At 63.1% G+C, this 115,343-nt stretch carries 94 protein-coding genes and 5 pseudogenes (2 of these 99 cut by a window edge); 49 read left to right on the plus strand and 50 right to left on the minus strand.

Annotated elements, in window-relative coordinates:
- Together C8D03_RS14575 and ygfZ are read right to left on the minus strand one after the other, a co-directional pair.
- Positions 1-401 carry the 5' portion of a DNA-3-methyladenine glycosylase I gene (locus tag C8D03_RS14575; protein WP_108047155.1) on the minus strand. Its footprint begins 262 nt before the window's first position, so the window shows 401 of its 663 coding nt (coding positions 1-401); the start codon lies at positions 399-401; the stop codon falls past the left edge of the window.
- Positions 398-1,282, minus strand: coding sequence for a CAF17-like 4Fe-4S cluster assembly/insertion protein YgfZ (gene ygfZ, locus C8D03_RS14580; RefSeq protein ID WP_108047157.1), 885 nt, complete (start codon positions 1,280-1,282; stop codon positions 398-400). Before ygfZ ends, C8D03_RS14575 begins: the two co-directional genes overlap by 4 nt.
- Positions 1,283-1,384: 102 nt before the next feature.
- Between ygfZ and C8D03_RS14585 the strand changes: the two genes are divergently transcribed.
- Positions 1,385-2,722 (plus strand): dihydroorotase, encoded by a 1,338-nt coding sequence (locus tag C8D03_RS14585; RefSeq protein ID WP_108047159.1) that lies wholly within the window; start codon positions 1,385-1,387, stop codon positions 2,720-2,722.
- 6 nt (positions 2,723-2,728) lie between these two features.
- On the opposite strand, the gene C8D03_RS14590 is transcribed toward C8D03_RS14585, so the two are convergent.
- Positions 2,729-3,238, minus strand: a complete 510-nt coding sequence (locus tag C8D03_RS14590) for a haloacid dehalogenase (RefSeq protein WP_108047161.1) — start codon at positions 3,236-3,238, stop codon at positions 2,729-2,731.
- 122 nt (positions 3,239-3,360) lie between these two features.
- On the opposite strand from C8D03_RS14590, the gene C8D03_RS14595 reads away from it, so the two are divergent.
- The 6 genes from C8D03_RS14595 to C8D03_RS14620 all read left to right on the plus strand — a co-directional run bounded on the left by C8D03_RS14595 (position 3,361) and on the right by C8D03_RS14620 (position 9,457).
- Positions 3,361-4,473, plus strand: a complete 1,113-nt coding sequence (locus tag C8D03_RS14595; RefSeq protein WP_248308473.1) for an ABC transporter ATP-binding protein — start codon at positions 3,361-3,363, stop codon at positions 4,471-4,473.
- A gap of 30 nt (positions 4,474-4,503) precedes the next feature.
- Positions 4,504-5,634 (plus strand): ABC transporter substrate-binding protein, encoded by a 1,131-nt coding sequence (locus C8D03_RS14600; protein ID WP_108047163.1) that lies wholly within the window; start codon positions 4,504-4,506, stop codon positions 5,632-5,634.
- A gap of 173 nt (positions 5,635-5,807) precedes the next feature.
- A complete protein-coding gene (locus tag C8D03_RS14605; RefSeq protein WP_108047165.1) occupies positions 5,808-6,641 on the plus strand; it encodes an ABC transporter permease in 834 nt (277 codons plus the stop codon).
- Complete coding sequence (locus C8D03_RS14610; protein WP_108047167.1) at positions 6,638-7,453, plus strand: ABC transporter permease; 816 nt, start codon at positions 6,638-6,640, stop codon at positions 7,451-7,453. The genes C8D03_RS14605 and C8D03_RS14610 overlap by 4 nt, the downstream gene beginning before the upstream one ends.
- A gap of 117 nt (positions 7,454-7,570) precedes the next feature.
- Positions 7,571-8,893, plus strand: a complete 1,323-nt coding sequence (locus tag C8D03_RS14615) for an O-antigen ligase family protein (protein WP_108047169.1) — start codon at positions 7,571-7,573, stop codon at positions 8,891-8,893.
- Between the two features lie 135 nt (positions 8,894-9,028).
- The gene (locus C8D03_RS14620; protein WP_108047171.1) at positions 9,029-9,457 is read left to right on the plus strand and encodes a VOC family protein; all 429 of its coding nucleotides are present in this window, start codon (positions 9,029-9,031) and stop codon (positions 9,455-9,457) included.
- Here the strand turns inward: C8D03_RS14620 and C8D03_RS14625 are convergent.
- Positions 9,441-10,325, minus strand: a complete 885-nt coding sequence (locus C8D03_RS14625) for a LysR substrate-binding domain-containing protein (protein ID WP_108047173.1) — start codon at positions 10,323-10,325, stop codon at positions 9,441-9,443. The genes C8D03_RS14620 and C8D03_RS14625 overlap by 17 nt on opposite strands.
- A 152-nt stretch (positions 10,326-10,477) precedes the next feature.
- Between C8D03_RS14625 and C8D03_RS14630 the strand changes: the two genes are divergently transcribed.
- From C8D03_RS14630 to C8D03_RS14655, 5 genes are all read left to right on the plus strand, one after another.
- On the plus strand, positions 10,478-11,677 hold the full coding sequence (locus C8D03_RS14630; RefSeq protein WP_108047175.1) for a 2-aminoethylphosphonate--pyruvate transaminase: 1,200 nt from the start codon (positions 10,478-10,480) through the stop codon (positions 11,675-11,677).
- Positions 11,678-11,714: 37 nt separating this feature from the next.
- Positions 11,715-12,524: a phosphonoacetaldehyde hydrolase gene (gene phnX / locus C8D03_RS14635; protein ID WP_248308474.1), complete on the plus strand. Its 810-nt coding sequence runs from the start codon at positions 11,715-11,717 to the stop codon at positions 12,522-12,524.
- 68 nt (positions 12,525-12,592) lie between these two features.
- On the plus strand, positions 12,593-12,871 hold the full coding sequence (locus C8D03_RS14640) for a hypothetical protein (RefSeq protein ID WP_108047180.1): 279 nt from the start codon (positions 12,593-12,595) through the stop codon (positions 12,869-12,871).
- A 680-nt stretch (positions 12,872-13,551) separates the two neighbouring features.
- A complete protein-coding gene (locus tag C8D03_RS14650) occupies positions 13,552-15,099 on the plus strand; it encodes an ABC transporter substrate-binding protein (RefSeq protein WP_108047184.1) in 1,548 nt (515 codons plus the stop codon).
- 32 nt (positions 15,100-15,131) lie between these two features.
- Complete coding sequence (locus C8D03_RS14655) at positions 15,132-16,475, plus strand: MmgE/PrpD family protein (protein ID WP_108051668.1); 1,344 nt, start codon at positions 15,132-15,134, stop codon at positions 16,473-16,475.
- On the opposite strand, the gene C8D03_RS14660 is transcribed toward C8D03_RS14655, so the two are convergent.
- Positions 16,456-17,379 carry a LysR substrate-binding domain-containing protein gene (locus tag C8D03_RS14660; protein ID WP_108047186.1) on the minus strand — a complete coding sequence of 308 codons (924 nt, stop codon included), beginning with the start codon at positions 17,377-17,379 and terminating at the stop codon, positions 16,456-16,458. The genes C8D03_RS14655 and C8D03_RS14660 overlap by 20 nt on opposite strands.
- 93 nt (positions 17,380-17,472) lie before the next feature.
- Here C8D03_RS14660 and C8D03_RS14665 point away from each other — a divergent pair, with 93 nt between their 5' ends.
- Genes C8D03_RS14665 through C8D03_RS14690 form a run of 6 tightly spaced genes read left to right on the plus strand, consistent with a single transcriptional unit; the run spans position 17,473 to position 23,232 of the window.
- The gene (locus C8D03_RS14665; RefSeq protein ID WP_108047188.1) at positions 17,473-18,591 is read left to right on the plus strand and encodes an NAD(P)/FAD-dependent oxidoreductase; all 1,119 of its coding nucleotides are present in this window, start codon (positions 17,473-17,475) and stop codon (positions 18,589-18,591) included.
- Positions 18,572-18,868 (plus strand): (2Fe-2S)-binding protein, encoded by a 297-nt coding sequence (locus C8D03_RS14670; protein WP_108047190.1) that lies wholly within the window; start codon positions 18,572-18,574, stop codon positions 18,866-18,868. Before C8D03_RS14665 ends, C8D03_RS14670 begins: the two co-directional genes overlap by 20 nt.
- Entirely contained in the window at positions 18,865-20,298 is a 1,434-nt protein-coding gene (locus tag C8D03_RS14675; RefSeq protein WP_108047192.1) for an FAD/NAD(P)-dependent oxidoreductase, read from the plus strand. Before C8D03_RS14670 ends, C8D03_RS14675 begins: the two co-directional genes overlap by 4 nt.
- Positions 20,295-21,425, plus strand: coding sequence for an NAD(P)/FAD-dependent oxidoreductase (locus tag C8D03_RS14680; protein WP_108047194.1), 1,131 nt, complete (start codon positions 20,295-20,297; stop codon positions 21,423-21,425). The genes C8D03_RS14675 and C8D03_RS14680 overlap by 4 nt, the downstream gene beginning before the upstream one ends.
- Positions 21,422-22,366, plus strand: a complete 945-nt coding sequence (locus C8D03_RS14685; protein ID WP_108047195.1) for an ABC transporter permease — start codon at positions 21,422-21,424, stop codon at positions 22,364-22,366. The genes C8D03_RS14680 and C8D03_RS14685 overlap by 4 nt, the downstream gene beginning before the upstream one ends.
- The gene (locus tag C8D03_RS14690; RefSeq protein ID WP_108047197.1) at positions 22,363-23,232 is read left to right on the plus strand and encodes an ABC transporter permease; all 870 of its coding nucleotides are present in this window, start codon (positions 22,363-22,365) and stop codon (positions 23,230-23,232) included. Before C8D03_RS14685 ends, C8D03_RS14690 begins: the two co-directional genes overlap by 4 nt.
- A 25-nt stretch (positions 23,233-23,257) precedes the next feature.
- Here the strand turns inward: C8D03_RS14690 and galE are convergent, their stop codons facing one another.
- The 15 genes and pseudogenes from galE to C8D03_RS14760 form a co-directional block, all read right to left on the minus strand.
- A complete protein-coding gene (gene galE / locus C8D03_RS14695; protein WP_108047199.1) occupies positions 23,258-24,256 on the minus strand; it encodes a UDP-glucose 4-epimerase GalE in 999 nt (332 codons plus the stop codon).
- Between the two features lie 111 nt (positions 24,257-24,367).
- Positions 24,368-25,402, minus strand: a complete 1,035-nt coding sequence (locus tag C8D03_RS14700; protein WP_108047201.1) for a GSCFA domain-containing protein — start codon at positions 25,400-25,402, stop codon at positions 24,368-24,370.
- Between the two features lie 138 nt (positions 25,403-25,540).
- Positions 25,541-27,001, minus strand: coding sequence for a polysaccharide pyruvyl transferase family protein (locus C8D03_RS14705; protein ID WP_108047203.1), 1,461 nt, complete (start codon positions 26,999-27,001; stop codon positions 25,541-25,543).
- Positions 26,998-28,179, minus strand: coding sequence for a hypothetical protein (locus C8D03_RS14710; protein WP_108047205.1), 1,182 nt, complete (start codon positions 28,177-28,179; stop codon positions 26,998-27,000). Before C8D03_RS14710 ends, C8D03_RS14705 begins: the two co-directional genes overlap by 4 nt.
- On the minus strand, positions 28,176-29,354 hold the full coding sequence (locus C8D03_RS14715) for a polysaccharide pyruvyl transferase family protein (protein WP_108047207.1): 1,179 nt from the start codon (positions 29,352-29,354) through the stop codon (positions 28,176-28,178). The genes C8D03_RS14710 and C8D03_RS14715 overlap by 4 nt, the downstream gene beginning before the upstream one ends.
- Positions 29,355-29,387: 33 nt before the next feature.
- Positions 29,388-30,695: a glycosyltransferase family 4 protein gene (locus C8D03_RS14720; RefSeq protein WP_248308475.1), complete on the minus strand. Its 1,308-nt coding sequence runs from the start codon at positions 30,693-30,695 to the stop codon at positions 29,388-29,390.
- Positions 30,695-32,878: a glycosyltransferase family 2 protein gene (locus C8D03_RS14725; protein WP_108047212.1), complete on the minus strand. Its 2,184-nt coding sequence runs from the start codon at positions 32,876-32,878 to the stop codon at positions 30,695-30,697. Before C8D03_RS14725 ends, C8D03_RS14720 begins: the two co-directional genes overlap by 1 nt.
- 4 nt (positions 32,879-32,882) lie before the next feature.
- Entirely contained in the window at positions 32,883-33,635 is a 753-nt protein-coding gene (locus tag C8D03_RS14730; RefSeq protein ID WP_108047214.1) for a hypothetical protein, read from the minus strand.
- On the minus strand, positions 33,632-34,885 hold the full coding sequence (locus C8D03_RS14735; protein WP_108047216.1) for a glycosyltransferase family 4 protein: 1,254 nt from the start codon (positions 34,883-34,885) through the stop codon (positions 33,632-33,634). Before C8D03_RS14735 ends, C8D03_RS14730 begins: the two co-directional genes overlap by 4 nt.
- On the minus strand, positions 34,882-35,715 hold the full coding sequence (locus tag C8D03_RS14740; protein WP_108047218.1) for a class I SAM-dependent methyltransferase: 834 nt from the start codon (positions 35,713-35,715) through the stop codon (positions 34,882-34,884). The genes C8D03_RS14735 and C8D03_RS14740 overlap by 4 nt, the downstream gene beginning before the upstream one ends.
- On the minus strand, positions 35,712-38,003 hold the full coding sequence (locus C8D03_RS14745) for a glycosyltransferase family 2 protein (RefSeq protein WP_146170176.1): 2,292 nt from the start codon (positions 38,001-38,003) through the stop codon (positions 35,712-35,714). Before C8D03_RS14745 ends, C8D03_RS14740 begins: the two co-directional genes overlap by 4 nt.
- Positions 38,004-38,071: 68 nt before the next feature.
- Positions 38,072-38,803 carry a calcium-binding protein gene (locus C8D03_RS14750; protein WP_465246472.1) on the minus strand — a complete coding sequence of 244 codons (732 nt, stop codon included), beginning with the start codon at positions 38,801-38,803 and terminating at the stop codon, positions 38,072-38,074.
- Between the two features lie 48 nt (positions 38,804-38,851).
- Positions 38,852-38,920, minus strand: a pseudogene (locus C8D03_RS27145) (hypothetical protein); the annotation flags it as partial.
- 325 nt (positions 38,921-39,245) lie between these two features.
- The gene (locus C8D03_RS14755) at positions 39,246-40,601 is read right to left on the minus strand and encodes an HlyD family type I secretion periplasmic adaptor subunit (RefSeq protein ID WP_108047224.1); all 1,356 of its coding nucleotides are present in this window, start codon (positions 40,599-40,601) and stop codon (positions 39,246-39,248) included.
- Complete coding sequence (locus C8D03_RS14760) at positions 40,598-42,358, minus strand: type I secretion system permease/ATPase (protein WP_108047226.1); 1,761 nt, start codon at positions 42,356-42,358, stop codon at positions 40,598-40,600. The genes C8D03_RS14755 and C8D03_RS14760 overlap by 4 nt, the downstream gene beginning before the upstream one ends.
- Before the next feature lie 367 nt (positions 42,359-42,725).
- On the opposite strand from C8D03_RS14760, the gene C8D03_RS14765 reads away from it, so the two are divergent.
- The gene (locus C8D03_RS14765; RefSeq protein WP_248308476.1) at positions 42,726-43,304 is read left to right on the plus strand and encodes a MarR family transcriptional regulator; all 579 of its coding nucleotides are present in this window, start codon (positions 42,726-42,728) and stop codon (positions 43,302-43,304) included.
- A complete protein-coding gene (locus C8D03_RS14770) occupies positions 43,253-44,467 on the plus strand; it encodes a glycosyltransferase (protein WP_108047229.1) in 1,215 nt (404 codons plus the stop codon). The genes C8D03_RS14765 and C8D03_RS14770 overlap by 52 nt, the downstream gene beginning before the upstream one ends.
- Positions 44,468-44,479: 12 nt before the next feature.
- Here C8D03_RS14770 and C8D03_RS14775 read toward each other — a convergent pair whose 3' ends face one another.
- The 5 genes from C8D03_RS14775 to C8D03_RS14795 all read right to left on the minus strand — a co-directional run bounded on the left by C8D03_RS14775 (position 44,480) and on the right by C8D03_RS14795 (position 54,999).
- The gene (locus tag C8D03_RS14775; protein ID WP_108047231.1) at positions 44,480-44,788 is read right to left on the minus strand and encodes a hypothetical protein; all 309 of its coding nucleotides are present in this window, start codon (positions 44,786-44,788) and stop codon (positions 44,480-44,482) included.
- Between the two features lie 235 nt (positions 44,789-45,023).
- Positions 45,024-46,010, minus strand: coding sequence for an acyltransferase family protein (locus C8D03_RS14780; protein WP_108047233.1), 987 nt, complete (start codon positions 46,008-46,010; stop codon positions 45,024-45,026).
- A gap of 233 nt (positions 46,011-46,243) precedes the next feature.
- On the minus strand, positions 46,244-52,726 hold the full coding sequence (locus tag C8D03_RS14785; RefSeq protein ID WP_108047235.1) for a type I polyketide synthase: 6,483 nt from the start codon (positions 52,724-52,726) through the stop codon (positions 46,244-46,246).
- A 334-nt stretch (positions 52,727-53,060) separates the two neighbouring features.
- Positions 53,061-53,864 carry a WecB/TagA/CpsF family glycosyltransferase gene (locus C8D03_RS14790; protein WP_181300982.1) on the minus strand — a complete coding sequence of 268 codons (804 nt, stop codon included), beginning with the start codon at positions 53,862-53,864 and terminating at the stop codon, positions 53,061-53,063.
- A 13-nt stretch (positions 53,865-53,877) separates the two neighbouring features.
- Positions 53,878-54,999 carry a hypothetical protein gene (locus C8D03_RS14795; protein ID WP_146170177.1) on the minus strand — a complete coding sequence of 374 codons (1,122 nt, stop codon included), beginning with the start codon at positions 54,997-54,999 and terminating at the stop codon, positions 53,878-53,880.
- Between the two features lie 505 nt (positions 55,000-55,504).
- Here C8D03_RS14795 and C8D03_RS14800 point away from each other — a divergent pair.
- The 7 genes from C8D03_RS14800 (at position 55,505) to C8D03_RS14830 (ending at position 67,535) form a co-directional block, all read left to right on the plus strand.
- Positions 55,505-56,893, plus strand: coding sequence for an undecaprenyl-phosphate glucose phosphotransferase (locus C8D03_RS14800; RefSeq protein ID WP_181300985.1), 1,389 nt, complete (start codon positions 55,505-55,507; stop codon positions 56,891-56,893).
- Positions 56,894-57,008: 115 nt separating this feature from the next.
- Positions 57,009-57,593, plus strand: a complete 585-nt coding sequence (locus C8D03_RS14805; RefSeq protein WP_181300987.1) for a flavin reductase family protein — start codon at positions 57,009-57,011, stop codon at positions 57,591-57,593.
- A complete protein-coding gene (locus C8D03_RS14810) occupies positions 57,590-58,642 on the plus strand; it encodes a glycosyltransferase family 2 protein (RefSeq protein WP_108047245.1) in 1,053 nt (350 codons plus the stop codon). Before C8D03_RS14805 ends, C8D03_RS14810 begins: the two co-directional genes overlap by 4 nt.
- 616 nt (positions 58,643-59,258) lie before the next feature.
- Positions 59,259-60,566, plus strand: a complete 1,308-nt coding sequence (locus C8D03_RS14815; RefSeq protein ID WP_248308478.1) for a TolC family outer membrane protein — start codon at positions 59,259-59,261, stop codon at positions 60,564-60,566.
- A 1,002-nt stretch (positions 60,567-61,568) separates the two neighbouring features.
- Entirely contained in the window at positions 61,569-64,325 is a 2,757-nt protein-coding gene (locus C8D03_RS14820; RefSeq protein ID WP_108047247.1) for a glycoside hydrolase family 9 protein, read from the plus strand.
- A gap of 111 nt (positions 64,326-64,436) precedes the next feature.
- A complete protein-coding gene (locus tag C8D03_RS14825; protein ID WP_108047249.1) occupies positions 64,437-65,849 on the plus strand; it encodes an oligosaccharide flippase family protein in 1,413 nt (470 codons plus the stop codon).
- 300 nt (positions 65,850-66,149) lie between these two features.
- Positions 66,150-67,535: a glycosyltransferase family 2 protein gene (locus C8D03_RS14830; RefSeq protein WP_108047251.1), complete on the plus strand. Its 1,386-nt coding sequence runs from the start codon at positions 66,150-66,152 to the stop codon at positions 67,533-67,535.
- A 67-nt stretch (positions 67,536-67,602) separates the two neighbouring features.
- Here C8D03_RS14830 and C8D03_RS14835 read toward each other — a convergent pair whose 3' ends face one another.
- Complete coding sequence (locus C8D03_RS14835; protein WP_108047253.1) at positions 67,603-68,811, minus strand: glycosyltransferase family 4 protein; 1,209 nt, start codon at positions 68,809-68,811, stop codon at positions 67,603-67,605.
- A complete protein-coding gene (locus C8D03_RS14840) occupies positions 68,808-69,944 on the minus strand; it encodes a polysaccharide deacetylase family protein (RefSeq protein ID WP_108047255.1) in 1,137 nt (378 codons plus the stop codon). Before C8D03_RS14840 ends, C8D03_RS14835 begins: the two co-directional genes overlap by 4 nt.
- A 464-nt stretch (positions 69,945-70,408) precedes the next feature.
- Here C8D03_RS14840 and C8D03_RS14845 point away from each other — a divergent pair, with 464 nt between their 5' ends.
- From C8D03_RS14845 to C8D03_RS14865, 6 genes are all read left to right on the plus strand, one after another.
- A complete protein-coding gene (locus C8D03_RS14845; RefSeq protein ID WP_108047257.1) occupies positions 70,409-71,677 on the plus strand; it encodes a hypothetical protein in 1,269 nt (422 codons plus the stop codon).
- A 159-nt stretch (positions 71,678-71,836) separates the two neighbouring features.
- Positions 71,837-72,142, plus strand: coding sequence for a curli-like amyloid fiber formation chaperone CsgH (gene csgH / locus C8D03_RS14850; protein ID WP_108047260.1), 306 nt, complete (start codon positions 71,837-71,839; stop codon positions 72,140-72,142).
- Complete coding sequence (locus C8D03_RS26175) at positions 72,127-72,639, plus strand: hypothetical protein (RefSeq protein WP_146170178.1); 513 nt, start codon at positions 72,127-72,129, stop codon at positions 72,637-72,639. The genes csgH and C8D03_RS26175 overlap by 16 nt, the downstream gene beginning before the upstream one ends.
- A 72-nt stretch (positions 72,640-72,711) precedes the next feature.
- Positions 72,712-72,978 carry a curli assembly protein CsgF gene (locus C8D03_RS14855; RefSeq protein WP_108047262.1) on the plus strand — a complete coding sequence of 89 codons (267 nt, stop codon included), beginning with the start codon at positions 72,712-72,714 and terminating at the stop codon, positions 72,976-72,978.
- Between the two features lie 85 nt (positions 72,979-73,063).
- Positions 73,064-73,963 (plus strand): CsgG/HfaB family protein, encoded by a 900-nt coding sequence (locus C8D03_RS14860; RefSeq protein WP_108047264.1) that lies wholly within the window; start codon positions 73,064-73,066, stop codon positions 73,961-73,963.
- Between the two features lie 690 nt (positions 73,964-74,653).
- Positions 74,654-75,001 carry a hypothetical protein gene (locus tag C8D03_RS14865; RefSeq protein WP_181300993.1) on the plus strand — a complete coding sequence of 116 codons (348 nt, stop codon included), beginning with the start codon at positions 74,654-74,656 and terminating at the stop codon, positions 74,999-75,001.
- Positions 75,002-75,121: 120 nt separating this feature from the next.
- Here C8D03_RS14865 and C8D03_RS14870 read toward each other — a convergent pair whose 3' ends face one another.
- The 3 genes from C8D03_RS14870 to C8D03_RS14880 form a co-directional block, all read right to left on the minus strand.
- The gene (locus C8D03_RS14870) at positions 75,122-75,475 is read right to left on the minus strand and encodes a hypothetical protein (RefSeq protein WP_248308479.1); all 354 of its coding nucleotides are present in this window, start codon (positions 75,473-75,475) and stop codon (positions 75,122-75,124) included.
- A 94-nt stretch (positions 75,476-75,569) separates the two neighbouring features.
- Entirely contained in the window at positions 75,570-75,974 is a 405-nt protein-coding gene (locus C8D03_RS14875; protein ID WP_108047270.1) for a helix-turn-helix domain-containing protein, read from the minus strand.
- Positions 75,955-76,440 (minus strand): hypothetical protein, encoded by a 486-nt coding sequence (locus C8D03_RS14880; protein WP_108047272.1) that lies wholly within the window; start codon positions 76,438-76,440, stop codon positions 75,955-75,957. Before C8D03_RS14880 ends, C8D03_RS14875 begins: the two co-directional genes overlap by 20 nt.
- Before the next feature lie 554 nt (positions 76,441-76,994).
- On the opposite strand from C8D03_RS14880, the gene C8D03_RS14885 reads away from it, so the two are divergent.
- Positions 76,995-77,225, plus strand: a complete 231-nt coding sequence (locus C8D03_RS14885; protein WP_108047274.1) for a hypothetical protein — start codon at positions 76,995-76,997, stop codon at positions 77,223-77,225.
- Positions 77,226-77,276: 51 nt separating this feature from the next.
- On the opposite strand, the gene C8D03_RS14890 is transcribed toward C8D03_RS14885, so the two are convergent.
- On the minus strand, positions 77,277-78,572 hold the full coding sequence (locus tag C8D03_RS14890; RefSeq protein WP_108047276.1) for a glycosyltransferase: 1,296 nt from the start codon (positions 78,570-78,572) through the stop codon (positions 77,277-77,279).
- A 700-nt stretch (positions 78,573-79,272) separates the two neighbouring features.
- Between C8D03_RS14890 and C8D03_RS14895 the strand changes: the two genes are divergently transcribed.
- Positions 79,273-83,898: a MupA/Atu3671 family FMN-dependent luciferase-like monooxygenase gene (locus tag C8D03_RS14895; RefSeq protein ID WP_108047278.1), complete on the plus strand. Its 4,626-nt coding sequence runs from the start codon at positions 79,273-79,275 to the stop codon at positions 83,896-83,898.
- The gene (locus C8D03_RS14900) at positions 83,895-84,563 is read left to right on the plus strand and encodes a 4'-phosphopantetheinyl transferase family protein (protein WP_108047280.1); all 669 of its coding nucleotides are present in this window, start codon (positions 83,895-83,897) and stop codon (positions 84,561-84,563) included. Before C8D03_RS14895 ends, C8D03_RS14900 begins: the two co-directional genes overlap by 4 nt.
- A gap of 79 nt (positions 84,564-84,642) precedes the next feature.
- On the opposite strand, the gene C8D03_RS14905 is transcribed toward C8D03_RS14900, so the two are convergent.
- The 3 genes from C8D03_RS14905 to C8D03_RS14915 all read right to left on the minus strand — a co-directional run bounded on the left by C8D03_RS14905 (position 84,643) and on the right by C8D03_RS14915 (position 89,208).
- Positions 84,643-86,340, minus strand: coding sequence for a Wzz/FepE/Etk N-terminal domain-containing protein (locus C8D03_RS14905; RefSeq protein WP_108047282.1), 1,698 nt, complete (start codon positions 86,338-86,340; stop codon positions 84,643-84,645).
- 3 nt (positions 86,341-86,343) lie between these two features.
- Positions 86,344-87,642 (minus strand): polysaccharide biosynthesis/export family protein, encoded by a 1,299-nt coding sequence (locus C8D03_RS14910; protein ID WP_210203924.1) that lies wholly within the window; start codon positions 87,640-87,642, stop codon positions 86,344-86,346.
- Between the two features lie 327 nt (positions 87,643-87,969).
- Positions 87,970-89,208, minus strand: coding sequence for a glycosyltransferase family 4 protein (locus C8D03_RS14915; RefSeq protein WP_108047286.1), 1,239 nt, complete (start codon positions 89,206-89,208; stop codon positions 87,970-87,972).
- A 658-nt stretch (positions 89,209-89,866) separates the two neighbouring features.
- On the opposite strand from C8D03_RS14915, the gene C8D03_RS14920 reads away from it, so the two are divergent.
- Positions 89,867-90,103, plus strand: a complete 237-nt coding sequence (locus C8D03_RS14920) for a hypothetical protein (RefSeq protein WP_108047288.1) — start codon at positions 89,867-89,869, stop codon at positions 90,101-90,103.
- Positions 90,104-90,941: 838 nt separating this feature from the next.
- Here C8D03_RS14920 and C8D03_RS14925 read toward each other — a convergent pair.
- The 7 genes from C8D03_RS14925 to C8D03_RS14960 form a co-directional block, all read right to left on the minus strand.
- A complete protein-coding gene (locus C8D03_RS14925; RefSeq protein ID WP_108047289.1) occupies positions 90,942-92,330 on the minus strand; it encodes an O-antigen ligase family protein in 1,389 nt (462 codons plus the stop codon).
- 277 nt (positions 92,331-92,607) lie between these two features.
- Positions 92,608-93,303, minus strand: coding sequence for a methyltransferase domain-containing protein (locus C8D03_RS14930; RefSeq protein ID WP_108047291.1), 696 nt, complete (start codon positions 93,301-93,303; stop codon positions 92,608-92,610).
- A 14-nt stretch (positions 93,304-93,317) separates the two neighbouring features.
- Positions 93,318-93,719, minus strand: a complete 402-nt coding sequence (locus C8D03_RS14935; RefSeq protein ID WP_108047293.1) for a GtrA family protein — start codon at positions 93,717-93,719, stop codon at positions 93,318-93,320.
- Positions 93,720-93,728: 9 nt separating this feature from the next.
- A complete protein-coding gene (locus tag C8D03_RS14940) occupies positions 93,729-94,718 on the minus strand; it encodes a glycosyltransferase family 2 protein (protein ID WP_248308480.1) in 990 nt (329 codons plus the stop codon).
- A gap of 42 nt (positions 94,719-94,760) precedes the next feature.
- Positions 94,761-96,464, minus strand: a complete 1,704-nt coding sequence (locus C8D03_RS14945; RefSeq protein WP_146170179.1) for a hypothetical protein — start codon at positions 96,462-96,464, stop codon at positions 94,761-94,763.
- Positions 96,465-97,108: 644 nt separating this feature from the next.
- Positions 97,109-97,294 carry a hypothetical protein gene (locus C8D03_RS26180; protein ID WP_146170180.1) on the minus strand — a complete coding sequence of 62 codons (186 nt, stop codon included), beginning with the start codon at positions 97,292-97,294 and terminating at the stop codon, positions 97,109-97,111.
- A gap of 748 nt (positions 97,295-98,042) precedes the next feature.
- The gene (locus C8D03_RS14960) at positions 98,043-98,477 is read right to left on the minus strand and encodes a Ros/MucR family transcriptional regulator (protein WP_108047300.1); all 435 of its coding nucleotides are present in this window, start codon (positions 98,475-98,477) and stop codon (positions 98,043-98,045) included.
- Between the two features lie 804 nt (positions 98,478-99,281).
- On the opposite strand from C8D03_RS14960, the gene C8D03_RS14965 reads away from it, so the two are divergent.
- The 5 genes from C8D03_RS14965 (at position 99,282) to C8D03_RS26185 (ending at position 102,329) form a co-directional block, all read left to right on the plus strand.
- Positions 99,282-99,680 carry a recombinase family protein gene (locus tag C8D03_RS14965; RefSeq protein WP_108047302.1) on the plus strand — a complete coding sequence of 133 codons (399 nt, stop codon included), beginning with the start codon at positions 99,282-99,284 and terminating at the stop codon, positions 99,678-99,680.
- Between the two features lie 964 nt (positions 99,681-100,644).
- On the plus strand, positions 100,645-101,094 hold the full coding sequence (gene mscL / locus C8D03_RS14970; RefSeq protein ID WP_108051672.1) for a large conductance mechanosensitive channel protein MscL: 450 nt from the start codon (positions 100,645-100,647) through the stop codon (positions 101,092-101,094).
- Positions 101,095-101,135: 41 nt separating this feature from the next.
- Positions 101,136-101,561, plus strand: coding sequence for a class I SAM-dependent methyltransferase (locus tag C8D03_RS26795; RefSeq protein WP_248308481.1), 426 nt, complete (start codon positions 101,136-101,138; stop codon positions 101,559-101,561).
- Between the two features lie 27 nt (positions 101,562-101,588).
- Positions 101,589-101,942 carry a hypothetical protein gene (locus C8D03_RS26800; protein WP_248308482.1) on the plus strand — a complete coding sequence of 118 codons (354 nt, stop codon included), beginning with the start codon at positions 101,589-101,591 and terminating at the stop codon, positions 101,940-101,942.
- Positions 101,943-102,068: 126 nt separating this feature from the next.
- A complete protein-coding gene (locus tag C8D03_RS26185) occupies positions 102,069-102,329 on the plus strand; it encodes a hypothetical protein (protein ID WP_146170181.1) in 261 nt (86 codons plus the stop codon).
- Between the two features lie 666 nt (positions 102,330-102,995).
- Here the strand turns inward: C8D03_RS26185 and C8D03_RS14980 are convergent.
- Positions 102,996-103,343, minus strand: coding sequence for a hypothetical protein (locus C8D03_RS14980; protein ID WP_146170182.1), 348 nt, complete (start codon positions 103,341-103,343; stop codon positions 102,996-102,998).
- A gap of 235 nt (positions 103,344-103,578) precedes the next feature.
- Here C8D03_RS14980 and C8D03_RS14985 point away from each other — a divergent pair, with 235 nt between their 5' ends.
- A complete protein-coding gene (locus tag C8D03_RS14985) occupies positions 103,579-104,004 on the plus strand; it encodes a DUF1236 domain-containing protein (RefSeq protein WP_108047306.1) in 426 nt (141 codons plus the stop codon).
- A gap of 64 nt (positions 104,005-104,068) precedes the next feature.
- Positions 104,069-104,341 (plus strand): hypothetical protein, encoded by a 273-nt coding sequence (locus tag C8D03_RS26190; protein WP_146170183.1) that lies wholly within the window; start codon positions 104,069-104,071, stop codon positions 104,339-104,341.
- 1,103 nt (positions 104,342-105,444) lie between these two features.
- Here C8D03_RS26190 and C8D03_RS14990 read toward each other — a convergent pair.
- Entirely contained in the window at positions 105,445-106,011 is a 567-nt protein-coding gene (locus C8D03_RS14990; protein ID WP_108051674.1) for a general stress protein, read from the minus strand.
- 36 nt (positions 106,012-106,047) lie between these two features.
- Complete coding sequence (locus tag C8D03_RS14995) at positions 106,048-106,347, minus strand: PepSY domain-containing protein (RefSeq protein WP_108047308.1); 300 nt, start codon at positions 106,345-106,347, stop codon at positions 106,048-106,050.
- A 152-nt stretch (positions 106,348-106,499) separates the two neighbouring features.
- Between C8D03_RS14995 and C8D03_RS15000 the strand changes: the two genes are divergently transcribed.
- Positions 106,500-107,009 (plus strand): YciE/YciF ferroxidase family protein, encoded by a 510-nt coding sequence (locus C8D03_RS15000; RefSeq protein ID WP_108047310.1) that lies wholly within the window; start codon positions 106,500-106,502, stop codon positions 107,007-107,009.
- Between the two features lie 129 nt (positions 107,010-107,138).
- Positions 107,139-107,408: a DUF6894 family protein gene (locus C8D03_RS15005; RefSeq protein WP_108047312.1), complete on the plus strand. Its 270-nt coding sequence runs from the start codon at positions 107,139-107,141 to the stop codon at positions 107,406-107,408.
- A gap of 16 nt (positions 107,409-107,424) precedes the next feature.
- Here C8D03_RS15005 and C8D03_RS15010 read toward each other — a convergent pair.
- Positions 107,425-107,699 (minus strand): annotated as a pseudogene (locus C8D03_RS15010) (transposase); the annotation flags it as partial.
- Between the two features lie 150 nt (positions 107,700-107,849).
- Between C8D03_RS15010 and C8D03_RS26805 the strand changes: the two are divergent.
- Positions 107,850-108,020, plus strand: a pseudogene (locus C8D03_RS26805) (OB-fold nucleic acid binding domain-containing protein); the annotation flags it as partial.
- 225 nt (positions 108,021-108,245) lie between these two features.
- Here C8D03_RS26805 and C8D03_RS15020 read toward each other — a convergent pair.
- On the minus strand, positions 108,246-110,927 hold the full coding sequence (locus C8D03_RS15020; protein ID WP_181300995.1) for an ATP-binding protein: 2,682 nt from the start codon (positions 110,925-110,927) through the stop codon (positions 108,246-108,248).
- Between the two features lie 145 nt (positions 110,928-111,072).
- On the opposite strand from C8D03_RS15020, the gene C8D03_RS15025 reads away from it, so the two are divergent.
- On the plus strand, positions 111,073-111,510 hold the full coding sequence (locus tag C8D03_RS15025; RefSeq protein WP_210203925.1) for a response regulator: 438 nt from the start codon (positions 111,073-111,075) through the stop codon (positions 111,508-111,510).
- Positions 111,511-111,560: 50 nt separating this feature from the next.
- On the opposite strand, the gene C8D03_RS15030 is transcribed toward C8D03_RS15025, so the two are convergent.
- The 3 genes from C8D03_RS15030 to C8D03_RS15040 are packed head-to-tail and all read right to left on the minus strand — an operon-like array spanning position 111,561 to position 113,940.
- Entirely contained in the window at positions 111,561-112,292 is a 732-nt protein-coding gene (locus C8D03_RS15030; protein WP_108047316.1) for an EAL domain-containing protein, read from the minus strand.
- Between the two features lie 38 nt (positions 112,293-112,330).
- Complete coding sequence (locus C8D03_RS15035) at positions 112,331-112,624, minus strand: PilZ domain-containing protein (RefSeq protein WP_108047318.1); 294 nt, start codon at positions 112,622-112,624, stop codon at positions 112,331-112,333.
- Positions 112,625-112,635: 11 nt separating this feature from the next.
- Positions 112,636-113,940: a TadE/TadG family type IV pilus assembly protein gene (locus C8D03_RS15040; protein WP_108047320.1), complete on the minus strand. Its 1,305-nt coding sequence runs from the start codon at positions 113,938-113,940 to the stop codon at positions 112,636-112,638.
- 383 nt (positions 113,941-114,323) lie between these two features.
- Here C8D03_RS15040 and C8D03_RS15045 point away from each other — a divergent pair.
- Positions 114,324-114,875, plus strand: a pseudogene (locus C8D03_RS15045) (IS110 family RNA-guided transposase); the annotation flags it as partial.
- A 40-nt stretch (positions 114,876-114,915) separates the two neighbouring features.
- Here C8D03_RS15045 and C8D03_RS15050 read toward each other — a convergent pair.
- Positions 114,916-115,343, minus strand: a pseudogene (locus tag C8D03_RS15050) (integrase core domain-containing protein); its annotated part runs 289 nt beyond the window's last position; the annotation flags it as partial.

Consider the following 115,343-nt stretch of genomic DNA (forward strand, 5'->3'; position numbering starts at 1 on the left):
TCGCGCTCGCTGATCGCGAGATAGGCGCGCGCGCTCTTGATCGTGCCCTCGATCTTGCCACGGTGGCGGATGATGCCGGGATCGGCGAGCAGGCGCTGCACATCGGCCTCGGTGAAGCGGGCGACGGCTTCCGGCGCGAAGCCGGCGAAACCGGCGCGGAAGGCGTCCCGCTTCCTCAGGATGGTGATCCAGGACAGGCCGGCCTGGAAGCCGTCGAGGATCAGCTTCTCCCAAAGCGCGCGGGAGTCGTATTCCGGCACGCCCCATTCGGTGTCGTGATAGGCGAGGTAAAGCGGATCGGTGCCCGGCCAGCGACAGCGGAACCTGCCGTCCGGCCCTTCGATCGCGATGCGATCGTCGCCGGCACGGGTTGCCTCGCCTGCGGGGGCTGCCTCGCTCATGCGGCGGCTCCGAAGCCGGCTTCGCCGGGGAAGGGAAAGCGGATGAAATCCGGCTTGGCGAGCGAGAAGGCCAGCCCGCCGCCGAGCAGGGGCTCGCCCGCGGCCAGTGCATCCGCGACACGGTCGAGCCGCAGCAGGGCGAGCGCGCGGCCATTCGCCCCGGAGCCGATCCGGCCCAGCGCCTTGCCGCCAGCCGTGGCATCGGAGCCGGTCTCGGCCGCGATGCCATCGACGAAGACGATCGGCACGACCCGGGTCCTTGCCGTGCCGCGATGCTGCATGCGCGAGACCACCTCCTGGCCGATATAGCAGCCCTTCTTGAAGGAGACACCGCCGAGCTGGTCGAGCAGGGCCTCATGCGGGAAAGCATCGCCATAGGTGAAGTCGCGTCCGCCCTCGGGAACGCCGAGCGCGATGCGGCTTGCGTGCCAGGCGTCGGCCGAGGCCGTCGCGATCTCGGCCGCGCCGTCGCGATCGGTCATGGCGCGCTGGCCGAGGCCTGGCAGGCGCGGATCGACGTAGACGAGGCCGGCCTCCTCGGGGAGCGCCGCGCCGTCGCACGAGGCGATCACCGCTGTGGCCTCGGTCAGGTCGTCGAGCGCCACCCTGGCGCGCAGCTTGTAGAGTTTCAGGCGCTTCATCAGGTCGGCCGTCTGGAGCAGGGGGGTGTCGAGCAGGAAGCCGCCGCCCTCGCCTTCGGGAACCGCGACGACCAGGAAATCGCAGATGATCTTGCCTTGCGGCGTCAGGAGCGCGCCGTACCCCGCCTGGTCCGGCGTCACCGCGTCCATGTCGTTGGTGACGATGTTCTGCAGGAAGTCGCGCGCATCCTCGCCGCTGACGCGGATGACGCCGCGATCGATGAGGTGGGTGGCAGGCATATGTGTTCTCCGCTGCGCCTGCCGTCACGGTAGCGCTTGCAAATGGTTCTCTGGCCGATAGGTAGGCCGTGTCAGCCGCTCGCTCAACCACCGGAGATCGCCATGCCGCAAACCTTCGACGCCATTCTCAAGGGCGGCACGGTGGTGAACCATGACGGGCGCGTTCAGCGCGACCTCGGCATCACCGGCGGCAAGATCATGGCGCTGGGCGATCTTTCCAGTGCCTCCGCCGGCGAGGTCGTCGATTGCACGGGGCTGCACATCCTGCCCGGCGTGATCGATTCACAGGTGCATTTCCGCGAGCCGGGTCTCGACCACAAGGAGGATCTGGAGACGGGCTCGCGCGCGGCCGTGCTCGGCGGCGTCACCACCGTCTTCGAGATGCCCAATACGATTCCGCAGACGACCAGCCCTGAGGCGCTTGCCGACAAGATCAGGCGCGGCAAACATCGCATGCATTGTGACTTCGCCTTCTGGGTCGGCGGGACGCATGAGAACGTCAACGACGTGCCCGAGCTCGAGCGGCTGCCCGGTGCCGCCGGCATCAAGGTGTTCATGGGCTCGTCCACCGGCGATCTCCTGGTCGAGGACGATGCCGGTGTCGCCGAGATCCTAAAGCGCACGCGCCGCCGTGCTGCCTTCCACTCGGAGGACGAGGGCATGCTGCGCGAGCGCATGGGCCTGCGCGTCACGGGCGATCCGTCGAGCCATCCGGTCTGGCGTTCGCCGGAGGTGGCGCTGACCTGCACGAAGCGGCTGGTGCGGATCGCCCGCGAGACCGGCGCGCGGGTGCATATCCTGCACATCTCGACCGGCGACGAGATGGAGTTCCTGAAAGACCACAAGGATGTCGCGACCGTCGAGGTGCTGCCGAACCATCTGACGCTGGTCGCGCCGGACTGCTACGAGCGGCTCGGCACCTATGCCCAGATGAACCCGCCGATCCGCGATGACAGCCATCGCCAGCGCATCTGGTGGGGCGTCGATCAGGGCATCGTCGACGTGCTCGGCTCGGACCATGCGCCGCATACGCATGAGGAGAAGCACCACGCCTATCCAGCGAGCCATTCCGGCATGCCGGGCGTGCAGACGCTGGTGCCGATCATGCTCGACCATGTGAATGCGGGCAGGCTGACGCTGGAGCGCTTCGTCGACCTCTCCAGCCACGGGCCGCAGCGCATCTTCGGGCTGGAGGGCAAGGGCCGGATCGCGGCTGGCTACGACGCCGATTTGACCATCGTCGATCTGAAGCGCCGCGAGACCATCACCAATGCCTGGGGCGCCTCGAAATGCGGCTGGACGCCCTATGACGGCGTCAGCGTCACCGGCTGGCCGGTCGGCACCTATGTGCGCGGCCAGAAAGTAATGTGGGAGGCGCAGATCGTGACGCCGGCGCAGGGCGAGCCGGCGCGCTTTCTGGAAGCGTTGCCGCGCGGCTGATGACCGTCAGGCCAGCGTCGCCGTCTCAACCACGCGCCACTGGTCGATCGGGACGTCCTGGCCCGAGGTGACGACGCAGAGCCGGTCGAAGCGGATCGACCGGCCTGCAAGCGCGTGTGAGATCTTATCGGCAGCCTGCGCCTTCGGACCGGCCTCGACAGGCCCGTAAAGCAGCGAGACATGCGGCATGAAGACCTCCGTCGCCTGTCCATCGAGCCGCTGCTTCAGCGCGGCCAGTGGCGAGCTGACCGCGAAACGCGCGTAGAACGAGCGGAAGAAGGCCTCGCTGGTCTCGATTCCCGCCACGACCTCTAAAAAAAAGGTGACCTCTCCCGCCGCCTCCGCGATCGCGGAGGCGAGCGCCGTCACGGGCCTGTCGGTGTCGCCGGCTATCGTCAGATGCGGCGTGAAGAGCGGCGTACCGAAGCGCTGCGACAGCTCGGAAACGATGCCGGCGAGTAGCGCGCTGTCGTCTGCAGCGGGCATCAGCCAGATGGAATGGATCGGCGCTGTCATCAGAGGTTCACAAACCTATTGCACACGGTCGGACACCGGCGTTATGTTTGATCCAAGCGTATCGGAAATGGAAGAATAATTCCATTCATTCCGGAAAAGATCGCGGTCAGGGAGATGGCATCTTGCCAACCGAATTGCCAAGCGGGCCGCGTAGCGGCGCGTCCATCGCCGTGCGCGATCTGCAGGTTGCCTATGGCGGCACGCGGGTGCTGCACGGCGTCAGCCTCGACTTCACGCCGGGCAGCTTCACGGCGCTGCTGGGCTCGTCGGGCTGCGGCAAGACTACGCTGCTGCGGTCGCTGTCGGGCTTCGTGCCCGTCGAATCCGGCTCGATCATCGTCGGCGGCCGGGATGTCGCGTTGCTGCCGCCTGAAAAGCGCGGCATGGCGATGGTGTTCCAGTCCTATGCGCTGTGGCCGCACATGACCGTGAAGCAGAACATCGGCTACGGGCTGAAGCTGCGCGGCGCCTCCAAGGCCGAGATCGCCGCGAAGGTGGCCTCGATGCTCTCCTTCCTCGGGCTTGCCGGCTACGAGGACCGGAAGGTCACGGCGCTTTCGGGCGGGCAGCGCCAGCGCGTCGCGCTCGGCCGGGCCCTCGCCATCGACCCTGGCATCCTGCTGCTCGACGAGCCGCTGTCGAACCTCGATGCCAAGATCCGGATGACGATGCGCCACGAGATCCGGGCGATCCAGCAGCGCCTCGGCCTGACCGCGGTCCATGTCACGCATGACCGCGAGGAGGCCATGACCATGGCCGACCGGCTCGTCATCATGCAGGCGGGCACGATCGCGCAGGTCGGCACGCCGGAAGAGGTCTACGACCAGCCTGCGACAGCCTTCGTCGCCAATTTCATGGGTGCGGAGAACGTCCTGCCGCTGCGCGTCGAGCGCTCCGAACAGGGCGCCTCGCTGAGTGCCGGCGAAGCGACCGCACATCTTCAGGCGGGTTGGGCGCAGGCTTTGCCGGCGGGCGAGGCCGTCGCCTATTTCCGCGACGATGTCGCAAGGCTCGACGCCACCGACGCCGCTGCTGGGGAGGACCTGCTGGTGCTCGGACGGATCGCGGCGCGGGCCTATCCCGGTGGCATCTATCGCTATCGCGTCGAGGCCGCCGGCCGCCAGATCACGGTCGATGACAGCGATCGCCACGAACTCGGAACCACTGTCGGCCTGCGCATTCCGCTGCAGCGCCTCCACATCTTCCCGGCATCCGAGGCCGGGATTGCCGCCTGACCGCATTCGACCCAACCAGGAGTCAAATCCATGCGCATCCTCACGATTGCCTGCTCGCTCGCAGCGCTGATGGCGGCTTCGCCGCTTTCCGCGCAGACGCTCAACGTGGCTTCGGCCGGCGACCAGAACATGGTCGATTACGTCAAGGACTTCCTCGGACCGATGTTCGAGAAGGCCAATCCCGGCGTGAAGGTCGTTTCGGTCGGCACCGGCCCGGGCGATTCCGGCTCGCAGAAGATCTATGAGAAGCTCGACGCCCAGAAGGGCGCCGCCACGACCGATTTCGACGTCGTCGTCATCCACCAGAAGGCCGCCGGCCAGATGGTCAAGGAAGGCCTGCTCGACAAGTATACGGGCAATGTCGCGACCGCCAAGCTCGCCACCGGCGATGCCGCCAAGAACGCGCTCGGCACCGATGTTTCGGGTTTCGTGATCCCGATGTTCCAGTCGCAGACTGCGCTCGCCTACAATGCCGACATGGTCAAGACGCCGCCGGCGACCTTCGCCGAGCTCGCCGACTGGGCCAAGAAGAATCCCAAGCAGTTCGGCTATAACGGCATCAAGGGCGGCATGTCCGGCGTTTCCTTCGTCGCCGGCTGGGTCTATGCCTTCGGCGGCGATGCCGACAAGCTGATCAAGGGTCCGTATGACGCGGCCACGAAGGCCGGCTGGGACAAGGCTTTCGCCGATCTCAAGGAGTTCAACAAGAACGCCGTAATCACCCCCGGCAATGCCGGCACGCTCGACATGCTGAACCGCGGCGAGATCGCGATCGGCCCGGTCTGGGTCGACATGTTCTATTCCTGGCAGGCCGACGGCAAGCTGCCGCCGAACATGAAGCTCAAGCTCGTCTCGCCCGGCATGCCCGGCCAGCCAATGTACTACGCCGTCGCCGGCAAGTCGGCCCAGAAGAAGCTGGCGGAAGCCTTCATCGCGCTCGCCACCAGCCCGCAGGTGCAGGCCGACGGCATCGTCAAGAAGTTCAACTGGTATCCGGGCATCGACGCCGCCAATCTCGAGGGCAAGCTCGACAAAGCCGCCTGGGACAAGCTCTTCACCGACGTCACCCCGGCCGACCTCGCCAAGAACGGCAAGGCCTTCCCGATCGCGCCCTACTTCAACGACATCCTCGAGGGTTACGAGAAGAAGGTCTCGAACTGAGATCGATGATTTGACGACCGGGATGATGGAATGCGCCGTCATCCCGGGCAAGTCGCTTCAGCGACGCCGATCCGGGATCCATTCCTGAGCCTTTCCGGAATGGATCCCGGATCTCCGCTTCGCTGCGTCCGGGATGACCCCCGCGTCTGTTTTCCAAGAAGAAACGCAGTGGCATGAGCCTTTCCCAACGCCATCTGGCGCTGATCCTGATCGCGCCCGGACTCGCCCTGGTCGCGGCGCTGTTTTTGTACCCGCTCTGCTTCTCGCTGATCTCCGCCTTCACCAAGGACGGTTCTTTCACACTGGAGTGGTTCGCCAAGGCGTTCGAGCTCTACTCGACCGATATCGTCTTCACGGTGGTGATCGTGCTGGCCTCCTGCGGGCTGACGGCGCTCGCCGCCATCGTCATCGCCGGCACGCTGACGCTGGGCGAGAACCGCTGGATCGTCGGTACGCTCAAGGCGCTCTATCGCTGGCCGCTGTTCATCCCGTTCATCGTCGCGGCGCAATGCATGCGCACCTTCCTCGCCAAGAACGGCCTGATGAACAACACCTTCGTCTCGCTCGGCCTGATGGAGCCGTTGCAGGCGGTGAGCTTCCTCGACTGGCGCGGCATCATCGCGACCTTCGTCTGGAAGCAGACGCCCTTCGTCGCGCTGCTGCTGGCCGGCGCGCTTGCCTCGATCGACCGGGCGACACTGGAAGCCGGGCGCAATCTCGGCGCCTCGCGGCTGCGGGTGCTGATCGAGCTCGCTTTGCCGCAGGTGATGCCGACGCTGCTGGTCGCGCTCGTGTTGTCCTTCGTGACGATGCTCTCGGTGCTGTCCGTGCCGATGATGGTGTCCGGTTCGCAGCCGACCATGCTGACCGTCGACATGGCCTTCCGGATCAACGCCTATGGCGACTATGCGACGGCGAACGCACTCGGCGTCATCACCTATCTGATCAGTGCGGGCGCCGCGATCCTCTACCTCCAGCGCGGCATGTCGCAGGAGGCGCCGCGATGACCCGTGTCGTCTCCTCCGCCCGGATGGTGCTGGCGGTCTCCCTGCTCGTTGCCTTCGCCTTCGTCCTGATCGGTCCGCTTCTGAATCTCGCTCTCTGGTCCGTCGCCGAGCGCTGGTATACGCCCTACAAGCTGCCGGTGACCTATGGCACGCGCTATTGGGAACAGGTCTTCCGGCCGACTGGCGATGCCATGAGCTCGCTCAGCACCAGCGTCTGGATCGCGGTGCTGACGGTCGTGCTCGCGCTCGCGCTGTCGATCCCGGCTGGCTACGCGCTGGCGCGGCTCAAGCTGCCGATGCGGGCGCTGTTCATGCTGATGTTCCTGCTGCCGCAGGCGTTTCCGTCCGTCGCGATCTACATCAACGTGGCGCGGATTTTCTACAATATCGGCATCAACGGCACGGTCTTCGCCGTCGTGCTGGTCCATGCCGCGCATGGGCTCGTCTTCTCCGTCTGGATTGCGGCTGCGGCCTTTGCCGCGGTCGACAAGGATCTGGAACTGGCGGCCCGCAACATGGGCGCCTCGCCGCTGCGGGCCTTCTTCACCGTGACGCTGCCGCTGGCGGCGCCGGGCATCATCGCGTCGGGCATCTTCGTGTTTCTCGAATCGCTCGACGAGTTCACCGGCACCTTCTTCGTCGGCGTGCCGCAGGTCACGACGCTGCCTTTGCTGCTCTACAGCGCGGCGATGGGCGGCAACTACCAGGTCGCCTCGATCACGGCGCTGATCCTGCTGGTGCCGTCCGTGCTGTTCATGCTGTTCATCGAGCGCTTCCTGCGCGCCGACGTGCTGGCTAAGGTGGGCACATAGCGCGCCCATCTGCTGCGCGAGCGGCGATTTCGACGATTGCGGCTACAGGGTCTTAAGCTTCGCCGCCCATAGTGCGAGTGGCCGCCGGACGCGGCCGCGAGGGACCGTCGGAGCGCGATGTCAGTCGGAGCGGGCGAGGCGACACAGGCGGACGCGGTTTCCGGCGCACGCGCGGCGATCGATCGCGGCCGGGCGATCGCCGCGTTTCTCTCCGGCCTCGGCCTGTTCATCCTCTTGCTGACGCTGCAGCCCTTTGCCGGCCCCCCGGTGCTGGCCGAGGGCGAATCAAGCGGCAATGTCGTCAACCAGATCGGCTATGTCAGCCTGGCCCTGGTCTATGGCGCGGCGATGCTGGCCTTTTCCGAGCGCGCTGCGCTGGCCAGGCTGCGGTCGAGCGGCCTGCTCGTCGTCTTTGCGGTCGCCGCGGTGTCGCTGCCGGAGGCGCTCGACCCGGAGGCCGCTTTTCGGGCGTTGCTGCTGGCGAGCTTCGCCATGGTCCTCGTGGTCGGAATCCTCGTCCTGCCCTGGACCGAGGCCAGCTTCGCCAATGCGGCGGCCAACGCCACGCTGGTCCTGCTGCTGCTGGTCTATGCCGCGCTCCTGCTGGCGCCGCATCTGGCGGTCCATGGCGCGGAGGGTGTCGAGGGCGGCCATGCCGGAGACTGGCGGGGCCATCTCTCGCACAAGAACTATGCCGCGCCGGTGTTCTCCATGGTCGCCATGTTCGGCATCTATGTCTGGCGCATGGGGCTCACGCTGCGCGGCGCGGCCGTCGTCCTGCTGAGCGTGGTCTTCGTCCTCAACAGCGGCTCGAAGACGACCATGGGTTTCCTACCGGTGGCTATCGGGCTGGTCCTGCTGGCGCGCGGGCTCGGTCGGCCGCGCCTCGGCCTGGCGATGCATGTGGGCATGGTCCTGCTGATCGGGGCGCTGACGGTCGGCACCATCTTCTCGCCGGCGCTGCTGAAGCTGTCGGCCGCGATCAACCCGGACCCGACCTTCACCGGGCGCGACGAGATCTGGAAATTCGCCGCCGCCCGGATCGGCGAGAAGCCGTGGTTCGGCTATGGCTATGTCAGCTTCTGGCAGACGCCGGCGGTGACGCGGATGGAAGAGAATTTCGAGGCGAGCTGGGACATTCGCGGCATCGGATCCGGCCATAACAGCTATCTCGACGCGATGCTGATGTTCGGAATCCCGGGAGCGCTCGTGATCATCTACTGCCTGATGGTGAAGCCGCTGCAGAACTATCTCGCGGCCCAGGCCGATCCCGACCGGCGCCGTTTTGCCGATCTCTGCGCGATGATCGTGATGTTCATGACCTATGTCGGCATGCTGGAATCGTTCTTCCTGAACCGGGCCGAGCCGGTCTGGCTGCTCTTCGCCTTCGCCGTGCTCGGGCTGGAATGCGCGAGGCGGATGACGATGCGTCGCGCCTGAACGGCCAGGCGTGCTGCGCCCGCCCTTGTGCCTCCTCTTGCGTCGCTCTTGTCCCGCTTCTCGCACCTCCTGCCGTCTTTCGACGGAACGGCAAGTCAGTCTGTGGCGTTACCGCGACGACAACGGGAGACGCAGATGGAAACCCAGGAACTGCACCGTGGCCGCCTGATCGACCATATCCAGCTCGTCGTCAGCGACCTGGCGGCGAGCCGCCGCTTCTACGAGGCCCTGTTCGACATCCTGGAGATTCCGCTGGGCGGGAGCGCCGACGACTATTTCTGGATCGACGAGCTGTTCGTCTCGAGCCTGGACAGCAAGGCGGCGCAGGGGGCATTGACCGGCCGGCATCACATCGCCTTTCAGGCGAAGGACCGCGCCATGGTCGCGGCGTTTCATGCCGCCGGCCTGAAGCACGGTGGACGCGACAATGGCGGCCCGGGCGAGCGCTCCTACCATCCGGGCTATTATGCGGCCTTCCTGATCGATCCGGACGGCAACAACATCGAGGCGGTCTTCCATGGCGAGGCCCGGCGAAGCGCGCCGTCGGTCAAGATCGCGTTCTAGCCTCCGCCCTGTGCCGGCGGGCGATGTCGAGGAAGGCCTTGATCGCCTTGCTCTGGTTGCGCTCGCTCAGGCAGATCAGCGCTTCCTTCATCAGGATCGGCGGACCGTCGAGCGCGATGCGCGCCAGCCCGTGCCCTTCGCCGAATTCGGCCTCGGAGACGAAACCGATGCCGGCGCCCGCCGCCACGACGTCGCGCACACCCTCCCGCCCCTCGACCTCGATCGCATGGCGCAGCGCGACGCCGGTCTCGACCGCCCGCTGTTCGAGCAGGCGCCGCGTCCGCGAGCCGTGCTCGCGCATCACCAGCGGCAGGCCGGCGAGATCGGCGAGCGAGAGCGACCGGCGGGCGGCCAGCGGATGGCCCGCGGCGACGAAGGCGATGATCGGCGTCGCGTTCAGCGGAACGATCTCGAAGTCGCGACGCGGGGTGGTGTCGCCCAGAACGCCGAGATCGGCCTCGTAGCTCAGCAGCCGGGCGAGAACCGTCTCGGTGTTGCCGGCCTGCACCGTCATCTGGACGCCGGGATAGGCTTCGCGGAAGGCGCTCAGGACATGCAGGATGTGGTGGACGGAATCGGCGACGAGCCGCAGCGCCCCCATCCGCAGCGCGCGCGACTCGGAGAGCAGTTCCAGGGCCTGACCCTCGGCGTCGAACAGCCGGTGCGTGATCGCGAGCAAGGTCTCGCCCATCGGCGTCAGCGCGACCTGCTTGTGCTGACGGCTGAACAGCAGCACGTCATATTCCTCCTCCAGCTTGCGAACCTGGTCGGAGATGGCCGGCTGCGTCAGGCCGAGTTCGTTTGCCGCGCGCGAGAACCCGCCCGAGATCGCGACATGGTGGAAGGCACGAAGCTGAACATAGCGCATGCAGAAATCCGGGTTGGGCTGGGCTGAGATCGATGCCTGTGAGTTTCGGATGTATCGATAAAATTTATTGGTCAATCTAAAATAGCGATTTTTCAGATGTCTGGATACAGGCGATGATGCCTTCATCGAATGGGTCACCAAGAGGAGCGGCGATGCCCGTCACCGACCATCTGGACATCACCGCCTTCGAGGCCCCCGCCCTGGGCGAGCCCTATCTGCTGACGCCCGGTCCGCTGACCACGGCCTATGCCGTGAAGCAGGCGATGCTGCGGGACTGGGGCTCCTGGGACGGTGACTTCCGGGCTCTGACGGCGACGATGCGGCGCCAGCTTCTGGCGATGGTCGGTGATGACGAAGGGAATTTCGACTGCGTGCCGATCCAGGGCAGCGGCAGCTTCTGCGTCGAGGCGATGCTGGGCTCCTTCGTGCCGCGCGACGGCAAGCTGCTCGTCCTCGCCAACGGCGCCTATGGCCTGCGGGCGGCGCAGACGATGCGTTATCTCGGCCGTGCCTGCACCCTGATCGACAAGGGCGACTACCTGCCGCCGCGCGCCGCCGATGTCGTGGCCGCGCTGCAGGCCGATCCGGCCATCACCCATGTGCTCGCGATCCATTGCGAGACCAGCTCGGGCATCCTGAATCCGGTCGCCGAGATTTCGCAGGCCGTCTACGGCCTTGGCCGCAAGCTGCTGATCGACTCGATGAGCGCCTTCGGGGCGCTGCCGGTCGAGGTCGGGACGCTGCGCTACGAGGCGATCGTGTCGTCGGCCAACAAATGCATCGAGGGGGTACCGGGTTTCGGCTTCGTCATCGCCCGTAAAAGCGAACTCGCCGCGGCCGAGGGCCGCAGCCATTCGCTCAGCCTCGACGTCCACGCGCAATGGGCGGCGATGGAGAAGACCGGCCAGTGGCGCTTCACGCCGCCGACCCATATCGTTGCCGCCTTCGTCGAGGCGCTGCGCCTGCACGAAGCCGAGGGTGGCGTCGTGGCGCGCGGTGCGCGCTATGCCCGCAACCGCGACGTGCTGGTCGCCGGCATGCGCGAGGCCGGCTTCGAGACATTGCTGCCGGACGAATGGCTCTCGCCGATCATCGTCACCTTCTTCTGCCCGGCGCATCCGAACTTCGCCTTCGACCGCTTCTACGGGCTGATGAAGGACAAGGGCTTCATCATCTATCCGGGCAAGCTGACGGTGGTCGACAGCTTCCGCGTCGGCTGCATCGGCCACATGGACGAACATGTCATGCGCCGCGTCGTCGCGGCGGCGAAGCAGTCGCTGGTCGAGATGGGCGTGCCCAGCGCAGCCCCGCCGGCGTTGGCGCTCGATGAGCGCGCGCGGCTCGTCGCCTGAGCACGGCGCGTCGGGTAACCCGGGAATGGATAAGAGCATGTCGCTGAACCAGATCAGGGCCGTCGTCTTCGACTGGGCCGGAACCGTCGTCGATCACGGTTCGCTCGCGCCGATGGGGGCTTTCGTCGAGGCCTTCGCTGCATTCGGCGTCGCGGTCATGATCGACGAGGCGCGCATCCCGATGGGCATGGCCAAGCGCCCCCATGTCGCTGCGCTCTTCGCCATGCCCCGGATCGCCGCCGAATGGCGGCGGGAGCGCGGCCATGCGCCGACGGAGGCCGATATCTCTGCCGTCTACGATGTCTTCGTGCCGAAGAACATTGCCGTCGCGGCGCAGTTCGCCGATCTCATTCCCGGCGCCGCCGATCTCGCCGCCATGCTACGCGCGGACGGCGTTCGCATCGGCAGCACCACCGGCTACACCCGCGCGATCATGGCGGAGGTGACGCCGCGCGCGAAGGAGCAGGGTTTCGTCTCTGATGCGATGGCCTGCACGGGTGATGCGCCCGACGGCCGGCCGACGCCCTTCCTGATGTGGCGGGTCCTGACCGAGCTTCAGGTCTATCCGGCCTGGCGCGCTGTCAAGGTCGACGATACCGAGGTCGGCATCGGGGAGGGCACGAATGGCGGCGCCTGGACCGTCGGCGTGGCGGTGACGGGCAATGTCTTCGGCCTGTCGCTCGCCGATACGCTGGCGCTCTCACCCGACGAGTTTGCGCAGCGCCGCGCGATGGCGGTAGCGAAGCTGAAGGCGGCCGGCGCGCATTACGTCGTCGACGGTGTCGCCGATCTGGCGCCGGTGCTGGCCGAGATCGACCAGCGGATCGCGCGGGGCGAGCGTCCCTGAGATGGCGGGCAGGCGGGGCGGAACCTGGCGGCCAGCAAACGGTTCCTTCCCGAAAGGAGGGCCGCGCCATGTCGATCAACTCCCGCCCGACCGATGCCCCGGTTCCCTACCAGACTCCGCAGCGCAAGGGGCAATCCGGTGAGGATGCGGAGCGGAGGCCCGGGCCCAATCCGCGCTCCAGCCACGCCACCGGCCCGCACGCGCCCTATGAACCGACGGATTCAGGCGGGCTTGCTGCCGAGAAGCACAATAGAGAGCCTGCTGCGCCCCCGGACGATGCGCCGGAAGCCGGGACGAAACCGGACGCCGGCATCGAGATCGTGGACCTGAGCCGTCACAAGACCTAGCCTCGGTGGCGCTGCATGGCGCAAGCCCTGAGTTGGCCTGTCGGACTGCTGCTGCCACCATGTCGTCACCTTGCGGGAGTGTCAGTCGCGATGCGCAACGTCTTTGCCGTCCTGTTCGCAGCCATCATGCCCGTCCTTGTCGCGCTTCCCGCTGGCGCGCAGCTTGTCGGGACGCCGGGCAATGCTCCGCTCACGCCTGACGGACCCAGGCGCGGTCTCGGCCCGCCCTCGATCACCGACAATGTCCCGGATCTCCGCCTGCGCTCCGATGGCGGGGGCATTCCGGGAGCCGGGCCGCTCTTCGTGCCAGGCGGTACCGATCGTCCCGCTCAATTCCGTTCGCAATGGCAAGGCGACGCTGCACCCAGCCGATACCGGGCGTCCGCGCTCGGCCAGCGCTGCCAGACGGCGCGGCGGATCTGCGTTCTGGGCAGGGCTGCGCCCGTCGAAGCGGGCTGCTCGTGCCGAACGGGGAGCGGGCGCGTCCGGGGCCGCGTCGTGCCGTAACGGCGACGCGGCGCTTTCCGGGCTGGACCTGACGCTTTCCAAGTGCCGGTGTCGCGTCGAGTCCGCGCGCACCTATAACTCCCTGGAATACGCGATTCCCGATTTCGACTTGGACAGCGTGGATGCACTGCACCCACACTGGCCCGAATGGCCAAAGCCGAGGGGATCACGTCATGAAACATCGCATCATCGGGCTCGCCAGCCTGATCGCCGCGGCCTGCGCGCCGATCGCGGGCTCGGCGCAGGAAGCCCTGCTGCGTGTCGCCGGCAACGGCGATGTCTCGACGCTCGACGCCCATCGCGCCAGCGCCACCGCCGACAAGACATTGATCGGCTGGATCTATAACGGCCTCGTCCGTTTCAAGCCCGGCAGCGCCGATCCGCAGGATCTCGAGCCCGACCTGGCGGAGCGCTGGGTGACTTCGCCGGATGGCAAGGTCTGGACCTTCCATCTACGCAAGGACGTCAAATTTCAGGGCGACTGGGGCACGCTGAGCGCCGACGACGTCGTCTATTCGCTGCAGCGCTCGGCCGACCCCAAGCGCTCGACCTTCTCCTCGGATTTCGCGGCGGTCGAGACGGTGGAGAAGACCGGCGACCTCACGGTGCGTGTCACGCTGAAATACCCCGACGTCAATTTTCTGGGTCGCGTCTCCAACTACCATGGCGGCAACATCGTCAGCCGCAAGGCGGCGGAGGAGCTCGGTGACAAGTTCGGGGCGAAGCCGGTCGGAACCGGCCCCTTCGCCTTCGTCGAGCAGGTGACGCAGCAGTATGTGAAGCTCGCCGCGCATCCGGGCTATTTCCGCGGCAAGCCGAAGATCGACACGATCATGGTGCGCGTCATCCCCTCCGACAGCGCTCGTGAACTCGCCTTCACCTCCGGCGAACTCGACCTGATGTATGGCAAGCGCGAGCAGCGCTGGGTCGATTCCGCCCGCCGCCGGCCCGGCTTCAACGTCGACATCTTCCAGCCGGGCGAATTCCGGCTGCTGCACCTCAACCAGAGCATTCCGCCCCTCGACGACATCCGCGTGAGGCGCGCGGTCGCGGCCGCCGTCAATGTCGACGACCTCGTGCGTTTCGTCGGCAAGGATGTCGGCCCCAAAGGCTGCTCCGTCGTGCCGCCAGGCTATCTCGGCGAGGACTGTTCGGTCCGCTACGGCTTCGACCTCGCCAAGGCGAAGGCGCTGCTGGCCGAAGCCGGCCACAAGGACGGCATCACGATCAAGGCGATCGTCTCCAATATCTCGGCGCAGCAGCCCTTCATGGAGATCATCCAGGCGCAGCTCGGCAAGGCCGGGATCAAGCTCGAGATGCAGGTCGTCGACCACGCGACCTATCAGAGCCAGACCCGCAAGGACCTGAGCGGGCTGGTCTTCTATGGTGCGGCGCGCTTCCCGATCGCCGACACCTATCTCAGCGAGTTCTTCCATTCGCGTGCCACCGTCGGCACGCCGACCGCGGCGACGAATTTTTCGCATTGCGCCGTTGCCGACAAGGAGATCGAGCAGGCCCGCACCGCGCCCGACGCCGCCGCCCAGAAGGCCCTCTGGAAGGAGGCGCAACGCAAAATCATGGACGATGTCTGCGCCATCCCGCTATTCGAGCTGCGTCAGGTCTGGGCTCGCGGCGACAAGCTGGATTTCGGCTACGAGCTGAAGGGCGCGCTGAATCTCGCGCCGCCGATCACCGAGGCCACCATGCTGAAGCCGCGCTGAAGGCGGTCCCGGCGGCTGACGGGGCTATGGCCATGGAGATATCGCGCCAACTCGCCGGCTACGTCGCCGCCGCCGGCGAGCAGGCCCTGACGGACGATCTGCGCGAGGCGGCGTGCCGCAGCGTTCTCGATCTCGTCATCGCCGCCGCGGCCGGTGTCGCGGCGTCGGGGCCGCGCGCGGTGCGCCGCGTGGCGCGGGTGACGATGGCTGGCGGTGCGCTGCCGGTCTGGTTCTCCGGCGAGACGGCCGGCCTCGCCGGTGCCGTCTGGTGCAACGCCTCGGCTGCGGCGGCGCTCGACCTCGACGACGGTCACCGCATGGCGCGCGGCCATCCCGGAGCGGCCATCATCCCCGCGGCACTGGCCGCAGCGCAGGAGGCGGGCTCGACGACGCAGGAGCTGCTGCGGGCAATCGTCGTCGGTTACGAGGTCGGCGTCGCGGTCGGGGCAGCGCGGCGCTTCTATGCCAATACCGGGATGTGGTCCGGCCATGGCGTGGTCGCCGCGCTCGGTGCGCTCCGGCGTACACCGCCCGAGGCACTGGCCCATGCTTTCGCCATCGCCGGCATGAGCGCGCCCAACCAGCTCCATGCCGGGGCGGGGCCCGCCTTTCGTGCGCAGGAGGGCAGCGACGTCAAGGAGGGCATCCCTTGGTCGAGCGTGACTGCGGTCAATGCGCTTCTGCTGGCCGAGGCCGGCCATGGCGGTCCGCTCGGCCTGCTCGACAATGACGAGCATTTTCGGCTGGAGGGGCTGGTCGCGGGGCTCGGCCGGCAGAACTACATCGTTCGCAACTACATGAAGTTTCATGCCTGCTGCCGGCATGTCCATGCGCCGGTGGAGGCCTTGCTCGGCCTGCTCGCCCGGCATCGCATCGACCCGCACCGCATCGAGGCGATCGAGGTGGCGACCTATGGCGGGGCCTTGCGCCTCGCCAACCGGCCGCGTCCGCAGGGCTTCACTGACGTCCAGTTCTCGATCCCGTATTGCCTGGCGCTGGTCGCGATCGATGGCGGCGATGCGCTGCTGCCGTTGACGGGGGATGCCGTCGACCGGACCGATGTCGCTGCGCTGGCCGACAAGGTCTCGCTGCACCTCGATCCCGAACTCGACGCCCGCTTTCCGGCCGAAACGCTGTCGCGCGTCATGATCCGCAGCGAGGGGCGCGGCTTCGTTTCGCCGGTGACGGCGCCGCGCGGCGAAGCCAGCGCGCCGCCGTCATGGGCCGATCTCGAGGAAAAGCTCCAGCGGGCGACCCGCATCGTCGCCACGGTGGCGCAGCAGCGCCGGTTGCTCGATGCGCTCGGCCATTTGCGGGATGGGAATCACGCCTCGCTGCTGCAGACCTTCGCGAGCCTCACTCTCGATCCGGCGTAAGGATCGTTCGCGAAATCTCGCTTGCCGCCTGCCGGGCCCCGTCGAGGAAGGCGTCGACGAGCCGGGCGTTGCGGCTGTCGCGGATGCGGCAGATCTGGAAGTCGAACTGGAGTGTCGGCTCGAAGCGCCGGATGGCGACCTTGTCGCGCAGGCTGCCGACGATCAACGGATGAACCAGCGAGACGCCGACGCCGGCGGCGACGAACTCGCAGAGCGTCGGCGACACGTTGACGACCATCACGACATTCGGCGCGACGCCATGGGCGTCCAGAACCTGTGCGACGCGCCGGCTGGTATGGCTTTCGGGATCGAAGGACACGAACGGAACGCCATCGAGATCGCCAGGCGTGATCACGCTGTTTGCCGTCAGGGGGTGGTCGAGAGGCAGGATGCAGACGACCGGGTGAGCCATCAGCGGCTCGGCGACGATATAGGGGTTGTCGATCGGCGCGATGATCAGCCCGACATCGAGCTTGCGGGTGACGAGCCCGTCGGCGATCCATTGCGAGCTGCGCGACTGCACCGAGCAGAAGACATTCGGCTGGCTGGCGAGAAAGCGCGAGGTCGCCTGCTGGATGAAGGAACCGGAGAGCGCCGGCATCACGCCGATCAGCAGGCGGCTCTGCTCGTCGCGGCGGATCGCCTCGACGGCGTTCTCGACCTGGCGCACGCCGGCGAAGATCCGGTCGATCTCCTCATAAAGCCGCATGCCGCGCCTCGTCGGAGCAAGGCGCCCCTTCACCCGGTCGAACAGGCGCAGGCCCGTATCCTCTTCCAGATGGGCGATCAGCTTGCTCATCGCCGGCTGCGAGATATTCATGATCTCGGCCGCGCGGCTGACCGTGCCGAATTCGATCACCGCCTTGAAGGCCTCGACCTGCCGCAGGTTGAGCCGCCGCACCATTGCATAACCCTGGAGAATAGCATCGAGAGAAAAACGACTTTGACGAAATACAACATGGCTCCCTAACGTCCAAGCCGGCAAGGGACATTCGGAATGCAGCCGGACATCATCGTCATCGGAGGGGGAACGGTCGGAGCGGCGATCGCGTATGGCCTCGCGAGGACCCGGCAGCGGGTCCTGCTGCTCGATGGCGACGACGGCGATTTCCGCGCGGCCCGCGCCAATTTCGGGCTGGTCTGGCTGCAGGGCAAGGGACTCGGCATGCCGGCCTATCAGGCGCTGACGCGCGACAGCATCGCGCTCTGGCGCGGCTTCACGGACGAACTCGAGGCCGAAACAGAGATCGACCTGACCTACGAGCAGAAGGGCGGCCTTGCCTTCTGCCTGGGGGAGGACGGCTTCGAGAAGCGGCGGCATGACCTGATGCGGCTGCACAACCAGAGCGGCGACGGCCGGCCCGACTGGGAGATGCTCGACCGGGCGGCGCTGGAGCGCCTGGTGCCGAAGGCGTCATTCGGTCGCAACGTCACGGGGGCGAGCTTCGGGCGGCACGATGGCCACACCAATCCGCTGCGTCTGCTGGCGGCCCTTCACGGGGCGCTGCCGCGTCATGGCGGCGCCATTTGCCACCGGGCACGCGTCGAGCGGATCGAGCCGGTGGGCCCGGATTTCCGCCTGATCCTCGACGGCGAGACGCTGGTCGCGCCCCGCATCGTCATTGCCGCCGGCCTCGGCTCGCCCGCGCTCGCCCGGCAGGTCGGGCTCGAGGTGCCGCTACGCCCCGAGCGCGGGCAGGTGCTGGTCACCGAGCGGCTCGAACCGTTCCTGCCGCTGCCGGCAAGCGGCCTGCGCCAGACCGGCGAGGGCACGGTGATGATTGGCGCGACCAAGGACGACAATGGCTTCGACGTCTCGACGACGGCGGAGGCTGCCGCCTGGCTGAGCCGCAAGACGGTCGAGATCGTTCCGGCGCTCGCCGGCGTCCGGCTCGTGCGGCAATGGGCCGGCCTCAGGATCATGACGCCCGACGGCTATCCGATCTATGCGCAGTCGCAGAGCCATCCCGGCGCCTTCGTTGCGCTCTGCCATTCGGGCGTGACGCTCGCCGCCTTCCACGCGGAGACGCTGGCCGGCGCGATCGCCGCGGGGTCTCTGCCAAACACGCTTTCGCCTTTCCACCAGAGACGTTTCGATGTTCCGCAAGCTGCATGATCCCGGGGCGCAAGCCGTCACGATCTTCATCGACGGGAGCCCCGTCGCCGCCGAGGCCGGCGAAAGCGTGGCCGCCGCGCTGCTGCGCCAGCCCGAGGTCTGGAGCCGCAGGACGCCCGTCTCGGAAAGCCCGCGTGCGCCCTATTGCATGATGGGCGTCTGCTTCGAATGCCTTGTCGAGGTCGATGGTCTGGGGTCGGTGCAAGGCTGCCTGACGCCTGTCCGGCAAGGCATGCGCATCGCCCGTCAGCAGGGCCGCAGGAGCCTGTCGGCATGAGCACGCAACAATATGCCGGCGCGCAAGAGAACGCCGACGAGACCGATCTGCTGATCGTCGGCGCTGGCCCGGCCGGCATGGCCGCCGCCGTCACCGCCCGCCGCCATGGCCTCTCCGTGCGCGTCGTCGACGATCAGCCGGCACCGGGCGGTCAGATCTGGCGCGGAATCGAGACCGTCGCCGTGACCCCACGCCTTACGCGGCTTGGCGCAGCTTATGGCGCCGGCGTGGAGCGGGCCGCCGCCTTCCGCGCCTGCGGGGCGCTGTATGAGCCGGAATGCCAGCTCTGGCAGATCGAACCGGGTTTTCGTGCTTTCGTTACGCGTGAGGGGCGGGCGCGGCGTTTCGGCGCCAAGGCGGTCCTCCTCGCCACCGGCGCGCAGGAGCGCCCGGTGCCGTTTCCCGGCTGGACGCTGCCGGGCGTTCTGACGGTCGGTGCGGCGCAAATCCTGCTGAAGACGGCCGATTCCGTGCCGTCGAGCCCGGTCTGGATCGCCGGCTGCGGGCCGCTGCCCTTGCTCTACATGACGCAATTGCTCGCGGCAGGCGGCAGGATCGCCGGGTTTCTCGACACGACGCCGCGCGGACGCCTCGGGGCGGCGCTACGCCACCTGCCGCAAGGGCTTGGCCGCTTTGGCGATCTCGCCAAGGGGCTGTCCTGGTCGCTTGCGCTCAGACGGGCCGGGGTCCGAGTGATCCGGAATGTCGCGGAGCTGCGCGCCGAAGGCGAGGGGCGTCTGCAGCGGCTGCGCTACCGGACACAGGAGGGCCGCGAGGCGGAGGTCGCCGCAGAGGTGTTGCTCGTCCATGAGGGCGTGGTGCCGAACATCCATGCGCCGCTCGCGCTTGGTTGTGCGGTGAGATGGCATGAAGGCCAGCATTGCCATGTGCCGGTGCTCGACGGCTGGGGCGAGACCTCGCAGGCGAATGTCTTCGTCGCGGGGGATGGCGCCGGTATCGGCGGGGCCGAAGCGGCCGAGCCGCGTGGCCGGATCTCAGCGCTGCGCGTCGCGGCCCGCTTCGGCAAGCTCGGTGAAGACGGGGCCGAAGCGGCCGCGCGGACGGAGCGGGCCAGGCTCTCCCATGGGCTGGCGCTCCGGCCCTTCCTCGATGCGCTCTACGCGCCGCGTCCGCAGGTCTTCGCCCCGGCCGACGAGACGCTCGTCTGCCGCTGCGAGGAGGTCACGGCCGGCGAGCTGCGCGCCCGCGCCGTACAGGGGCGGCCGGGACCGAACCAGCTCAAGGCCTTCACGCGGGCCGGTATGGGCCCCTGCCAGGGCCGGCAATGCGGCTACACCATGGCCCATATCGTCGCCGCCGCGCAGAACCGGCCGATCGAGGAGGTCGGGTTCTATCGGATCAGGCCGCCGCTGAAGCCGGTGACGCTCGGCGAACTGGCGAGCCTCGATACGCGGGAACCGGCGGCGTGAGCGTCGAAGCGTTCGACGTTGCCGTGGTGGGCGGCGGTCTGCACGGTCTGTCGGCGGCGCTGCATCTGGCGCGCGCAGGCCGAAAGGCTGTGGTGATCGAGCGGCGCTGGACCGGGCGGCACGCGTCCGGTGCCACCGCCGCCGGCGTGCGCACGCTGAACCGCGACATCGCCGAACTGCCGATCTCGCTCGAAGCGATGGAGATGTGGCATCGGATCGCGGAGCTGGTCGGAGATCCTTGCGGCTTCCAGGCCCATGGCCAGCTTCGCGTCGCCGAGACGCAGGAGCACATGCCGGCGCTGCGCCAGCGCGAGGCGCGGATCCGTGCGCTCGGCTACGCGCATGAGGAAATGATCGACGCCGCGGAGCTGCGTCGCCTCGTACCAGCCCTGAGCCGGCACTGTGTCGGCGCGCTTGTGGCGCGGCGCGACGGTGCCGCCGATCCGCATCGCACCATCGAAGCCTTCCGCGGCGCCTGCGAGGCGGAAGGTGTCGCCATCGCCGAGGGCTGTGGCGTCGAGGCGGTCGAGCGGCGAGGGGAGGCGTGGTTGCTGGCTTGCGGCCCGCGCCGCTTCTGCGCGCCCGTCGTCATCAACGCGGCTGGTGCCTGGGCTGGCCGGCTTGCCGCCCTGTTCGGCGACGAGATCGCGCTTGGCGTCAGGGCCTCGATGATGATCGTGACCGAGCGCCTCGCACCGTTGCTCGACCCCGTCGTCAGCGTCGTTGGCCGGGCGCTGTCCTTCAAGCAGGCCGACCAGGGCACGCTGGTGATCGGCGGTGGCCTGCAGGGCGCGGCCGATCTCGACGCGGAGAGCAGCAGCGTGAACTTCACCGAACTCGCCAAGGGCGCAAGGGCCGCGAGCGACCTGTTTCCGGCGGTGCGCGGCGTGCGCATCGCCCGCTGCTGGACGGGGATCGAAGCGCAGACGAGCGACCATCTCCCGGTGATCGGCGCCTCGCCGAACGCGCCCGGCCTGTTCCATGCTTTCGGCTTCTCGGGGCACGGCTTTCAGCTCGTCCCGGTGGTCGGCGCCATCCTGGCCGATCTCGTCACGCAGGGAACGACCCGTCGCGACATCGCGGCCTTCGCGCCCCGGCGCCTCATGCAGGAAAGGGCCGCGGCATGATGGCTTACGTCCTCCGACGCATTCTGCTCGCCATTCCAACCCTGTTCGTGATGCTGACGGCGATCTTCGTGCTGGTCCGGCTCGTGCCGGGCGATGCCGCTTCCGTGATCCTGGGCGACCAGGCCAGCGCGGCCTCGCTCGCCGCGCTGAGGGAAAAGCTCGGGCTCGACCAGCCTGTCCATGTCCAGTATCTCGCCTTCCTCGGCAAGGTCCTGACGGGTGATCTCGGCCAGTCGCTGAGCAGTGGCCGCAGCGTCATCCAGGAGGTGCTGCTCGTCTTGCCCTCGACGATCGAACTCACGGTCGCCGCGATCGCGATCGGCCTTCTGTTCGGCCTGCCGCTCGGCGTCGCAGCGGCTCTCAGCCGCAACGGCTGGGTCGACTATGTCTCGCGCATCGTCTCGCTGATCGGCCTGTCCTTTCCCGCCTTCGTCTCCGGCATCCTGATGCTGATCGTCTTTGCGATCCAGCTCAACTGGTTCCCGGTGCTCGGCAACACCAGCGGCTCCGGCAGTTTCGTCGAGCGAGCACGGGCGCTGGCGCTGCCGGCGCTCAATCTCGGCATCATCATGACCGCCTATGTGATGCGGGTGACGCGGGCCGCGATGCTCGGCGTCCTGACCGAGGATTATATCCGCACGGCGCGCGCCAAGGGGGTAGGCCCCGGCCAGCTCGTCGTGACGCATGCGCTGCGCAACAGCCTGATCCCGATCATCACGGTGGTCGGGCTCTATTTCGGCACTCTGATCGGCAATTCCGTGCTGACCGAGATCATCTTCAACCGTCCGGGGCTCGGCAAGCTGATCATCGGCGCGCTTAACGCCCGCGACTACACGCTGTTGCAGGGGCTGATGATCATCTTCGCGATCTGCGTGATCGTCGTGAACACATTGACCGACATGGCCTATGGCCTCGTCGATCCGAGGGTGAAATACACATGAGCAGCGCCGCCACCACGACCGTCGAGATGCGGCCGGGCGGCCTCTGGCTCGCCTTCTCGCAGAACCGCATCGCCTGGGTCGGGCTCGTCCTGCTCGCCCTCATCGTGTTCGTCGCGGCCTTCGCGCCCTGGCTCGCGCCCTACGATCCGCTGGAACAGAACATCGTCGTGCGGCTCGAGCCGCCTTCGGCCGAGTTCTGGCTCGGCACCGACTCCTACGGCCGCGACGTGCTCTCGCGGCTGATCTACGGGGCGCGGATCTCGCTCTTCGTCGGCTTCGTCGCCATCCTGATCGCGATGCTGGTAGGCACGACGATCGGCGTCATCGCCGGCTATGTCGGTGGGCTGTTCGACCAGATCGTGATGGGCGTGCTCGACGTGCTGCTGGCCTTTCCGACCCTGCTGCTCGGCCTGATGATCGCCGCCATGCTCGGGGCGAGTCTGGAGAACCTGATCATCGCCATCGCGGTGACCGAGGTCGCGCCCTTCGCCCGCGTCGCGCGCGCGCCGACGATCACGCTGCGCCAGCGCGACTTCGTCGAGGCCAGCCGCTCTTATGGCTGCGGGCCCCTGCGCATCATGTCGCGGCATATCCTGCCCAACATGATCTCGGATGTGGTGGTGATGAGCTCGCTCTGGCTCGCTTCCGCGATCCGTACAGAAGCCTCGCTCAGCTTCATCGGGCTCGGCGTGCCGCCACCGGCCGCGACCTGGGGCGGCATGATCCGCGAGGGCTTCGAGAACATCCTCGACGCCTGGTGGCTGGCCGTCTTCCCGAGCCTCGCGATCCTCGTGACGGTACTGGCGCTGAACCTGCTCGGCGATGCCCTGCGCGACGCGTCTGACCCGAAATCGCGCGCGCGCTGACCGCGCCGGCAGCGAGGCCCTGCGCTCAGGAAGCCAGCCTGATGTCGCGGGATTTCAGCTTGTCCTCCCAGTCGAGGGCCTGCTGGACGATCTGTTCGAGGTCGTCATGCTGGGGCTGCCAGGCGAGTTCGGCGCGGATGCGGTCTGCCCTGGCGACGAGGGCGGCCGGGTCTCCGGCGCGGCGGCCGGAATAGACCACCGGGAAGTCGACGCCGGAGACCTTCTTCACCATGGCGACGACCTCGTTGACGGAATAGCCGCGGCCATAGCCGCAGTTCAGGGTCAGGCTGGCGCCGTCGGCGCGGAGATGGTCGAGGGCGGCCAGATGGGCGCGGGCGAGGTCGGTGACGTGGATGTAGTCGCGGATGCCGGTGCCGTCGGGCGTCGGATAGTCGGTGCCGAAGACCTCCAGCGCGGCGCGCTGGCCGAGCGCGGCCTGGCCGGCGACCTTGATCAGATGGGTGGCGTGGGGCGAGGACTGGCCGGAGCGGCCCTTGGGATCGGCGCCGGCGACGTTGAAGTAGCGCAGCACGACGAAGTTCAGGCCATGGGCGCGGGCGACGTCGGAGAGCATCCACTCGCTCATCAGCTTGGAGCGGCCATAGGGGTTGATCGGCTCGAGCGCGATCTCCTCCGGCACCGGGCTGACCGCGGGCTCGCCATAGACCGCCGCGGTCGAGGAGAAGATGATGCGCTTGACGCCGCCGCGCACGGCGCTCTCCAGCAGGCTGCGGGTCTTGACCGTGTTGTTGAGATAATAGCCGAGCGGGTCGGCAACCGATTCCGGAACCACGATCCGGGCGGCGAAATGCGCGATCTCGGTGATGGCGTGCTCGGCGATGATGCGTTCGACCAGCGCCTGGTCGCCGATGTCGCCCTGGATCAGAACCGCCTCCTTCGGAACAGCCCACCAGAACCCGGTCGAAAGATTGTCCAGAACCACCACGCTCTCGCCACGGTCCAGAAGTTCAAGCACCATGTGGCTGCCGATGTAACCCGCGCCACCCGAAACCAAAATCGCCATCACAGACCCTTGTTGAAGCTTGCGTTTACGCAGATTCGCCCCGGCCGTGCGCCCGTTGCGCGCGGCATCGTTCCCGGATCGACCCGGCCGATCAGATCGAAGCAGTGCCCTTCAGGCCGCCTTCGTCTGCGCGGCCTCGCGGAAATAGCTTCGCTCGAACGTGCTCATGACCGCTGCCACCATGTCGCGGGCGACGTGGAGCTGGTCTTCCTCGAAGGCGAGCGGGCGCGGCGAGTTGAGCACGATCTCGTAGCTCGGGAAGTAATCGACGAAATCGAAGCGCCGGTAGAGTTCCTCCGCGACCGCGCGCAGGACCGATTTCGAGCCGCTATTGGCGACGATGACGTCGGTATCCTTGAAGGTCGCGCCGAGCGGCACCGGCGAAACGGTGACGATGAAGCGCATCTCCGGGTGGCAATGCGCGCGGATCATCGTCATGATCTCCAGCATGTCGGCGAGCGTCGCATCGTAGCCGTAGTCGACGAAGCGGAAGCGCTCCGGCATGCGCGCCAGCCAGGCCGGCCCGGGATGGGCATTCATCGCGAGGCCGGTCTCGGAATCAAGCCAGGTCTCGGTCAGGCCCAGGGTGAAGAAGCAGATGCGGGCCTGCCGGATCGTCGCGGTCGCGGCCGTCAGGCGCTGACGATTGGCGAAGGCGGTCTCGCGGTCGAGCAGACGCAGGCCGCTGGCGTGCGGATCGAACCACTGGTCTGCGGCGAGTTCGATCAGGCCGTCGTTCGGATATGTCTCGTCGAGCAGCACGCGCCTGAGTTCATGCGTCATCGAGCGCACCGAGTATTTGTTCAGCGCGCCCCGGCTCAATTCGCCACCGGCGGCGCCGCCGCCGCGCCCGGTCGTGGCGTTCCAGGTCTCGAAATGCTCGGCCGGTACGCCGTGCCCCTTGGTGACGAGCGAGAGGCCGCGCATCATCAGCACGTTCTCGACCTCGCGGGCGAAGCACGATCCCATCGTGAAGATCGGCCAGGACGGGTCGATCTGGAATTTCGGGTGGTGATCGACCTCGAGGAAGCCGCCCGTCGTCAGCCGGTCTTTGGCCATGCGATCGGCCTTGCCAGACATCCAGCCGCGCACGGGATTGGCGCGCATGATCGAGAGCGCGGTGCCTGCGTCGTATTCGATCCTCATCGGTCTCTCCTGGCGCTATGGCCGCCGGCGGTGTGCCGCGGTCCCTTTCGAAACGGAGCCGGAAACCTCGGGCGGGCTCGTCGCCTTTCGGCGTCCGGGCACCGTCATGCGTGCTCGCGGCCCGGCGGCATGGTCGCGTCACATCCGGTGCGGGATGCCGTTCTTGTCGAGGAAGCCGCGCATGCGGTCGTAGGATTGGGCATAGGACTTCGCGAGGGCGTTCAGGGCCGTTTCCTGGTAGACGGCGCGCCAGCCGCCCTCGGCCAGCGCCGCTTCCGGCACGACCGGGATCTTCAGCGTTTCGGCCAGCTCCTGGCTGCGTGTGTCATAGGCGACGAGGACGCCGGGCACGCCATGCGCCACCGCCGGCAGCACGCCATGGACACGGTAGCCGACCGCGAGGTCGATCCCGCGGGCGAATTCGTCATAGCGCTCGACATCGAAGAAGCTGAAAAGCCGGCGCTCATAGATGTCGCGCATGCGGGCGTCGTCCGGCCCGTCCCACCAGCCGCTATGGACGAACTCGGCGACCGCCTTGGCCTTGGCCGCGTCGTCGCGCAGAAAGAAGGCCTTCTCCTCCTGCTCGCCATGCGAGGACATCACCATCTCGCTCTGGCTGTCGACCTTGAGCAGCGCCTGGCGCTGGTTGCGGATATAGGTCTCCGGATTGGCGGTGTAGCTCGAGTCGAATTCGCGGCGCAGGCTGAAGGCGACCTTGCGGATCTCACGCTGGTCGGGAACCTTGATGGCGAGATCGCGCTGGCGTGTCCGGAAGATCGACGGGCAGCCGACGACCTCGACATTGCCGACGCCGTTGCGGCGCAGCGTCTCGGCGCTGAAGGCCCCGCGCACCCCGATTGCGGCGCAGCGGTCCCCCACGATCTGCCAGAAGCGTTTCGAGCCCTCTGGCAGGTCGATGGCGCGGTTCTGGCTGGCCTGCGCACCGACGCCGATCGCATAGACCGGGAGCTTGACGCGCTCCAGCACCTCGATGGCGCGGAACCACTCCATCTTCTCGTGGATGAAATTCGAGCCGCGCACGAAGACGTAGTCGAACTCGCTGGCGTAGCGCTCGATGTCGGCCTCGGTCGGATTCATGATCTTCATCGGCTCCAGATGCGCGTAGCGCAGGAGCTTCAGCGTCGAGTCGTAGACGATCATGTCGCCGATGTTGAAATAGTCGGAGAGCAGCTTCTCCATCGGCGCGCGATACCAGCGCACCTTGTCGTGGTCGTAGACCTCGCCCGCCGGATAGATCACCAGCGCCCGAAGCGCTTTCGTGGGCGCAACGGGCCGCAGATTCGAGCCCGGCGCGAGCAGGCCGGTCGCGGCATCCGCGATGGCGACCGCATGCGGGCGCCCGTCGGGCAGGCCGGGCAGCGGGATGGTCAGTTCGGCCACGGTCGCATCGCCGCGAAGCAGCGCTGCGGGACGGATCGTGGCGTAGTCCTGGCCATCGAGCAGCAGGCGTAATGCCGGCCAGTCGCCGCCCGCCGGGCGGGTGACCGAGACGACGACCTCGGTGGTCGTCGCGCGCATGATCTTCATGGCCTGCGCCATCGTAGCGGCGGTAGCGAGATCGCGGACTGGTGCGTTCATGGTGTCTCCTTCACGATCCGGACCCTGATCCGGACGAGGTCACGCTGAGGCCCGACCTCGCAGTCGGAGATCCGCATCTTCGTCATGAACAGGAAGGCTTCATCGCCCGTCGTCTCGAAATTGCGCGAGGTCGAGGCCGGGTCGGCGATCGCCCCATAGGCGTAGCGTGCCCGGTCCGCGCAATCCTTGCTCCACATCGTCGGATGCGTGGTCAGCGTCCGCAGCGGCGTCCAGGCCAGCAGATCGCGTGACCAGCTATAGGCGATGCGGCCACCGACGGCGCCCTGCGCCGGATCGGGGCCGAGGTGGAAGATCGCGAGCCAGAGCCCGCTGGCCTCGTGCCGCGTCACCGAGCCCACGGTCGTCGGCAGTTCCTTCAGCGGCTGGCAGGGCTTCGCCCGGGCTGTGTCCTCGCGGTAGGGATCGACCGCACGCAGCGAGAAATCTGTCCCGTCATAGGCTCGCCATGACGATGGATTCTCGATCTGCGTCGTCCGGAACAGGCAGACGCCGGGCTTCTGGCCCTCGCCGCCTGTGGTCGCGATCAGCGTGTACCAGGCCCCGTCCTGCGCGACGATGTTGGAGGGGTTGAAGAAGCCGCGATGCCGCCCCTGGCCGACCTCCTGCCGGAAGGCGGGGGCGGCGACCAGCGATGGCGGCTGGGTGGAGCTGAAGCTGCGACCGCCATCGCCGGAGCGCGCCACCGTGACGACATTGTACCAGCAGCGCATGACCTCCTTGAAGCGGCAGGCGCCCGGGTGCTCGTTGGCGTGATACTCGTCATGCATCAGCGCGACGACGTCGCGGCCGTTGCCGGTCCACGTCGCGCCGATCCAGCTGAAATCGCTGTAGGCGCTCGGGTCCGCGCTATGCCTGCCCTCGAAGGAGACTGCGCAGGAGGTCGCGAGCTGTTCCAGACCGCTGCCGGTCATCGCGCGGCTGCGGTGATGACTCGCAAAGGCGACGACCTCGTTGCGGTCGTCCCGATAGGCCCGCAAGGGCGCATCGGGAACATGCCACTGCTCGCAGCGCTGGCTGGACCAGTCGAAGACCGTCTCCTCACGGGCTTCGGGCGCGATCTCGACGCGATAGGCCGGCGTCTGCGGAGCCGCTGGCGACGCGGCCGACACCAGCAGCGCCGCGAGTAGACCCGGCAAGGATGTGCGGCAGCGCATCATGCGACCTTGCGCTCCGGCGTGGCCGGACGCCGGATCATCTTGTTGTCGACCCGGTTCTCGGCGAGGAAATCGCGCATCGCCGCATAGACCTGGCCATGGGCGGTGTTGAAGCGGTCGAAGCGCGCCTGGTCCCAATGCTCCTCCAGCCGGAACGCCTGGCCCGAGAAGACGTCGAAGCTCGGAATCTTGAAGGTCTCGGCGAATTCGACCGTGCGGCTGTCATAGGTGAAGTAGATCGACGGCGTACCATTGGCGAGTGCCATCAGATTGCCGTGCAGTCGGTAGCCGAGCACGAGGTCGAGCCGGCGCACGAGCTGCTCATAGTCCGCGACGACGTCGGAGTAGAACATCCGGCTGCGGTAGAGCCGCTCCATCTCGTCATCGAGATACCATTCGCTGGCCCAGCCGTTCTCGCGCAGCGCGGCCATCGCCTCCTCCTTCTGAGCGGCGGTTCCGAGCGCGAGCTTCTTCTCCTCGACCTCGCCCTGCGCCATCAGCGTCACGTCGAAGCGTCCCGCCATCGCCTTGACGAGGTCGCGATGGAAGGTGAGGTAGCGCTGGATGTCCCGCGCATAGGTGGTGGAGACCTCGCGCCGCAGCGTCACGCCCGCGGTCCTGACCTGGTCGAGCGCCGGCAGCCGGATCGCAAGCTCGGGATCATTGGCGCGAAACGCCGTCGGGCAGCCGATGATGCGGACGTTGCGGATGCCGAGGCCGGCGAGCACATCGGCCGAATAGGCGCCGCGCACGCCGACGGAGGCGGTCGAATCCGCGATCAGCCGCAGCACCGTCTTCGTGTCCTGGCTCAGCTCGAGCCGGCCGCTGACCGGCGCCTGGGCCCCGATGCCGAAGGCGATCACCGGAATCTTCAGCCGGCGCAGCACTTCCGGCGCCTGCCCCCACTCCATCTCGGCGTGCACATAGTTCGAGCCGCGCAGGAAGACGTAGTCGTATTCGGCGTTGGCGCGGTCGATCGCGGCGGAATCGACCTGCGCGATCGGCAGTTCGTCGAGCCTCTCGAAGTTCAGCAGCTTGAGCGAGGAATCGAAGACGAAGGCATCTCCGATGTTGTGATAGTGGTCGATATGCGCGGCGAGATTGGCATAGTCGTACCAGCGCACATTGTCGTGGTCGTAGACCTCCCCTGACGGGCTGATGACGAGGATGCGGGCCATGATTGTCTTCTCCCCTTTTTTGTTTTCCCGACGTCAGGCGATCATCGGCGTCGCCGCGCGGCTTTCCGGCATCGGCACGCCTCGCTTGGCGATGAGGCGCTGGTAGAGCGCGACATGGGTGGCGGCGGAGTCGACATGGTTCAGCGGCCGGGTGATGCCGCCGCGCAGCCTTGACCAGAGATCGGGCTCGCTCAGAGCCCGGGTCATGCAGTCGACGAGGTCCTCCGGGCTGCCGGCGCGGAAATGCAGGCCATCGACCTCATCGGTGATCTTCTCGGCCATGCCGCCGAGATTGCTGGAGAGGAGCGGCCTGCCATGGAAAAAGGCCTCCTGGATCACGATCGGCGAATTCTCCCACCAGACGGATGGCATCACCACCCAGTCGATGGAGCGCATCAGGTTCGGCATCTCGTGGTTCTGGAAGGGGCCGCAGAAGCGCACGCGCCGGCCTGCGCTCTCGACGAGCTTGGCGAACTTGTCCTGATAGGCCTGCGGCTGGCGCTCGAGATTGCCGCCATAGACCAGCAGGATCGCGTCATCGCCCCAGACCGCATCGGGGATGCGCGTCACGGCGTCGATCAACACATCGGCGCCCTTGTAGGGCGTCAGCTGGCCGAAATAGGCGAAGCGCGAGCGTCGCGCCTCGGGGCCCGGCAACGGGCGCGGCGGCGCGGCTGCCGCGACATCGATGCCGTTCTCGATCACCGAGAAGCGGTCCTCCGCCAGCCCCCATTCCTTGTAGCGATCCGCCAGGAAATGGCTAGGCGAGATGAAATGGTCGGCGAGGCCGAGAATGCCCTTGATGAAGGTCTCGCGCGCCAGGAAGCGGGCCGGCGAGATATCCGGGAAACAGGCGTTGCAGTCGGTCGGCGAAGCCCGGTAGCAGAGCTTGAACGCGCCGGTTTTCACCATCTGGCCGTGATGGTGGCAGATGCTGAGATATTCGTGGAAGGTCACGACGATCAGCGCATCGGGCAGGGTGTCGCGCGCCGCGAACAGGCATTCGAGCCCAAGCCCGATGAAGTGATGGAAATGCACGACGTCGGGCTTCAGATCGCGCAGCACCCGAACGAAATCGCGCTCGATCTCCTCGGTCGCCCGGTTCGAGATCAGGAAGTGATCGTAGTCCTCGGCGTAGTAAAGCAGTTCGCCGCCGCGCTGACGCAGGCTCATCAGTGCCGTGCTCGCATGGCGCGGCGTCGGCGCGCCGGTGCGGGCGAGATAATGGGTCTCGACGCCCTCGCTGGCCTGAAGCCCCTTATGGAGATTGTAGGAAGCGATCTCCGCCCCGCCAAGCGATAGCGACGGGTGCGCATGGGACACCACGAGTACGCGCATCATCATCCTCTCATGTTGGAAATGGCGAGCGCCCAGCGGCGGTCGAAACTGGTGCGGTCGGCAAGCTGGGCCAGTGCGCCGACATGCGGGCGCTGCATTTCGGCATCGTCGACGACATAGACCTCGACCTCCGGGACCCAGAGCGAGGGCGCCCCGCTCATCCTGAGCTTGAGGCAGAGATCGAGCCCCTTCTCGGCGGTGGTGAAGTAGTTGCGCGCGAAGCCGCCGACCTCGAGGAAGGCTGCGCGGGACAGGACGCAGCATTCGCTGGCGCCCGCCGCGACCTCCATCGGACCGAGATTGCCGATCGCCTCGAGCGGATAGCCGACGAAGCGGTTGACGACGCGCCGATCGACGCCCTCACCCTCGAGCCAGGCACCGGCCCAGCGGATCGAATTGTCCTCGAAGAGCAGGGTCGGGCTCGCCACGCATTGCCCGCCGCGCCCGCGATAAGCCCGTTCCAGCCGCCCGAGCCATCCCGGCATCCGGATCTGGGCGGCTCCGGAGAGCAGCGCCACCGTCTGGAAGCGGCAGGCGCGGACGCCGGCCTCGAGCGCGTCACAGGCATCCTCGACGCCCTCGACGATGACGAGCCGGACGCTGAGCCCGTAGAAGCGTGCCAGACGCCTGGCATCCGCGCCGGTGCGGTCGAAGCTCTCGGCCGGTGCCGCGATCACAATCGGCAACGGACGGATCTCAGGGTCGATGGCCAGCAGTGCGAACAAGGCCGAAAGCTCGCGATGCCGGTGGTCGAGCCCGATCACGAGGCCGAGCTGCGCCTCGGGATCGAAAGCGCCGCTGTCGATGGCTTCGACCGCGCGTGGCGACGCGATCTCGGCTGCCTGCAGGGCCGGCGCGACCTGCCGCTCGACCACGATGCTCGCCGTCGAGGAGCGTGGATCGAGCAGACCGAAGATTCGCTCCAGAGTCCGCCGCGCCTGGCCACGGCCGGGGTCGAGCGGCAGGAAGGCCGGCCCGGAACCGTCGATCTCGAATTCGAGGTAGAGCGGCTGGCCCGGCTCCGGGATCAACTTCGGTGCGAAGACGATGAAGCCGTGGCTGTTGCGTCGCGCGGCCAGCGCCGGCCCGAAGCGCGGGTCTTCCATGAAGGCGGCCGTGACATCGGGCCGCTGCACCCGCGTCCACAGGCGATCGACGGTGCAGGATTGCGAGCCGCTGCGCAGGGTAACCGCCTTGACCTTGCGCTCCGGGTCGAACAGCCAGCCGATGATCAGGACGCCGGCATCCTCGATGACGGTCGCGTCGTCGATGCCGGCGCGCACCGGCACATCCAGCAGGCACACCGTGTCGCGCCCGTCGAAACGCTGCGAGGCGCGCCGCAGTTTCTCGGTCGTGGTCTGCGGCGCAATACCGTTCTGCAATCCGTCGCGCAGATGGCCCGGAACCGTGATCGGCTCCAGCAGCACATGGCGTTCATAGACCTCGAGCGCCCGCCAGCCGTCATTGCCGCGGAAATACAGCCGCTCGATCTCGCCGGGATGGCGGACGGGGCAGTCCTCGAGCAGGCCGAAGAAGCCGCGCGCGCCGTCGCCGAGGTCGTCGCGCTCGAAGGTGCCGGCTTCCAGCACGGCCGGCGAGAGCCCGCCATGGGCGATCAGCAGCTTCGTGCGTCCTGCCGCGAAATTCGAGGTCCAGCCTTGCAGAAAGACGCTGTCGTCGAGCGCGCCCATCACCTCGATGAAGCCGCCGGGCTTGGCGACCGATTGCAGCAGGAGCCCGACCGCGCGCAGCCGCCGGGGATTGGACTTGCCCGCCAGCAGCACCTCCAGCAGCCCGTCGACGACGGTCGGGAAGGCCTGCCCCGCCTCTTCGGCCAGCGTGTCGAGGAAGGCCGGCAATGCGAGCGGCTTCGGCGTCAGGATGAGGCGCAACGGCCGCCCCGGCCGGCCGAGCAGGATCGCTCCGGATCCCGGCCGATCCGGCGACGGCGCCGGCGCCAGGCAGATGAAACCGACCGCGGCAGAGGGCTCGGCCTGCGGCCGGCGCCAGGTCAGGGCCATCGTCTCGACGCGATTGCGCGGATTGCCGTCGACCGCGACCGGGACCTTGCCGGGGATCGCGTCGCAGGCGCCCATGATGAGGATCGCGTTCTCGCCGAGCGGCGTCCAGGTCACCGTCGGTGCCGGGCTGATGCGTGTTCTTTCGGGGATGATCACTTCGTTCATCACGTCACCTGCGGACCAGAAGCACGGCGAGCGTGACGAAGGACATCGCGGCCGCCAGACCCGACAGGAAGCCGAGGATGATCGTCACCTGTCGCAGCGGGGCACGAGCCTCCTTGCGGATGGCGGTCAAGCGCTCGTCGAAGCTGCTCAGCGTGGCATCGAAACGGAGCTGGAAGACGTCGAGCTCCGCGAGGCGCTGGCCGATCTGTCCTTCCGCGGCCGCATCCGCCCCGGCATCGCGGGCGGGCGGTCGTCCTTCATCGAGCTGCAGGGCGATCCGGTCCAGCTTCTCGCCGAGCTCCTTCTGAGCGAGCTGCGTGCGCCGGTTGAGCGCCATCAGCGCCTCGACCCGATCGAAGAAGCGCGCCAGCGGCACGGCGATCGCCGCTTCCGCAGCCAGTTCGGCCGGCGGGGGCAGCCGCAGCTCCAGCTCGCCCCCGGTCGCCTGCGAGACGCCGACGATGGTCAGGGCGTCCCGGGCGGCGACGACGGCATCGTCGAGCTCCATCGAGAAGGCGTGCCGGCCGTCTCCGATGCCGTTGCGCCGCAGATCGATGCGGCTCTGATCCGCCTTGGTCTCCTGGATCAGGGCGCCGTCGCGCAGGACCCTGACCATGAGATGCTCCTCCGGCCGGGCCTCGTCCCAGATCCAGCCATGCAGCCGGTTGCCGTCGAGTGCGTCGACGCGGCCGTTGAGTCGGGCCGGCGTGACATTCGGCAAGCGGATCGTGTCGTCGCGGTTCGGGATCACCGTCATGCAGCCACCGGAAGTCTGATATCGTCGAAGAGAGCGAGATGCCGGGCGGCGCAGTCCGCGAGTGCCGGTTGTTCGGCGATGCCGTCGACCAGCTGCGGCCAGAGGTCGTCCTCGTCGAGACCGCGCCGCATGGCGCGGGCGAGGTCGGCCGGATCGCCCGGCCGGACATGGAGTCCGTCGACGCCGTCGCGCACCATTTCCGCCATGCCGCCGATGCCGCTGACGATCAGCGGGCGGCGATGCTGGAAGGCCTCCTGGATGACGAGCGGGGCGTTTTCCCACCAGACGGACGGCATCACGACCCAGTCGATCTCGGCCATCAGCGCCGGCACATCCTCGCGGCGATAAGGCCCGCAATGCGTGACCACGCTGCCGGTGTCCGCAAACGCCTGGCCAAGCGCCGTGGTGAAGCTCTCGCTCTGGAAGGGGGCGCCGCCGTGGATGCGCAGCGTGAAGCCGGTGTCGCCTTGTGCCGCGAGCAGCCGCGCCGCCTGGAGCAGCGGCAGCACGCCTTTCCAGGGGTTGAGATTGCCGAAATAGCCGAAATTGCCGCGACGCCCCCGGGTCTCGCGGTGTGCCACGATCTCCCGCGCCGGCCGCGCATTGGCGATGATCCCGATCTTTTCGGCGGACAGGCCCCACTCGATGTAGCGTTGGCGCAGAAAGCGGCTGGGTGCGACGAAACGGTCAACGGCGGCCAGATGCGTCTTCAGAAAGCGCTCGCGCAGCAGGAAGCGGTCGGAGCCGATCTCGGGGAAGCAGCCATGGCACGAGGTCGGCGAGGCGCCGGTACAGCGCTGCTTGTCGGTCGGCCGCACCATCAGCCCGTCATGGTGGCAGATCGGATAGTAGTCGTGCAGCGTCATCACGATTGCGGCCTGCGGCAGCAGCCGCCGGGCCAGCGCCAGGAATTCCGCGCCGATCAGCACGAGGTGGTGGACGTGGATCACATCCGGCCTGAACTCGGTCAGCAGCGTCGCGAGGTCCTGCAACGTGCCATAGTGGTCGATCTGGCTGAGATGGAAGCGGTCGAAATGACCACTCCAGAGCAACAGGTCGCCCTCCTCACCGGTGGCCTGGAAGGCCGTTCCGGGATGCGGCTGGCGATGAATCGCATTGGTCGCCCCAAGGAACAGCACCTCGCAGCCCTGCTCGCGATAGGCCTGGGTGAGATCATGGGCGAAAATTTCCGTCCCGCCGGGATGCAGATCGGGATGGTTATGGGCAACGACGAGGATGCGGCGCGTCATTGCCCGCCTCCCGGCTTCGTCGCGATCAGCAGATCCTGGTAGTGCGCTGCGCTGGTGCCCCGCCAATGGCCGCGGCGCAGGCCTTCGGCGACCAGGCCGGCATGAGCTGTCGCATCGAGCAGGCAGTCTGCATCGATGCCGGCCGCGGCGAGCGGCGCCTCCTCGATCGCATACCAGCCCGGCCCATCCTGCCAGCGCTTGAACTTGAGCCGTTCCTGGCCGGTGCTCTGGCCGTCGATCGCGAAGGCCGTCAGGAACAGCCGCCCGCCGGGCGCCAGCAGCCGCGAGGCCTCGTTCAGATAGACGACGAGTTCCTCGGGCGGCAGATGCGTCGCGACGGAGACCATCGTGATGAAGTCGAAGCTGCCATTGGCGAAGCCGAACTGTACCTCGGTGCCCGGCAGCGAGCCCTGCGGATTGTAGAGCGGATGCGCGATGTCCAGCCGCTGGAAGCGGAAACGCGGATAGGCCGGCGTAATCGTCTGGGCGCACCACAGGATGCCTTCCATGACGGGATCGACGCCGTCATAGCTGCCGCGTTCAGGATCGAGGTATTGCGTCAGCGGCACCGCCATGCGGCCGATGCCACAGCCGATATCGAGGATGCGTTCATGCGGGCGCAGCCGCCCCAGGCGGATGTAGTGGCCGAGGAATTCCGCGCCGATGGCGCGATAATCGCCATCACCGACGAAGATGCTGCCCGGCGGGGGATGCGGCAGGAAGCGGTTGGTCTGAACCGAGGCCATCAGGTAGTCGAGCTCGGGCCCACTGATGCCGGCCGGTGACGCCTGGCCGGGCGCGATCTGTCTCAGGGCTGTGATCGCCGTCATGCTGCTGTCGCTCTCCTGAGATTGACGCGGGGGATGAGATCGTTTCCTCGCGGCGCCGGCTGGCGCGGGGCGGGCTTTGCCATCGTGCCGTCGACCGCGCCCATCAGCGCGTCGATCTGTGCGTCCCAGCGCCTCGTGTGCAGCCAGGCATTGTGCTGGGAGGCGACGCCGCGCATGTAGTCGCCGCTCTTCGAAATGGACTGCCGCTCGAGATGATAGAGCGCGACGCGCGGCACATAGACGATGCCGTAGCCGGCACGGCGGACCTTCAGGCAGAGGTCGCTGTCCTCGTAGTCGCCGATGATGTAGCCGTGGTCGAAGCCGCCGACATCGCGGAACAGCTCCCGCAACATCACGATGCACGCCCCCGTCACGCCCGGCACGGGCCGTTCGACATTGGCCGGCGCATAGCCCGCGGGCATGCCCTTGAAGTAATGATGGTTGAGCCAGGTGCCCTTGCTGTCGCGCTTGAAGTAGAGCCCCGCATGCTGCAGCGAACCGTCGTCATAGAGCAGCTTCGGGCCGACGATCCCGATCCGGTCACGCGGGCTGAGCTTCTCGACCAGCATCGGCAGCCAGCCATTGGCGGCCGGGATCACGTCCGAGTTCACCAACGCCAGGACGGGGCTGCGCGCCACCCTGGCGCCTGCATTGCAGGCCGCCGAGAAGCCGCCGTTGCGCCCCATGACGACGAGCTGCATGGGCAGGCCGTAAGCGAGATGCAGCCCGCCGAGCAGATGCGCGACCTCAGCCTCATGCTCGGGCGAGTCGAGCACATAGATCAGCTCGGCCTTGCCCACGAACCAGGGGTCGCCGGCGAAGGCTGCGACCTGCACCCGCAGGAATTCATAGACCCGGTAGAGCGGAATCACGACCGAGACGGCCGGCGCCGCGATCTGGCCGCCGAAACCCCGGATATGTGGCTCGGGCAGGCTCTCATGCAGCTCCTCCTGGCAGGCCGCCAGAAGTGGCGCGAGCGTCGTCTCCAGCGCCTCGGCCGTGAGGAACTGCGGTGGGATGGCCGAGAGCGCCCTTGCCCTGATGGCTGCGGGATCGGCCGGCTGGACCGGCGGGCGCAGAACGAGCGTGGTGCCGGATTTCAGCCTCACCTCGCAGCGCGGCTGCAGGACGGGTGCTCCCTTCGCGTAATGCGCTGCGAAGGCGGCGAAGCCGGTCGCCGGCCGCGCCGCTCCGTCCGGTCCTGCGGGCAGCCGCGCCGCAAAGCGCCGGAGGTGGCCAAGCAGGGGTATCGGTGCACGCTCGCCGCCATGCAGCAGGATCTCGTCGAGCAGCCCGTCCGGATCGCGCAGCCAGCCGCCGATCAGCAGGCCTGCCTTGTTGCAGACCGCGAGATCGAGCTCGGCCGCCGGCAGATCGTCATTGCGATGCACGCTCTGGACGGCAAGTGGCAAACGCCTTTGCATCTCAATCGCAAGAAGCCGGCCTTGTTCCGAGAGGCCGGCGAGCTGCTCGACGAGCCAATTGCGCAGGCCGTCGCGACTCGCCGCCTTGCCCGCCCACCAGCGCGCCAGCGATTGCGCAGGCGGCCGCGGGGGCAGGGCCCTGACGACGAGCCCGCCCTCGCCCTGCAGGATCAGCAGGCCGCCGCCACGGGCCGGCGGCTCGTCCAGCACGAAGTGAAACTCGTGCCGCCCCTTGCGGTCGGCTGAGCCCAGCCGCGAGCGCAGGTCGACCCGGGCGAGCCCGGCGCCGTCCAGCCGCGCGGCGGCGCGAAGCGCGCCGAAATCGGACTGCAACGCAGTCTCGAACAGGAGGTTGCCCTCGACCAGCGTGGCGACAGGCATGGCCGGCGCGGTCTTCGGGAAGAGAACGAGAAGGAACTGGCGCAGGAACGAGAGATACTGCGCTGTCGCCGTGAGGCCAAACAATGCGGGCCAGGGGCCGGAGAGCGCGCCGGCGAGCGAAATCTTGGCCTTCGCGGTCAGGTCACGCAGGATCTCCCCGGGCTCGGCCAGGCCATGGACCAATGTCGGATCGAAGGTCGCGGTGACGTCGCCCTGCGGGCCCTGGTCGGACAGCGTGGCGACGATGCCGTCATGGCCGTTGTGGCGGAACGCCACCGCGAGCCGCTCGCGCCCATCCCGCAGCCCGAGCGTGAGCGAAGCCGAAGGGAGCCGCCTGCCATGGCCGGAGAGCGCGATCGCCGGCTTGCCGAAAGGCGAGACCTCGCGCGTCCAGCAGAGCAGGAAGACCGAGCCGCCGAGCCGGTGCAGCTCGAGATGCGTCGGGCATGAGTCCGCCACGGGGGCGGGCGCTTGTGAGAGCATGAAAGACGACCCTGCTGCTCGATGAGCGACGCCGACCGGATTGCAGCCGGCGTCGCGGGGGACACTCGTCAGGCGACCGTGAAGTAGGAGTTCGGGTCGCTCTGGATGTCCTCGGCTGTGACACCGACCAGGGTCAGGGTGTCGCCATTGCCAAGATCGATGATGGCGTTTCCGCCGACGGTGGTCGTACGCGCCGCGAGATCCTCGGGCGAGTTGATGCCCGTCCCGTTGATGTCGGCGGAGACCTTCAGCAGATCGTCGCCGGCATGGAAGTCGAGCACAACATCGTTGCCGCCACCTCCGGTAAAGTTGAAGATGTCGCTGCCGGCACCGCCGGACAGGATGTCGTCGCCCGCTCCGCCGAAGAGCAGATCGTCTCCGGCGCCACCCTGGAGAATGTCATCGCCGGCACCGCCCTGGAGGATGTCGCTGCCGGCGCCGCCGATCAGGAGGTCATCGCCCGCGCCGCCCTGGAGGATGTCGTTGCCGGCACCGCCGATCAGGAGATCGTCGCCCGCTCCGCCCTGAAGGATGTCGTTGCCGGCACCGCCCATCAGCAGATCGTCGCCCGTCCCACCCATAAGGATGTCGGCACCCGCGCCACCCTGGAGAAGGTCGTCGCCAGCGCCACCCTGCAAGACATCGTCGCCGGCACCGCCGAACAGGGCGTCATCGCCGGCGCTTCCGCTGAGAAAATCGTCACCCTGTTCGCCGAAGAGGACGTCGTCGCCCTCGTCGCCGAACAGCGCGTCGTCGCCGCTGTCGCCGAAGAGAACATCGTCGCCCTCTTCACCAAACACCGAATCGTTGCCGCCTCCGCCGTGCACGACGTCATGTCCTGCTCCGGCGAAGATCACGTCACTGAATCGACTTCCCACTAGAAAGTCGTCGAAAGCACTTCCTTCGATCGTAGCCATTCGTCACCTCCTCGGCGATCTGAGGGTGCCCACGAAGCGCGACGACTGAATCGCCGCACACCGGATCTGGCACCATTCCGACGACGCACATGCGGCACGTCATCGCTCGACGAGTGAAAGAGTACTCGATATATGCAGTGCAGCAAGCATTTAATTCTGACAATTTTGCGACGCACAATAATTTAATCTTCATTTCACAGAGATAATACTGATAGCTTCAAACGAATTAGTATCGAAATTCGAAATATAAACTCGGACGTAGTTAAGCCGAATGCTGCGCAAGCCCGAGAGCGCGGGGGCTATCTTACTGATTCAATGGGATGAATCAGTCCTCGCGGAAGGCGCGATTGAAGCTGTCGGTGAAGGGCGAGAGCAGGTAGTCGATCGCACGGCGGGACCCGTTCACGATCAGCACCTCGGCGGTCATGCCGGCGTGGAGCGCGATTTTATTCTCGCGAAGGCTCTCAGGTTTGATCTCCGCGCGCACGACGAAATAGGCAATGTTGGTTTTCTCGTCGACGAGCTGGTCGGGGGCGACATAGGTCACCTGCGCCAGCAGCGGCGGCAGGAGCCGCGAATTGAACGCCGTCAGCCGGATACGCGTTTCCGCCCCGACGCGGATGACGTCGATGTCGCGGGGGTCGACCTTTGCCTCGACGATCAACGGCTCCTGCTCGGGCACGATATCGAGGATGGATTCGCCGGCCGCGATCGCGCTGCCGGCCGTCCTCATCCGGATGTTCGCGACGATACCTTCCTGCGGGGACAGGACGACGAGCCGGCGCAGCACGTCCTCCGCCTGGACGATCCGTTCAGTCACCTCCGAGAGTATGAGCTGGCTCTCCTGAATCTCCCGGGCCACCTCGTTCTGGCGCTCGAGAGTGATCGAGAGAATCTCGAGATTGGCGCCGGCCACGGCCTGCTCGGCCTTGGCCTTCCGCGCAGCATTCTCGCCAGCACGGCCGGTGAGTTCGCTCTGTTTGGTCTGTAGCTCCACGAGCTGAGTGCGCTTGGCATAGCGCTTCTCGTAGAGTTCCCCGATCACGCGGGTCTCCTCGTCGATCAGCGTGCGCTGGTAGCGTATGGCGTCGATCTGGGCCTGGAGCGCTTCGGCTTCCGCCTGATGCTGCTCGATGACGCGCTGCTGGATGCTGATCTTGCCGCCATAGACCTGCGTGCGCGTCTTGAAGAGACCGCGCTCGGCGCGAACCACCTCGCGCGCGATCGGCGTCCGATCCCGCTCGATATCGTCGGGAAAGTCGATCTCCGTCGCATTGGCCTGTTCGGTCCTGAGCCGCGCCAGCTTCGCCTCGAGCCCGACGCGTTTGCCTCGGAGCTGCTGCAGCTCGGCTCCGGCGCGGGCATCCTCGAGCCGCAGCAGCGGCTCGTCCTTGACGACGCGCTCGCCCTCGGCCTTGAGCAGCATCTTGAGGACGCCGCCTTCGAGATGGCTCACGGTCTTGCGCTTGCTGTCGACGGCCACCACGCCGCTCGCCACCGCGGCATTGTCGAGCCTCGCCGTCATCGCCCAGGCGCCGAAGCCGCCGAAGCCGACGCCAATCGCCGCGACCCCGGCCAGAACCAGGCTCCGCAGGGAGGGCTGGCGCTCGTCCTCAGGTTCCGGCAATGCCGACAATGCAAGGGCGCGGCCCTGCAGCGTGACCAGTTCCCGCCCCGTCATGCCGTCACCTCGCGAATGGCACTGGATGCCGCCGGAGCCGGGGGCCTGGCGGCCGGGTCCATCTCGACGAGGCCGCCCGGCGTGATCATCCCGGCGATTGCGGAGCGCGGCCCGAACTGCTGGACGCGGCCCTCCCTCAGCACGAGAATCTTGTCGACGACCTGCATCACGGAAGGGCGGTGGGCGATCAGCATCACGATCGCGCCGGCCTCCCGCGCCGCGGTGATGGCGCGGATCAGGCTCTGTTCGCCCTCGGCATCGAGGTTGGCGTTGGGTTCGTCGAGCACGATGAGCCGGGGCATGCCGTAGAGCGCACGCGCGAGCCCGATGCGCTGACGTTGGCCGCCCGAGAGCTTGAAGTCGCCATCGTTGACATGGGTATCGTAGCCGAGCGGCAGCCGCCCGATGAGCTCGTGAACGCCCGCGATGCGGGCGGCCTCCAAGATGGCGTGCGGATCGGGCTTGCGCAAACGCGCGATGTTCTCGGCGATGGTCCCGTTGAGCAGCGAGACCGACTGCGGCAGATAGCCGACCATCGCGCCGAAGGAGCCACGCTCCCAGAGATAGACATTGTGGCCGTCGAGATAGATCCCGCCGACATTCGGCTTGAGCACGCCGACCATCAGCCGGGCCAGGGTCGACTTGCCGGCGCCCGACGGGCCGACGATGCCGAGCACCTCGCCGGGCTGGAGCGTGAAGGATACGCTCTTGATCACCGTCTGCTCCGAGCCCGCGGGGGCGAAGACCACGCGATCGACGACCAGTTCGCCCTGTGTCGGTGGCGTCGGTACTGTCTGGCGTTGTGAGGTTCGCGACTGCAGCAGCTCCTTGACCCGGTTCCAGGCGGTCGCCGCCAGCACCCATTGGCGCCAGTCGGCGATCATCGAATCGAACGGCGCCAGCAGGCGGCCGAGCAGGATGCTCGCGGCCATCAGTGTGCCGGCCGTCACCTCATTACGGATGATCAGGACCGCGCCGGTGGCGTAGATCGCAAGCTGCATCGTCATGCGCGAGGACCGCGTCAGCGCGGCGATGAATTTGCCGCGCCGCGTGCCGATATCGAGATGCTCGATCATCGCGAGTTGCTGGCTGCGCCAGCGGGTGGCGAGCGCCGGCAGCATGCCCATCGCCTCGATCGTTTCGGCATGGCGCAAGCTGGCGCCGACGTCGTTGATGCTGGCGACGCCTTCCGCATTGGCCTCCTTCAGCACGCGCCGCGTCAGCACGTCGGAGAGCACGCCGAGCACCAGCAGGATCACCAGCGAGACGATGCCGACGAGGCCGTAAACCGGATGGAGGGCGAAAAGCACGGCGAGGAAGATCGGCGACCAGGCGGCCTCGAGCGGCGTCGCGATGGCGGAACTCGCAATGAAATAGCGGATGTCGTTGAGGTCGCGGATGGCCTGCGTCGCCTGTCCGGAGCCGTGCTCCAGCGAGGCGCTGACGGCCGCCTGCAGCGCCGGCAGGTTGAGCTGGCGCGCAAAAATGCTCGCCATCGTCTGGAAGGTCAGCGAGCGGATGAACTCGATCACGCCGTACAGGACGAGCCCGATGACCGCGATGACGAGCAGCATCGTCAGCGTGTCATAGCTGCGGCTGACGACGACGCGGTCCTGCACCTGCATCATGAAGAGCGGCACGATCAGAAGCAGGAGATTGACGAACAGGCTGAGGAAGCCGGCGTAAGCCAGGCCTCCCGCGAAAGAGCGCTGCAGGCCACGGATCAGCACGTCCGGCGCCATTGTCTTCGCCTTCATTCAGATCTCCGGATCGAGGGCCCGCAGTTGGGCAAGGAGCTGGTGCAGAGCAGAGTCTGCCGCCAGCCAATTGGCAGGTTGACACGCCAGTCATGGCAAGACAATGACAGATCATCATCCTGTAAGATCCGGTTAATATCGACAATTAAGGCAAAAAAGCGAAACAATTCAAAAGTCGAAACAGTTCGTTTGGATGAGCCTGTCGATAAAATCTTTAAATCTCGCGACCGGAGGTGGCATGTGCTTTGCGTGTAGGCTAATCCTCGGGTGTGGGATTCGTTCGGGTCGGGGTTGCCCATTTTGATAGCAGGCGGAGTAGGAAATGCAGTCCAAGCCGCATAGCAGCGACCAATTCCTGGACAGGATCTTGAACGGCCATCACCACAGAGGCGCTGAACCACCGCCGGACGCGGATGTCGCATCACCGCGCATAGCGGTCTCGCCGCTCGATCTCGCGCGAGTCATCGAGCGGGTCAGCCGGCGGTTTCTCGACTATATGCGGCTGGAACTGACCAAGCTCGGCGTGGACGACATCTCGCCCTCGCAGGTGATGGTGCTGCTCACGATCGGGCAGGGCGAGATCGCGGTCCGCGATCTGCTGGACCGCGGCCATTATGTCGGCTCGAATGCCTCCTACAACCTGAAGCAACTGGTGGAGAGCGGCTATCTCGAGCGCGGAGCCTCGCCACGCGACCGGCGGCTGGCGCGCATATCGCTTTCCCCCAAGGGGCAGATGCTCTGCGAAAGACTGCGCCTGATCGATGATTCGAGCCCGTTCGGCCAGAACCTCGAGTTCAATGCCGAGGCCGATCTTCAGACGGCTTACGACACGCTGCGGCGGCTCGAGCAGTGGTGGAGCGATTCGTTGCGTTTCGGAGGCGTCCTGCTCGCGTCATGCATGTCCTATTCGTTCATCGTTCCGGATCTGGTCAATTCGCTCGGCTGATCGCGCGCCTCGTTGCCGAGGGCGCCGATGTCACGCTGGTGACCGAGCATGCGGCGCCCGCACAGGCGGGTGTCAGGCAATTGACCTATGCGGTCGGACGATCGACCACGACGCATGCCGGGCTGGCGGCGACGGATTATCACATGCGCACCGGCGAGGCCGTCGCCGGTGTGCTGCGGCGGCTTGCCCGCACCGACCCGCCTGATGTCGTCATCGGGCATATCGGCTGGGGCGGCTTGCTGTTTGCGCGCGATGCGCTGCCGGCCGTGCCGCTGATGGGCTATTGCGAGTACTACTACAACAGCGCGGGCTCCGATCTCGACTTCGATCCGGACGCTGCGATCTCCGATGCCGAACGCCACCGCATCCGCATGCGCAACGCGGCGCAGTTGCTGACGCTGGAGACGCTCGACGCGGCCTATGCGCCGACCCGGTGGCAGCAGCAGCAGTATCCTGCGCATCTGCGCCAGCGCATCGCGGTCTGCCATGACGGCATCGATTCGAACGCCTGCCATCCCGATCCGGACGCCATCTTGCGCCTCCCCGATGGTCGCGTGCTGCGACATGGCGATCCGGTCGTGACCTTCGCGGCCCGCGATCTGGATCCCTATCGCGGCTATCCCCAGTTCATGCGCGCGGCTGCGCTGGTCGCGGAGCGATATCCCGATGTGCTGTTCGTGACCGTCGGCGGGGACGGGCCGGGCTATGGCCGGGCGCGGCAGGACGGGCGCTGCTGGCGCGAGGTGATGCTGGCCGAGACCGGGCTGGCGGATCGCATGGTCCACATTCCCTGGCTCGCGCCCGACCAGTTGGTCCGGCTGTTCCAGGTCTCGGCGGCCCATGTCTATCTGAGCGTGCCGTTCGTCCTGTCCTGGTCGCTGCTGGAGGCGATGGCCTGCGGCGGCCTGATCGTCGGCTCTGATACGCAGCCGGTTCGGGAGGTGATCACCGACGGCGTCAATGGCCTGCTGGCACCGTTCCACGACACGACTGCGCTGGCGCGCCGGATCGAGGAGGCGCTGCCCGGAGGGGCGATGCTGGGCTCGCTGCGCCGCGCCGCGCGCGCGACCATCGTCTCGCATTATGAGCGCGAGCGCTGCATCGACCGCCAACTCGGCTGGATCGCACGGCTTGTCGAGCAGAGCGAAGCTCTGTCTGCCTGACGAAGCGCCGCGCTACTGGAGAGTGGCGTAGCCGGCTTTGCGGAAGGTCATCGCCTCGGTGATCACGCGGCCGGAACGCACCGGGCGAAGGCCCGCTTCTTCCCAGCCATCGGCCGCCATCAGGCGCGAGACCATGCTATGCAGGCGTCGGAGGTGGTCTTCGCGGTCATCGTCGAGCCAGTTGCCCCACCATTCCTCGATCAGACGGATCAGAGGCTCCAGCGGCGGTGCGCCGCTTTCCGCGGCGTATTGCAGCGCCGCGTGGCCGGCGGGCGATGAAATGACCTCCCAGATCTGGAGAGGTTCTGTGCCCCTCAACATCGAACTTGATCCCTGTTCGCTGAAGCCGCCTTCTGCGGCCACTGGCTGTTTGCCACACTACGCGCCATGCGGCTAAGTGGATGCCGGATTTTGCTGAATTATTTCTCGACACGATTGCGTAGCGAGCCAGGCTTTCGTGAAGCTGACGGCGACCGGTCCGCAGCCCGATCAAGCGCCCCGCCACCTCCGCGGGTTCGCATCCTCTCCATCGGCTCGACAGAGCTCCCCCGGCAAGTCAGCGCATGCTGATCCGCCGGCTCAGATCGTGAGAGGGCTTTTCGACATGGCGCCAGAAGCCATAGGCGCTGGCGACGCAAGCGGCGACGATCAGCACCAAAATCGCCGCATCAGCCAGGATCGAGACGCCGAGCAGCTTGTGCCCGACATATCCTGCCGCGCCGGTGACAGGATTGTGGATGAGATAGAGCGAGTAGGAGATCATCCCCAACCATGGGCCGAGCGGGCTTGCAGGCTTGCGCTGCGCCAGGCCGGAGAGCGACGTCAAAAGCAATATGGCCGCCGTGATCGCGCTTGCGAGCATGAACGGATCGCGGCTGGCCACCATGGCGGCGAACAAAAGCGCGCCTCCCGCGCGCGCCCAACCATGCTCGACGCCCTTGTAAGCCATGACGCCCGCGAAGAAGGCAGCCCAGAGATCGAGGAACAGGCCGGGCCTGAAATCTGCCAGGCCGCCGACAGCGCTGGCCACCGCCAGGGCGAACATGACGCCCCACAGCGCCGGTTGCCAGAGCGCGCGCCGGGACGCGATCACCAGAAGGCAGGCGAAGAACAGATAGAACTGCACCTCATAGGCGAGCGTCCAGTAGACGACGTTGATCACCGGGGTGGCGAGGATCGTCTGCAGGTAGACGATATGCGCCAGGAGCGTGCTGCTGTCGGGCAAGGCGTAGGGCTCGTGCTTCACCCGGGACGAGAGATAGCCCATCGCCAGAACGAACAGGATGGACGCCCAATAGGGGGGATCGAGCCGGATCGAACGACGCAGCGCGAACTTGCCGAATGTCCACCAGGACAGGGGCATGTCGCGCAGGCTGTGGGCGATGACAAAGCCACTCAGCGCAAAGAAGATCGCGACCCCGAAATGGCCCCACCGGAAAAGAACATCGCCCAGCCACGCCGGCATCGTCGCAACCAGCCGGCTGATATGGCCGCCTTCCTCCGCGTGGAACAGCACCACCCACATCGAGGCGATGCCGCGCATCGTTTGAACGAGGGGGAAATGCGTCCCCCGGCCGATGCGGGACTTCGGGGCGAGCGTTACCTGTGCTGGCGCCGGTTCTGCTTCCTTCGCCTGCGCTTGCTGTCCTCCGTCCAATGCGGCGCGCTCCTTCTCTCGTGCATGGCATCGCGACCCTTGCCCCGGGATCGGGCCATCGCCCTGCGCGTTCGGCGGCTGGCCAACGACGTCGAAACGCGGAGCGATTTCTCGGTGATCTACTCCGCGGCTCGAAGGAGTTGGGGAAGCGTCATGTCAGCATGGCGCAAGGCCGTGCGCATATGCTCGGCGACGACGCGGACATGCGGCTCGAGGACCATGCTGTCATGGTTGCCTGGGACCTCGGTGATGGTCAGCTTGTCGATATAGGGCGTCCAGCCATTATCCTTGGACACCAGGTTGCGCACGTCGTTCAGCTCGCGCCCGGCAGAGATCTTATACCGGACATCAAGCTTGGGCCGCAGCAAGAGACAGTCGGTGCGGATCGGCTTGACCTGATAGGCCCACAGCGCTCGCAGGAACGCCGCTTCGATGACGGCATTATGAAACTGATCCGCAGCGGCGGTATTTCCGCCCTTGCGCTTCCTGCGCAGCTCCATTTCCCATGCGATCCGTGACTTGATCCAGTTCGCGACGAAGGAGCCTTTCTGGCGCCGCGCATCCTGCAACTTCATCGACAGGCGGTCCGGGAGGGACAGGGTGACGCGCTGGGGCAGCGGCGTATCCAGCAGGATCACGACAGAAGCGCTCTCGCCGGCTTTCTCCAACTGCTGGGCTATCTCGTAGGCGACCATGCCGCCCCCCGAGAAGCCGCCAATGCTGTAGGGCCCGACCGGCTGCACGGCCCGCATTTCGGCCAGATAGTCCCGCGCCATTTCCTCGAATGTCTCGTGCGGGCTTTCGCTGCCGAAGAGACCCTTCGCCTGCAGGCCGTAGACCGGCCGATCCTGGCCGATATGCAACGCCAGATGCCGGAGGTTGAGGATGTTCCCGAACATCCCGGCGCAGATGAAGAATGGCCGCCCACCCGATGCCGGGCCGCCACTCATCGGAACCAGATGGGTATAGCGCGTCGCGACGATGGCCGGTCTCGGGCGCGCGGTATCTGCGGCGTCGGCTGTGTTCGTCGTCACGCCGGACTGTTCCAGCAGCGCGGCGCATTTGGCGATGGTCGGAGCCTCGAACAGCACCGATATCGGGAAGTCGACCGCATATTCCGCCTTGATCATTCGAAACAGGCGCACTGCGATCAGCGAGTGCCCGCCAAGGTCGAAGAAGTTGTCGTTCGCGCCGATTCTCTTCACGCCAAGGAGCTGGGTCCAGAAGCCCGCGAGCGTCGTCTCGATCCCGGCCGCCGGCTCGGCATAATCGACGTCGCCTTCGGGGCGTTCAAAGCCACCATCGGGAGCTGCAGCCGGTTCGTTGTGACGGACCGGCTTCATCAGCATGTGCAAGTCCATCGAACTGACGACGACCTGCGGCAGGTCGGTCGCGATCGCGCGGAAGAATGCCTCGAGCCCTTCTGCAGGACGAATTCCCTGATCGACGAGCTGTGCGAGTTGCTGCTGGGCAGGCGACAGGTTGTCCTGCGCGGGCTTGGCCCGCTTCATTCCGTGCACGTGTTCGATGGCCGGGCGCCGCTCGGCAGCGCCCGCCGCTGCGAACGACTTGCCGACACGCCTTATGGTGAAATCGCTCGCTTCCATGAGGACCGAGCCGTCAGGCCTCGCGATGACGATGTCGAATGTCGCGTAGTCGTCACCGAGGTCCTGGCCGGGCTGGATGCGGGCCCAGCTCAGAATGCGCTGCGGCAGCGGGCCATGATACCGGATCTGCCCATAGCCGGCCGGGACCCACAACGATTCGGCCGGGTTGTAATCATCGATCAAGCCCATCGCGAAGCCGGTCGCGATGTCGAGCAAGGCGGGGTGGGCGAGGTAGCCCGCTTCGAGGTCGCCCTTGAACGCTTCGTCGAGTTCAAGCTCGGCCAGCTTTTCGCCGACACCATGGCGGATTGCCGTCAGCACGCTCCAGCGTGGACCGAAGCGCAAATGCTCTTCCTGTGCGGAGCGCAGCTTGCCGCCGACCGCACTTTCGTCCGAGCTGTGGCTGCGCTCGATAATGGCCTGGACGTCCAGGGCTGCAGGGCTGACGGGCGCCGCCTGGACGATGGTGGCTTCGGCGTGGACCTGCCTCGCGCCATCGTCGGATTCGCTGTGGACCGTCGCCGACAGGCGGCCTGCGCCTGCCGGTGCGATCTGAATGACGACGCTGCGCGTTTCGTCGTCGGCGATGGGCAGCGGGGCAAGGAAGCTGAGTTGCTCGAGTTCGATGGCGCCGGCGAAGCCAAGCTCGCGAGCAGCCTGGATCAGCAATTCGACATAACCCGTCCCTGGCCAGACGGCTTCGCCCGACTTCAAGCGATGCTGGTCCAGAATCCAGTGGCTTCCGGGACCGCATGTCAGTTCGAGTCGGACCGATCCATTGGGTTCGGAGCGACGGAAATCGATCAGCGGCTGCGCAACCGCCACGACGTCTGAATCATCTCGTCTGACGGAACTGTCGATCTCGCGCGCCGCGAGTCCGATTTCATTCCATACGCCCCATTGCAGAGCCAGAACGCGCCGATGCGCGCGCATGGCATCGCTTTGAGCCACGGCATTAAGATAGGCATTGGCCGCAACGTAGTCGATCTGGCCCGCCGGAGCCGTTGCCGCGCTGGTGGAGGAGAACAGCACGACGATATCGAGCTTGCGATCGCCCAGGGCCTCATTCAGCACCTCGGTGCCATAGACCTTGGGCGCCAGAACCGTTTCGAGATCAGCGGTCGATTTCATCTCGACAAGGTTGTCTTTGATGACGCCGGCCGTGTGCAGAACGCCGTCGAGCACTCCAAATACGGTTTCCGTCTCGGTGACGACATGCCTCATCTCGTCGATGTTCGTGACGTCGCCTTGCATGTAGACGGCCTTGCCGCCGGCGTTCTCGATCGCGTGAATGGCTCGTATCGCCCGGGCGACACGGCCCATTCGCAGTGACTCGGCTTCAAAGGTGCTCCACGTTTCGCGCGGCGGCAATTTCATGCGACCGACCAGGACCAGGCGCGCCTGGAAGCGCTCGGCGAGCCCCTGAGCAAATGTAAGAGCGAGATCGCCGAGTCCGCCCGTGATCAGATAGACGCCGTTTGTCTTGAAGGGAGACTTGTCGGCTTCCGCGGCGTCCAGACGGATCTTGTCGAAACCGTGCAGCCAGCGACGGCCCTTCCGGTATGCGACGACTTCGCTCGATGCCTCTGCGGCCGGCCCCCTGGCCGCCGTGGTCAGATCGTCCCAGAGGAGATCGAACCAATCCGGCATGGCGCGCTTGTCGCCTGAAAGGGCAAGTGCCAGCGATTTCAAACCGAGGCGCCTCGCCTTCGAGGCGGCCCCATCATATGGGAGATCAATCGCCCGCACCGAGAGGTTCTCGTATTCCTTCGGCAACACCAGAACGGCGCCCAACACGGTCGACTTGCCCGGATAGCGGACATTCTCGTCGCCGACCCGCTGCATCCCGTTGGTGATGACGGTCAGGGCAATGTCATTCGTAATGTCTGCCTGGCTCAACGCACGGGCGAGGTGAAACAGCGTGTAGAATCCGCGTTCCTGATTCTGGTGAAAGAAGCTCGATCCAGGGCGATGGGCTTCATCAGCGGTATAGAGCCACAGATTGACGATATGATCCGGCAAGCAGCCATCAGCAGCGAGATGGCCGAGCAGGCTGTCAAATCCCTCCTGGCCGTCTTCCGGACAGAGCACATAGTTCGTCTGATCCAGGCGCCGGAAGCTATCCCCCACCGCGACAGCGACAACGTCATGACCGAGCGACTTCAATCGGACGCTTAACTCGCGACCCAATCCGGCGTCGTCCATGAAGATCAGCCAGCTCGTCTTGACCGGACCGACGCCGACGCGCACCGCCGGGACCGACTGTGTCCAGGTGACCCCATATCCCCACTCCGCCAGGTCTTCGAGCTTGCGCGGGAGCTCGTCCTGAGAAGGCTGTGCCGAAGCAGCCACGGGCTCGATGAAGTAGGGCTGCTGGCGGAAGGCATAGCTCGGCAGGGCCACCCGCCGGGCGGAGCCCTTGCTCCACAGCCGCGTCATATCGACCGGCAGACCCAGAGCCCAGGCCGCCCCCAGAGCGCCAAGCAGGTGAATGTGGTCGTCGACCGGCTCGTCGGCGTGCGGCAAGCTGTTGACGATCTGGTTCTGGTCGACAGAGCCCTGAGCCTTGATCAGCGACGACAGCGTCTTTCCCGGACCCACTTCGATAAACACACGCTGGGGGTCGGCGATGCGACTGATGCCCTCGGCAAACCGGACCGTCGAGCGCAGGTGCCTGACCCAATAGGTCGGATCGCGCGCCTGGTCGGCCGTCAGCATCTCTGCGGTGAGGTTGGAGACGATCGGGATTGACGGCGAGCGCAGCGGAATCGAGCGTACGAAAGCCTCGAAGCGGCCGAGGATGGGCTCCAGCATGCGCGAATGAGCCGCGATGTCGATCGCCACGGGTTGGGAATCGATCCCGAGCGCGGCGAGCTGTTCGGCGAAGCGGTGGAGCTCGACCTTGGTTCCCGAAACGACGCAGAGTTGCGGTGCATTCACGGATGCGATGTCGAGCTGGGGCGGCAAATGCGCCTTGAGGTCCGACTCGCTCAGCGGCACGCTCAGCATGCCTCCGCCCGAAACCTCGTCGAAGAGTTCTCCGCGAATTCTGACGAGGTTGACCGCGTCACGGAAACTGAAAACGCCGGAGATACAGGCCGCGGCGTTCTCGCCCATCGAATGGCCGATGAGAACGGAAGGCTTGAGGCCCCAATCGATCCAGAGCCGCGCCATCGCGATCTCGACGATCAGGATCGCGGGCAATTGGATCGACGGCCTCTGAAGAGTGCTGGCCTGGTCCGGCGTCGTCGCAAACCAGGCGCTTCGGATTTCCTGGGCGGCGTCAGCTGTAAGGTACCCCAAGCCCTCGTCGACGATCGCCCGAAAGCGTTCATCCTTGCGGTAGAGCGCTCGCGCCATGCCGGCATGCTGCGCGCCACCGCCCGGGAACACGAAAGCAGCCTGAGCTGCACCTTCCAGCGCACGGCGACTGGAGCCCCGGCGCGATGACGAATCGCGACAGATCGCGATCGCGTCATGGCGCCCCGAGACGGGAATGATCCTGCGGCTCTCGAAATGCTTGCGCCCGGCAAAAAGCGTGAAGGAGGCGTCCGTCAGCGAAAGGGCCGGATCGCTCTCCAGCGCGTCGGCAAGCCGCTTCGCGGCCTCATCGAGCGAGTGCTTGTTGCGCGCAGACAGGACCAGAAGCGCAGGCTGATCGTCGCGCTCGCCGGCCGCCTGCGCCGCGGCGATCGCGGGCGGCGACTGGATGATGGCGTGCGCGTTCGTCCCGCCTACACCGAGCGAATTGACCGCCGCGATGCGGAGGCCATTCTGCGGCTGCCAGTCGTGAAGGGCGTCGTTGACGAGGAAGGGGCTCTCCGCGAAATTGATCGTCGGATTGGGCTTTTCATAGCCGAGGGTCGGCGGAATCAGGCCGCTCTTGACCGTCATCGCCGCCTTGATCAATCCGATGACGCCGGCGGCGGTGTCTGTGTGCCCGATATTGGTCTTCACCGAACCGATCCGGCAGAAGCCGCGGGATGTCGAGCTGCGGCGGAACGCCTGCGTCAGCGCCTCGACCTCGATCGGGTCACCCAGATATGTGCCGGTGCCATGACATTCAACATACCCGACCTGATCGGCGCTGATGCCGGCCAAGGCCTGAGCCTCGATGATCGCGGCGGCTTGGCCGGTCACGCTGGGAGCAAGATATCCAGCCTTGCTGGCGCCATCATTGTTGACAGCCGTCGCCTTGATGACGGCGTGGATCGGATCGCCATCGCGAATGGCGTCTGCGAGCCGCCGCAGCACGACCGTGCCGACGCCGCTGCCGAAGACCGTTCCTGCCGCCCGGTGATCGAAGGCGCGGCAATGCCCGTCCGGCGACAGAATTTCGCCGTCCTGATAAATATATCCGCGCCGATGCGGAAATTCGATCGTGACGCCGCCCGCGAGCGCCATGTCGGACTCGCCGCTCAGCAGGCTCTGGCATGCATAGTGAACGGCGACGAGCGAACTGGAACACGCAGTCTGGACGTTGACGCTGGGGCCCCTCAGATCGAAAAGATACGAAACGCGCGTCGAGAGGAAATCTTTGTCATTGCCGGTGTGGCGCAGCAGAAACATGCCGACCTGATCAACGAGCTGGCGATTGCTGCAGACATTGAAGTAGAAATAGCTGCCCATGCCGCAGCCGGCAAACACGCCAACCGGGCCTTCAAACGAATCCGGCATTCTGGTTGAGTTCTCGAATGCCTCCCAGGCGCATTCGAGAAAGTTCCGATGCTGCGGATCCATAATGGCCGCTTCCTTGGGACTGACACCGAAGAACTCGGCGTCGAACATCTCCATGGCAGGCAGCGGGGCAGCGCGCGGCACATAGTGAGAATTGCGCATGCGTGCTGGCTCCTCGCCGGCCGCCAGCAGCGCTTCCTCGCTCAATGTTTCAATCGACTCGCGCCCGGAAACCAGGTTGTCCCAGAACTCGGACAGCGATCGGGCGCCGGGCGCCCTAACTGCCATGCCGATAATGGCGATATCATTCTGGTCCATAAAAGGTCACTCGTCATCATTTCGGGGGGCGACAGCCGCCATATAATGAAGGCCTCTACGGTACCCCAAGTCCCGTGATCGATACACCCCTGTACCAAGTTCTGCGGATTAAATTTGGATTTGGTTACCTTGCTGTCTGGTCACGCTCGAGGGTCGAGATGTTCTGTAAAAGATATGGCTCCCGTCGCTCAGATGCCCCGTTGGCAAACTGCGTTGCAATTCAAGCGCATTATTACCGCGAGCGCGTCGTTGTCTTTACTGCGGAACGCCGTCCGGTCGCTTTGGGCCGGTTCGAACGGACTCGCTCCCGATTTAGCACTGGATGTCGTTGATCTCAGGGTTTTGTCATTTCAGGCTCTCGCGTTCCGCCATGCCTCAGATCGTTCACAATCGCTCCGAATACGAGGCGAGAATCGACGAAATACCGGCGGAACATGCGCCGCGGCTGCTGGCCGAAGCGCCAAAGCCACTCGAGGCCGACCTGCTGCATCCAGTGCGGTGCGCGCCGAAAGGTCCCTGCGTGAAAATCGAGTGCCGCCCCGACCGAAAGACAATATGCATCACCAAGTGCGTGGCGATGGCGATCAATCCAGATTTCGGATTTCGGAGCTCCCACCCCGAAAATGATGTGCGTTGCTTGCAGAGCCGAAATCTGCGCAACGAGCAATTCGCTGGCGGCCGGATCAGATTCGAAGCCGAACTCCGGCACATGCAGCGCAAATTGCGATGAGTCGAACCCTGCCTCGACCAGGCGCGTCCGCAGTATTTCGGCCGTGCGCTCACTCGGGGCGACAATGAAGGGCTTATGCCGCGAGGCATCCAGTCTTTGAAAAACGATCGGAAAAAGGCTGGCCCCGGTCACTCGCTCCTTGATCCCGATTCTGCGAAGACGCGCATACAGGAGGATCGGCATGCCATCGATGGTGGCCTTCCAGGCATTGCGATAAGCTTGGCGGAAGGCTGCGTTGCGGCGAAGATTGACAACGTGGTCGACGTTCATCGTGACCAGGTGCTTGAGACCTGCGCCCTTCGGGAGCACGGGGCCGCAGAGTTCATCCGCGATCTCGTGCGTGGATTCGCAACTGAACGTGATCCCGAACATGGGCGAAGAACGCAATTGGCCAGTCATTTTGTTCATCCCGGCTTCTGGGTTACTTGCTGTTGGGAGACGCATTGTCGAATTTCAAGAATGGGTTCTCAGGACTCTCCGCTTGATAGATTCGTGACCACTGGCGCCCGATTTTCCATTTCGTATAGCGCGAGCGGAACCAGCTCATGCTTTTGTCCCAATCCGATCGGAAATAGTATTCCAGCGAGGCGGCCATAAAGCCTGCTTCGATGTAGTCGCGACATTCCTTTGACCCCATCCCGGTGCGATCGAGAGGGTGATGTCGAACAAATTCATCGGCTATGGCGCTCAATTCCTGTCTGGCTTCAGCGTCGATGCCGGGAAAAGCAATGTCGGGTGGGCTGACCTCGCGAAACAGATACCGGAACGCGACGGACGCCACATAGTAGTTCCCGACCGGACTGAGGTGGACGTCATCGTCAAAAATGACGGCCAGTCTGTCCGCAGGTGCGCGCCCGGCAACGATGCGGAGCGATCTTGGGGCGATGAGCCGTTCGGCCAGCGCCGCGAGCGCCAGGCCCATCGGCATCGACGCGATCCGATCTGGCCTGCGGTCCCGCTCAAGCGATTGATTGACCGTATTGACGATGCATCGCCATACAGGCGCTGCTGCCAGCTCATAAGCAATCCAGCGCTCGGGCGATGATTTGTTGTCGACGGACAGCCAGGGTTCGAAGAACAGGGTTCTGCCCTTCGGGTTGGCCTGAATGAAGCGGTCGTGAAGCTTCCGCAGGCTGATCAGGGTATCCTGCCAGACCAACGAACCAAGTACACCGTGCTGTTCGGTTACAACCAGCGTATCGAGGGCGCGGCCGTCCCCGGGCCTGGTCGCGAACTCGACCATTGGATCGGCGACGCGCCCCCATCGATCGACGCCGTGTCGATAGGGCGTCCCCTGCGCGCTATGGTCGAGCCCATCACGGCGATGCCGGATCGAGGACCCTTCAAGATATTGCAGATTCCAGGCCAGATCGACGCCTGCCGCAACCGACATTTCGTCGAGAATCCGCAGCATCGCCGGATTCGTCAGACTATGCCCCGAAACATACAGCCGTCGCTTCATGTCCTGCGAGGCCCGCTCGTCCTGTGGTGTTGACGTTGGTGGGATCGTATCGGCGGCCTTGCTTGCCGTAACGTCAGTCATAAGAACGAGGCTGCCGCAAAGTATCATGTTCCGAAAGAAAGCGGCACAAATCACGCCTGTCACAATTGCCACCGAGTTTCAGATCAACCACTACTTATTGCATACTGCCCGGACCTATCCGCATCGAATAGCTCGGAAAATTACATCGAAACGAATGTGAGTCAAATTGTTAGACGCCCAACATGCGCTCTACGAGCTAAAATGACGATCTTTTGGCTTTGTGATTAACGCTCGTCGCGAGAGTCGAGGTCGCGTGTTGTGATGGCACGGCAGCGAGCATGCCCTAACGTCAACGGGCTTGAACGGCGCGACTGTGTTCGGCGAGACTCGCGATCGCCACCGTGGCATTAACGTAACTCGGGGATAATTTTCACCGATGAACCTCGGTATCGTTGATGGCCCCTTTAACGATGTGTTAACGTAAGTTGACTGCGCCGGGGCTGACATGAGTGTCTTAAATTCAAACGAAGTAACACCTCATGTTGTGCGAGTTGATCGCGATCGGATGCGGCTGAGCTATGAGCATGTCCAGACGCTCGCCTTCTCTATCGACGTTATTTTGATCGTTGTCGCTAGTATATTTTCGGGTATTATCTATCATTTGGTTATTTTCTCCACTTCTGGAGATATTATTCAATACACTTCATTTGGATTTTTGACGGCAATAATATTTACATTTTCTAATCATTTTAGATCTTTGTATGCCGGTCAGGAGCTTCTGGATTTTCATAAACAGGTCCGGAGCATATTGTTTAATATAATACTTACTTTTTTCGTTTTGACATCTATTGCGTTCAGCCTGAAGATTTCGGTCTTGATATCCCGCGGCTACGTCGGGTTGTTTTTCTTCGCGACTTTGCTGAGTCTGGTGGTCAGCCGTGCGGTCTGGCGGCATTTCTTGCACATCGCCCTGGATCGTGGGTTGTTCGTGCGGCGTCGGATATTGGCTATATGCGAAGATGATCGTGATCTGGCTGGCCCTACGATCACCGAGCTCCGCCGTTATGGGCATATGCCGGTCAGTACGCTCAACATTCCTGCCGGCGACGTATCTCAGGAAGACATCCATGGCCTTATCCGGCAGGCTGCGACGGCTTCCCAAAATCTATCGATCGACGAGATCGTCATTGCTATTTCGATACATCGACTCAAGATCGTAACCCAGCTTGTCGAGGAGCTTCGTTCACTGCCGCTGCCGGTGCGGTTCGCGTTCGACGGTGCGTCAGCCGAGGTGATATCGCGGCCGGCGCACCAGTTGGGCGGCATCCTGTCGTTCCAGGTGCAGCGGCACCCCTTGAGTTTTTCGGAAAGCGTCCTGAAACGGTCGCTCGACATCGTCGCGGCATCGGCAGCGCTCATTGCTCTTGCGCCGACGATGCTGCTGACGGCGGTTGCCATCAAGCTGACCAGCCCGGGGCCGGTGTTGTTCAAGCAGATGCGCTTCGGGGTGAACGGGAAGCGGTTCCAGATCTTGAAATTCCGAAGCATGTCGGTCTTGCCGGAGGGCGCGGATTTCAGGCAAGCATCCAGGAACGATGCGCGCGTTACCTGGGTCGGCAGAATCATTCGCCGGACCAGCATCGACGAGTTGCCGCAGTTCTGGAACGTCTTGCGCGGCGAGATGTCGATCGTCGGCCCGCGCCCGCATGCGGTCGCTCACGACGAGGCCTATGAAAGCCTGATCCAGCGCTATGCGATGCGACGATTCATGAAGCCGGGACTTACTGGTTGGGCGCAGGTCAATGGCAGTCGGGGTGAAACTCCGAACGTTGAAAGCATGGTGCTGCGGGTTCAATATGACCTGTGGTACATCGATAACTGGAGCATCTGGCTCGATGCGTCGATCATGTTCCGAACTCTGTTGCTACTCTGCAATCCAAAGGACGTTTACTAATTTCCCAATAATGTAGAAATTCAAGTCGACGTGGCGGCGCACTTGCGGATATTCTTCTGTTTCGGTGGTGTTTATCTGCTTCGTTCAAAAGCGAGTTGGTGCGTAGGAAATGGCAATGTCGGGGACAATCGTCGATTGCACCACGAGCAAGACGAGTGACGCAGTCAGTTTGTATCGCCGCACCATGGGGCGCCTCGCCGGCGGGGTCGCGGTGATCCTGTCAGGCACCCGGGAGGCGCCGGTCGGAATGACCGTCAATTCACTGGTTTCCGTGAGTCTGAATCCCTTGCTGCTGCTGTTTTGTGCCAGACTTCATAGCGCGACGGCTGCAGCGATTGCCCGCAGCGAGGTGTTCTCGGTGAACATCCTGACGGAAGGGCAGATCCGCGCGTCGGTTCATTTTTCGGGAAAGCACGCGGATTTCGACACGGCCGACCTTCAGGCTCGTGACGAGCATATCTGGATGAAAGACAATGCAGGCACGATGCTTTGCCGTGTCGAACGCATCCATCGCGCCGGCGATCACGACATTATCATTGGCCGGGTCGACGACGTCATCGCCGGAAGCGAATTGCCGGCGCCGCTGATCTATCATGAAGGGCAGTACTATTCACTCGGAAGCGCCTGCGCGCTTCCCGAGCGTGGAGACAGCAGGGCGCTTCGCCTGTCCGTCCCGGATGGTTATGAAGGCCGTCCATGACTGAACTCGGTTCATGTGCGCCCCATCGTCGCGACGATGATTCGACCGCGCCGGGAACTGAGCATGGCGGCGCGCCTGCGCGGTCGGTCGGCATCGTCATCATCGGCCGGAACGAAGGACAGCGGCTTGTCGATTGTCTGGCGTCGGTCGCATCGGCGCATGCGCCAACCGTGTATGTCGATTCCGGATCGACGGATGGCAGTGTCGCAGCCGCACAGGGCGGGGGCACGGCCATTGTTCGTCTCGACATGTCCCGGCCGTTCACTGCCGCTCGCGCGCGCAATGCAGGGTTCCGCGAACTGATCGGCATTTATCCCGATCTCGATTTTGTTCAGTTCGTCGATGGCGATTGCGTGCTCGACCCGCGCTGGATCGGTGCCGCGGTCGATTTTCTGAACAGCCGGCCCGACGTCGCGCTGGTTTTCGGGCGGCGGCGCGAAATGCATCCGGATGCGTCCATCTTCAACGCGATGTGCGATGAGGAGTGGAATGCTCCCGTCGGACAGGCGCTTGAGTGCGGTGGCGATACCCTGATCCGGGGCGACGCCTTCAAGGCGGTGCAGGGCTTCTCGGACACGCTTATCGCGGGCGAGGAGCCGGATCTGTGCGTTCGGCTGCGAACCAATGGCTGGAGCATCTGGCGGTTGGACGCGGAGATGACCCGCCATGACGCCAATATCACTCGCTTTTCGCAGTGGTGGCGACGGAGTGTGCGCGCGGGCCACGCATTCGCAGAGGTCTCCCGCCGCCATGCGGGCTCGGAATTCGGGATATGGAAGCCCAGCCTGGTCCGCGCTGTCGTCTGGGGCGGGCTGCCCATTGTGGCCGTCGCTGCCGCTTTGCTCTGGCATCCCGTCTTTGTCATGCTTTTGGGGCTCCTGCCCCTCCAGGTGATCCGACTGGGATTGAGGCGACCCGAGGGGGCAAAGGAGCGGTGGGCCCACGCCTTCTTTTCGGTGTTGGGCAAATTCCCGGAATTCCAGGGCGTTGCGAGATTTTATGCCTCCCTTCTCCGAAAAGGGGACAGGACCATCATTGAGTACAAGTGATTTGTCAGTACGGATCCACCGGATCGATCCGACGCGTTGATCCTTAAGCCGCCTTTTCGCTGTTTCGACGCGTTGGAGCGCGGCGCTCCCGGAAATCGGGACGAGTGAGAACGCCTGAAGCCGTTGACACGAGACGGCCGCGCCATGTTCGCAAGACAGCGACAGAAGGCGGGCGGGCGTAGCTGGCCTCAATCGCGCATCAGGTTGGCATCTTTCGAGGAGCGATCCCGATTCTTGTCCCGGCAGAAATCCGGCGTCTGAGAATGCTGCCGGACACAAGGCCATATCGGTGTTTCTCTCCCTGCTCTCTGCGAGGGATTTGCGCTGGCGTTGAGAATTCTGATGATCCTGTGACGAAATTTGGCCGGTTGTGGCATATTTGCGCTAGGCTTGTGCGACATACGATGCGTATCGCTATGGTGGTGCCTGTCCTAGCGTGATCTAGTTCGGGTGATGAGCCAGTGGCCGGATTCCATGCCATGGGTGCTTCGATCGTCTGGGTGGAGCTCAATTGACCAGTTACAGGTTCTTGAAGCTGCTGAAGTGCTTGGCTGATCGCCGCCGTGTGATCGCCGCCTTCGGCCTTGCGCTTGTTTCGGGCGTTTCGACGTCTGCGTTGTCGCAGACGATGGATGCGGCTTTGTCGCGGGCGTATTCGGGCAATCCGACGCTGAATGCGCAGCGCGCCTCGGTTCGCGCCACCAACGAGAACGTGCCGCAGGCGCTGTCGGGCTATCGGCCGCGGATCACGGCCTCGGCCGATATTGGCGCCAGCATCACCGATTCGAACCTCCCGGGCCTCGGGAGCGCGACCTCGCGGCTCGGCCCGCGCGGCGCCGGCGTGCAGATCGACCAGAACATCTTCGACGGCGGCAAGACGCGCAGCTCCGTCGGCCAGGCCGAATCGCAGGTGCTCGGCGCCCGCGCGGCCCTGCGCAACACCGAGCAGAACGTCCTGCTCGATGCCGCGACCTCCTATATGAACGTCTTGCGCGACACCGCGATCCTGACGCTCAACCGCAACAACGTCGAGGTTCTGGAGGAGCAGCTGCGCCAGACGCGCGACCGCTTCCAGGTCGGCGAGGTGACGCGCACCGACGTGGCCCAGGCCGAGGCGCGCCTGTCGCAGTCGCAGTCGCAGGCGATCCTGGCCGAATCGAACCTCAAGACCTCGATCGCGCGCTACCGCCAGAATGTCGGCGCCGAGCCGAAGCAGCTCGCGCCCGGCCGCCCGGTCGAGAACCTTTTGCCGAAATCGCTGCCGGCCGCGCTCAACGGCGCGCTCGTCGGCCACCCCGCCATCATCGCCTCGCTGCATGGCGTCGATGCGGCGGAGCTGCAGGTCAAGGTCACCGAGGCCGATCTCTATCCGGTGCTCGGCGTGCGCGGCCTCGTGCAGCAGCGCTACGACGTCACCAGCTTCGGCGACAACCGCACCTCGGCCAGCGTCGTCGGCACGCTGACGATCCCGATCTACGAGGGCGGCCAGGTCTATTCGCGGACGCGGCAGGCCAAGGAGACCGCCGGCCAGCGCCGGATCGAGGTCGACAGCCAGCGCGACACGGTGCGCGCCGCGGTGGTCTCGGCCTGGGGCGCGCACGAGGCCGCCAAGGCCCAGATCGTCGCCGCCCAGGCCCAGGTCCAGGCGGCGGAGACCGCCCTCGCCGGCGTGCGCGAGGAGGCCAAGGTCGGCCAGCGCACCACGCTCGACGTGCTCAACGCCCAGCAGGAGCTGGTCAGCGCCCGCTCCACCCTGGTGACAGCCCAGCGCGACCGCGTCGTCGCCTCCTATGCCGTGCTCTCCGCCATCGGCCGCCTCTCTGCCGAAACCCTCAGGCTCAAGGCCGAGGTCTACGACGCCAGACGGCACTACGACCAGGTCAAGGGACTCCTCTGGGGAACGCAGACACCAGACGGACGGTGATCAGGAATCGGCTGGCCCTTCTTTCCGGTCGCACAGAATGGGTGGTGGGCCAGGGAGCTTCGGCAACAGGTTTGACACGGCCGCCGTGCCGTGAAGACATGACGATCCGGCAGCGCGCGCCACGTCGAACCGAGCTTACTCATTCGTCGTGCCGTCGAGTGGCTCGATCGTCGCGATCTCGCGTTGCCATCACCACCGTGAAATCACCTGACAGGCGGATGTCTCGTCGCCTTGGTTCAATGAGCGAATTCAAAGTCTGTTGCCGACATCAATCGGATAATGTGCCGAATCTGGCGCGTTTTTCGAAGTCTTATTTATTCGATTTCTCGACAATACTCAGATTTTTCCGCATCAGCCCAGCGTTCTTTTTCGGGTTATCGCTCGTCTCCTTGTCTTCCGCAGGTGACCTCGGAGTGGGGGATGCTAATTTCAGTGCGATCTGCCGGCGGAGCTGCTCCCTCCTGGCGTAGTGGGAGATCGAAAATGGCCGTTTCATTGAATTCGTTTCCTGCGCCGCGTGCGTATAACGGGAGAGCGTCGAAATTGTTGCGTCATGCATTTGGATGAGGCGACGTCTCGTGCCGAGACCGAGCGGATTTTGCATTACGGCCGCCATGGCGGCAGGTCTCGCCGATCGACACAAGGATGATGCGCTGGAGTGGCCGGGAAGGGGCATTGGATGGCCAGGTGACGAGAGGCCTTCGAGGCTTGCCGTAAAATGCTCAGATCCGTAGCGGCCGCCGGAGGCCAATAAAGTGATTGCGGTGGTTGCCGGCCCTTGTTCAAGCGCCAAGCATCGTGTTTCCAAACTCACCGCGGCACATTTTTCACCTCGGCGCAGACTGGTGAACTGCGTGTTACGCGGCAAAAGATGTGGGGGGCGGACGTAAGGAGAGCCGGCTGGCGCTTGGAAGTTACTATATTTCGAGTTGAGCTAAACCATTGGTAGATTTGGATCTCTGGCTCGAATAGTATCAATCGGGGCGCGGTTTGAGGGCGTTGATGATGTTTCGCGTTGCATTCATGCTCATTCTGGGAGCGTGCATCCTGAGTTCGGCGGCCCGAAGTGCCTCACTGCCGGAAGTCCATGAGATCACGATCGCGACGCCGGACACGATCAGCATCGAGATCAGGGATCCGCCGTTCAAGCCTGGCGCCATCGTGCCGCTGTCGTCGCCCGCGGGGTCTCGCGGCGCCTGGATCAATCAGGCCGGGGAGTGGGGGCTCGTCGTCGGTCGGCAACGGACACACCTCCGTCGTGCCGATATCGCTCCGGAAACCTATCTGGACCGAGCGGTGATCGATCGCGCCGGTGACTATGGTTCGATTGGCCAGCGCAAGGTCGTCAGCGTCTATCGGAAATCCGTGCCCTATGATTCCGGCATGTGGCGAGGGTCGAGCGGCGAAACAGCCTTGGGGGCCAGCTTCAAGCATTATGTGTATCTCAAGCTGGATGGGCCGTTAGCGCAGGGCGATCACGTCATCCGCTGGCCGGGCCAGCAATTGCCGGAGACGCGCTTCTCCTACAACGAACGGCAGACCCGCGCATCGGCAATCCGGGTGAACCAGAACGGCTATGCGCCCATCGATGAAGGCAAGATCGCCTATTTGTCGCTTTGGCTGCCGGGCGCGCCCGATGAGGGGGCGGTCGACTATCGGCGCTACGGGGTCAAGGACTTCGAGATTCTCGATGCCGATGGCTCGGTCGCCTTTTCAGGCAATGTTACGCTCGGCCGGTCGCCCCGGGATCCAGAAGAGGGCACGGGATTGCCCGCCGGGCTCATCGATTATCCGAGCGTTGGAAGACCTGGCCTGCGTCCCGCCAGCGTCTCACGGCAAAATCCGGTCACCTTCAGGGCTCCCTCGCATGGCCTGAAAGACAATCAGCTCGTCGCCCTGGCCGGCTTCACCGGCGCGCTTGCGAAGCTCAATGGAACCGCGACCATCGCGAATGTGACCGCGAACGAGTTCTCGCTCGTCGATGTCGAGGGCCGGGCGCTCGCCGAGGTCAGCGGCCAGATCGGTACCGTCGCACCGATCAATCGCGCGAACCGATCCGGAACCTTTGTTTTTCGCATCGACTTCTCGCGCTGGCGGCCGGACCGCGAAGGCAACTACCGGGTCCACATCCCAGGCCTCGGAGTCTCGGACGCGTTTCGCGTTGCTGAGGATGTGTGGTCGCTGGCTGCCAGAACGGGCGTGGCGGGCCTCTACAACCATCGTAGCGGCATTGCGATCGATGGGCGCTTTGGTTACCGGCGGCCCATTGCCTTCAAGCCCGGTCCCGACTTCCCGATCTATCAGAGCAAGTTGCCCTTCGTCTTCAGCATCGAGAGCGGCTTCGGCTCCGTTCCGTTTTCGGCGGGCACGTCGGCCTCCTGGCTCGAAGGGCCGGCGGAGGCAGCCAATCTTTGGGGCGGCTATATGGATGCCGGGGACTGGGACCGCCGCATCCAGCATATCGAGGTCAGTTATGCACTGATGGATATGTTTGAACATGCCGGAGCGCGAGCGAGGTCGATGCCCCTCGGCATTCCAAAATCCAGCGAAGTCCTCAGTTCAACGACCTATGCAGGCAGTGACGATCTGCCCGATCTGCTGCACGAGGTGATCTGGAACATGGACTTCTACCGTCGGATGCAGTTGCCCGACGGTCGCGTCCGTGGCGGTATCGACAGCGCCGAGCACCCTGTTCTCGGCGAGCCCAGCTATCTCGAGAGCCAACTTGTCTTTGTCTACGCGCCCGACCATGTTTCCGGCTTTCGTTATGCGGCGGCGGCTGCCAAGCTGGCGCGGATCCTTTCGGGTCTCGGCAAGGCGGATTTGGCCAAGCTCTATGCCGACAGTGCAGCCTCTGCCTGGCGCGCTGCGGAAATCGGCTACGAGGCACCCGATAAATTCTACGCCGATGCCCTGGAGGCCGCGAGAAAGACCAATACCGGCGATGTCATCAACTGGGCGGCCAAGAAGGCGGATATCCAGGCTGTCGCCAAGACCTACCGGGTCGCGGCGGCAGCGTCGCTTTACCGATTGACGGATGACCAGGCGCTTCGACAGATATTCGAGAGCGCCTGGGCCGAGGGCCTCGATGTGGTGTCACAGGGGGATGGCGCCTGGGAGTACGTCAATCTTCCCGCAGGCAAGGCAAATGGCCAGGTTCAACAATCGATCAAACAAGCCTTCGCCCGCTCGGTTGACTATATTCTCGCTCCGCATTCGACGGCGACCTACATGAGTTTGAAGAACGCCTATACACCGGCCGGTTGGGGGCAGGGGTTGGCGCCGGATTACAACGCTTTTCAATTGTTGGTGCGAGCTCATGTCGTCACTGGAAACCGCCTTATATTGCAGGCGATGCAATTCGGGTCTGCCCATATACTTGGGGCAAACCAGGTCGGTCTGAGCTTCACCACCGGGCTGGGAACGCGAAATGTCAGACACCCGCTGCATGAGGATCATCGCGCCATGGGCGTGGACGCCCCGCGGGGCATAACGCTGTATGGCTGGGCGCCGCAGTCGATGACATCCTTCGACTGGCTCTTCGGCGAGGAGTGGGCGCCCCTGTCGGATACGGCCCAGCGGGGCGGCGTGCCCTATAAACGAGTCGCCCCCGACCGCCTGGCCTTGCCGTTCTACGAATATCTGATCGAGTATCCGGGCGTCGTCGTGCAGCAGGAATATACGATCCATCAGAGTATCGGGCCGAGCGCTGCCCTGTGGATCTACCTCTACGGCATCGAGAGGCCGAAGATGCAGTGAGCCCGGTTCTCTGCGCTGACGGAGTCGTTCGGCCTCCGGCCATGTCAGCCGGCTACATTTTCCGGCATTGCGGTCAAAGATCGGTGCCGTAGCTCTCAACGCAGCTCCGGCATGACGCCGGCCGAACGTTTCCAATGCAAGGCACTTTGGCCAGATCACTGGCAGGCCAAAATTTCCGGAGCTGTTATGCTTTTGTCATCACGAAATATAATCAGAGGCGTCGGCTGGACGACAATTTTATATTTCATTGCTGTTGGCTTTCGCTTTGTCTCCAGCGTGATCCTGTCGCGATTGCTGGCGCCGAACATCATGGGCATGATGGTAATCATCAATACCATCCGCCTGGGCGTGGAATTGTTTTCCGATATTGGCATCGGCCAGAACATCGTTCAGAATAAGAACGGCGGTCGGCCGACTTTTTATAATACGGCGTGGATTATCCAGATTGCCAGGGGATTTTTTCTCAGTTCAATTTTGTTCTTATTCGCCAGAACGTTTTCGGAATATTATCAAGTCGACGACCATATGATCCAGGCGGCTTCTCTTAGCCTTGCCTTGGCAGGTTTCATGTCGACATCGATATATCTGATGCAGCGCCATCTCAAAATTGTTCAGTTGTCCGTGTTTGAATTGTCTCAAGAGGTGATGGCAAGCACGATAGGAATCATTGCAGCTATAATTAATCCATCGATATGGTCTCTGATTATTGCTGGAGTCATTTCGACGGCTATTCGGGTTATCCTGACGCATTTTCTTCCCGGCGCAGGGCAAATGCTGATCTTTTCGAAGAAGCATGCGGGAGAGATATTTTCGTTCGGGAAGTGGATATTCTTGTCGTCCCTGCTCATGTTCATGAGTTCGAATTTCGATCGTTTGTTTCTTGGGCAGGTCGCGCCCCTCGCCATGCTGGGCGTCTACGGGATCTCGCGGGCCATCGCCGATCTGCCCAGTGTCCTGGTCAACAGACTGAGCCATTCACTGGTGTTTCCCGTTATCGCCTCGGCCCGCACGGTGCCTCGCGCGGAGGTCCGCGCAAGGCTCTCGCGTCTTCGCCTGAAACTACTCGCTGCCGCGGCCATCGCACTGGCGGCGGGGATCAGCGTCGCGGATCTCGTGGTCCATGTGATCTACGACGACAGATATCTCGATGCCGGCTGGATGCTGATCGTGCTGCTCAGCGGCGTGTGGCTTTCGATCCTCGCCAGCCTGAATGAGTATAGCCTCCTTGGATTGGGGCGCCCGGTCTACGGCGTCATCGGCAACACACTGAAGCTGGGCGCTCTCATTTACGTGCTGCCTCACGCATTTGCCCAATACGGCATGTTCGGGGCGGTGGTCGGCATCGCGATGGCCGATTTGCCTCGGCTTTGCATTTTGTTGTTTGGTCAGTTTCGCGAGCGATTTTCCTTCATTCGACAAGATATCGCCACGACGATTCAGCTCGCGCTTTTCATCGTGATTTTCTCGGCTGTCCGCTATTATTTCGGGTTCGGCACGCTGCTCGACACTTTGCCTATCCGATAGAATGCCGGCGGCGGGGCTTTCAGCCGGTTGCCCGGCGCGCGCAACGTCATCCCTATCCGCTTGGCGTTGCGCGGTTGGTGTTCGATGCCGGCCTCCGCCAGCGCGTCTCGCCAAAAGATAAATTTTTCCAAGTTCTAGAACGCGAACGCGTCTCACGCGACCAAACGACATAACGGTTGTGGAGGCGATACATCATGGCTCCGGAAGGCATGACGTGATGTTTCGAAACAAGCGAACCTTACAGTGGCGGACCGGCAGCCTGAGGCTTGCGTCGGTTGGCGCATCCGTGGTCACTATCCTATGGTGGTGCGGTTTGATCTGGGTCGCTCAGCGACCGATCTGGTTCTGGTAACGAAGGTCAATGGTCGTGACTGGCACGTGTTTCGGCAGTTCAAGCCTTTGCTTCGTCGGCTGGCGCAGCAAATCTTGGTGCGTGGGCCTTCAAACATCCGAAACACAGTCGATGCTGCGCTCGGAGGCCCGGTGATCACACTCTTTTCTGCCGTCGTCACCTTGGCAGCCGTCATGCTGTCCGCGCTCGCCTTGATGTACTGCTTGCAGGCGCTTTTGGCGATTTTGCCGATGCGAGGCGTGGTTGCGCCGGTGCGGGCGGAAGGCGAGAGGGGCCGGGTGGGCATCGTCGTTCCAGCGCATAACGAAAGCGCGGGCATTGGCGCGCTTCTGGCGATGTTGCGCGAGCAGTTGCGAGAGGGGGACCGGCTGATCGTCGTGGCGGATAATTGCACCGACGACACGGCGGCGGTGGCGCGAAGCTTCGGAGCGACGGTGCTCGAGCGGGAACACGAGACCGAGCGCGGCAAGGGCTATGCCCTGGATCACGGCGTCCGATTTCTCGAGCGCGATCCGCCTGAGATCGTCGTGTTCCTCGATGCGGACAGCCTGATCGAGAAGGACACATTGTCGGTGCTGGCCGAGACCTGTCACAGATTGGGCCGGCCTGTGCAGGCGAAATATCTGATGACGCCGCAAGCGGGCTCCCGCATCGACGCTCCGGTCGCTTGCTTCGGCCTGCTCGTGAAGAACCATGTCAGGCTTCTCGGTCTGCGCAAGCTCGGCGTGCCCAGCCATATCACGGGCAGCGGCTTCGCCTGTCCCTGGGGCGTCATCCGGGATGTCGAGCTCGCCAATGGCCATCTCGCGGAGGACAAGAAGCTGGGGCTCGATCTGACGGTCGCCGGTTACCCGCCCTATTACTGCGAGGACGCAGCGGTCTGGAGCGACGTGCCCTACACGGCCAAGGGAACCAGGACCCAACGCGATCGCTGGGAGAGAGGCCATCTGTCGCTGGTGCGGGCCGCCCCGCGCTACATGCTGGAGGCCTTCAGGCATCGGGACGCCGGCTTGTTCCTGCTCGCGATCGACACGGCCGTTCCGCCGATGTTCCTGCTGATTTTCGTCCTGGCCATCACGGCACTGGTTGCCTTGCCGATCGCCTTGTTCGGCGGAGCCATTCTGCCGTTCTGGATCGCCTCGCTGACCTTATGCCTGGTTCTTCTATCGACGGTGGCCATCTGGTGGATGCTTGGCCGGAGCTTGCTGCCGGTGCGGTCCCTGCCGGGACTGTTGCCATTCGTTGCGTCCAAGATCGCGATCTACGCCGGAGGCGCACTGAGGTCCTCGGCTGGGCAATGGATCAGGACCGACCGCAGCAAAGGGGAGAACTGACGCGTCGGTCCGCTGTGTCGCAGCTCCGGCGCCCGACGCGGCAGCGCGGTGGTGCGCAACTGGAGACCTATGCCGCTTCGCTCAATCGCGATTGCGTAAACAGCCGATGCATCTGCTGCGTGCTCGTGGCCGGATCATGCATCTGGCCGACCTGGCGCCAGCCGGCTTCGCCCATCCGCTCCGCCGCGCGATGATCTGACAGGATGGACTGGATGGCATCGGCGAAGGCGGATGCGCTGCCAGGCCCGACCAGACGACCGTTGACACCGTCCAGCACCAGCTCCGGTATTCCCCCGACATTGGTTGCCGCAACCGGGCGCTTCTGCGCGAAGGCTTCCATCAGGGCGATGGGAATCCCTTCGCCATAGCTTGCGAGCACGGCAAGGTCGGCTTGCGCGATGTGTTCACGCACCTCTTCCGGCGTCCGGATTCCGACCATCGTAACGGCGCTGTCGAGCTCGGCCTGGGCGATCCGTTGCCGGATTTCATCGTCGAGCGGCCCACCGCCAACCAGCGTACATGAGAACGGGAACCCCCGCCGTTTCAGGATCAGCAGCGCGGCAATGAGAATATCGTGCCCCTTCTCCGGCGAAAGCCGGGCGACGCAGACGATGTGGTTGCTGCCGGGAAGGGGCGGGATGATGTGCTGTTCCGGCAAGGCATAGCCGCACCGGACAACATGGATCTTGTCGGCTTCGGCCGCTCCGACGTTGTCGACCAGAAGCCGCTGGCCAAACTCACTGATGCAAACGGCGAAGGCGCATTCGCGCACCTTGGCGGGATGGCGAAAGGCCTCCGGCTCATTCAGATCGATGCCGTGGAAGGTGATGCTGAACGGCAGCCCTGCAAGCTTGGCCGCGATCATGGCCGTGTTCGAGCCTGCGTTGCCGAAATGGCAGTGCAGATGCGCTGCGTCCGCGCTGACGATCCAATAGGCGAGCAGGATCGCCTCCGCCCAGTAAGCCATCCATTTGAATTTGCTGCGGAGGCCCTTGGCCCCCGACACGGCATCGACGAATGTCGAACACAGGGTCAAAGGTCGCGTGAAGCAGGCCCAGATCACGGCGGCCACGAACGAAAAGACGGCAGGCGGGACCAGCCAGCGGGTCTTGCTGTGTTCGTCCCTGGCCGTCTCGTCGACGATGTGGTGGTCCTTGGGGCGCCTCACCGAAAAGCGCAATACCTCGATGCCCGTCTCCTCCAGAGCGCGTATTTCGCGCTCGATGAAGGTGTGGCTCGGGCTCGGGTAGTGGCTCACAAGATAAGCGACCTTCACGGCCTTGATCCCCGGTTGAACAGGCGCTGGGCCAGGCCGCTGATCTCCATGCGGAAAAGACCGTCGGACGGGAGGCCGCGACGGTCACACAAGCGCTGTTGGCTGATGAACCAGCGCTTCAGCGTAAAGCGCTCGAGCGCGTGCGGATCGTTGACCCCCTCCCTGACGGAGGTCGCATAACCGTAACCCGCTGCGGTCGTGGCCCGGGCGACGCGGTCGTCGCAATCTCCGTTCGGATAGCAGATGCCGGTTATGGCTTGTCCGGTGATCGCTGCGAGGGCGGCGCGCGACTGCTGCAGTTCGTTCGTCAGCGTGCGGTCGTCGCATTGCGGCAGCAGCGGATGCGTCATCGTGTGCGAGCCGATCTCGTGCCCTTTCGAGACCAGCTCCCTGAGCTGGGGCGAGGTCATGATCCGGTCCACGGCCGGAATGGCGACGGCGCCCGCTTGCCTTTGCAGCTCCGCAACCCAATCCTCTCGCTGCGACGGCGAAAGCTGCTTTGCCTTCGACATCGCCTCGCGGGCATTCGATGCATCCAGCATGAGATCCCGTTGCGCCAATGCGTTCCACGCCAGTCCCGCCCGGTCATACCAAGGCACGATATCCGTATCGACCAGTCCGGCGACGACAAAGAATGTCGCCTGGATACCGTATTCCTGAAGGATGGGGGCGGCCAGAAGACAGTTGTCCTGATAGCCGTCGTCAAATGTGATCGCAGCGAGCGGGCGGCCGGTGCCGCCACCCTCGATCTGTCGCAAGGCCTTCTCCAGCGGCAAGACCGTATAGTGCTGTGTCAGCAGCCGGCAATGTGTGCGCAGAACATCAGGTGTCACGACCAGGTCGGGGTCATGATAGGCACTTCGCTGGGGCTCGGGCAGGACACGGTGATAGCAAAGGATCGTGAGATGGCCGCGAAGGCTCGCCTCTCGGCGTGTCATAGCACCCGATCCGGCGACCAGGCTGGCGATCGAATCCCGTAATCGCGCTTTCATCGTCGCCCGCTTTGTCCTGGCTCGCCATCGGGCCGCGTTGAGACCGTGCCGATCGGCGCCATCGCGAACCATCGTAGAAGGCCGCCGCGCTGCTGTCGCCCAGCTTCCGAGGTTTTGCAATGCAGCATTATTCTCGAACATCAATGGCGCGCATGCAACCACTATCGATATTTTTCCCTAGCGTTCCTGCCGCATACGGCGAATGACGAGCCATATAACAATGGCGTAGATCGGAATTTGATTCGCTTGTCGCGAAATTATACAGAGCCGGCGCCGGTATCTTTGAACAACCAGCTATTATTAAAGATAAAATTCAGTCAATACGACTCGTTCGCGGCGATATTTAAGGATGTCCTATAAATGTACTGCTTCATGTTTCGTGTCACTTAATTGACTGACGCTGAGGCGGTCGCGATATCGCCGGCCTAGAGTACAGGATGACGTAACGTCATGCTGATGAAATTCCCGAATTAAAACAACGTCCCTCTACGAAAATTAAGGAAAACTTCACTTATGGCTTGCCTGAGAGCTTAAGAAGGCGTTAATTCCCGGCGAGGGCAGCGATGGCCGTTTGCCCCATTATGGGACGCACAGGGAAGCATCCAATGAAAAAAATGACGGTTTTGGCGCTGGCGCTGGCCAGCTCGACGTCACTCGCTCATGCGGCGGGCAACGAATCGGTGATCGGCCAGATCGGCGCCGAGAACAGCGCTGTCGTCGGCCAGCTCGGCGGCAACAACAAGCAGGGCACCCTGCAGGCCGGCTACAAGAACTCCGCCACGACCTCGCAGACGGCTGCCGGCTCCAACACCAATGAATCGGGCATCGGCCAGATCGGCGCCCGCAACGTCGCCGAAGTCGGCCAGACCGGCGGCAACAACCGCCAGGGCACGCTGCAGGTCGGCGTCCGCAACTATGCCGTCACCTCCCAGACCGGCGTCGCCACGGCCGGCCGCCTGAACACCTCGGGCACCGCGCAGTTCGGCTACAAGAACGTTTCGCTCGTCGGCCAGACCGGCGGCAACAACGACCAGACCACCGTGCAGATCGGCTCCCGGAACCGTTCGGTGACCGGCCAGGAGACCAACAAGCTCGGCGCCACGAATGGTGCTGGCACGCTCCAGATCGGTTCCAAGAACGACGCGACGACCTCGCAGGTGTCTTCGGGCACGGCGAAGGCGGCTGGGCCTTTGAGCTTCCTTCAGGCTGATGGCAAGGGTGGTGAAAACAACGCCACGACCGTTCAGATCGGCCGCGGCAACGTTGCCGTGACCGGGCAGGCCAGCATCGGTGCCCCCGGGTTGATTGGCGTTGGTGCGACTCGCGGCGTCGACAACAATGCCGCCACGCTGCAGGTCGGCCGCGAGAACTTCGCTTCGACCTCGCAGAGCGGCGCGCGTCCGCAGGTTCTCCCGGGCACCTCGAACGACTCGTTCATCGGCCAGTTCGGCGCCGGCAACGTCGCCCTCGTCGGCCAGACCAATGGTCTCAACGGTCAGGCGACCGTGCAGGTCGGCTCCAAGAACTCGGCGATCACCACGCAGTCGAACGTCTCCGCCGTCACCGGCCTGACGCAGAACGCTGCGGCGACCTTCCAGGTCGGCGCGCGCAACTACGCCAACACGACCCAGGTTGCCAATCCGCTGAGCCTCGGCGTGAACGGTTCGCTGGTCGCGCAGATCGGCGCCGACAACTCCGCGGTCGTCGGCCAGACGGGCCTTCAGGGCATGATCGGCGCCAACCTGCAGCAGACCATCCAGGTCGGTGCCGGCAACTTCGCCTCGACCTCGCAGATCGGCAGCAGCTCGGTGAGCAACTCGTCGGTGACGGCGCAGTTCGGCTACAAGAACGTCTCCGTCGTCTCGCAGAAGTAAGCCATCCAGGAACGGCGGGCCTTCCGGCCCGCCGTTCCACCTCGTTCTCGCGCAAAGCGGAATGTGGCGATGCTGTTCAGGTCATTCCTCCCCGTCTCGATCAGATCGGCGGCCGTTCTGGGCGCCTGTCTCGCCTCATCCCCGAGTCCTGGTGTCCCGATGAAGCCACTGCCGACCGATGCGGAGCTGCAATGCCAGATCCGGGCCGAGAATACCGGCTCAGCTTTGCGCCTGCAGGCGGTCGCACGCTCGCAGTCGCCGGCATCCGGGCAATATCGCCTGTCCATTCTCAAGCAGAACGCGAGCGGCACGAGCCAGAACATGCAGAGCGGCAGCTTCTCCATCGGCCCGGGCCAGGAGCGTGTGCTGACCACCGTTCTGCTCGAGCAGGCTGCCATCGGCCATTACGAGGCCTCGCTGTCACTTGAATCCGATCACGGGAGCATTTCATGCACTTCGCCCTGACACCCCGGTTTACGCGGTGCCTGGTCGGCGCTGTGGCAGCGCTCATGGCACAGGGGCTTTCGTTCTCCCCCGCCGCTGCCGAGTCGGCCTATGTCGAGCAGAGCCAGGCTGGCGCTCGGCTGCCTGTCCACGCACTTCCGATCGCCAATTCCCATTCCGGCGTCGTGCCGGCGGGCCGGTCGGGGCCGGCCATTCCCCGTGTTGCCCCAGAGGCAATCGCGGCGGCTGGCCGAAACTTCGCTCAGACAGTGCAAATTGGTAACTATAATCAGGTCGCGCAAATACAAAATGGCGCGAATAATCAGTCTGCCGTTGGTATTATCGCAGGAAATGCTAATAATGTAGGCGTGTTGCAGGGTGGTAACAACCTACGTTCGAATCTCGTGCTACTTAATACGCAAGGATTGTCGGTAGGGGTCATTCAGCCAAATGGATCGGCCCCAGTTAATATGCTGATTGCCAGGTTGCCGAATGGCGGTTTGTTGATCAAGCGATAATGATTTGGCGGTAGAGTTGTGAAATTCAGTGGGAGCACAGCTATGGCGTTACGGACTGTGGCTATTGTTACGATGATTGGCTTTCTCGCGAGTTCTGCGGCTGTCCATGCCGGCGAGCAGGTCTATCGCCCCACCAACCCGACCTTCGGCGGCAACGCTCTCAATGGCAGCTTCCTGCTGTCGACGGCGCAGGCACAGGGCAAAGGGGCCAAGTCGGGCCAGCAATCTCCGGATCTCTCAGGCCTGACGGGCGCGCTCAGCGGCATTGGCGGAGCTGGCCAGGCACCCGTCGTCGTCATCGGCGGCAATGGTCTTCCGGTCGTCCCCGCGTCACCCTGAGATTGTGGCGCCGCTAGAAGCGCCAACTCAGCCCAAATAGGTTTCACGGTCCATGAAGCGTATATCATTACAGACGGTTGGCGCGATGGCACTCGCGCTCGCCGCAAGCGGTTGCGTGCTTTCAGGTACGGCGAGCGATCCCATCACGCAGCCGGCCACGATGGTGCCCGATACGAAGACGGGCGTCGTTCTCGATCGACTGCCGCCCCCGGCGCAGAAGCTCGACGTCGCCGTCTACAGCTTCCCGGACCTGACCGGACAGAACAAGCCGAACGACAATTTCGCCGAATTCTCGCGAGCTGTTACCCAAGGTGGCAGCGCGATCCTGTCCGATGTCTTGACCAAAGCCGGGAACGGCGCCTGGTTCAACGTCATCGAACGCAATGACTTGCAGCCGCTTCTGCAAGAGCGGCAGATCATTCAGAACACCCGAACGGCTGTCGAGGGCAAGCGTGCTCAGGGCCTTCCGGCCCTGCGTTTCGCCGGAATTTTGCTGCAAGGCGGCCTGATCGGCTACGACACCAATGAGACGACCGGCGGCATCGGGGCCAATTACCTCGGCATTGGCGGAAGCACGCAATATCGTCAGGATGTCGTAACCGTCGCGTTGCGGGCCGTGAGTGTTCAGACCGGGCGCGTCGTGGCGTCGGTGACGACGACAAAGACGATCTATTCGGTGCTGGTCCAGGGAAGCGCGTTCAAGTTCGCCAAGGTCGATCACATTCTGCAGGCTGAGGCCGGCTTCACCAAGAATTCGCCGGCAACGCTCGCCGTGCGCGAAGGCATTCAGCTGGCGGTTTATTCGCTGATCTTCGAAGGCGTCAAAGCGAAGCTCTGGGATTTTGCTGATGTCCCTGCTGGAATAGCTTTCATGAAGGCGCTGGATGAGCAGAAGAAGGCCGTGAATTTCGATATGGTCAGCACTCAGCCGGCTTCGACGGCCGCGCTGCCGCCTCCGCCCGTGCTGACGAAGGGCGCGCTCTAGGCCTCATTCAGAGCCTTGGATCCACCTGAGCCGGTGACGGCTCGGGGGATTTGGACTGAATACGTTTTCTCGATCGATGCAGGCAATCCCGTTGCTGTCGCCGTGCTTATCGCGTCGGCGGGCGGGCTTGCTGCGTTGCTGTATGACAGGCGGGGTCTGTGGTGTTTTGCTGACCGCATGTCAGGGGCCGGTCTGCCGATCCCGCAACGGGCCCGCTGGAGCCCACCGGCTTGATCCGCGTGCTCGGGGCGCCTTCGTTGCCCGAGAATATACGACCTTGGGCCTGATTGATCTTGGCTTCCGCTGAGCTCGCGCCGTGGCGGACAGGGCGAGCTTTCGCAACGTCGACGCGCCGAACCTCGACTTGCTGCGCGCAGCCGCCAAGGCAGCAAACCAAAAGCGCGGCTGTGCTGAGCGTCATTCTTCGCATTGGGAAGTCCCCAGGGCTCTACCTAGAATAGGTTGTCCCGATTCAATCCAGCAAAATCCAAGACGCCGCTGCATTTACATTTTACCATCATAACGGTGTTGGCCCCGGGCGCTAGTGTATCTTTGCCGCATTGTTGTCGCAGCGTCATGTCGAGGCTCGACTTAGAACGCGTCGACGCAACGTCCGGGAATTTCGATTCTAAAGCTTTGTTTACTCCTGCTGTCGATATCTGGAGGTGGTTTTGTCATCGAGGTGCCGCCATGCTCAGGCTTATCATGCTGCTTCTGGCTGGGTATGGAGCGCAGGCGACCATATCGCCCGGGCTGGCCAGCGAGGCGTTCATCCCACAGCTTGCAATGGGGAAAGCCCAGAGCGCCATCGCATCGGCACGCCTGGCCACCGCGGCCTTGCTGAGCACCCCGATCCCCGTCAAGCGCCTGGCGGACATCCAGCCCCGCCAAGGCGCTCAGGGCAGCGAGAATTATTCGTTTGTTGCCCAAACGGGCGCTTTCAACAGTGCTTCGATCACCCAGCAGGGGCATGCGAATTCTTCGGTGGTGACGCAGCAAGGCCAGAGCAACATCGCGCGTGTCGTCCAGACGCGGTAGCAGCGGCTCTCTGCGGGGCTTCGAATCACGCGTGGGCGGAGCGAGCGCCGGCACGCTGGCTGCCTTGATGAATCCATTGGCGTGGTCGGCAAAAGCCGTCAGCCGATCCCGCACGCACCGCTAATGCGCGACCATGACGCGCAGGGAGCCGATCTTCAGTTCGGTGTCATCATCGTCGATCAATGCGCGAACGCTGATGAGGCCCGGCCCCTCGATCTCCAGCGGTGTGAACACAAGGCTCGCGGCTGCGACAATGAATTTCGGCGTAGCCGGCACATCGCCCAGCTCGTCGATGAGCCGGCCCTGCTCGGCCTGACCCGGAGCCTCGATCCGTTCCGTCACAATTGGCTCGGCATGTCCAGGAACATAACAGCGCGCGAGGATGAGCCTGAACGGCTGGCTGGCGGGAGAGAGTATATGAAGATGGACACAGAATTTCGGTAAAATGAAAGGGAAGGAGGCCGGCACAAACATCACTGAATTGTAACAACCAATGAAGCTGAGTTTCCCACCTACTTCATTGCGGATGTCATCGCAGAATATCGAGTATCCGTACCTATCCATCGATTTATTTAGCGGTTGCACGCGAAATGATGCGGACTTGCGGGCGAGAGGGCAGGGTGGAGCTGTGAGCCATAGCGCCAACCACCGTCAGCGTGTTGCCGCTCATCGTCGATGTTTCCGCAACGCTGTTCTGGCCCGGCTTCGCCTCGCGGGGTTTCAACTCAAATGTGATGTCCCGGCCCAAGGCCCAGGCGAGATCGGAAATCGCACGGAGAGTCAGGCCTGAATTGCCGGCAAGCTGGCTGTTGAGTTCGGATCGAGGCACTTTCAGCTTTTCCGCAAGCTCCTGCTGCGTGACGCCGTTCTGCTTTTCTTCGGTCAGTGCTTTCAGAAGTTCGTTCCGAACGCCGCCTATGAAGCGGCTCGCCTGGGTTGCTCTGGCGCCAATGTCAAAGCGAAAGAACTTCACTGGGATCGGTTCCCTTCACGCAAAGTGTGTCCACAAGCCCCAGTTGGCGTCGCAGGCGTCTGATCTCGATACGGTAGCCTCGGTAAAGATCGTAATCCTTGACCCTGTCGGCCCAATCCCCAAAAACTGCGACGAAACAGTCCTTTTCCAGGAACCAGCCAAATATCCTGATGTCGGGCGTCTTCAGTTCCCATACGGCATGAGTCTCTGCCCGAATAAAGCGGAACTGTCGAGAATAAACAAGCGACCTTCCGCTAATGAAGGTGTGGAACAAATGCTCGAGCTGCTCAGCAGGGGATAAATCCGCAGCGAGAAGAGAGCTTTCGCCCGCTTCGAGCCGTTCTTGAAGCCAATTAACGAAGTTCTCAGTTCCATAGAGCAGGCGCAATGGCTGCTCGCTTACCCTTAGGTTAACTTCAATGGGGATAATCGAGCCAGCGGCAACGAGATCGGCTATGGCTGCCATCGATGTCAACGAATCGCGAATGTCACAGGATCCTCTCCCATGACATCGACGGCTGACCGGCGCTCCATGGGATGAAGAGCGCTATCGGCGCAAGCCAGATCCGGCTGCGCAACGTCGAGCTCGATTCTGTACGACATCATCATCACCCCCCGGTTGTAGCAATGCGCATGCCAGAATAGCCGTATTGGCATATCGGCGGGAAGCGTGCCGAAGATGTTTGCGAACGTATCTGCGGCACGTGGGAGCTCCTCATGCTCGCGGGGTCCCAAGGCTGCAACGGGGCGGGATCCATCGCTCGAGGCACAGCGTTGCCCATACCGCGCCGGCGACAGGATCACGAATTTGCCACCATGGTTGGACATCGATCATCCCGATGGCTCGCCCGGGCGCTTCGGGGTGCCGGCTCCGAAGCGCGTTTTAACCGGCAGGTCCATTCCGACACGATTTCTTAACCCTGACCGCTGTACCCTTAAGATAGGGCGCTTGGATTGGGCTCAGGGCCATCGCCGCCTATCGCAGAGCGGCTGCTTCCGATTTTCACTCAGGAGGTCTGATTGCTTATCGCGATTGCACTATTCGTGGTAGGCTTCGCGATCAGCCTGACGGCCCGCGTCTTCGTTCTTGTGCCGGTTTGTGCCTTTGTCGTTATCGGCTTCCTGACCGCGTGGTGCATCCTGGGCGAACTGGATGGGTTCCGCGTCGCGGTTCTGATTGGTTATATCTTCGCGCTCAATACCGGCTACGTGGTTGGTGCTGCGGTGGGGCAGGGCGCCAGCAGTTCGTAGGAAACACCACCATCGGACGATGCAGTCGGGTTCGGGCGCCTTCACGATAACTCAGGCGTGCCGCGCAATCAGTTCGGCGCGCTCCCGGTACAGCTTTTCCTCGTCGTAGAGCCGGCCGGAGCGGGCCGCGTTGCGCACCAGTTCGGCTAGCCGCGATCGGTCGGCATCAAGGTGGACAAGCGAGGCCCCGAGAGCGGCGACGTCGTCAAGCGGCGAGAGCATTCCGCCGCCGCCGTTCTGGACCAGCCCTTCCGGATAGCCGCCGGTGTAACCGACGATCGGGCAGCCCGATACGAGCGCCTCGATGAGGCAGCGGGGGGATTCCTTGGTCTTGTGGCAGAACATGAAGATGTGGCTGCTGCGCATGGCCTCGAGGATCGTGGCGCGATCGCCGACATATCCCGGCAAGGCGACATATTCGGAAATCCCGAGCTTCTCAGCCAATTCTTTCATCTCGGGCAGCAGCGGACCGTCGCCGAGCCAGCAGGCTTCGAAGGACAGGCCGGCCTGTCTGGCCGATGCCAGGGCGTGAAGCCAATCGAGCGGCCCCTTCATCACCGCGGCTCGTCCCACATAAGTGACGCGCAGCTTCTGGCCGTTCAGGATGCCATCGATTTTTTCGTCGAGCCGGGGAGTCTCGATGAAATCGCTGGGCTGCGTGTGCACGTCGTAGACGCAGGCGGGATTGGAGGCGTAGGGCGCATAGGCCTTGAACGTGTCCATTCCCTGCAACAGGGCCAGCGAGCTTCGTCCAAGCAGGTAGCGGTGGTAGGGAATCATGAGGGGCAGGGTGAGCCTCTCCTTGATCTGCCGCCGCAATGGCAACTCCGGGAGCGCGTTGCGGATCACATCCTGCTCGACGCGATCGAACCAGATGGCAAATTTCCGGCCTTGCGACCTCGCTTCAAGCGCGGCGATGGCTGCCCAATCGCCCACCAGATAGCCCACGGTGAAGGAGAGGTGGTCGGCCCTTCGAATTTCGGCTGCCAGAAGCGCCCGCGTTTGCCTGTAATTCGCGACGAAAGTCCCGACACGATAGGCCAGCGGCAACGGCACGAAGCGGATTTGCGCGCTGCAGGGCAGGTCGACGACATCGAGCCATGTCGCGGAGGTCGCATCCTCGGACGCATCCGCCAGCGCGATGCCGGCGAATGTGACGGTCTCGAAATGCTCGGCCCATCGGCAGATGCCGGCACAGGTCTGATCATCGAGCCGCAGGCCGCGTGGCCCCTGCCGCAGCCGAACCGCCGTGACCAGCAGCAAATGTCCCTTCGCGCCTGTAGGCGGGGCCGCGCTGTCTCGATCGTCGCGGTGCGTGGGAGAGTGCGCGTCAAGCCCGGTCGTCATCTACGTCACCTCTTGGCACGGGGCAGCATTGGAGATGGTCCAGCGCGGTGGAAAACCGTGTCACAGTCATAGGCTTTTGCAACCACTGCAGGTCGCCTGCTCCGGGGCAATGCCACTTGCGCGCGTACCGAATTATCCTGTGCCAATCGAGCAAACGGATTGAGAAAGGTCAAAGACAAACGAGTCTTTCTGATCTTAAACGGCCGTTGGCGGCTGTTATTCGGGATCAACTGCAATGCCACGTACAACGAATGTGATCAGCTCGCCAAGCGCAAACCAAATTGGCAACAATTCCGCATCTATAGTCTTTGCCTTAACATCATTCGTACGACGGCGCGGGCTGTAGATGGTTAACCAAAAGTTGACGAAACGCCAATGTGTTTCGTCGAGGTCTTGATTTTCGCCTTGTGGAGTGGATCATGACGTGTGAGTTCGGTGCTGCCGTAAAGGTCGGCGGCATCACTCTGGGATAGACGAAGTGCTACCGAGGCGGGGGGCTTCAAAACGGCCTCGGTCGGGAGGCACGAAGCCATCATCGGACTTGCAACCTGGTCCGATGTCGGATTGACGGATGTTTGAGGCCATGCCGCCGCGATTTGTCGCATGTTGGCGTGATGTTTGAAGAAGAAATCGATTGGTCGACCGCAGTTCGATCTGCGCATCATTCTGACGCAACCGCATAATCGAATTGGTACATCGCATGCTCAAAATGACATCCGTTCTGATGGGCGAAGAATCTCTCCTGGTCCAGTGCGCCGAGATTCTCGTCGGGCGCGGTCATGGCATTCAGGCGATCGTATCCAGCTCGGTCTCGGTCCGGAAATGGGCCGAGGAGCGGAAGATCACGGTCGTCGAGCCGGATCATGGCTATGAGAGCGTCCTCTCGCAGCTCGACTATGACTGGTTCTTCAGCGCATCCAATCTGCGCATGGTCCCGGACGGCGTTTGGAAGCGCGCCCGACACGGAGCCGCCAATTTCCATGACGGCCCCTTGCCGCGATATGCGGGCCTGAATGCTCCGACATGGGCCCTGCTGGCGGGTGAGACGCAATACGGCATCACCTGGCACTCGATGGTGGAGGCGGTCGATGAAGGTGACATCCTTGTTCAGATCACCTTCGACGTCGATGAGCACGACACCGCGTTGACCCTCAATACCAAATGCTTCGAAGCGGGAATCGACGGATTTCTGTCCCTGGTCCAGCAAATCGAAAGTGGGTCGCTGGCCCCGAGGGCGCAGAGCCTGTCTGAACGGACCTATTTTCCAAAGTTTCGGCTGCCGGAGGCTGCGGCGACACTCCAGTTCGATGCAACGACCGATCAGGCCGAGCGGCTGTTCCGCGCGCTCGATTATGGCAGCGGCTATCGAAATCCGCTGGCCTTCACCAAGGTCCTCATTGCCGGGAAGGCCTATAATATTGGCCGGTTGACGCGCGATGACAGCGTCGCTGGCGCGGTGCCCGGGCAGGTCGTCGAAATCAGCGACGGCAGTGCCGTGATTGCGACGCGCGACGCGGCGGTCAGAATTGCCGATCTGACGGATGAGTACGGGACGACCGTCGAGATCTCGTCCGTGCTGAGCCGGGGGCAGAACCTGGCCGCGATCGAGCCGAGCCTCGCGACTGATCTGACGACGCTTTCAATTGGCCTCGCGCGTTGCGATGCCTATTTCAGGCGCCAACTGCGCTCGCTGCAGGATCTCGACCTGCCATGGTTCGATCGCAGTGCCGACCTAGCGCCCGCCGGACGCAAGAGCTTGCCTGTCGCTACGCCTTCCGGCCTGGCGACCAGCGCAGTTGCCATTGCCTTTCTCGCCTATCTCTCGCGCGTCGCCTCCCAGGATGCATTCGGTATCGCCTACGGCAATGACGAGTTGCAGGGCCGGGCAGCGCGCTTTCCTGGCTATGTTGTCCCGACCATGCCTTTCGTCGCTCGTTTCCTGGAAAAGGATACGGTCGCGTCACTGGTCGAGCGGGCTGATGCCGAATTTGCGACATTGCGGGCGAAGCTGGGGCAATCTGGTGATCTCATTGTCCGCAACCCCGATCTGACCGCAACGCGATTGTCGGTCGGGCTTTACGAGGGAGCCTCCGGAGACAACCTGCTCGGCTTCGAGAGCTCGATTCTCATTCTGGCTCTTTCGCCAGGGAACAAGGGCACCCTGATCTACGATCCGGCCCGGATCAGCGCGGCGGGAATGGAATCGCTCGCGGCGGGCTTTGCGGCGTTCCTGGCGGAATTCGCCGCCGACGGAAGCCGTGCCATCGCAGAGCTGGCGATGTTGGGCGAGGCGGAGCGAAGGCTGGTCCTGTTCGACCACAACCGTTCGGAGCGCGATTACGATCGCGAGATCTGTGTCCATCAGTTGATCGAGCAGGCCGTCGACCGGACCCCGGACGCAATCGCGCTCTGCTGCGACGACGAGGAGATCAGCTTTGCGGAGCTGGACCGGCGCGCCAACAAGGTTGCGCATGAACTGATCCGGCTTGGGGTTCGCCCTGGCGCGCTGGTCGGGCTTTTCCTGCCGCGGTCACTGGAACTGGTGATCGGGGCGTTCGCGATCCACAAGGCTGGCGCGGCCTATGTTCCGCTCGATCCGGCCTATCCGGCCGATCGCACGACGATGATGGCGCAGGACAGCGATCTGTCGGCGATCATCTTCAACCAGGAGTCACTGCACGCGATCCCTCACTGCGATGCGCAGCGATTGGACATCGATGCCGTCATCAACGGCGGGAGCCCGATCGAGCGCCCGCATCTGAGCATCGCATCGAGCGAACTGGCTTATGTGATCTATACCTCGGGTTCGACCGGCCGTCCCAAGGGCGTGATGATCGAGCACCGGAACGTCGTCAATTTCTTCGTGGGCATGGATGAGCGGATCCGCCGGGACGACCGGCAACAGCCGGTGTGGCTGGCCGTGACGAGCCTGTCGTTCGACATCTCGGTGCTGGAGCTGTTCTGGACACTTGCGCGCGGGTTCAAGGTCGTGATCAATATGGACGCGTCGCATCGACGCGCCCTGCCGAAGAAGCGGGCCGCCGGGGCTATGGATTTCAGCCTGTTCTACTGGGGCAACGACGACGGCGCGGGTCGGTTGAAATACCAGTTGCTGCTGGATGGCGCGCGTTTCGCCGATACGCATGGCTTCAAGGCCGTGTGGACGCCGGAGCGTCATTTTCACGCTTTCGGCGGCCCCTATCCGAATCCTGCCGTCACCGGCGCCGCCGTGGCCGCTGTGACGCGGAACCTCGAGGTCCGCGCCGGGAGTTGCGTGCTGCCCCTGCATCCGCCGGCGCGCGTGGCCGAGGAATGGGCGGTCGTCGACAACCTCAGCGATGGGCGCGTCGGGCTGGCCTTCGCGTCCGGCTGGATGCCCGAAGATTTCATTCTGAGACCCGAGAATGCGCCGCCCAACAACAAAGCGGCTCTCTTTCGCGACATCGAAGTCGTCAGGAAGCTCTGGCGCGGTGAAGCCGTGCCGTTCGACATGGCAGGCGGCAAGACGATCCAGATCGTTACGCAGCCGAGGCCAGTTCAACCGGAGCTGCCAGTATGGGTAACGACCGCCGGCAACCCGGAAACCTATCGGGAGGCGGCGCGGGTCGGCGCCCATGTCCTGACCCACCTGCTTGGTCAGTCAATCGATGAGCTGGCCGGGAAAATCACGATCTACCGGGATACGCTGAGGGAGTGCGGGCATAACCCGGACGACTTCACCGTCACGCTCATGCTCCATACGCTGGTCGGCGAAGATCGTGAACAGGTCCGGGAGCTGGCGAGGGAGCCGATGAAGGCTTATCTTCGCAGCGCGGCTGCGTTGATCAAGCAATATGCTTGGGCGTTCCCTGCGTTCAAGAAGCCGCAGGGCGTCACGGCACCCTTGGATATCGACCTGCAATCGCTTGATGCAGATGAGATGGACGCCATCCTCGAATTCGCATTCCTGCGTTATTTCGACGACAGTGGGCTGTTCGGTACGGTGGAGGATGCGCTCGCTCGTGTCGCGGCGTTGAAGGCGATCGGCGTCAATGAAGTGGCCTGCCTGATCGATTACGGGGTCGCCTCCAGCACCGTCATGGAAGGCCTGTCACCACTTGCCGACGTGGTTGCCCGCGCCAATGAAAGCGCTCCGGCCCAGGTCGAGCCTGAGCGCGATCTTGGTCTCGCCGGTCTCATTCGCCATCATCGCGTCACGCATATGCAGGCGACGCCCTCGATGATGACGATGATCATGATGAACGACGAGGATCGTGAGGCGCTCTCAAGCGTGCAGCATCTCTTCATCGGCGGCGAGGCTCTGCATGGCTCGCTGCTGCGGCAGATCAACCAGGTGACGAAGGCCTCGGTTGAAAACATGTACGGGCCGACCGAGACGACGATCTGGTCGTCGACGCAGCGGGCCGCACCGACCGATGGCGTCGTTCCGCTCGGCCAACCCATTGCGAATACACAGCTTTACGTGCTCGATCGCCATCAGTCGCCCGTGCCGGTTGGATGTCCCGGCGAGCTTTTCATCGGCGGTGATGGTGTTGCGCGTGGTTACCTCAAGAACGCCGGGCTGACCCAGGAACGCTTTGTCGAGAATCCATTCGTCCCGGGGCAGAGGATGTATCGCACCGGCGATCTCGTGCGCCGCGATCCCGGTGGCACGCTGAGTTTCATCGGGCGGGCGGATCACCAGGTCAAGGTTCGGGGTTATCGCATCGAGCTGGGCGAGATCGAGGCGCAGCTCGGCCAGGTTGCGGGCGTGTTGGAGGCGGTGGCCATGGCACGGGAGGATCAGCCGAACGATGTGAGGCTGGTCGCCTATCTCCGCTTTGCCGGTGAGCCCGTACCGGACGCGAAGCTGCGGGTTCATCTTGCCGCGACGCTTCCGGAATTCATGATCCCGGCGCATTTCGTCGCGATGGCGGCCTTCCCGCTGACGCCGAATGCGAAGGTCGACAGGAAGGCCTTGCCGCGGCCTGACGAGGCGCGTCGCGCCCAGGCGCCGACACCGTCACCCGCCGTCGAGCTGAGCGGCGACCTCGAGCCGGCAATCGCCGATGCTTTCAAACAGTTCCTTGGATTGGAACGCGTCAGCACGGGCGATAACTTCTTCAAATTGGGAGGCCATTCCCTGCTTGCGGTGCAGATGCATCGTCACTTGAAGGCGACCTTGGCGCCAAGCCTGACGATTACAGACCTTTTCCGCTTCCCGACCGTTGCCGGATTGGCCGAGCACCTCAAGGGCAGCAGCAAGGCCTCTGACCAGCTCGGGCGGGTTGCCGATCGCGCGGCGATGCGACGCAACGCGATGAATCGAGGCTCGCTTCGCTCTTGACGATCCAGGACGTCCTCCCGTCGGTGTTCGACCGACGGGCGGCAGCGGTCGCAGTGCCGATTACCGCCGACCTGGTTTCCCTGCTGCGCGTCGAAGAGCGCGAAGGCATCAGGGGGGCTGTGCCAAAGCGCCAACATGAATTCGCGGCCGGGCGTCGGTGCGCGCATCTGGCGATGGCGCAGCTTGGATGTCCGGCCGCGCCGGTTGCGGTCGGCGATGACCGTGCGCCGATCTGGCCTGAAGGGCTTGTCGGCAGCATCAGCCATTGCGAAGCGTGGGCTGCTGCCGTCGTCGCACGAAAGGCCGACGGCATCCGCTCCATAGGGCTGGATCTCGAACCCGCATTGCCCCTTCCGCAGGATCTGGTTCAAACAATCCTGCGGCCGGAGGAGTGTCTTGCGCTTGGATTATTGCCCGTGGAGACGCAGTTGCAATGCGCGCGGCTGATATTCTCTGCCAAGGAAGCGTTCTTCAAATGCCAGTATGCGCTCACCGGAGCCTTTATTGATTTCCAGGCTGCAGCGATCAGCCTTGACCTGGCACGGCGCTCATTTCGCGCGGTGCTGACCGGCGCGGTCGGCGCATTTCCGGCAGGGCACAGCTTTGACGGCCGCTTTCACTGCGACGCTCCGATCATGGTGACCGGCGTCACGCTCGAGGCGTAACGCCGGCACCGATGCGCTTGCCGTTACGGGCGGTGGTCGATCCGTATCGTTGAAGCGAGTGCAGGTTCTGCCAGGCCAATCATCTCAGGCTTGGCAGGCTGGCGAAGTCCTGGCCCTGAACACTCTTCTTCCTGAGCCGGATGAAATCGAGTTCGCGCGATGGGATCCATCTCATGCTTCCCATATCGATCTTGTTCAGGATGCAGCCGATGAGCTTGGAATGGACCGGGTGCGCCATCGACAGCCCGACCTGCATATGCTCGACGCTGACGTTACCCCACCCTACGACGAGAAGAATGCCGTCGATGAACTTCGTAGCTGCCCGGATATCACCCGGCATCGTCAGGGGAGGGAGGTCGAAAATAACGTAGTCGTAGGTTTCCCTCGCACCGGCTATCAGGTTCGGCATCTTGTCGAGCCATTCGAGCGACTTCATGCCGTGCTTTGCGCCGGACGGAAGGAAATGAAGTCCCGTTTCCTGATCAATCTTTACAAACTTGTTCAGGTCGGACTGCCGTCCGGTTCCATATTCGATCAGACCGCGCTCTTCGGCCAGGCCAAAGCGCCTCGACAGACCCGCGGTGTAGATATCGCCGTCGACCAGCAAGGTTCTTTTGCCGGCTGTCGCGAGAGAGATGGCGAGATTGCTCGCGATCGTCGTGCAGCCTTCGCCGCGAATGAGCGATGCCACTCCGATGACCTGAAACTTGCCGCCTCGCAGGTTTTCATCCGATGCGAAGCGCGCGTTCCTGAGCGTGTGCCACAGCTCGTTCTGCTTGACCGCCTTGATCGCGCAGAGAGCCGCAGGCGGTATTTGAAACGCTCCTTTCAGAAGGAGTTCCTTGTTGGGCTTCGCCTTGGTGGCGCTCTTGTTGAGCAGCGGCATCACCGGAACCACCCCCAGGAAGGGCGAGCGCGTGGCTTCCGCTGCCTGCTCCGGGGTCCGCACGCTGCGATCGAGAAAAGCCATCACCAGGGCAAAGGTGACGGCGGCTGCGCCGCCGAGGATGCCGGCGACCGCGATGATGAGGATGCCGCGTACATTGCTTTTGTCGGCGGGCGGCATGGCCGCAGCGATGATGCGGGTTTTTGGACCCACCTCGCGCAGGCGTTCACGGAGCCAGCTGCTGCCGGACTGTGCCGCATCGATGCGCGCCATGTTCTGGTCGACGATGTAGGCACGAACGATATCGTTCGTGATCCGGGCGGCCTGATCGGCGTCAGGTGCTGTGAACTTCAGTTCGACGACATTGCTAAGGGAAACCCGTTCGGCCGAGAGGCCACGCTGCACCATCTTCAGAGCGGCTGCCTTGGGATCGCTCATCGCTCCCGCAACGCCCGCATCGGGCGGGCGGGGCGCGAACATCATGCCGAGTTCGCCGATGATTGCAGAAAGCCCACCGCCGCGACTCTCCTGCGGCTGATCAGGCAATTTGAGATTGTCGACGACAGCCAGGGCGATGCGCTCGGAGCGCATGATCTGAATCTGCGTCTCGATAAAGGTCGGATCGAGTTGGGTCTCTGCAAAAAAAGCGTCGTCGCGGCTGAACGTCAGGCGCAGGTTGGTCAGTTGAAGATGCGCCGTTGCCGTGTAGGTCGCGGGTCGCGTCAACACAAAGATGATAGCGAAGGCCACTGCGACCAGACTGATCAATGCGATCAAGCGCTTGAAGCGGAACACTGTTCCAAGCATCCAGCGCAAGCTGAATTGCGAGGGCGCCGCCACCTCGTCATCGAAGGGAGTCTGAGGCGAATGGATGTTGGTGATATTCAACATTACCTATCTCGTCACGAAAGACTTATCCAGGGAGCCGAAACGCTCTTTAGCCGGAGGCTCGGAACCCGGCTGCGAGCTTCGGCGCTGGCTTGCCGGTGAGGCCGACCGAGCGGTATCCTGCGGACGGAAAACCTTCAGAATGTCACCAGGCAGAATGCGGGTGGTCTCGGTTGCCTGCAATTCTCTGATTTCTTCGCCAACGGGCCTCAGGATGACGAATGTAAATTTCGCGTCCGAATCCGTTTCGTCGGCATTGCTCGGCGCAGAGCTCATTGCCATCGAACCCGCGATCAGCCGGCTCGATGTCTCGAACCGCTCATCGAGTTCCTTCACCTGAGCGAGAATCGTGTGCAATTCGGCCAAGGCTGCGCTCTGCCGATCATCCTGCAAAGCCGACCGCTGCGACGCAATCAGGTTGATCTGCTGGCGGGCGCGCAGGACAGCGGTCTCAAGCTCCCGCTGTTCACGCTCGATTTGTGCAACCGTCCGTTCGAGAGGCAGGATACGCGGTGCCGGAGCAAGCCCCCGCGCGATCAGACCGCGGGTTTCCTCGAGTTCGCGCGCGACCGACTCTTTCTGCTTTTCGGCAGCCTTGGACTGCGCCTGAATGGACACGATCTCGCGTTCGAGGAGGATTACGGACTCGCCATAGGCCTTGATCTGGTTCCGGTGCCGTTCGATCCTCGCGTTGAAAATGCCGCGCTCTTCGTCGATGAAGCGTGACGACGCGGCGACACCTTCGGCGACAGGCAAGGCCTCGAGGCCTGCAGCCTCCGCCTTGAGACGCCATTCTCTGGCCGCGAACTCGTTACGCTTCACCAGCACCGTGCGCAGGTCGCCGCGGCCGGTGATCGAGTCGCGCTCGAAGCCCCAGTCCGAGGTGCGGGGTGGACGATATATGCCGCCGGCAATCGTCACCGCATTGAGCACGACCATTTGGGGGCGATAGGCGTATTCACCCGGGCGCTCGACCCCGCCCAGGATATAGAACGGTCGGTATTGCGCGACAGAAACTGCCGTATCAGGCAATTCGAGGAGCTGAGCCTTTGCTTTGATCGCCTCTGCGATCCGGCTGGCCAGTTCACCGGAAGCCAACCCCGTCGCAGGGACGTCGCCGATCATGGGGAGTGTGATCTTTCCGTCGGGGCCGATCGCGAATTCGCCAGTCAAGACCGGCCATTCGTGCACGTGAATGCGAAGTCGATCCTGCACGCCAAGACGATAGGCGCCCTCTTGAGCGCGGACAGCTTCTGCCTGGAAAAGGCCCAGGGTCAGAAAAATCATGCCTGCTTTCGTCTGCATTCCCGTACGGTTCCTCTGGGGCGTCTGCGGTCCTTCCTTTATGGAATTGCGCATGATGTTTTATAGACGGAACCGGGAAGCGAGCAAAGGCGTCGAGCTGGTTTAATAGGAGTTTATGGTCAACGCTGCACAGATGGTTATCGAACGTTACCGTACTCTTCGCCGGCGCGAGGTGTGGCTTGTCGAGAGACGGTTATCGAAATTCGCCCTGGCGAAAACTGCGTGGTGCCGCCGGAATCTCGTGGATTGCGGTCGAGGTCGTCCGTCGCCCGTTGATATTCTCCGGCCGATGTCCCCGCCTTGCGAGAGGGATCTTGGGCCGTGTTCTCATGTCCGGAATGTCCGAACTCTTTCTCGCGCATTTACAGCGGCATCCTTGAAGAGCTCGGAAAGCCGTTTTCCCAGAAAATCGCGATCATGTAGACGTTCAACCCGCAGGCGACCCTCATGCCCCATTGATTGAATTTCATGGGACGGCGCCTTCAACGCGGCCGTCATGGCGCTCAGCAGTTGTTTCATGTCTCCTGGAGGAACCAGCCAGCCGCACTTCGCGTCAACTAATTCGGGGATTCCGGCTATTGTCGTCGATATGACCGGTCTTTCCATCATGAAGGCCTCCATGATCACCACGGGAAGACCTTCAGCATAGCTCGGCAATATCAGCGCCCGGCTGGCCGAAATCAGCTCGCGAACCTGGCTGTTCGTCGCCCAGCCCATCAAAGTGACTTCATTCTGGACGTTGTGAAGGGCGATCTGTTCCTCGATGTCGGCCCGGCTTTCGCCGTCGCCAACAAGGATCATTCGGATGGAAGGAAATTCAGTCCGGAGTGCGGCAACGACGCTCGGCAGATGGACCTGACCTTTTTGCGGGCATAGTCTCCCGACGCAGACAAATGTCTGATTTTCTGCAGATGCCGGCTCGGTCATCTTGAATTCAGCGATGTTGATGCCGCAGCGCGCGATCTGAATCTTGCCGGACATGCCATTGCTCCCGGACACTCGGTTGAGCGTCTCGCGACAATATTCCGATATGGCGACGACAAAGGCGGCATTCTTTATCTTCGCTTTAAAATTCTGCTTTTGCGGAGACAAGAATTCGTCCGGTCCATGAGCGGTAAAGCTGTAGCTCGGCCCCCCGATCAGATGTGATAGCATTGCGACTGCGGTCGCATTGTTGCTGAAATGGGAATGAACATGAACCGCGCCGATACGTTGTGCCGTCTGCCTGAGCGTAAAGGCTTGGATGAGATACGCAATGTGACGAACCCAGTTACGAGGGTCGGCGCGCGTAAGAGAATACCATGTCGGTACGGCGCGCAAAATACCGAATGGATTCAGAAAAATTTCTTTTGCCGCAGATACTATCAGATTTCTGATATTACCGTCGAGCAGGTATTTTGTCTTATTTCTTTCCCCGATGTCCTTTTTGTCGATGAGTTCGCCTTTGAAATGGCGCACCGACAGCCTTGTCACCTCCATCCCGAACTTCTCGATCGATTCGATCTCGTTTCTGATGAACGTACCGCTTGGTACGGGATAAGTGTTGAGCAGATAGATAATTTTCATGGGCGGATCATCAAGATAAGCGTCGTTTTTTTGATGGAGGCTTACGATCATCGAACTGACATACTGGGCTCAAGTTTGGATTTTATTATAATTTTGTCTATCGCATTCGCAATGGGAGAATGTAATAAATAAAAGGTAAATCGGGGCGAGGCCGCGCCTGCGGCACGCTGTCCCTCAGGGCACCCTGCTTGACGCCTCTCGGGCATCACGGCCCCTCACACTGTCCAATCTATCTGGATGGGGCGGAGATGGCTCGCAAAATTGCAAGTTGACAAACAATCCGGGAATATGACGTTGCGTCATAGCGCTGCTAGATTTTGCCCGGGCGGAGGAGGCGAGCCTTGCACGATGGCGTTACGATCAAGGCCGTTTGGGTGCGGGTCGGGATTGTTGTCCTGCTCGCGGCGATCTGTGGAGCGCCGTTGTTCAGAGCGATGTAGGATGATCTCCCAACGCAGTTCGGTCCAGGAAGAGGCCAGGAGCGCAATGCGATCGCTCGTTGCGCGCGTTGAGCCGCCTTGCTGACTCGTTCGTTCGGTGTGGCTGAACCGCATGTTCGGTTTTGCCGGCCGCAGCCGGCGAGATGCTCCCTCCAAGCTCGCCTCCGACGACGGATATTATCGTTAACATCGCGTTTCCCTGCTGCTAGGCTGACGCAATGGAAGCCTTCATCTTCGAGCCACGGGCTGCGTGGGCCAGCATCATGCTGCTGCTGGCAGGCGCCTTGTCGTTTTTTGGATTTCTCGGTTGGCGTCATGAGGCTCGTGCGGTCGCAGAACTTGTTGAGCCGCCTGAGACAAAGCATCAGGCGGCGGCCCGCATCAAGATGGAGGCGCGCCATCCTCCCAGGGGGTTTGCCGGGATCGCGGAGCGCCTGAAGAAGCGGGCAAGCTAGAGCATCGATCTGGTGCTGCAGAATGCCGGCATTCCGCGAAAGCCGGCAGATTTTGGATTCTCGGATAGCCTGCAGGTCAGAATGGCGGTGCGACAGCACGGGTGACGGTCGCGGAGCGCGTGGTGTCGATCCTGACGCAGCCCGGCTTTGGTCCTTCGCCGGCGGGTCCAAGGCCACGGTGTGGTCTAAGATGTGCAACTGCTCCAGCGGATGAAATCGTTCCAAGGCGTTTCGTGCTGCCCATGGCCCTCGGAGCCTCCCTCCCTCGCAGGCCGTTGCGGAGCGCAAGGGGCGCGACAGCGTGGATTGGCGATTGCGAGGGCTGACGCGATCCATCCCTAGCGACCGCCATCTCCATAATACATATTGCAAGCTGACCTAAGGGGCGATTATAGATAGGTTAACGATGCGTTGCGGCGCCCATAGGTCTATATTAATGCGCGCGAGTGTGCCCACCATCAATCGCCGTCGGAGCCGTCCGGTTTTGGACGCTGTAATCCCTTTGGATGGTGTATTGCATCGCTCGCTTCCGACAATCTATGCTGCGTTGTTCCTTGTCTGGCTGGGATGCTGGGTGTTGGCCGCTGCCTGGTTGAGTTGGCAACTGATTGCTTCGCTCACGGCGTGACGTGCGTGATCCAACGCTGAGCGCATGTCGCACCGGATGAGCGGTGGCCGGATCGTCGCCTACTTGTTGCTGGGGCAAAACGTGTCGGCCTTCGAATGACCGGGTCGGCGATCGCTGCAGGCGTTGGGCTTCGCGAGTGTTACGGCGTGTATTCAGGACAGGAGCGCCCGCTCCATGGCGCGATGGCCGCTCCAATGCCGCAACAGCAAGTTAGCCCAGTGTACGCAATGCCTTGCCTCTGAATGGCTCCGAGTCTCGCACGCGCCGCATCGAGCGAACTTTGGCGGCTGAGCCAAATATGATGCCGGCAGTAATGCCAAAGAGATACTGAACGCCCTTTCCGAAGAAAATGTACTCGAGAAAGGAGTGAAGGCCGACGATCAAAATCGCGATACCGCAGCCGAGCAGGAGGTCGCCAACCCGGCTCTGTCGTGCCAGCCAGCCATAGCGGAATGCGGTGTAGAAGGGCATTAGCAAGATCAGGACAAAGCTGACCATTCCGAAGTAGCCCGTTTCCGCAGCGGCGAGCAGATAAGCGTTGTGAACGATGTTGTTCAAATTGCCTTCAAAGGGAATGACTCCGGCTCGTATGGAGTAACCGGCGTTCTTGGCTTCATTGACATAGTGGTTCGCGCCGACGCCCATCGGGCGATCATTCAAGATCATCAGCGCGGCTCGATTGAATGCGGCTCGTTCGTTGTACTCGGCTTCATCAAGCGGGGTGGCTTCGAAGCGCGCCTGAAAGGACGTTGCCGCGACCGGCGCCATCGCAACCGCGCCGAGAATGCAGATCAGCGCAATCTTTGCCTTGTGCGAGGTCCAGCGCCGCAGGAACGATATGCTCATACATACCACCAAGCCCAGCACGATGAAGCCCAATGCCGCGCGCGAGGCGATCAGAGCTGCGATCAGCATGCCGGTGACGGGGATCAAGGCGAATTGTAGCCGGCGCAAGCCAGCGAGGAGAAGCATCATGTGCGGGAAGACGACGAAATGAGCGGCAAGGCCAAGCGTGTTCTGGTGAATAAACGTTCCCGTGGGCTGGATCATATGCTGACCCCAGCGTTGCCACGAAATCACAAAAATCTGGATTACGAGTCCAAGCGCCATGCCCTTGAGAAGTTCGGCGGATACGGCCTCGTCCACGGAGGCGCGTGCAACAACTATAATTAAGAAGTAGACTTTTGCGTACTGAAAAAGATAGAATGCAGACGCCATCGGCTCGTCGGCCTGCTGAAACGATATCAATATCGCGATAAAATACAGTATGAACGGAAAATGATAATTGATCCCATCTTTTGGCTTCTTCGAGATAATAAATAGAGCTGCCACTATTAAATCGATAATTGAAATTTCAATCCCATAGACATAACCAAACCACTTGTTCCCCCACGAGATCAGGCCGATGTCGATATGCACGGCCTGAATGAGGAACGGCAGTATTCCGACAGCCGTCCAAGCGTATTTCTGGATGACAGGTGCGCTTCGCATCAGTAACGACAACGGAAAAATCCCGGCGAGGGCAATCAGCAATGAGACGTATTTCATTGGCTCGGTTGCCTCCAGATATCGCTGATCGTCGACGCCGTGCAGCGCCATACTACGGGCAGCGCGATAAGGCGAGCGCGGCTCATGGTGGCTTACGGTCAGCGCGTTGATATTCAGTTTCCGGTAGGCTCCAGGATCTCGGCATCAATCCTGCGGACCTCGAGCGCCAACCGCCGAAGGTCGCAGCGCTGGTATTCGGCTTGCGGCAGATATCGAGAGCCGGCGCTGCCTCCTCAGCCTGGCGTGGAGCGAATGAGGCGGCGGCCCTCGTCCTCGAAAGCTCGGCACAAACGATGTCGCCGGCCGAGCAAGCGCTGCGGCTCAAGCGTCAATTTTTCCGGTAGATCAACGCAATATTGGATGAAAACGGGCCCAGCGGCAGCCCTGTGAAAACGACTTCCGGTTTCCGGGCCAGAGGCCACTCGCCGAGCAAGGTTTTCCTGCTGATAAAGTCGACGTTCTCGACATGGGTCCAATGATCATATCGCGTTCCCGCGAGCACGCGTCGAAAGAGGCTGGGAGCGTAGTGCAGCAGCGGAATGCTGGTGTGATGCTCAATCGGGAACCAGCGGTTCGGAACCGTCATGAAAAGCGACCGCGCGACACGGAGTTGTTCCTCGAGGAAGGCAATCCGCTGCGCGGCGCCGCCGACATGTTCCAGCACGGCGTTCGAGCAGACGATATCGAACGTATCGTCAGCGAATGGAAGAGGTTGATGAGGTTCGATCTGTCGGTAGCTGACGAGAGGATAGCGCTCCTGAACCGCCGTTCCCGCCCCGAGCCCGGCACATGTGATATTCTGCGCAAACGGGTAGTTCTTCTCAAGAAAATTTGCCCCGTCGTTCTCATCATCCGAGACGCCAACATCCAGAATTCTGGTGCTTTCGGCCGGTTGCATCTTGCTCATGAACAAGTTGAACATCGACATCCTCGCCTTCACGAGGAGGCCCATAGCCGTTCCCGTAGAAACGCCGTCGCGATAATAGACGGCATCGATATTTTCACGCTTCTCCAGTGCAGCCATTATATTTCGCCTTTTCACTTCTTGCCGGTGCTGCGAGCGCCCGAAAAAACCAGGTTGTCGTAAAGGAGGAAATTGACGACCAATCCGGACGCAGCTCCGGCCACATAGGCCGGAAGGTGATACCACACCGCGTCAAAACGAGAGATCGGATAGGCGACAGCGAGGTTCGCCAACGCACCGATGCTGCTGGCGGCAAGGTAGCGCAGATACTCCACCGTTACATTGGCGAGCTTCCCCGAACGAAATGCCAGTGTGCGATTCAACTGCCACGTCACGGTCGCTGCAAGGAGCGAGGCAAAGACGCGAGCGGGGACGAAATCAACCTGAAGCCATACGGTCGAGCAGAAGAACGTGGCGGCATCCACGACAAAGCCCACGACGCCGACACTCAGGAAAAAGCCCGCTTTCTTAAACATGTTCTTGGTTCAAGGCGCGCGAAAGCCGAGATAGTGCAGTCGCTTGAGCTCGCGGCGTCCGGTCGTAACCGTGTCCAGGATCAAGCCGCATACAAGGCACAGCATCGATGTCAACATCATGCCAGTCGCGAGGACGGCTGTTGGCAAACGAGGCACCAGGCCGGTCGAGATATATTCGACAACAACCGATGCGCCGAGCGCGATGCTGCCGACCGCAATTACGCTTGCAATGAATGCAAAGAAGTAGAGCGGGCGCTCCTCCTTAACCAGGAGCCCAATCAGGCGCAGGATTCGAAACGCATCGCGAAATGTCCGCAGTTTGCTCTCCGAGCCCTCCGGTCGTTCGCCGTAGGGCGTTTCGACCTCGGATACAGGCATCCGCAGTTCGAGTGCATGCACGACGAGTTCCGTCTCGATCTCGAACCCGGCAGACATGGCTGGGAACGATTTCACGTAGCGACGCGAGAACGCCTTGTAGCCGGACAGCATGTCACGTGTCGCCGTGCCGAAAATCAACCGCACCAGGCCTGTGAGCAGTTTGTTGCCGAAAGCGTGCCCTGGCCGGTAGGCATCGGAGGATCGCGCCGTCCTGGCGCCATTGACCATGTCGTAGGGCCCTTCGAGCAACTCTGCGATGATCCGTTCGGCGCTGGGCGCATCGTAGGTATCGTCGCCGTCCGCCATAAGGTAGATGTCCGCTTCGATGTCACTGAACATCCGCCGGACCACATTGCCCTTGCCTTGACGTCGCTCGGTCCTGACGATCGCTCCAGCAGCTTTGGCTACTGCGGCGGTGTCATCCTTCGAATTATTGTCATAGACATAAATGTCTGCTTGCGGGAGCGCTTCCTTGAAATTGCGCACGACGTTGCCGACCGTTGCCGCTTCATCATAACACGGAATCAGGATGGCAATCCGTAGTGTGTCGGCACGGGTTGCGATGGCAGGCACCGCCGGCGCAGCAATGTCGGTAGTGTGGATCGACATGTCCAAATCCATCTCGTGCTCCTTCTGTACCTGATCGCTTCTATGATGCAGGTATTATGGCGTATTTCGACCACAGAAATATAAGGTAGCGCCGATCGCTTCGGCTGATATTCGGCAAGGACCGACAGAACTCTCGACCGCTGAGAGATATGCGCTTCTGTTGTCGTCGTAGAAATCATGGCTGAAGATAAGCCATATCGCTCTCTCGCCCGTACTATCCCTCCGGAGATCATCGATATACCCAGGGTTTACCTTGTATACCGGCTCATCAATCGATGCTTTTTCCATGCACCCGCCACGAATGGGCCAAGCCTCAGGGCTGCTGGTGCGATCGAGCATTCCAACCAGCCTGACGGTGGGGCTCGACAGCAGTGAAGCGGCGGGCTGCGCACCGCAATATACCCAGAGCGGCACTGTCGGGGCATGTGTCGCTATATGAGCGAGAAGTGGACTGAGTTCCTGGTTCTGCCATTTCGCCTGTCGATAAGCCCCGGCGAAAATGACACTCAGGAACAGCGCCGCCAGTGCACTCGCGGCAATCAGTCGGAGCCTGCGTGACAAGAAGCTTGCGAGGAAGCGCCAGCCCTCTACCAGGGCAATCGCCGCGACGATCAACGTGACAGGTGCAATGAACAGGAAAAACCTTGCCTGATCGAATGCGATGAGGCCGAGCAGATTGAGAACAATTGATATACCGAACACGGCGATGAATGTGAGGACGAAGAACGTCCCCGCCCGCGCCGCAAGAATTACCATGGCGACGATCAAGCCGGCGCCAATCAACGCTGATGATGCATATGCCACGCTTTTGAGCGGGGTTGCCGCTCTTATCGCCGGCTCAATATAGCGGAACCCAATCGGGTCAAGAAGAATGGCGATGAGTCGGATAATAATCTTGACGTTATAACCAAATGATTGGTCAAAATCAAATTTTCCTCGATCAAATATATAAGCGTAGCCACTCATGATGTATGTCAGGAGTTGCTTATTGATAAGAAAGTAAATCGTGACAATGGCGAGCACGCTCATCGTGCCAGCTATAATGAATCTGGCAGAGAGCGGTCCCGGATACGCCGACGAATTGTGCGGCGAGACATCTCGGCGTATTAGGTGAATCAATCTCTGGCTAAACACCCCTGCCAATACGGCGCAGACGATGATCGGGGCTGTATAGGCTGCAAATCCAGCTATGATCGAGCAGGCGAAGAATCCGAGATGGGACAACCAATCGTCGCGCTCAACGAGGCGCCACCCACTCAGGAGAACAAGGGTGCTCGCGGAAAATTCAAGGCCATACTGCTTTATCTCCGTCGAGTACGCCCATATCAGCGGACTCGATAGAATAATTGCCGTTATCGCGAGCGTATAAGCCAGAGAGTACGTCTTCGAGATACCGTATATTATCGCGACTATTCCGATGAGAATGGCGGCGACGCTCACAAATCTCAGCCACCGAACCTGCTCCAGCACCCCGCTGTCGGGCAGAAGCGCTCGCGCGATCCACATATATCCGACTGGAGCGGCTTGATCATAAAAGGGGAGCGGTTTGGAAAAATCCAATTCCGGCTTGAGAATATTCCATAGCAGCATCGATTCATCCGACCATGGGTCTCGCGATGTCGCGTATCCCACTGCGAAGTGAAGAGTCACTACAAACAAAATAATAAGTATAGCAGATAAACCAACGCCTCTCTGACGTCTGTCCAAGCAATCTTGAGCTGAATTTCGTGCAATTCTTGCCATGTATGCATTGGTCACACGGCGCTCTCCTTTCGTCAAGGTGTGTATTGGAGGGCGTTCTGGAAATGGTTTATATCGCTTCCGTAACTGAGCTGCGACTGACTTTTCATCCAACGAAGCTTCAAATTTTGGTCGGTTTCGCGCGGAATTGCGCGGCGACGGTGAGATGAGCTGAATAGGCCGCCCGCGTGACAGATCCGGGCGCCGTATGAGGAACGCAGCCGATCGTGGTCATCAGCCAGGTTGAGTTCCTGATTCTGGCATGGTCGAGGCCGAGGAGCGGGCTTGCATTGCGCAACCTGTCGCGCATGTGGCCGTTAAGCTCTCGCAGAAGCCGCCTAACGTAGCCTTGCCTGGCGCGAGAAGGGGGCCAGGCGAAACGATGTGATCCTCATCGCCGCTTGATCGATGAACTGGATCTGGATTGCCTTTGTCGGGAGCCGGATCGTGCGCGGGCGTCCCAAAGCCGGCGGCATATCGCGGGCGCTTTTGCGTCGCCAGCTTGACGGAGCGGCTGGGGATCGAGGCGCGTGAGTGCCGACCGAGCGCTTCGAAGCCAATGGGTGCGACATCGATGCCGGCCGCCCACTACGCTCTCAATCACTTAACGCAATTTGCGCGCATGCCAGCTGGCGAGGCAACGGCATTTGGCCCGGGCAATGTCACTTCTCATCGTGCACGACTATCCGCCTTTGCAGGACGATGACGCCCGGGACGTTGTCATTCTGCGAGACTGCCGCGAATTCTTGCCCGTTCTGAGCTTCTTTATGGTCTTTTTCCCGCCGACGCTTGGCGTTGGCGCGTTCCATGATCGCCGCGAAGCGATGCCGCTTTATTCTGCTCGACATGAGAGGCCCCGTTCAGATTGGCACAAACTGTTCTGGTTTGGATCGGCGTAGACGTGGTGGTTATCCACAGCGCAACTCCGATGCCGGGGCCTCATTCAAACGTTGGACGAGTGTGCCGCCGAATGCTCCTTGCTGGCCGTTGCTTGACGCTCGGCGGGCTGAGAGCCCAATCCCGAACGCAACGCCGCATCGGCGGCATAGAACGCCCCCCCCCCCCCGCGGCGCTGAATGCGACGCGGCCTTTCACCCGAATATCGCTCGCTGCAAACGCGCCAAGCCTCGGGAAGCATCGTGCTGGAAAATCTGTTCAACCCGACCCGGATCGTGGCGGCCAGCCGCCGGAGCCCGTCACGGCCGGATGATCGTCAGGTCGGGCCCGGAGGATGGGTTCAGCCCGTCGCTAGCGACAATCCCACAAGGCGCCTACGACGCGGCAGGATCGATCTCGCAGGCGGGCGAAATTGGAGGCGCTGCTCTCCGGCGCTTGCTCTTTGCCCTCGGCCCTGGCGGAGGTGGAGCCGGCTCCGTCGACCGGCTTGCCTGGCGGTTTCAGGGCCATGCCAAGCCCAGCGCGTCAGTGTCTCCAGTCGCGGTCGGGCGCTTGGCCGAGCGGCACGCTCATCGCGAAACGGGCTGTTGCCTGCCCGATTTCAACCGCTATGCGCCGAAGGCCCGGTAAGGTGGCCTACGTCGACAATTGAACTCTTGGAGCGGGGCGCGCCGGCCCTCGCGGGCCGGCGCTGGACGATCACGCGGCCTTTCGGCGTCCCTTTGGAGTCGCGCTGGCCGCTTTCCGGCCCAGGCCGATCGCTTTTGCCATCCGCGAGCGCGCCTCGGCGTAGTTCGGCGCGACCATCGGATAATCGGCCGGAAGGCCCCACTTCGTCCGGTATTGCTCGGGCGTAAGGCCGTATTTGCTGCTCAGATGGCGCCTCAGAGACTTGAACGCCTTGCCATCCTCCAGGCAGATGATCGCGTCCGGCGTCACCGATTTGCGGATCGGGACGGCGGGAACCAGCGGAACCGCGGCCGGAGCCTCCGGCTCGCCCCCGAGTTTCAGAAGCGCGGTATGAACGTTGGCGATCAGGCTTGTGAGGTCGGCCGGCGTGACGCTGTTATTACTCACATATGCCGAGACAATATCGGCAGCTAAGGCAATCAATTCAGCGTCTTTTTCGGACATGTTTCGAAACTCCGATCTTTTTGGTGAGATATTGTGCAAGGCCACGCTTCGATGGGTCTCCGAGGCTGGCAAGAAAGCATCCAGGCCGCCGAATCAACGCGAGAACCAGATATGGCTCCATATCATCCGATTGTGGCGGGACCGCAAGTTAATGATCGTTAAAATTTTTCAAGATCGGTGCTTGGGGGAACTGTCCAGCGGACGACAATAGGCCGGACCTCAACTTCAAAGCGCCTAAATTTTCAACGGAAAGCCGCCCTGAATTGCGGCCTGCGAGATCCGCGCCACGCCTGCGTGGATCATCGACAAGACCACGGATCGGATCGTAGTCGATTTCCCTTGAGAGTCCGACCCGCTCCCACCTCGTCCCGCCGAAGGGCGACGTCGTCGACCCCGACAATCCACAAGCGGCTGCGTGAATCATCTTCGCCCTGCGATGACGCCGGATGAAGAAATTCGGCTGCTCCAGGCACGACCATCCGAGAAAGCGGCGGCGGCGTGATGTTTTGCATCGTCCCGTTTCAAAGGCGAGGGGGCGTTCTCGAGGCTCCTCGGCATTCGGCGCGGCTTTCGCGCAAGTCCCGTGCCGCCTTCAGGTTCTCGGTAGTCGAGGGGCGGTGGCGTAAGCGACTATAATGTATAATAATTTTATCAGAAAGCGCTGGCTGGGGCGGGAGGATACCCAGCCAGCATGCCAAACTGCCGAAATCAACTGAACCTATGACCAAAATCAGTTGATTGACGCGATCTTGTGTACCACCATCGTGTCCCAATTCACAAGCGCCGCAGGAACCATAACGACTTGTGATCCAGTCTGGGCGGATCCACTCAGGGGCAGAGGTTCGAAATCTTTTCGAACGTCTGGAGAAGAAGGGCGTCGCCCTTCGCATCTTGTCGTTCGGCGGAGGCACGCTCGACACATCGAACGCCACTTCAAAGCTGATCCTGACCGTGCTTGCTGCCACGGCATCCTGGGAGCGCGCGGTCATGTTAGAACGCCAGCTTGAGGGCATCGCCAAAGCCAAGGCCGAGGGCAAGTACAAGGGCAAGTACAAGGGCCGTGCGCCGACCGCCCGCAAGCAGACCGACACGGTCCGCGCTCTCCATGCCGATGGGGTGAAGGTCGCCGAGATCGTCAGGCAGGTCGGGATCAGCCGGGCCAGCGTCTATCGATGCCTGGGCCAGAACGCCGCCGTCACGTAGGGGGTTCTGGCCGCCAGTGCTGCGACACCGTCGCCAGCAGAAACCGGACGATCAGGCCACCATCACCAGCCTCGCGGAAACGACCGTTTGTGAGAGAGGGAGCAGGGAGCTTCCGCTCACATGAAATTCAACGCGGCAGATTAACTACGTTTCCGGTTTTGGGCGATTTCGGGTAACGCTCCGGCTGGGACATGATGGCATCTCTTTCAGTCCGCGCTACTGCCTCCAATACTTGCTCAATAGCACGCCGGAGGCGCTCGTCCTCCGGTGCCTCGTCATCAAGGGCGAGGAAGGCGTTAATCAGGAATGCTTTGCATTGGCGGTAATTGCTCATGCTCACAGATTGGGCCGGAACGATGAACGTCCAGGGAACGAATTAAGCGCAATTCGACTAGCTGGCACCGGCGTACCGTGTTCGGGTACTCACCCATCGAAATCAGATGGTCCAGCTACGCTCAGCCAGGCTGCGGAGGATCAGCGTCAGGGCCGTAAAAATGGGCTCTTTCGAAGCCCCCTGGAGGTCCGTTTGCAGGGGCTGGCTCAGGGGCGCGCGACGATCAGGGACGAAAAAAAGTAGCGGGAGGCGTCCGGTGACCGGACGAACGGGGAGGTACGAATCCACCGAGAGGACCTTACATTCCTCGACCGGCGAGCCGCTGGGACGGTGAGCATATCATTTGGGACGTTGCGCATAGAAACGGCGAAGCGTGACGTGCAGCGACATGTTCATGCGTCCAGGTGCGACTGGCAAGGTCGGGATGATCAGACGGCCGACCGTCTATCTGAGGTGGCACAAATCAGAGTTGGCGAGAATCTTGACGCAAAGTGCCGCATCGCTGAATTTGGGTTCGATCGTCAGACACACTCAGTTTTGTCCGCACGACTGATCATGCTCAACTCGGCATGCTACGGCGACGAGTCCCCGCCGCACTTGGGTCTCCACCGACAGCTTGGGAGGACGGCCATGTTCGAGGAATTCAAGAAATTCGCTCTTCGCGGTAACGTTGTCGATTTAGCGGTAGGCGTGGTCATCGGAGCCGCGTTTGGGGCGATCGTCGCTTCGTTGGTGGCCGACATCATCATGCCCATCATCGGCGCGGTGACGGGAGGACTGGATTTTTCGAATTATTATGCGCCGCTTTCATCCAAGGTGCAGGCCGGTCTTAGCTACGCCGACGCCAAGAAGCAGGGGGCTGTACTTGGATATGGGCAGTTCATTACAATAGCGCTTAATTTCGCGATCGTCGCATTCGTGCTGTTTATCGTTATCCGGGGCATGAACAAGATGAAGCGGGCCGAGGACGCCAAATTGGACGTACCCAAAGCTCCCGAGATTTCGGCAGATGTTAAGTTGCTGACCGAAATCAGGGATCAAATGGCAGCGTTGAATGCCAAACTTGTCGGACGATCCTGACGTGATCGCTGATTGCATGTCTGTTCAGCCGGAGATTACGCTTGGTCGAGACCGCACGACACGACGCCTGGAGCGCGGGAGATAGTTGCGACCGCTACATGGGCCGATGGAGGCGGAAGATTGCGCCGCTGTTCCTCGATTGGTTCGACCCACCTACCGGTTTGGACTGGCTAGATGTGGGGTGCGGGACCGGCGCGCTTTCCGCTGCCATTGTCGCTCAGTGTTCGCCGAAAAGCGTGCTCGCCATCGATCCGTCTGAGGGCTTTCTCCAGACCGCGCAGGCGGCGCTCGCGGATGAGCGCATACAGTTTCGACTAGGGGACGCCCAAGCCCTACCAGCAAAGCCGGGAAGCGTAGACGTGATCGCCTCCGGGTTGGTTCTCAACTTCGTGCCAGATCGTACCAAAGCGCTTAGCGAAATGCGGCGCGTCGGGCGTCCGGGTGCACTGATCGGGTTTTATGTCTAGGACTATCCCGGCGGCGGCATCGAGTTCATGCGAGCTTTTTGGCGGGCTGCGATTGAACTCGATCCGAAGGCCCTCGACCTGATGGAAAGCAGACGCTTCCCGTTCTGCACCCCGGAAGGGCTAACAGCCCTGGTTAAGGATGCGGGACTGGATGTTCTCGGTCATGCGCCGATCGAAGCTCCTACGGTGTTCTCGAACTTCGACGACTACTGGCAGCCGTTCACGCTGGGAGCAGGCCCAGCGCCGGGCTACTGCATGAGTCTTGAGCCGGATCACCGGGAGCGTCTGCGGCAGAAACTCGATCAGACATTACCCCGTCAAGAGGACGGATCAATACGGCTGAGGGCGAGAGCATGGGCTTTGAAGGCCAGCGTCAATTGAACCGATTTCGATTTGGAGGGCTGCGCGCGGCGCAGGCTGGGGGGCCACCATCCTTGATCCGATTTTCAGGCGGTGGCTGAAAGGAATGGTGATACGCTGGCGTTGTAGTCCGCCGGAGAGTCATTCATGACCCAAGAGCAGAGGGCTGGGTTGGCGCGGTTGATGCTCTGTTGGCCGGAAGGTCGTGCTGCGCTCCGTCTTATGAGCGCTTCAGACATTCCCCTGTTGGACCTTTGCGAAGCCTACAACCTAGCTTGCAACGCCGCCGCTTATTGGTCGAAATCGAATTCTGCAAACGCGGCCGAAATTGCCGATGAATACCGCTCGCTCGTTCCCGAAATCGAAGCCGAGGCTCGTCAAAGGGTGAATGGGCCGCGTGGTTCCTGATAAGTTCTCCTCCTTTCCGCAGGGCGGGGTCGGAATTTAGATTTTTTCCAACGTGTGGAAACTTTCCTCCGCTGCGACGTTTTTCATGTCGTTTATGGGAGGAGGACATGACATCGAGTAATCGATCACACCGCCCTCTGGATGCTGGCGAGAATATAAGGCCAGCAGAAGCAGACGCTTCGACCGGCCAATCAGCGCCCGTTCATGAAGGTTCTTTTGCTTCAGTATTGTGGATAGTCATGGTGTTATGGCTGGCATTGCTCGGGTTTGGTGGATTGTGGGTATACTCTTGGCTCGGCGGGTAAGAGACGTACATCCATCATAGTCTCACTGGATCGTGCCCGCCTCTTCGACCGTGAGCCTCCAAGCAAACAAATATCGATCGCGTCAGTGCAGTCTGAGCGAATGGTTTGTTGAGCCAAGGCAGGTCTACGTCGGGGGGCAATTCTGTATAGCCTGTGGCAACAAGATCGGCTGGCGGGGATAGACAGCCCGCACCTATAGGCCATTTGTACGCCTGTCATTCCGGGCATCGCCTGATCGGTTATCGCAACATCGAAGACATTCACTTGCCGACTGGACCGGTAAAGTCGCTCTCATTGTGCGCAATGAAGCCGGGGCAGTGGCCGGAAATTCGCCACTGAAGCGGGCTCCAGAGAAGATGGCTCAGTCGTGGTGCGAGCCGGTCGTTTTGGCGGATGCAACGCCCGTCTTGCATACGGTGGTCTCGACAGTTTCGCCGCTGTGGTTCAGGCGCTTCCAGCGCTTCAACTCGGACTGAAAATAATAGGTCGGTAGCCCGGCTTGCGTCGCCACCAGCTTTTGGTTCTCGAAGACGTACGTGTGGGCTTCGCCGCCGATTTGAACATCCGCTCGGCCCGTGTCCTCGCGATGATGGATCACGACAACATCGCTCTCAAACTTGCATGTGTATGTCCGGGTCGTGTGTAGCTCGTCGTGACTGGCGAGAATGAGCGCGCTCGGGATAGCCAGCGCTGCGAAATGCACAGTCATCGCGACCTCCTGCCTGATATCGAGTAAGACGCTGTTTTCGCAGAAAAGTTCCCTCATTCCAACGCCAACTGAAATAATCGTAAAACGTGAGCGTTTGCACGTTGGGCACAACCTGAGCGAAGCTCCGCTCGAAAACTTGCGCTAAGCCTCTCATTATGAACGCTTATTCATGGAACACCTGCTCTAATCAGCAGTTTTATTCTGTGGCGGGGGCCGTCCCAAAGGGAGAAGAACCATGATCAAGAACATTGCTCTGATCGCTGCCCTCGCTCTCGTCCCGGCCACTGCCTTCGCGCAGTCGAACTCCGGCGCGGCCGGTGGTGCGGCCAGCGGCGCGGCCACGGGTGCTGTCGGTGGTGCCATCGTCGGCGGTCCTGTCGGGGCCGTGGTGGGCGGCGTCGGTGGTGCCGCTGCTGGCGCTATCGTCGGTGGCATCGCAACCGAGAACCGCACCGAGTTCCGCACGTACGTGAAGGAACAGAAGGTGCCTTCGGTGACGTACCGCGAGAAGGTCGTCGTCGGCGCGACGTTGCCCGACACGGTGACCTATCGCGAGGTTCCGGCCAAGTATGGCAAGACCGAATATCGCTACACCGTGGTCAACGACCAGACCGTTCTGGTTGAGCCCAAGACGCGCAAGATCGTTCAGATCATCGAGTGATGAAATAGGAGCCCGCCCTTTCAGGGGCGGGCTCTTTTTTCCATGAAATCAGGAGCGACACGCTATGATCAAGACCCTATTGTTGGCTGCGGGCATTGCCGCAACCGCGCTAATCACGGCTCCCGCACACTCTCAGGTTCGGGTCGAAACGCGCATCGAGCGCTCTGACGACGACGGCCCCCGCTATCGGGAGCGGCGTGGATACGAGGAACGTCGAGGCGGGTATGAACGCCGGATCGTGCGAAGCCGCTTCCGTGATGATTGTCGAATGGTGGAAAAGCGTCGCGTCAACCGGTTCGGCGAGGTTGTCATACGGCGTACGCGTATCTGCGGGTGACACCATGAGGCGGTGGGCAGTTGTTGCGCCCGCCGCTTCTCTGCTTTTCCAGCCATTGTTTCGACAGGAGAGTCCTATGCGAACGCTCGTTCTCGTTGCGGTGGCAATGCTGGGCCTGGGCTCGATGCCGCCATCCCCCGCACGAGCCGCGCCGGTCGCGGCACTGACAGCCGTTGAGATGCCAGACCATATCGAGCAGATCAAAAAGGGTGGTCACAAGTTCAAAGACCACAAGGGTTGGAAGGGCGCGCGGCACTGGAACCGTGGCTATGGGCCCGGTCGGTATTATGGAGGTCCCCCGCCGCACGCTCGCGCCTACGGGCGGGGCGCGCGCGACTTCGGCTACTACCGCTACTGGTAAGTTTGCCCCTGCGACGGTCTCGGTCGGCCGAGATCATCGCGCTTTGTTGCAGTCACATGGTGGGAATGGGCACATGCCCCAAGGCAGGCAGGCCCTACGGCAAGCTTTCAGACGCTTCGAGCAGGAGGTGCCGCTCTGGCTCGGCGTTGGCCTGCGATGGCTCCGCCACCCTGCTTCTCGATGGCTTCGCATATCAGCGTGCTTATCTATCCCAGCAGCAGGCTGACACGCTGTATCTGAGGTGGGAAGCCTGCATGGTAGGCTTCCTGCAAGCAAGCCCAGCAAGCTCTATGCGGACGGGGGCCCTCGACGGCTGTCAACTGGTGGAGGGCGCACGCCCAGCAGCGCGTCGCTTCGCGCTTCTTCACGCCGGGGTCTCCAGCGTTCGCGCATGCGATGCTGGGCCTGATCCCGGCTGGGAAGAGATAGCACGCGACGAGGAGGAGTATCGTCCCTCGCGCGCCCCTTACTTTTGATCGAGGCAACCATCGGCAGACGCCGAAGATCTGAACGTTGTCCTGATGAAGGTGCCACCTGCCGCGTTCCCATGCGGGAAACGCACAGATGAGGGGGCGAACTCTTTTATTCGGACGTCGCCTCGGCGTTGCACTCTGGCTGAGCCGCGTCCAACTGGCCGCGCAAAGCATCTACAGGCTCTGCATCGCGATCCGTTTTCGCTGCCGAGAGCAGAAAAAAGGCCCCGGATTTCTCCGGAGGCCTTGGTGACTATAGGCGTTGAAGGTCAGACGACTGGCGGCGTCATACGGCTGGACGTGGTTGCCTCCCGATCATAGGGGGCGGCGCTTTCCTCGAAGCGAGACCAGCCTTCCTTCCGATACTGAGCCGTGCGCTCGGTACGGTCGAGCGGTATTGCGCCGTCCAAAATCGCCTCGACGTTCAGCACCTGATCGGCCTCCGCACGGACGGATACGACCGAACCGCCGCGACGGACGGACTCGGCGTAATAGTTCGCCTCGTCCTCGTCGTGGCCTTCCTTGATGAAGGAGCCGACCAAGCCCCCCGCAGTTGCACCGGCAACCGCACCCACCGCAGTCGCGGCGAGCCAACCTGCCGCAACGACAGGTCCGACGCCGGGAATGGCCAGCATGCCAAGGCCTGCAAGCAGGCCGGCCGCGCCACCGACGCCAGCACCGATCCCGGCGCCTTCCTCGGCATTAGTCTCGCCCGCCTTACTGTCGCGGCCGACGATGCTGATATTGCTGCTCGAAATTCCGGATTCCTCAAGCCGCTCGACGACCGAGCGCGCGGTGTCGTAGTCGCCATAGGAACGGGTGATGGTGCGGGTCATGATGGTCTCCAAAGGTCGTGGTGAGAGGGGCATCCGTCAGTTCTTGACGATGTTGCCGCGGTAATCGACGGAGACGTTGACCGTGGCACCGGCGTTGGTCGCCTTGCCCTTCCAAACGCCGTTGTCGTCCTTCTTCAGATCCATCACATTGGTGTAGCCGTTGGCCTCCAGGCGACTCTTGGCTTGGCCCTCAGTGAAGCTGTTGGCCCCGGGCAGCGGGGCGTTGGCGTCGGCTGGCGCGGTCGGTGCGGGTTTCGGTGAGGTGGTGGCGGTCTGGGCCATGGCGCCGAAGGAGGTCGCCGTGGCGATCAAGGAAGCGATGATCAGCTTTTTCATGGTTGTCTCCGGAGGTTGCGGACTAGCCGCGATGCTCAGGAAAACGGCCTCCTGCCCGGTTAGTTCCAACCCAGATCACGGACCCGTGAGCGGAACAGGAATGGTTCTCCCCGGTTGAATGGGCTTCCAGACACGCCAAAGGGGAGAAAACCATGGCAGAGTCAAAAGCACTCGACGACATGTTCCACGACATGCTCAAGGACGTCTATTACGCGGAGAAGCAGGTGCTGAAGGCCCTGCCGAAGATGGCCAAGGCCACCAAGTCTGCCGAGTTGAAGAAGGCCTTCGAGACGCACAAGGCCGAGACCGCCGAGCAGATCGAGCGCCTCAGCCAGGTGTTCGAGCTCATCGGCAAGACGCCGCGGGCCAAGACCTGCGATGCCATCCTCGGCATCCTCAAGGAAGGCGAGGCGGTCATCGAGGATTACGAGGACAGTCCCGCCCTTGACGCCGGCCTGGTCGCCTCAGCCCAGGCGGTCGAGCACTATGAGATCGCCCGCTACGGCACCCTGAAGGCTTGGGCCCAGCAGCTCGGCCACAAGGACGCCGTCAAGCTCCTCGACGAGACCCTCGCCGAGGAAACTAAAACGGACAAGCTGCTTACCCAGTTGGGCGGAACGGCGAATTCCACCGCCACCAGCAAGGTTGCCAAAGCGGCTTGATGATCACCGCGTAGGGAAGGCCCGTCGAGCGGCACTCGGCGGGCCTTTTCATGTCCGGCTTCATGTCCGGCGCGCGGAACCGAAAACTATTTTTTCCGTTTTTGATCCGGGGGCAGGGGTTCAGCAGATATGCCAAAATACACCATTACGACGGATGCCGGCGACGGACCGGAGCGCTTTGATGAGCCGGTCGAATTCCCCCACGACAAGGCGGCGACCGACGACGCGCAGATAGCGCTAGCCGACATGGCCAAGGATACGCTCCCTAACGGCAAGCGCGCTAATTTCGCCGTGTCCGTTGAGGACGAGGTCGGTAAGGAAATCTACGCCGCCGAGATGCATTTCACGGCGAAGACTGAGGAAGATCTCGAGCAGGGCGCGGCGGCCTGCGTTCGTTAAGCCAGATCAATAGCGCGCCGATCAGACGCGCCTGGAGCAAGTCGATCTTTCCTCGCCGTACATCTGGCGTTTTACGAGCTTGAGACGGGTGATCTGGCCCTCGGTTTGACCGTTTGACCAAGTCGAGATGATAGCGGCTCGCACTGCGGCCTCGTCTCGGCGAACGCCATTCGCCAAGGAGGCAACCAGGCTTTGGGAGGCGCGCTCGATCCATGATGTCAAGGGTTCGGGCCGTCTCGCTTTGATCATGGCATGGAAGGCGGCGACAATCTCGCGAGCCTCCACCAAGGCTGGGATGCTAGCTCCTTGCCTTTAAGCAGGATGCGCAGCCGTCTGAACTTGTTCAGCGCCGCCGCTGCGCTGGCCGCTCCCGCTAAGCCGGCCGCAACGGCAATTATGCTCTGCCTCGAATAAGGCGTCCGGTAGGGAGCACGGCTGTACGGAGATGCTAACCTCGTCATCTGGCCGAAGGTCTTCGAGCTCAACCGCCGGACCATCCTCGCCGCTGGCATGATCGGCGTTCGCGGCCGGATACAGCGCGAGGGAGAGGTCGTCCATCTGGTTGCGCAGCGCTTGACAGATCTGTCAGGGGAGCTTGCGAAGGTCGGCGAGCTGACGCGCCGTAGGGTCCGCCGTTGATCTGTGGGGGTGGAAGCCGCCGCCGAGCGGGCTACAGCGCACTGCGAATAGCCTTCAAACTGGCGGAGATGATTTTCAACTCCTGCTTCCGGCCGAACTTCTCTTTTAGTACCGAGAGTGCACTCTTGGCGTAGCGGAGGTGTCAGGATTTCGGTTGACCGAATGGCGGAGCCTTTATTCCCATTAACGCACTCATTCTCAGGCCGCCTTCGCCACCGCCTCGTTCAGCCGCGAATGCGTCTGCTGGAGAATGTCGTAGAGGTTCCGGAACGCGTCGTCACTGACGGGCGCGCGACCATTGCGGGCGGTGCGCTCCATCTCCGCTGCGGCGGAGGCGACGCGTCCTGCACCGAGATTGGCGCTCATCGATTTCAGCGCATGGGCACATTTGGCAATTAGGTCGCTGTCGCCTGATTGCGTCGCCGAGCCCAGGCGTTCGACCTCCTCTAGCGAGGTCACCCGGTAGAGGTCCGTGATCCGGCGGACTGTCTCCAGCGATCCGTTGGTCATCTCGATCAGGTCGTGCAGCACCGCTTCGTCGAGATAGTCCTCCTCGACCGCCGGTGATGAGGGCGACGGCGCCAGCGCGGAGTCCGGCCCGGTCAAGGCCGTGGCGAAAGTTGCGATCGCGCTGCCGAGCTGGAGCAGCGTGAAAGGCTTGTAGACCACGCCGTCCATGCCGGCATCGCGCCAGGCCGTGGCGGCCGAACCGACGACATGAGCGGTCAGGGCGACAATCGAGACACGCGGCCGACCGGTTTCGGCTTCGCGCGCCCTAATGGCACGCGTGGCGTCGAAGCCGTCGAGCCCGGGCATGCTGCCATCCATCAGGATGAGATCGAAGGACTCGCGCTCAGCGGCCGCAACGGCCTTGACGCCGTCATTAACGAAGCGCGCGACAATGCCGAATCGGCGCAGCGCGGCATCGGCAACCTCGCGGTTGACCTCGCTGTCATCGGCGACGAGGACCCGCATCTGTGGGAATTGTACGCTCGTGGCCGTCTCGGCATGAGCGGCATCGGCGCGGCGCCCGGGCTGGCCCAAGGATTGGCCCATCTGGAGCGAATGGATAAGAGCAGCGACGTCACGTCGCTGGACGGGCCAGGGCAGGGCATCCTCGGCGCCGGCCGCGATCAGCCCGTCGACATCCTCGCTGGCGCCGGCCAGGACGATGATTGCGCTGCCGTGCTCCGTGAAGGCTGCCAGGCGATCGGGCGAGGCGATGACGAGATCGGCCTTGGCGACGCCCTGCGGCGGGGAGCCGTCGAGCAGGCGAACAGCGAACCCGGCGGCGGCCAGCAAGTCCTTCAGCATCGCTGCGGTCTGGTGCTGATGCAGGGCTATAACAGCGGTCTTGCCGGAGCCGGGGACGGCAGGCTCAGCCACCGGGCCTGACGAAGCCGCAAGCGGAAGCGTGAAGAAAAAGCGGCTGCCGCAGCCGACCTCACTTTCGACGCTCAGCGTCCCGCCCATCGCTGCGACCAATTGCCGTGCGATCGACAGACCGAGACCCGTGCCGCCATGGGTTCGCGTCGTCGACTGGTCGGCCTGCGAAAAGGTTTCGAAAATCGTGTCGACCTTTTCGGCAGCAATGCCGATCCCGGTGTCGCGAACCGAGAAGCTGAGCCGGCCCTTGCTCTCTCGGGCGACGTGGACGGTGACGCCTCCGGACTCGGTGAATTTCAGCGCATTGTTGACGAGGTTGCCGAGCACCTGACCGAGGCGGACCGGATCGGCCCTGACGCACAGGCCCGGCGGGGTCTCGATCGCTCCGCAGAGATCCAGCGCCTTTGAGCGGGCCCGGTCGCTGAAAAGCTGCAGGACGGCCTCGACCGAATCCTCGGGGTCGATGTCGAGGGTTTCGACCTCCAGCTTGCCCGCCTCGATCTTCGAGATGTCGAGAATGTCGTTGATGATCGCGAGCAGGCTGGTGCCGGAACGCGCGATCACCTCGGCCTGCCGGCGCGCGCGCTTCGGCAGTTCGGCGGCGGCAAGAAGCTCCGCCATAACCAGGATTCCATTCATGGGCGTTCTGATCTCGTGGCTCATCGTGGCCAGGAAATCTGACTTGGCCTGATTTGCCTTATCGGCCGAAAGCGCCGCGCGCTGATAGTCCGCCGTCCGGTCCGAGACCTCGCGCTCCAACCGGTCGCGGTGGTCCGCGAGCCTGCGGTCGCGCTCACGGATGTCGCTGATCATCCCATTGAAGCTGTTGACCAGCATGCCGATCTCGTCGCGGGACTCTGCCTTGAGCGTCACCGAGTAGTCGTGCTCCTGGCGCACACGTGACATGGTCTGCGTCAGCGCGCCGAGCGGCCCGGTGATCCGCCGTTGCAGGCGAAGCGCCAGCGCCACCGCAAACAGCGTCGCGATCGCGCCCGTCAGCAGTGTGCTCTCCACTGCGTGCCGGATCGCCGCCGGCAGATCCTGCGTATTGGCAATGACCCTAAGGCTGCCGACCTGTGTGCCGCCATGGATGATAGGAACGACGGCCTCCATCGACCTGCTCCGCAGCAGCGCTGGCAGGGACCAGCGCGTGTCGGGCGTCAGGACGACGAGGTCGCCGGCGAGCTGCTCGGTCGCGCCGATATCTGCCAGCGATTTTCCGTCTCTGGTTTCGATGCCGGCGAAGGTGATGCCCTTCATCCGGCTAATCGCGGTAATCGCCACATAGGCGGCGCTGGAATCATTATCGGCGACGGGGCGGGACGCTGCTGCCGAGATCGCATGCGCCGTGCTCAGGAGCGCATCGCGCCGTGACAGGCCGTAGGTTTCCGTCTCGCGCCAGACCGACACGCCGACCAGAATCCCGCTTGCCAGCAAGGTCGATGCGACGACGAGCAGGATCAACCGGAGGCGGATGGATAGGTGAGGACGCAACGACATAACGCCACGATAGGCTGCCTATGCTTTCACAAACACAAACGACCCCACCCATTTTTGGAGGGAGGCGGAACCGTTTATTTGCATCTCTCGTCAAAGGTCATCGGACTGGGCACCAGAACAGTGCCTCGGGAGTGATGCGATGACGATGACAGACCAAAACTGCGTTCCATTCAGTTATGTGCTGTGCGATCAGGTGGCGATCCTCGCGGTCGATGACGATCCGATCCAGCGGGAATTTTGCGCCGTCTACCTGGCGACGCCCCACGCTGAGATCACGACGGTCGGCTCAGCGGAGGAGGGCCTCACGCTTCTGGAGCAAGCCAGGTTTGACGTGGCGCTGATTGATGTCGACATGCCTGGGATGGACGGCATCGAGATGGTCCGCAGGCTTCGCGCAGATCGCCGGTTTGACGACTTGCCTTTGATGGTCATCACCGGGCGCGAGGATATCGTCTCAATCGACCAGGCCTATGCAGCCGGCGCCACCTCCTTCATGTGCAAGCCTGTAAATTGGCGGCTTCTGGGTCACCAAATCCGCTTTTTGGTCCGGGCGCACCGTGCCCTAGCTGCAGCCTGACATGTCAGCTCGCTGATCCGATGAGGATTGATGGGCGTCTGCCGGGGCGATTAGCGACTGGAGGGCCAGCCGTCGCGGATGAATGCGTCGATCTCGGCGGCGGGCACCGCTGGCGAGTATAGATAGCCCTGAAGCAGGTGACAGCCGGCCACGCGCAGGAACTGCTGCTGAGCCACGGTTTCGACGCCCTCCGCCACAACTTTCAGCCCCAGCGCTCGCGACAGGGCGGTAACGGCCTGAACGATGGCTGCCGCCTTGAGTTCGCCAGTCCCGTCGATCAGGGATTTGTCGAGCTTCAGCTTATCGATCGGAAGTTTCTGCAGATAAGCGAGGCTTGAATAGCCCGTGCCGAAATCGTCCAGCGCGATCTGGATGCCGCCTTGCCGCAGGACATTCATCGTCGCGATTGCGCGCTCGAAATTTTCGATGATGCCGTTTTCGAGAAGTTCCAGCTCGATCTGCCCTGCGGGCACGCCAACCTCTGCGAGCAATGCCAAGAACTGCCCCGCGAAATCTGGAGACTGAAACTGCCGGGCGGTGATATTGATCGCGATCGTCAGCATCGGCCAGCGCAGCCCGTCTGTGCAGGCTTGGCGGATGACCCACCAGTCCACCGCATCAGCCTGCACGTCGTCTTCTATTTTACCGAGAATAGCCTGCGGACCCGATACCCTACCTGCCGCATCGACGGACCGCACAAGGCATTCGACGCCGACGAGCGTCTTACCATCCGAAGTGACCTGGGGCTGGTAGTAGAGGTGGGCGTTTGAGAGCAGGTGCAATTTTCAAGGATCCAAAGGAGGTCGAGCTTCTCGAAGAGTCATGGTGCGGCAGCTTCGAATGCGACTCCGATGGTGTGACGTTGGTTCCATATGATCCGTACCGGCCGCCTCCAGCCGAGTTCCGGAACGTGCAGGGCGACCGGGCGGTCAGTATCGAAGTCGAGCGGAACGCGAAGCCGCGCGCCACCGTCCGACAGGTCGCGAACGATGCAAATGATGGGTCGCAGCCCGTCGATCTCCAGATAGGCGGGGCAGACGAGCCGCTGCCGCATGTGCCTGCGCCGGGCCGTCGGATCGGCAGGGATCATATCGCGAGCGACGGCAGCCGTCATCGTTGTAGACGTCACTGTGTCAGTTGCGGAGCGGTTGCTCCCGGCCCGACGCCGGCCGGCACTGGAATGTCGGTCGACCCGTATCGGGTGTTTAGCACCATGGTCGGGCCGGCCGAGAGGGTGAAGCGCTTTGTGACGACGATGGTATACGCGGATTCGGCGGCGACCGGCTGGTTAGCCCCGATATTGAGCTCGCCGCGCGGCATGTAGATCGTACCCAGCAGCACCTTTGCGTCGTTGCTCAGGATTTCGTGCTTCTGGTCCACCGGGGAGTTACGGTCCTCAAAAAACAGGATGCCCGCGAGCGCGCCGTCCTTCGGGGCCGTCAGGCTGATCCGCGTGTTGGCGTCGAACCTGACGACGGAGCCCTTGCCATTGAGGAAGATGCCCACGTTCTGGCCGACAAGGGCTGCACCCTCGGCGACGTCGAGTGGGCCATCCTTGAAGGCGTAGATGCCCGGACTGAGGTTGACGACAGCGGTCTTTGAGATACGGATGCCGCCGCAGTAGGTGCCCGGATAAAGCGTCGTCGTCGCGGTGATCTTGAGATCCGTCGCGGTACAGCCTCCCATCGGAGGCGCCGGACGCGACGCGAGAGGATCGTTGATGACCGGGCAGTCCAGGGTCGGCGCCGGCGAGAAGGCGTCGTACTTGTCCTTGTAGCTGCCGCCGGCCGAGCAGATGAAGCGGGCCTTAATCGACGAATTCTGCATGGCCTTCAGGCCGTCGCGCTTGCGCGAGTTCGAGTAGACGGCACAATCCGGAGCCTCCAGCTTGGCGTCCTTTTCCAAGTAGATCGCTTCCTTCTTGTCCAGCTCCAGCCCGATGACGCAGATCGAGGCGCTGCCCTGGACGCGTGCCGTCGCCTTGGCACCGACCTCGACCGCGCTACTTCCGAACATGTGCATGATGTTGGTGTTGGCGATGTTGGTGATCTCGACTGTCACCGACATCCGCTTGGGATCGACGCTCGCCGCTACCTTCCCCGTCTGCTTGGCCGTTTGCAACGCTGTGGTAGCGAACTTCTCCGCGACGGTCTGGACGATCGCGGCGCTGGCGTTGGCCAGCCGGAACTCCCTCGCGGCTGCAAGGGCTGCGGAGTCGGCGGTCAGCTGGAAAACGGTCTTTTGGGTAGAGAGGATGCCGTAGTCGACCACGACACCCGCCCCCATCAGGAGCGCGGGCAAGGCCATCGCGAACATGGTCAACACGCCGCCGCGATCGTTCCGGGCGAATTCGCAACCGAGCCGACGCGCCCGCAAGCGCTCGGCCGCCCCATTACCTGCATGGAGTCCGCACTTGCTGCTTATTTTCATTGCGCCCGTCCTACCGACATTCTGTCGGACTGTTGGGAGGATTGCACTGAACCTCCAAATATTTCTTGCGGCGATCCATAACCCGGCTGGGTATTAATTCATCCGGCGGTAACCATCGATGCCCGAGCGGTCCGATATCTAGAGGTCCGCAAAGGGTCGCTGTAAAACGTGCTGCCTGCTTTTGGTCATTTGACGCGGTGAGCCCACGATAAAGGGCCGGCGTCATGCCCTGATCGCCTCCATCAGCGGCCGGGTGCCGATGAGGCGCCCGTGCGCGCGATCTCAAAGGCTCGGTCCACGGTGGTTTGGTTCGCTTTATGGAACGGCTCGCCCCTTACCCTCGGCAAGATTGCGTCGGCCGCACATGGCACGGAGGTGAGCCGATGAATAAGATCAGTGTTCGGGGAATCGATCTTGGCAAGGACGTTTGCAGCGTGGTTGGTTTCGACAGCGCGGGGCAGGTGCTGCTGCGTCGGCGGATGCGACGCGACAGTATCCTGAAGCTGGCGTCAGGAAGGCCGACCTGCGTCATGGCGATGGAAGCATGCTGCGGCGCCCATCATCTTGGCCGCCTGCTTCGCGAGCAGGGTCACGATGTGCGGCTGATGTCGCCAGAGTATGTTCGTCCGTACGTGAAGGCTCAGAAGAATGATGATCGGGACGCCGAGGCGATCGCGGAAGCAGCAACCCGCCCGACGATGCGCTTCGTCGATCTCAAGAGCTACGAGCAACCCGACATGCAGAGCCTGCACCGGGCGCGGGACCGGCTGGTTGGCGAGCGCACGACGCTGATCAATCAGTTGCGAGCGATCTTTCTGGAGCGCGGGATCGTGATGGCGAAGGGACGGCGCAAGCTCGAACTTCGACTGGATCAACTCCTTGCTGGCGAGGTGGCGATCAGCCGTCGGATCAGACAGCTCGTCGAGGACATGCGGGTGTAATGTCGGCGAGCTGGTGAGACATCCGAGGCGTTCTTTATAGCCGTTCTCGCAGCGCCTCGTAAGGCGCCTTTCCAGCGAAAGCGCCATGGGGACGCGACAAATTATAGAAGTGTTCCCACTCGGCCAGTTTGGCTGCGAGATCGATGTCGTCGGTGTAGGTCAGGAGCTGGTAGAACTCCTCTTCGTCGGTTCTGTGGGAACGCTCGACCTTACCGTTCAGCTGTGGGGAGGCCGGCTTGATGTAGGCGTGGCGAATGCCGAGATCCTCGACATGCCAGTGGAACTTGACTTGGAACTCATGGCCGTTGTCGGTCCGAACTTCGCGGATCCGGAAGGGGAACTTCTCGATGACTTGATCGATGAACGCGATCGCGTTGGTCTGGGTGTGACGATCGTAGATCTTCAACGCCCTGATGCGGGTCGCGTCATCGATAGCAGTATACTGATATCGCTTGGCGGGCT

Origin of the sequence: Bosea sp. 124 (genome assembly GCF_003046175.1) — a bacterium.
In the GTDB taxonomy this organism is placed as follows: Bacteria; Pseudomonadota; Alphaproteobacteria; order Rhizobiales; family Beijerinckiaceae; genus Allobosea.

Excerpts from the sequence above, each read along its gene's own strand:
- ygfZ (WP_108047157.1), bottom strand. The coding sequence starts at position 1,282 with ATGCCTGCCACCCACCTCATCGATCGCGGCGTCATCCGCGTCAGCGGC.
- C8D03_RS14585 (WP_108047159.1), top strand. The coding sequence starts at position 1,385 with ATGCCGCAAACCTTCGACGCCATTCTCAAGGGCGGCACGGTGGTGAAC.
- C8D03_RS14590 (WP_108047161.1), bottom strand. The coding sequence starts at position 3,238 with ATGACAGCGCCGATCCATTCCATCTGGCTGATGCCCGCTGCAGACGAC.
- C8D03_RS14600 (WP_108047163.1), top strand. The coding sequence starts at position 4,504 with ATGCGCATCCTCACGATTGCCTGCTCGCTCGCAGCGCTGATGGCGGCT.
- C8D03_RS14605 (WP_108047165.1), top strand. The coding sequence starts at position 5,808 with ATGAGCCTTTCCCAACGCCATCTGGCGCTGATCCTGATCGCGCCCGGA.
- C8D03_RS14610 (WP_108047167.1), top strand. The coding sequence starts at position 6,638 with ATGACCCGTGTCGTCTCCTCCGCCCGGATGGTGCTGGCGGTCTCCCTG.
- C8D03_RS14615 (WP_108047169.1), top strand. The coding sequence starts at position 7,571 with ATGTCAGTCGGAGCGGGCGAGGCGACACAGGCGGACGCGGTTTCCGGC.
- C8D03_RS14620 (WP_108047171.1), top strand. The coding sequence starts at position 9,029 with ATGGAAACCCAGGAACTGCACCGTGGCCGCCTGATCGACCATATCCAG.
- C8D03_RS14625 (WP_108047173.1), bottom strand. The coding sequence starts at position 10,325 with ATGCGCTATGTTCAGCTTCGTGCCTTCCACCATGTCGCGATCTCGGGC.
- C8D03_RS14630 (WP_108047175.1), top strand. The coding sequence starts at position 10,478 with ATGCCCGTCACCGACCATCTGGACATCACCGCCTTCGAGGCCCCCGCC.
- phnX (WP_248308474.1), top strand. The coding sequence starts at position 11,715 with ATGTCGCTGAACCAGATCAGGGCCGTCGTCTTCGACTGGGCCGGAACC.
- C8D03_RS14640 (WP_108047180.1), top strand. The coding sequence starts at position 12,593 with ATGTCGATCAACTCCCGCCCGACCGATGCCCCGGTTCCCTACCAGACT.
- C8D03_RS14650 (WP_108047184.1), top strand. The coding sequence starts at position 13,552 with ATGAAACATCGCATCATCGGGCTCGCCAGCCTGATCGCCGCGGCCTGC.
- C8D03_RS14655 (WP_108051668.1), top strand. The coding sequence starts at position 15,132 with ATGGAGATATCGCGCCAACTCGCCGGCTACGTCGCCGCCGCCGGCGAG.
- C8D03_RS14660 (WP_108047186.1), bottom strand. The coding sequence starts at position 17,379 with ATGGTGCGGCGGCTCAACCTGCGGCAGGTCGAGGCCTTCAAGGCGGTG.
- C8D03_RS14665 (WP_108047188.1), top strand. The coding sequence starts at position 17,473 with ATGCAGCCGGACATCATCGTCATCGGAGGGGGAACGGTCGGAGCGGCG.
- C8D03_RS14670 (WP_108047190.1), top strand. The coding sequence starts at position 18,572 with ATGTTCCGCAAGCTGCATGATCCCGGGGCGCAAGCCGTCACGATCTTC.
- C8D03_RS14675 (WP_108047192.1), top strand. The coding sequence starts at position 18,865 with ATGAGCACGCAACAATATGCCGGCGCGCAAGAGAACGCCGACGAGACC.
- C8D03_RS14685 (WP_108047195.1), top strand. The coding sequence starts at position 21,422 with ATGATGGCTTACGTCCTCCGACGCATTCTGCTCGCCATTCCAACCCTG.
- C8D03_RS14690 (WP_108047197.1), top strand. The coding sequence starts at position 22,363 with ATGAGCAGCGCCGCCACCACGACCGTCGAGATGCGGCCGGGCGGCCTC.
- galE (WP_108047199.1), bottom strand. The coding sequence starts at position 24,256 with ATGGCGATTTTGGTTTCGGGTGGCGCGGGTTACATCGGCAGCCACATG.
- C8D03_RS14700 (WP_108047201.1), bottom strand. The coding sequence starts at position 25,402 with ATGAGGATCGAATACGACGCAGGCACCGCGCTCTCGATCATGCGCGCC.
- C8D03_RS14705 (WP_108047203.1), bottom strand. The coding sequence starts at position 27,001 with ATGAACGCACCAGTCCGCGATCTCGCTACCGCCGCTACGATGGCGCAG.
- C8D03_RS14710 (WP_108047205.1), bottom strand. The coding sequence starts at position 28,179 with ATGATGCGCTGCCGCACATCCTTGCCGGGTCTACTCGCGGCGCTGCTG.
- C8D03_RS14715 (WP_108047207.1), bottom strand. The coding sequence starts at position 29,354 with ATGGCCCGCATCCTCGTCATCAGCCCGTCAGGGGAGGTCTACGACCAC.
- C8D03_RS14720 (WP_248308475.1), bottom strand. The coding sequence starts at position 30,695 with ATGATGCGCGTACTCGTGGTGTCCCATGCGCACCCGTCGCTATCGCTT.
- C8D03_RS14725 (WP_108047212.1), bottom strand. The coding sequence starts at position 32,878 with ATGAACGAAGTGATCATCCCCGAAAGAACACGCATCAGCCCGGCACCG.
- C8D03_RS14730 (WP_108047214.1), bottom strand. The coding sequence starts at position 33,635 with ATGACGGTGATCCCGAACCGCGACGACACGATCCGCTTGCCGAATGTC.
- C8D03_RS14735 (WP_108047216.1), bottom strand. The coding sequence starts at position 34,885 with ATGACGCGCCGCATCCTCGTCGTTGCCCATAACCATCCCGATCTGCAT.
- C8D03_RS14740 (WP_108047218.1), bottom strand. The coding sequence starts at position 35,715 with ATGACGGCGATCACAGCCCTGAGACAGATCGCGCCCGGCCAGGCGTCA.
- C8D03_RS14745 (WP_146170176.1), bottom strand. The coding sequence starts at position 38,003 with ATGCTCTCACAAGCGCCCGCCCCCGTGGCGGACTCATGCCCGACGCAT.
- C8D03_RS14755 (WP_108047224.1), bottom strand. The coding sequence starts at position 40,601 with ATGACGGGGCGGGAACTGGTCACGCTGCAGGGCCGCGCCCTTGCATTG.
- C8D03_RS14760 (WP_108047226.1), bottom strand. The coding sequence starts at position 42,358 with ATGAAGGCGAAGACAATGGCGCCGGACGTGCTGATCCGTGGCCTGCAG.
- C8D03_RS14770 (WP_108047229.1), top strand. The coding sequence starts at position 43,253 with ATGCATGTCCTATTCGTTCATCGTTCCGGATCTGGTCAATTCGCTCGG.
- C8D03_RS14775 (WP_108047231.1), bottom strand. The coding sequence starts at position 44,788 with ATGTTGAGGGGCACAGAACCTCTCCAGATCTGGGAGGTCATTTCATCG.
- C8D03_RS14780 (WP_108047233.1), bottom strand. The coding sequence starts at position 46,010 with ATGCGCGGCATCGCCTCGATGTGGGTGGTGCTGTTCCACGCGGAGGAA.
- C8D03_RS14785 (WP_108047235.1), bottom strand. The coding sequence starts at position 52,726 with ATGGACCAGAATGATATCGCCATTATCGGCATGGCAGTTAGGGCGCCC.
- C8D03_RS14790 (WP_181300982.1), bottom strand. The coding sequence starts at position 53,864 with ATGAACAAAATGACTGGCCAATTGCGTTCTTCGCCCATGTTCGGGATC.
- C8D03_RS14795 (WP_146170177.1), bottom strand. The coding sequence starts at position 54,999 with ATGACTGACGTTACGGCAAGCAAGGCCGCCGATACGATCCCACCAACG.
- C8D03_RS14800 (WP_181300985.1), top strand. The coding sequence starts at position 55,505 with ATGCGGCTGAGCTATGAGCATGTCCAGACGCTCGCCTTCTCTATCGAC.
- C8D03_RS14805 (WP_181300987.1), top strand. The coding sequence starts at position 57,009 with ATGTCGGGGACAATCGTCGATTGCACCACGAGCAAGACGAGTGACGCA.
- C8D03_RS14810 (WP_108047245.1), top strand. The coding sequence starts at position 57,590 with ATGACTGAACTCGGTTCATGTGCGCCCCATCGTCGCGACGATGATTCG.
- C8D03_RS14820 (WP_108047247.1), top strand. The coding sequence starts at position 61,569 with ATGATGTTTCGCGTTGCATTCATGCTCATTCTGGGAGCGTGCATCCTG.
- C8D03_RS14825 (WP_108047249.1), top strand. The coding sequence starts at position 64,437 with ATGACGCCGGCCGAACGTTTCCAATGCAAGGCACTTTGGCCAGATCAC.
- C8D03_RS14830 (WP_108047251.1), top strand. The coding sequence starts at position 66,150 with ATGGTGGTGCGGTTTGATCTGGGTCGCTCAGCGACCGATCTGGTTCTG.
- C8D03_RS14840 (WP_108047255.1), bottom strand. The coding sequence starts at position 69,944 with ATGTTCGAGAATAATGCTGCATTGCAAAACCTCGGAAGCTGGGCGACA.
- C8D03_RS14845 (WP_108047257.1), top strand. The coding sequence starts at position 70,409 with ATGAAAAAAATGACGGTTTTGGCGCTGGCGCTGGCCAGCTCGACGTCA.
- csgH (WP_108047260.1), top strand. The coding sequence starts at position 71,837 with ATGAAGCCACTGCCGACCGATGCGGAGCTGCAATGCCAGATCCGGGCC.
- C8D03_RS26175 (WP_146170178.1), top strand. The coding sequence starts at position 72,127 with ATGCACTTCGCCCTGACACCCCGGTTTACGCGGTGCCTGGTCGGCGCT.
- C8D03_RS14855 (WP_108047262.1), top strand. The coding sequence starts at position 72,712 with ATGATTGGCTTTCTCGCGAGTTCTGCGGCTGTCCATGCCGGCGAGCAG.
- C8D03_RS14860 (WP_108047264.1), top strand. The coding sequence starts at position 73,064 with ATGGCACTCGCGCTCGCCGCAAGCGGTTGCGTGCTTTCAGGTACGGCG.
- C8D03_RS14865 (WP_181300993.1), top strand. The coding sequence starts at position 74,654 with ATGCTCAGGCTTATCATGCTGCTTCTGGCTGGGTATGGAGCGCAGGCG.
- C8D03_RS14870 (WP_248308479.1), bottom strand. The coding sequence starts at position 75,475 with ATGTTTGTGCCGGCCTCCTTCCCTTTCATTTTACCGAAATTCTGTGTC.
- C8D03_RS14880 (WP_108047272.1), bottom strand. The coding sequence starts at position 76,440 with ATGGCAGCCATAGCCGATCTCGTTGCCGCTGGCTCGATTATCCCCATT.
- C8D03_RS14890 (WP_108047276.1), bottom strand. The coding sequence starts at position 78,572 with ATGACGACCGGGCTTGACGCGCACTCTCCCACGCACCGCGACGATCGA.
- C8D03_RS14895 (WP_108047278.1), top strand. The coding sequence starts at position 79,273 with ATGCTCAAAATGACATCCGTTCTGATGGGCGAAGAATCTCTCCTGGTC.
- C8D03_RS14905 (WP_108047282.1), bottom strand. The coding sequence starts at position 86,340 with ATGTTGAATATCACCAACATCCATTCGCCTCAGACTCCCTTCGATGAC.
- C8D03_RS14910 (WP_210203924.1), bottom strand. The coding sequence starts at position 87,642 with ATGCAGACGAAAGCAGGCATGATTTTTCTGACCCTGGGCCTTTTCCAG.
- C8D03_RS14915 (WP_108047286.1), bottom strand. The coding sequence starts at position 89,208 with ATGAAAATTATCTATCTGCTCAACACTTATCCCGTACCAAGCGGTACG.
- C8D03_RS14920 (WP_108047288.1), top strand. The coding sequence starts at position 89,867 with ATGGAAGCCTTCATCTTCGAGCCACGGGCTGCGTGGGCCAGCATCATG.
- C8D03_RS14925 (WP_108047289.1), bottom strand. The coding sequence starts at position 92,330 with ATGGCGCTGCACGGCGTCGACGATCAGCGATATCTGGAGGCAACCGAG.
- C8D03_RS14930 (WP_108047291.1), bottom strand. The coding sequence starts at position 93,303 with ATGGCTGCACTGGAGAAGCGTGAAAATATCGATGCCGTCTATTATCGC.
- C8D03_RS14935 (WP_108047293.1), bottom strand. The coding sequence starts at position 93,719 with ATGTTTAAGAAAGCGGGCTTTTTCCTGAGTGTCGGCGTCGTGGGCTTT.
- C8D03_RS14940 (WP_248308480.1), bottom strand. The coding sequence starts at position 94,718 with ATGGATTTGGACATGTCGATCCACACTACCGACATTGCTGCGCCGGCG.
- C8D03_RS26180 (WP_146170180.1), bottom strand. The coding sequence starts at position 97,294 with ATGTCGAGCAGAATAAAGCGGCATCGCTTCGCGGCGATCATGGAACGC.
- C8D03_RS14960 (WP_108047300.1), bottom strand. The coding sequence starts at position 98,477 with ATGTCCGAAAAAGACGCTGAATTGATTGCCTTAGCTGCCGATATTGTC.
- mscL (WP_108051672.1), top strand. The coding sequence starts at position 100,645 with ATGTTCGAGGAATTCAAGAAATTCGCTCTTCGCGGTAACGTTGTCGAT.
- C8D03_RS26800 (WP_248308482.1), top strand. The coding sequence starts at position 101,589 with ATGCGAGCTTTTTGGCGGGCTGCGATTGAACTCGATCCGAAGGCCCTC.
- C8D03_RS26185 (WP_146170181.1), top strand. The coding sequence starts at position 102,069 with ATGACCCAAGAGCAGAGGGCTGGGTTGGCGCGGTTGATGCTCTGTTGG.
- C8D03_RS14980 (WP_146170182.1), bottom strand. The coding sequence starts at position 103,343 with ATGACTGTGCATTTCGCAGCGCTGGCTATCCCGAGCGCGCTCATTCTC.
- C8D03_RS14985 (WP_108047306.1), top strand. The coding sequence starts at position 103,579 with ATGATCAAGAACATTGCTCTGATCGCTGCCCTCGCTCTCGTCCCGGCC.
- C8D03_RS26190 (WP_146170183.1), top strand. The coding sequence starts at position 104,069 with ATGATCAAGACCCTATTGTTGGCTGCGGGCATTGCCGCAACCGCGCTA.
- C8D03_RS14990 (WP_108051674.1), bottom strand. The coding sequence starts at position 106,011 with ATGACCCGCACCATCACCCGTTCCTATGGCGACTACGACACCGCGCGC.
- C8D03_RS14995 (WP_108047308.1), bottom strand. The coding sequence starts at position 106,347 with ATGAAAAAGCTGATCATCGCTTCCTTGATCGCCACGGCGACCTCCTTC.
- C8D03_RS15000 (WP_108047310.1), top strand. The coding sequence starts at position 106,500 with ATGGCAGAGTCAAAAGCACTCGACGACATGTTCCACGACATGCTCAAG.
- C8D03_RS15005 (WP_108047312.1), top strand. The coding sequence starts at position 107,139 with ATGCCAAAATACACCATTACGACGGATGCCGGCGACGGACCGGAGCGC.
- C8D03_RS15025 (WP_210203925.1), top strand. The coding sequence starts at position 111,073 with ATGACGATGACAGACCAAAACTGCGTTCCATTCAGTTATGTGCTGTGC.
- C8D03_RS15035 (WP_108047318.1), bottom strand. The coding sequence starts at position 112,624 with ATGACGGCTGCCGTCGCTCGCGATATGATCCCTGCCGATCCGACGGCC.
- C8D03_RS15040 (WP_108047320.1), bottom strand. The coding sequence starts at position 113,940 with ATGAAAATAAGCAGCAAGTGCGGACTCCATGCAGGTAATGGGGCGGCC.